We start from the raw sequence: 115,343 nt of genomic DNA, 5'->3' as shown, positions 1-115,343 counted from the left end.
GTCGGCTTCAGTTCCACGACAATCGGCGAGGAGACCTCCAGCGAGACCACGCACGGCATCGAGGGCCTGCTGATCAGCCTCGTCAACGCGGGCGCCAAGGTGGCCGCGACGTCCTTCGGAGCGCCTTCCCCCCGTCTGGCCCTCAGCTCCACGAGGGAGAAGGCGACCAGCCGGTCGGACACCATCCTTTCCGGCCGCAAGGCTTTCATCAACGATTTCACCGAGTTCGACGCCGGACTGCGGATACGGGTCTTCGTGGGCGGCGAGGAGACCACAGCCCACGACCTCGACCGCGAACACCACCGACTGCGCGTCGCGTTGCCCACGGTCTTCAGCGAGGAGAACACGCCCCAGCTCTCGGTGGACGCACCGGAGGCGTCGTACAAGGCCCGGACCCGGCGGCCGGGGACCGGCTCGACGCAGGCCCGGGACATGCTCAACGCCATCGACATGACACCGGTCGTCGCCGGTTTGCACCGCAATCTGCTGGGCGCCGGACTGACCCCGAGGGCCGTGCAGAAGTTCATGACCGGGCTGGGCATGGACTCGCGCCGGGGCTTTCTGAGCGAGGCGACCGCGCGCAACCGCTACAACTGGTGGTCGGGCGGGGACACGTCCGGCAGCGTCGAGGTGCGCGACCCGTTCCTGGTCGGTTCCTTCAAGGGACATGTACGGCTGCGGATCGAAAAAAGCAGCCTCCAGTACGTGGGTGACACCGAGTTCGGCTCCAGGGACGACTTCGGAGTGGGCGTCAGCCAGACCTCGTCGTACAAGGGCGCGTCCGAGGCCGGCCTGGGTGTCGCCTTCAACGTGCTGGGAGTCGGGGAGACACCCGCCGAGGACATGGGCCTGGGCGGCCACGAGGACGCCACCGACAAGACGACGAAGGCGACGGGCCTCGTCCCGGCGATCACCGCCCTCGTGTCCGGCACCCGTGACGCGGGGTACTCCCTGGACACGGAGCACCAGAGTCACACCGTGCTGAACATCTCCGGCACCCAGTCCCGCTATGCCGCGGGTGTACGAGTGGTGGCCGTGGTGGAGTCCACCACGCACTCGGTGAAACCGGTGAAGGAAACCACGGTCGGCGAGTTGAGCGTGCCGCAGCGGGAGGCGACCGCGTTCGTCCTCCAGACGGTGGGCGAGGGGTGGACCCCGGATCTGCGGCCGACGGCCGGCGAGGACGATGACAAGAAGGACCGCCCGCACCGTGTGTTCACCTCGTCGGCCGCCCGGGACGTGCTGAGGCTGCCGACGCACAAGCCCCCGCTGCGCCGGGATCTGCTTGGGGGACACCGGCCCGAGTTGCCCGTGCCCGATCCGGGCGAACCGCTCTTCCTGGCCTCCCGGCGCGGTTTCGAGTTCGGCACCCCGATCGGTGTCAGCGGACTCGAGACACTCCAGTCCGACATCCGCGACGCCGTCGAACGCTTTCACGTGACGGCGGTCGGTGCCTCGCGGGCCGCCAAGGCCGACTGGTCCGATGCGGACGCGAAGCTGACCGGCTTCTTCAGCTCCGCCGCCCAGCAGGCCGACGTGAACAAGGCCATGCTCGGCGTCTACAAGACGATCGAGCTGGACGGACGCAGGTACAACGTCGCGTTGTGGGCGACATGGGGCGAACTGATCAAGGAGCCCAACCCGCTCACCGACCGGGTCAACCCTGGCAACCCGCCGGATCACGGCTACGACATGCGGATCAACACCCGTACGGTGACCGCGACCTCGGTCACCGCCCAACGCGGCCGGAAGATCAAGGGCAAGTTCGGCGCGGGCGGCGGAGCCGTGCTCGAGCCGCCGCACGCGAACACCCTCGAAGCCTGGGGCGGCAGAGTTCCGGCCTACCCCCGGATTCAAGTGGGCACGTTCGGCCTGCACGGCGGCTTCTCGGCCGGGAAGGAAATAGAGAGCAAGGGGACGGCGAAGTCGTACCAGCGCACCGAGACCGACGGGCGGGCCCGGGAGTACCGGTACCGCATGAGGTACCGCTGGCTGGTGTCGCCGGAGGGTGAACAGTCGTACCGCTCGGAGCGGTTGCCCGCGGTCCTCCGCGTCGCCGTCCCGGTCGAGCACCTCCCCGACCGGCCGATCGCACAGGAGCGGGCCGAGCAGGCCCGTACGGTTCGCGTCAGCAAGACCCTGCCGGAGCTCGTACAGCCCCTCGACTTCAGTTCCGGCACGCAGGGCACCTACGCGTCGTACGCGATGCTGCCCGAGCTGGCGCGACTGGCCGCGGGGATGTACGCCAAGGCGCACGCACTGCCGGACGCCTGGCTGAAGACCCCGGAGAGGTGGCCGGAGACGGTCCGGGATCTGGCCGACCCGACGTTCCTCGCGGCCAGGTTCGAGGAGATGGTCGGCCGGTTCGGGTTCGAGTTCGGGCTGCCGAAGGACGGCGCCTACGAACAGGCGTTCCGGATCAGGCAGTACACGCACGCTCCGACGCCTCCGCGTGACAGCGAGAATGTGGAGCTCGAGGACTACCTCCAGGGATCCGAGACCCTCTCGGTGGACAGGTCCCGGGAGCAGAGTCTGGGTGTCGACGCCGCTCTGGGCCTCGACGCCAGGTTCGGCAGGGAGGCGTCGCACGACTACCAGGGCGCCGGCGGCCGCCTGACGGTACAGGGACAGGCTGAGGCCGGGTATGTACGGGGCAGCGGCACGGTGCGGGCGGACGGCCCGATCGTCATCTCCCGGTCGACGGACAACAGCGGGGCGGTCTCCACGCTGACGACGACCGTGTTCGAGGTCACCTACCTGCGGTGGCGGGGAAAGGCCCGGCCCAGCGAGACGACCCGGTACCTGAGCGCGAGCGATTCCCTGGCCCTCCTGATCTCCAAGCGCAGGGTCGACGAGATCATGCCATTCGTGGCTCCGACGCCGGGCCCGATGTCCCCCAGCAGCGTCACAGCACCGCCCCAGGCCGCGACCTCCGCCGACCAGGACACGACCGCCCGGGAGACCGCGGCTGCGCAGTTCCGGTCGTACCTGAGTGCCGACATGCTCTCCGGCATCGGTCACGGCGCGACGCTGCACGCGGACGCCGTCCTGGACGAGATCCTCAGGCGGGTGCGCAAGCGGGGTCTGCTCCCCCCTGAGGACGGCGAGAACGCGTCGCCCCGCCCCACCAGACTGTGGCTGGCGCTGCGTGGGGCCTTCGAGGGACCCAAGCTGCGGTCCAGGCTGCCCGAGCTGCTCTCGCACGAGGGCGTGCACCGCTGGATACCCCTGGCCCGGAAGTGGGGCGTCACCCAGTACCTGTGGGTGAAGGTCACCGTGACCCGGCTTGAGGCGGCCGGCCCGTCCACATCCGAGAAGGACGTCACGCTCACCTTGCGGGGCGAGGCGAAGCGGGAGAACTCCGCGAGCAAGTCCAAGGGGGTGGAGCGCAGTGCGGGCGTCCACGCCCGGGCGCGGGCCGGCGGATCGGTACACGGTGGCGTGGAGGGATCCGCCGAGTACGTCTCCTCGCGCGGTACGAAGCGGGAAACCACGGAAAAGGAGGTCTCGATCTACCGGGCGGCCCCGCGCGAGGCGTCCGAGCAACTCGGCCACGGCATCACGCTCCGGATCGAGACGGCCCTCACCCGTGAGCTGCCGGAGATCGTTGCCGGGCCGGCGCGTGGTGCGGCCTGGCTCTACAACCGCGTCACCAACCACCTGGTCGGCGGCGAGTCCCCGTTGCTCTGGTACGACGCGGGAGACGGCACCGCGGACAACAGTCCGGAGGTGACGGCGCGCTTCGACATCCTCGTGCCCCGGCATCTGACCACGGCGACGGAACAGCCGGGCCGGCCCGTCGACCTCACCGCCCACCGGGACACCGATGTCGTCTGGGACGGCTCGATCACCACCTGGCAGAAGAATCCGGGCATACGTCCCCGCCGGGAACTTCCGGCGGAGCTGCTGGAAGGCCTGCATCCCTGGTCGGTGGCGCCGGCGGCCCTCGAGATCTCGCGCTGGGCTCTGCTGACCGCGGTGCGGCACCGCACCACACCGAATCCGCGGGCGGGGCACCCCCCGAACTTCCACGAGTTCCACTTCACCCAGGCCGGAAGGCTCTACGACCACGACACCGGTCACGGCATGATGCGGGCGCGCATCAAGGAACTGCTGCGCCACGCGTACAAGGTCAGGGTCGGAGACCAGGAACTCGTCGTCGGTCTCGACCTGGACGACGCCGACGTCCTGCACCAGCCGGAAGGCCCGCTGAACACCCCGGCGATCAAGCAGCGCGGCTACACCCAGAGCGACGAGGAGGAGAAGCGGGAGACCGAGCGGGCCAGCGGGTGGAAGGTCGCGCTCGGCCCCGAGATGGGCGGCGAGGCGGACGAGAGCAAGCTCTCCGGCGGCGCGCCCGTCATCATCAGCGACCGGATGCACGGCCGCAAGAGCTCGGCGGCGCTGGGCGACACCGACGAACGCAATGCGGAGCGCTCGAAGGGCACGTTCCGGAACTACCGGTTCCATGTGACCGCCGTCGTGTACGGGCCCCACGGCACGGTCAGGATCACGGTTCCCGACGGCCTGATCGGCATGCTGCCGATCGACCCGGACACCGGCGAGCTCGAGGGCGGCCTGGAGACGGCGCTCGACGGCCTCCTCGCGGTGAAGCACCCCGCATCTACGGTGGACGCGGGCAACACCGGGGTGACGATCACGTCGATTCCGGAGACCGACGAGGCACCACCGGCACAGACAACCACCACGGACACCATCGAGGCGGCACCCGCGCAGACGGTCACCGCGGACGCGGACGCGGACGAGGGCCGGGGCTGGGACGCGGACCTGCTCACGGGGGTGAATCGTGCCCTGGCCGCGCTCGGCCGGGAGCCGGTGGACGCGGCCAGGGTCGCCGCGGAGTTCGACCGGCTGGCGAGGTGGCAGCGTGGCAGGCCGACCCGGGAGGTGAGCCAGGACATCGCCCACGCGGTGGCAGGCCTCGAGCGGCCTGGACTGCGCGGCGGCGCACCCCAGGAGGACAAGTTCACCGACGCCGGCGCGCCCGACACAGTTGCGCACCTCAGCGAGCTGCTGGCGGAGCTGTACGGTCCCGGCATCTCGACGACCGCGGTGTACCCGGAGCTGGTCGGGGCGCTTGAATGGCTGGACGGACTGAACCGGCGGGCCGCGGCCCTGCGAGAGCCCCGCGGCCTGCTGGACCTGGACGCGGTCGCCCGTCGGGTCCTGTCGCTGGACGACGGTGTCCCGGTGAGCCGGCCGCAACGCGTCCAGGTCGTCGAGCTGGCCCACGAGTTCATGGCCGGAGCGCCGGCGGTCAGGAATCTGTCGGAGCTGGCCGCTCGCTTCACGGCGAAGCAGGGAGCCGAGCCGCGCACGCAGGAGGGCCGCGCGCAGGGGGACGCCGCCACCGCCGGCACCATCGCCGGGCCTGGGAGTACGACGCGGCCGAAACCGGACCTCGCTCCGCGACCAGCACCTTCGCTGAACCTCGATGTGATTCCGCGCGGTGCCGCCGACCCGAAGCAGGCCTCGGTGCAAGCCACGGCGCAGGAGGTCAGGCACACCCCGTCCGACGACGGGAACGGCCGGCTCACACGCCTGCCGGAAGAGCAGAGCGACCAGAAGCCGGCCTCCGCCTCGACGCAGGATTCCTCAGACTTTCCCGAAACCGCGTTGTCCCCGGAGCAGCAGGCCGGGCACGCCCTGGACAAGGCCCACGACGAGGCTCCAGCGCGCACCGACGCCAGGCGGCCGGCACAGTTCACCGACACCGCGCCCCCTTCCGCGCACTGGTATGCGTACACACGGACTGTCGAATCCACTGCCGAGCCACTGCGTTACGAGGTCGCCGACACCGGGCACCTCAGGCACCACCCTCACACCTCACAGAACCAGGCGGCCACCCGTCCCGCACCCGCCGCCGTATGGCACAGCCACTCGCCGTGGCCCGGGGCCCGGTCCACGGCCGTCTCGTCCACACCGCTGACGCGGGGGGAGCTGACGGAGCTGGTACGGCGGGTGGCGGCGGGCGAGCCCACCGGGGTCCTGCCGGTGAACCGCTGCCTCGACCTGGTGGGGGCACTGCGAAGTGCGCTGTACCCGGGTGGAGTGCGGGCCGCCGTGACACTGGACGACAACGCGGTGGTCACTGCCTCGGCCATGCAGTCGATGGCGCGCGGGCCCGGCTGGGGGCGGGTGCGTTCCTGGGACGTGCTGGTGGACTCGGTCACCGCGATGGGGCCGGGCTCGGTGGCGTTCGTCCTGGCACGACGCCAGGGCCCCCTGCTCGGACACGCCTGGGCGGCCTACCACCTGGGCGGGTCCGAGGGCGTGGTGTGGGTGGACGTGTCGGCCGGTGCCGGGCTCGCGCTGTCGTCCGGCACTCCGGCGCTCACGCCGATGTCCGCGCGGGCGGTCTTGGTCGATCCGACCGGTCGGGTGGTGGAGGACGCTCTGCCGGGCTTCGCGGAGTCGGCCTCCACGGAACATGCGTTGATCGACGCGGCGACCGGCCGCGATTACGGTGCCATCGGCCTGGAGTTGGAGTACCACCGGGTATTCTTCGTCAAGAATCCTGCGATAGAGGGGCATCAGGGCGGTGAACTGCTCGCCCGTGGTCCCGGCCTTCGCATCTTCACCGACAGCTATCCCTTCTGGCAGGATGCCGGAGGCAGGCTGTACCTGAATCGGCCGGAGGTGCCGCCGGGTCAGCGACCCCCCGCTTATTCCCCGCAGCCTGTGGGCGAGATCGTCACCCGACCCATGGCCGTACTCCCCCAGGAAAGAGGAACCCGCTGGTCACAGAGGCAGATATTCGCCCAGCTGGACCGAATCGGGGAAATGCTGAACGGCGTGGATGCCCGGCAGACGCCCACCCCGCTGACGGCGCTGCTGTCGGACCTCGACGGCTGGTCGCCGACCGGGGCGGGCCGGTCGGTCGACGTGTATCCGGCGCCGGTGGACGGCGGCCGTTCCGCCTACGTCCACATCACTTCGGGCACAGCGTCAGTCGGGCTGAGGGAACTCCAGGACCTGGCCTTCGACGGGCTGACGATAAGCAATGTCAAGAGCCTCATATTCTCTGGACGACTCTTCGGGGAGCAAGCGGTACTGCGATTCGCCGGCGAGGTCACCGGCCGTACCGATCTGCCGAGCAGCCTGGTTCCCTTCCTCTCGGCCGTCCCGGAGATGGACGAGGTGTGGGGATACAGCTGGCTGGCCTACCAGCACCTCGCGGCGGGTCCGGCTGTCATGGCCCTCTGGTCTTCAAGCGGCCGCAGGCACCTCGCAAAGAACTTCCTCATGACGGCGCTCCGGGGTCCTTTCAGTCATGCGCGACTCGCCCTGCGCCCCCGTGTCCGCGACTACCTGGCCGGGAACTACCACCAGCTCAGCGAGGATGCGCGGCGACGTCTGACACCTGAGCTGGACAAGCTGTGGAGCGGCGCAGGGAAGAAGCATCCATACAGCCGTCAGTACTTCGACGAAATCGGCGGCGCTCTTGGCAACCGGCCTCGTGAAATGGCCACGTTCCTGTTCACGGGGGCCACCCCCCAGGGCGAACGTGTGTCGCAGTTCAAACTGGTCGGAATGAAGGACTACGAGCAGCTGGACAGCGGCAGCGGCAGCCTGACCGTCCCGCTCATCCTGCCGGAGATCAGACATTTCGGCTATGGCGACCGGCGTATGAACAAGACGCAGGTGAAGCGCGCCGTAAAGGATTTCACAAGGCTCGGTCGACAGACCTACGACCGCGCCAGCACGTACCGCCTCCCGCTCTCGGAGCGTGCCCTGCATTCGTCCGTGTCGGCCATCGTCGACGACTGGGTCGTCCAGAGCGTCGCCGGGTTCCTCGAGATCGCCTCGGCGTGGCGGCCACGGCTCCCCAGCAGGACCCGCCCGCTGATGGACGCCGAGGAGACCCAGGCCGTCGCGCACGCGCTGGCTCTGCGTGCTCTGGGAAGGGAGTCGTCCGACAGCTATGATGCCTACGCCGTGCTGGAGCGTGCAGTCGAGGAAGCTCTAGGCCTTCTGGATCGGGTACCCCTTCAGGACAGGGTCCGGACCGCCATCGAGTCCGCACGCGCCGCCCTCCGGGTCCTCCACGACCCCGGCTCCCTCCCTCCGCTGCTGGAGTGGCCCCAGGAGATCACCGCGCTGGACGGGGCTCCCGTCCCCGTGGACCAGGTCTCGCTCGTCAGGCACCCCAATGCGCAAGGCCAGCCGGCCGGTGTGTCGTCACGGCCTGCCCAGGACTGGTCGGACCCCCGTCGGCGCGCCTACGGCCAGCTGGCGGAGACCCACTGGTTCACCGAGGTGTCGCGAGGTCCGGTTCCGCGCGAGGGCGAACTGCAGCAGTTGCCCTTCGACGCGTCCTACGCCATCGGCCTGCTGGGCGACTCCACGGCCATGGCGCTGTCATTGACCGACGACTCGTCCGTCTTCGTCGACCACGCCACCGTCGTCGACTTCCTCTTCGCCACCGACAGCCACCTGACCGCACTCCCGCTGGATGTCGCCCTGCTGTTCCCCACGGCCGACCTCACCGGCCGGCCTCGCCACGATCCGCTGGTGCACCCGGTCGTCGGACAGGTCCTGGCGAACGGTCTCGGGCGCTGGGTGTGGTCCACCGCGGGAGGCGGCGAAGCGTTCCCGGCCGGTGGTGCCCATGAGGGGCACCTTCGACTTCAGCTCACGGAGGGGGACTGGCTGGCCGGATTCCGGCCGGAACCGACGGCCGCGGAACTCGAGCGGCTCGCCGTGGCAGTGACAGGGGACCGAGGCCGGGCCCGCGACGTGCTGCACTGGGTTCGCGCCATCCGTCTGATCTACGGACCGATGTTGGAAGACAACGAAACCGCGTTCTTCACGCTGCTGCAAGGATTCTGGGCTGTGGAACAGAGCCGCGCACCTGCGGCGGGTCCGCTGAGCTGGCGTGATCTGCAGGGCTTGGTGGGCCAGTACCTCGACTCGGCACGGGTCCCCCGCCGGGGACTCTCCACAGATCTGCCGTTCCTCCTGACCGGCGCCGCGTCCTCCGCCGGGATGGCACTGAACCTGCACGAATTCGACTTGACACCTCATCACCACAGCCCCCGCGCTTGGGACCCGTGCCAGCGGGCGGGCTGGTGAGTGCGCCGGCCACCGACCCGATCCGACCCGATGAAGGACCCATGAGCGCAGAGACCTCCACCCCCACCGGCACTGAACCCGCTGGCTCCACCGAGCCGCAGGTCCCCGACGAGATCAGGAAGGCCGCCGAGCTGGCCCCCGACCACTGGCTGGGCATGGTCGATCCCGCCTGGGCCGGCGAAGGCGTACCTCCGGGCTGGGCCATGCTCGGCGAGTGGCGGTCCGGCCCGGAGGGCGAGATCGAGGAGTGGCGGCCCAACGAGGACTACCGGCCTTCGCCCCGTGCCCTCGGCTGGCCCGAGCCCACCGACCCGGTGGACGAGGCGATCCAGCTCGCGGCATCCGGATACGGGCCCGGTGACGCGGTGCCGCGCGCTCTGGCCACGGCCGAGATCGCCGTGCTGCTCGCACCCGGCGGTGGTCCACTGTCCGCGCTCGCCCCCAACGACGAGGCGGTCGTGCCGGCCTTCACCTCCCCCCAGCATCTGCACGCGTCCGGGCGTTTCGGATACGAGCTGATGCCCGCCGCACAGGTACTGGACAAGATTCCGGCGGACCATCTCCTCTACCTCAACGCGTCCGGCGCCGTCAGCATCACCGTGGACGTCGATGCCTTGCGCCACGCCGTCGAGGAGTCGCTCAGGGAGCGGAACGCGACCGACGGGCGACGGGAGGAGGAAGCCGAACCGGCCGCCGCCGTAGCGTCGGACGCCGGGGCATCGTCCCTGCCCGCGGAGCGGGCCGGCGTGTCGGACGGTGCCGGGCCGGAGGACAGGACCACCGGCCGGGGCCCTGCTTCCGGCTCCCCCGCCCGCGGCGCGGCCACCGCCGGCTGACGCGGTCCGCACATCACGTTCTCGAGCAAGGAGTCGCGCGGCATGACAGGTTCCTCGCAGCCGCCCAGCCACGAGACCGCTCCCACCCCTGAGAACCCACGAGAGGAGGAAGCACCGCCGAGCATGCCCGTCGGCTCCACCGCGACCGAGGAGTGGCTTCCTGCAATGCCCAGAGGTCATGCCGGGTTTCGGGAGCCACCGCCGCAGTTCGTGTCCGCGGCACGGCTGGCCCCCGACCACTGGCTGACCATGGTCGACCGGCACTGGGACGACACCGACGACAGTGTCGCTCCGCCGCACTGGGCTGCCTTGGGGCGCTGGCGCAGCGACGAGCACGGCGACATCGTCGAATGGGAGCAGAACCCCCGGTACCGGCCGTCGCCGGATGCCTACGGATGGGGGCCGTCGGCCGGCATCATGGACGAGGCCGCACGCCTCGTCGCCACCGGTTACGGTCCGGAGACGCTCCTCGCCTTCTCCCTCCTGGAGGCGGACGTCGCGGTATGCGTCGACCAGCGAGGGGACCCCGACGTGATCGAGATGACCGACGGCACGAAGGCCGTCCCCGTCTTCACCGTGCCCTCGGACCAGGAGGCGGAGGTACCCCCGCACAAGGTGATGGGCGTGCTCGACCTCCTGGACCGCCTGCCTGAGGAGCGAGAGCTCGTCTTCATCAGTTCCTCGGCGCCGGTGTACCAGCTCGTCAGGACGAGTTCACTGCGTGCGGACGTGGATGCCGTGAAGCGGAACTCGGACTGAGCCGGTGAGCGAGGCCGCGCCGCGCAGGCGTCGGTCGACGGCCGCGTCGGCGTCCGGCCGGTGTCCGGGGTCCCTTCGTCGTCCTCCCGGAGACAACCATTCACTCGGCACGGCCCGGAAGTCAGACGGAGCACGGGCACACGGGAACGCGGGCGATGACGTGCCCTTCGCCGTCCTCGACGATCAACTCGGTGATGGTGTCCTTGTCCATGGACGTCACGATGCGGAAGGTGAACCGCTCCGCGCTCGCCGCTTGTACGCTGCCGCCGACCGCGCGCGCACCGTCCGCGCCCAGCGTCGCCAGACGGTAGGTCTCACCGCTGCTGAGCCCCGACAGCACCACCGGGACCTCGGTGCCCCACGGCCGGCCGATCATCTCGCCGTGCGTGATCAGCGCGGCCGACGGTGTGGGATCGGCCCCCTGCCGGTGCGTCACGGCGAGAGGAACGACCACTGCCGCGGCCGCGACGAGGGCGGCGGCGAACCCGAGGGCGGTCCGCTTTCCGGGACCGGTGCGAGCCGGCCTCGGTGCCTCCGTGCCGTTCACGGAGCGCACCGGGCCGAGCGACGCGGCTCTCCAGCGAGCGAAGGCGTCGACCCGCCGCATCGTACGACTCACGTCCCCGGTCTCGGCGGCCTCGCGGGCACAGTCCGGGCACTGGTCGAGGTGCCGGGAGAGTTCCTTTGGCAGGGGAGTCCCGAGCAGCAGGTGTTCGGTCAGGAACGGCCGATGGTGAACGCATGCCTTGTTCATGGTGCCGGCCACCCCTTCTCCCTGAGGCCGTACGTGAGCGACTGAGTACACGGGGATACGCGGATTCCACCGCCTGTGTTGAAACGGAGGAGGGGAGGGGAGGAGGGAGACGGCGGTACGTCGTGCCCGGTAGCGCAGGCTGTACGACCGTTGGACGTGTGGGCTTCATCGTCGTGGACGGGCCGGAGTACTTAGGTTGGTCGCATTCGAGAGCGTGAGCTTCAACGTTCGCACGCGACCGCCCGTATCCCCCACGGGAACACCTCGTCACGAGCGCGGGCGCATTCTCCGTTGACGAACCTCGAATGACAACGCCGTCCACGTATTCCACCCCCACGGAGTTTTGATGACGCGCCAGTCGCCCTCAGCGAGGACGGAACCCGAATGTGACGCACATCCCGATACCGTCCGGCACCGGTTGTCCGAGGCAGTGATCGACCTGTCGGCCATCGCTCACAACACCCGGATCCTCGCCGCCCGTTCGCGCGGCGCCGCCCTGATGGCGGTGGTGAAGGCCGACGGGTTCGGTCACGGAGCCGTACAGGTGGCACGCACCGCGCTCGCCCACGGAGCCACCTGGCTGGGCGCCGCCTCCACTCCGGAGACACTGGAACTGCGCGAGGCGGGCATCACGGCACCCATCCTGGCCTGGATGCGGCTTCCCCGTGAGGACGTCACCGGGGTGATCCGGCAGGACGTGGACCTGTCGGCCGCCTCCCTGCCGCACCTGGCGGGGATCGCCGCGTGCGCCGAGAAGGCGGGAATCCCGGGTGCCGTCCACCTCAAGGTGGACACCGGGCTCGGGCGCAACGGCGCCGGCACGGTGGACTGGCCCCGACTCCTCGAAGCGGCCGCCGAGTTCGAACGGCGGGGCCTGCTGCGGGTGCGGGGCGTCTGGTCGCACCTCGTGCACCCCGACGATCCCCGGCACGCGGGCGTCGCCGGTCAGGTCGACGCGTTCGAGACGGCGGTGTCGCAGGCCCGTGCCGCGGGCCTGCGGCCCGAGGTGCTGCATCTGGCCAACTCGGCCGCCGCACTGGCCGCTCCCGCCACCCACTACGACCTGGTACGCGCGGGGCTCGGCCTGTACGGGGTGGAGCCGGTCAGGGGCGAGAGCTTCGGGCTGCGGCCGGCGATGACGCTGCGCGGCCGCGTCATCATGAGCCGGCGGGTCGAGGCGGGCATGGGCGTGTCCTACGGCCACGAGTACGTCGCGGAACGACCGACCGCACTCGCCCTCGTACCGCTCGGCTTCGCCGACGGACTGCCCTTCCGGGCCTCGCGCTCGGCGGAGATCCTGGTCGGCGGGGCCCGTCGGCGGGTGGCCGGCCGGATCGCCATGGACCAGTGTGTCGTGGACACCGGGGACGACCAGATCGCGGTCGGCGAGGACGCGGTGGTCTTCGGGCCGGGAGACAAGGGTGAGCCGACGGCCGCCGAGTGGGCGGACTGGGCCGGAACCGTCCCGCACGAGATCCTCACCGGCGTCGGCCCCCGTGTCCCGCGCCGCTATCTCCACGCCGATACGCCCGTCGTCGCGCCCAGAGACACCCGCACGCGTGTCGTGGTCCTGTTCGGCGGGCCCGGCGGTGAGCACGAGGTGTCCTGCGCCTCGGCCGCGGGCATCGTCGGCCACCTGGACCGTTCCCGTTACGCGGTCCAGCCGGTCCGGATCACCAGGGCCAGGGAGTGGGTGCCCGGCCCGTCCGACTTCCCCGAGGGTGCCTGCACCGCCGCCGGCCTCACCGACGTCACCCCCAGCCGGGGCATGGGCGCCGGGGACAGCCTGCGCGCGGTGCTGCCCCATCTGGCGTCCGCCGACGCCGTCGTGCCCGCCCTGCACGGGCCCTTCGGCGAGGACGGCACCGTACAGGGCCTCCTGGAGGCCGCGAACGTGACCTACGTGGGCAACGGCGTGAGCGCGAGCACCATCGCCATGGACAAGGACGCGACCAAGCGCATCCTGAGCTCCGTGGGCCTGCCGGTCGCCGACTGGACGCTGCTGAGGGGCGGGGACAGCACCCTGTCCGAGGCACAGCGCCTGCGTCTGGGGCTGCCCGCCTTCGTCAAGCCCGCGCGGGCCGGCTCCAGCATCGGCGTCACCCGCGTCGAGACCTGGGACGACCTGGGGGCGGCACTCGAATCGGCTCGCTCCTGGGACACGAAGGTGCTGGTGGAAGAGGCGGTACACGGCCGGGAGATCGACATCGCGGTACTCGAGCATCCGGACGGCCGGCTGGAGGCCGGACCGCCCCTGGAGATCGCGGTCCACGACGGACGGCCGTTCTTCGACTACGAGGCCAAGTACGTGGATGCGGCGACCAGTTACACCATCCCGGCCCAGCTCGACGAGGACATCTCGAAGCAGCTCCAGCGCATGGCCGTGGACGTCTTCGAGGCGCTGAACTGCTCCGGCCTCATCCGCGTCGACTTCTTCCTGCGCGACGGCGTCCGACCGGTCGTGAACGAGGTCAACACCTTCCCCGGCTTCACCGCGGCCTCCCAGTACCCACGCATCTGGGCGGCGGCCGGCCTGTCGTACGAACGGCTGCTGGACACCCTGATCACCACCGCCATCACCCGGACCGGCAGTCCCGCGGCGGGCCTCGCTGCCCGGTGACTCCACCCCGAAAGGAGGCACGGATGGTGAAGCCGTTCGCCCACACTCCGGAAGCCCTGGTCATCGCCCCGGTCACGAATGCCACCCGGAACGCCGCTTTCGAGTTCCACCGCTCCACTCTCGGCGAGTTCATGCTGCCCGTGCCCCCGGCGGCTTTCCAACAGATGGTCGAGGCACGCCAGATGGTCGTCGTCGAGCGCCAGGGGCAGGTCGCGGGGCTCTGCTACGTCAAACCGGACGGCAAGGGGCTCGACGCCGTCCCGCGGTGGGAGTTCGGCGGTCTCCATCTCGTCCCCGGCCTTCGCGGGCGCGGCCTCGGCACCCTGCTGAGCGCCGTCGCGATCACGGCCGTCACCCGCGCCGACCCCAAGCCGGTGATGGGCTACGTCCATCAGGACAACTCCGCCGGGATGGGACTGCTCGTCCACAGCCTCGGGTTCGTCGTGACCGACCAGAAGGTGCGCCTCGGTCCCGGTGACGCACCGGGTCACCTGCGCCGCGACGACGCCGGCTTCGCGACCGCCCACGTCCTGCGACTCCCCGACGCCGCGCGGGCACGCCTCTCCGACGGTCTGGAGCACATCGGTCTGGACGTGGACAGCCCCTCCGTTCCGGTCACCCTGCGGTCCCAGTGATCGGACATCGGACGGTTCGGGGGCGGATGGACGAAAAAGACAGGCCGTTGGCTGTGGCACTAATTACTGGACGTCGTTCATGAAATAGGGACGAGTTCGGCCGAGCCCCTCGCCACGACACGCCGCGCGGGCTTCGAAGGGGAGAGAAATCGACATGGCCACATTCGTTCTGGTCCACGGGTCGTGGACGGGCGGCTGGAACTGGGAACTGGTCCGGCCCCGTCTGGAGGCCACCGGGCACCGGGTGTACGCACCGTCCCTGACCGGCCTGGGCGACCGCCACCACCTGGCCACCGAAGGAGTGGGGCTGAGCACGCACGTCGACGACATCGGCCTGCTCCTGGAATGGGAACGGCTGGAGGATGTGGTGCTGGTCGGCCACAGCTACGGCGGCATGGTGATCACTGGCGCCGCGGCCCGGGTCCCGGAGCGAGTGGGGCACCTGGTGTACATCGACGCCTTCCTGCCCCGAACCGGCGAGTCGGCCTGGGACCTGCTGCCCTGGCAGCGCGCGGCCTCCCAGGAACTACGGCTGGAGCAACAGCCCTGGCTGCTCCGGCCGGCGGACTTCGGCGCCGTCTTCCCCGGGCTCGACGGCTTCGACACCACACGACTGACCCCCATGCCCGTCCGCACACACGAGGAGCCCCTCGTGGCAGCGGCCGAGCCGGGCGGCATCGCGGCGACCTACCTCCACTGCACGGCGGCACCGGACGCGTTCGGCGAGATGGCCCGGCGGGCCGAGGCCGACGGGATGACCGTCTCGGAGACGGACGCCGGTCACATGGCGATCTCCACGCACCCCGCCGAGGTGGCACGGGTCCTCCTGGACACCGCCGCGCACAGGGACAAGGCCCGCCGGTAGGCACGCGCCGGCGTCCGCGACCGTCACACCTCGCGCGGCCGTTGCCGCCGACGAGTCCGGAGCCCCGACACGGGGCGATCATCACGTGAGCCAGGCCGTCGTCATAGCCCGCAACATCGGCATCGCGCTCGGCGCCGTCGGGGCCTCGCGCGACGACATCGTCAAGGAGACGATCTACGCCGTCGACTACGCCCCGGACATCCTCATCCCGGTGGTGACCGCCCTCCGCGACGGCACGAGCACCGTACCCGCGAGCACCCTCGTACCCGTCCCGGCCCTCTTCGCTCCCGGCCACCTCCTCGAGGTCGAGGTCACCGCGGCTCTTCCCCCCTGTCCCGGGACAGGGGGGACGAGGCGCCGAGGGGCTGACCGCGCGCGAAGGGTTCAGCAGGACCACGAACCGAGGCTGAACCGGGTGCTGGATAGGGTGGGACGTTCGATGCGATCACGCCGATGCCGGAGGTGCCCGTGGGGCCAGGCGAGCCCGCCGCGGTACGGGTGCCGGTCGGCGAGGGGTCGGAGCGGTGGACCAGCCGGCGGCCCTGCCGTCGGGTGCTCCTGGTGGTCCACAACGTGACCTCCGCGGGGCGTCTGCTCGACGTACTTCCCCTGTTCCACAACGACTTCCGGGTACAACTCCTGGTCACCTCGACCGGATCGTCGGTCTTCCAGGCGGGAATCGGCGAGCTGTTCGCCGAGTTGGGGCTGCCCGTACTGCCCTGGGAGCAGGCACTGGAGACCCCGGTGGATCTCGCGATATCCGCCAGCTTTGGGGGCCAACTGCCTCTTATTGACGGTAAATTGACCATTCTGTCCCATGGTGTGGGATATACTAAGACACTGGCTCGGCCGGGAGCCGGGAGCCGGGAGCCGGGAGCCGGGAGCCGGGAGCCGGGAGCCGGGGCCGGGAGCCGGGGCCGGGAGCCGGGGCCGGGAGCCGGGAGCCGGTGTTCGGGCTGTCAGCGCAATGGCTGCTGTCGGAGGGCGTGCCCTACGTCGACGGACTGGTCCTGTCCCACCCGGAGCAGGTGGCACGGCTACGCGCGGTCTGCCCCGAGGCGGTCGGCGCGTCGGTGGTGGCCGGGGACCCGTGCTTCGACCGTATGCTCGCCGCCCGGGCGCACCGGGACCGTTTCCGGCGCGCTCTGGGCGTCCGGAACGGTCAGCGGCTCGTGGTGCTGAACTCCACGTGGAATCCCGAGGGCCTGTTCGGCAGCGGCGGCGGGGAGGACCTCGTACCGGGCCTGCTGCCGCGGCTGGCGGCCGAGTTGCCGGCCGACGACTTCCGGCTGGCCGCGGTGCTGCACCCGAACATCTGGTACGGGCACGGGCCGGGGCAGCTGCGTGCGTGGCTGGACGAGGCGTGCCGGCACGGGCTGGCGCTGGTGGATCCCGTACGCGCCTGGCGCCAGGCCGTCCTGGCCGCGGACGTCGTGGTGGGTGACTTCGGTTCGGTCTCCTACTACGCGGCGGCGCTGGACGTACCCGTGCTGATCGCGGCCCCCGGCACCGGGAAGCTGGCCCCCGGCACGCCGCTCGCGTCGTTCGTCCGCGATGCCCCGCGCTTCGACCCGCACCGCCCCCTGCGCACCCAGTTGGAACGGGCAACGGCCGGGACACCCTCCCCGGCCGACGCGGCCGCGGGGGTCACGTCGGTCCCGGGGGCTTCCGCGACGCTGCTGCGGCGGCACTTCTACCGCCTGATGGACCTGGCCGAGCCGCAGGCACCCGCCCTCCTGGAACCGCTGCCCCTGCCGGAGTACGACCCGCCGCGGCGCACGGCCCCGCTGCGGGTGCGCACCCGCGTCGACGGGAGGAACGTAAAGATCGAGCGGGCGTCGGTCGTGCCGTACGACGCGCGGGGCGACGTGCACGCCGCCGTGCACGAGGACACCCGGGACCCCGCCGCCCTGGAGGTGGCCGACCTCATCGTGCGTGACGGGCAGCCGGACGATCCCCGTCTGGGCGGCTGGCAGGGGTGGTCGGCGGACGTGGTGCGCAGGTTCCCGCAGTGCGCCATGGCCGTGTTCGTGAGCGGCCCGCATCGCTGCTTCGTACGCACCCGCGAGGGCGAGGTGTTCCGCCTGTCCGCCGGACCGGACGCGGACCTCGACCCGGCGGCCTGCGCCTCATCGCTGTACGCCTGGCTCACTGGCGGCGGCCCTGTGCCCGCTAAGGGGTTCACCCTCCGGGTCCGTGCCGCCGGCCGCGTTCATCCGGTACGCGTACGGCCCCTCACACCGGGGTCTCGCACCGCGCCCGGAGAGCGGTGAGGTACTGGCGGTGCGGGACGGCCGCCGGGTCGAGAAGGCGTTCGGCCCGCGTGATGTGTGCCAGCGCCTCGGTGTCCAGGCCGGCGTCGTGCAGGGTCTCGGCCAGGTCCGTGAGGGCTCGCGCCGTGTTGTAGGCCTCACCCGTCCGCTCGAAGAAGGCGACCGCGGACCCGAGCAGGCGCCGTGATTCGTCGAGCCGGTCCATGCCGCGCAGGGCGCGCCCCTCGTGGCGGTCCAGCAGTGCGAGGGCACGGGGAAGGTCACCGGAGCCTTCTTGGCCGGAAGTGATCCTTTCGTAGACGCCCCGGGCCTCGGTGAAGCGCTCGTGCGCCGCCGGATGGTCCCACCGGTAGAGGTGGAACAGGCCCAGCATCTCGACCGCGGACGCCTCACCGCGCAGATGCCCCGCCGCCCTCTCGCACTCCACCGCGGCGAGCACCGCCCGGTCCGCCTCCTCCCGCTGCCCCAACTGGTCGAGACAGTGGGCCAACTGGAAGTGCAACGCCCCCGCCATGCGGGTGCGGGGCTCGTGGGCGTCGGCGCGGCGCGCGGCGATCCGCAGGGCCGGCAGTACGTCGTCCCAGTGGCCCGCCTTCAGTTGGAGCGGCCACAGCGCGCGGGCCAGCCGGAGGGCCGTGGTGACGTGTCCGTACTGGTCGGCCAGGGAGACCGCCCGGACCACGTTGTCCAGCTCGGTCCGCAGGGCGCCCAGGCCTTCCGCCTCGTCACCGTACGCGGACCCGTCCGAGGGCGCCGGTTCGGTGCGCCAGCTGCCCGGGAGGGCGGCGTGCGCGGCGTGCAGGGCGCGGTGCAGTACGGCTTCCAGGCCGCGCACGACGGCGGCGGAGCACTCGGCGACGCCGTGCTCCGGGCCCGCGGTGTCCGCGAGGTACCGGCGCACCTCGGGCCGGAACCGGTGGCGTTCCCCCGCCCCCGGCTCCACTAACCCGGTGTCGACCGCCTCCGCGAGCATCCCGGCGGCCTCGTCCGGGGACACGTCCGCGACAGCCGCGGCCAACGGGGCGTCGAGGCCGGGCCACGCGCCCAGGGCCGCGAGCCGGCACATCCGCGCGGTCGCCGGACGCAGCCGGGCGGTGGCGGTCCGGACCGCCTCACGGACGGGATCGTTCGCCCCGGTCTCTTCCTCGGGGCCCCCGCCGGATCCTGGGCCGGCTCCGGGCCGCGGGCCGTCCGGCTCTTCGGTGCCCAGCCGGGCCGCCGCCGCTCTGAGGGCGAACGCGTTGCCGGCGCACTGGCGGACCAGCCGCGGCAGCCGGGTCCGGGCCCGGGCGGCCTCCTCCGCGCCCGCCAGGTCCCGCAGCATCCGCGCCGCGTGGCGGTCGCTCAGCGGCCCCACCTCCACGCGTTCCGCCTCCAGGGCGAAGGGCCGGCCGGAGACGACCACGACCAGGAAGATCCCGGGGGCCGACGGGATGAGGCCGCGGACCTGGGCGGGCGAGGTCGCGTGGTCGACCACGACCAGGGCACGGCGGTCCGCCGTCAGGCGCCGGTAGAGCTCCTCCCGGTCGGCGGCCACGGCCGGAAGCAGTCCGGGTTCGACGCCCATCTGCCGCAGCAGGCGCGCCAGGACCGCGCCGGGTCCCGGTCCGCCGTCGGTGGCCGCGTCCCGCAGGTCCACGTAGAACTGTCCGTCCGGGAACCGGGCGTGCTGCTCGGCGCCGAGGCGCAGGGCGGCGGCGGTCGTGCCGATGCCGGGCGGACCGTGGAGCAGCGCGACCCGGGGCCGGCCGTCGGCGGGGCGGGCCGCCTCCCGCGCCAGCCGCCGCAGTTCCCGGTGCCGGTTGGTGAAGTGGCGTGGCGCGGGCGGCAGTCCGCCGCCGCGGGCCAGGGCCGGTGTCCCCGGGCGCCCGTGGGTCCGCAGGACCAGCGCCCACTCCTCCGCCAGCCGCGCGTCCCGCCCGAGGCGGGCGTGCACCAGGCCGGCCAGTTCCGTCCGTTCCTCCGGGCTCGCCGGCAGTGGTGTCTGCCGTCCGGTGGTCCTTCGTACCAAGGCGCCCGTCGACAGCAGGAGTTGCTTGCCCATCTCCCCCGCGGCGCCATTGCCCACGGACATGAGAAACGCGGTCAGCGCGCTGAGCGCCACGACCTCCAGCACGTCGGCCCCCTCCTGCTCCCCGCTCCGGCCCTGGCCGGAGGGTATCCCCACCTCGACATTCCGGGGAATCATTCCGGTCTGTTTCGACGGGCGCCCGATCTCCGTTCGCCATCTCGAAGTCACCCGGGCCAGGCCCTCCCCGCCTAACGTCGTTCGCGATCAAAGCACCCCTCGGGAAGGGCTCCAGCATGTGCGTTCACGGAGAGACGGCGTCTCACGAACCGGCCGGTCAGGGGCGGCGCGGCTTCCTGCGCAACGCGGCGCTGGCGGGCGCCGGGGCGGTGGCGGTCGGCGCCGGTGCGTCCGCACTCGGCGCGGCCCCCGCGCACGCCGCCGACGCCTCCGGGCACGGACACGGGCACGGGCATGTGGGGCGGTGGAATCCGGACCCCGACGCCCTCCGGTTCACCTTCGCCGTCATGCCGGACACGCAGTACCTCTACTGGGGCAGCCAGGACAGCGTCAACCGCGCCCCGCAGGAGGAGTCCTTCCGCTACATCGTCAGGAACAGCGGTGTCGCCGACCAGAACATCGTGTTCATGTCGCATCTCGGTGACCTGTCGCAGGACGCCGACGCGTCGTCGTTCGAACAGATCGACAAGGCCTTCGACATCCTGGACGCGAAGGGCGCCGCGTACAGCGTGGTGGCCGGCAACCACGACGTGAGCGGGGACGACACACGCGGGGACACGCCGTACCTGCGGACCCTCGGACCCCGGCGGTTCAGACACGCGAAGTCCTTCGTCGGGTCCGACGCCACGGGCTACAACACCGCGCACGTCTTCCGGGCCGCGGGCCGGTCGTGGCTCGTGCTGGCGCTGGACTGGCGGACCACCGAGCAGGGCTTCGCGTGGGCCGAGAAGACCATCAAGGCCCACCCCAAGATGCCGGTGATCCTCACGGCGCACGACATCGTCCACCCCGACTACGATGACAACGTTTTCCCCTACGAGTCCGGCGACCCGGAGAACAACGCCTCGCTCTCCGAGTACGGTCAGACCCTCTGGGACCGGCTGATCGCGGACAACGACCAGATCTTCCTGACCCTCAACGGCCACTACTGGCCGTCCGGCCGCACGACCAGGAAGAACGCCCACGGCAACGACGTGCACCTGCACATCGCCAACTACCAGAACCGCTTCTTCGGCGGTGGCGGCATGATCCGGCTGTACCACTTCGACCTGGCCCGGGACACGATCGACGTCGAGACGGTCAATCCGTGGATCCTGGCCCAGAAACCGAAGTCGCGCAGCGCTCTGGCCGCCGAGCACGCCCGCCTCACGAGCCCGGTCGACGACTTCTCGATCCCGGTCGACTTCGAGAAGCGCTTCTCCGGCTTCGCCCCCGTCCCGGCCCGTCCCTCCCGCCCGGCCGACCGCATGCTGGTCAGGGGTACGGTCGCGTACTGGCGCTTCGACGGGCAGGGAGCGCCGGGCACCGCGCTCACGCGGGGGCAGACCGTCCGGGACCTCTCCGGCAGGGGCAACGACCTGACCGTGGTGACCACGCCCGGCACCCCCGCCGACGCGCTGACCTGGTCCGACGACCACCACCCCGACCAGCCCGGGCACGCCAGCCTGAAGTTCACCGGGGGCAGGAACCCGGTCAACGGCTCGTACCTCACCACGAAGGACGCGGCGCCGCTGAACACCGAGACGTTCAGGGGCGGGTACACCATCGAGACCTTCGTGCGCATACCCCTGGACTGGGACGCCGGCCGGAACGGCAACGCGTCGGTCCTCAGCCGCCGGGGCGCCGCCCGCGCCGCCGGAAAGCACGACAGGAACACCGACCCGAACGAACCCCTGGCCCAGCTGGCCATCACCAACAACGGCCGTGAGGTGCAGTTCAACCACTACCCGCTCAACACCACCTACCCGACGACGAACTGGAGCCACGGCCTGGCGGAGCTGCGGTGGTGGCACATCGCCGTCGTCAACGACGGCCGCCGCACCAGGCTGTACGTCGAGAGCTCCCCGGTCGCCGACGATCCGCGGCGCGTGTCACTCGGACTCACCTCGCTCGGCCTGCCGTGGCTGGTCGGGGGCCACGAATACGCCGGCGCGATCGACGTCGTCTTCCACGGCTCCGTCGGTGACATCCGCGTCGTGAACCGCCCACTGGAGCACGGGGAGTTCCTGACCGCGAAGTGAGGGGCCGGGGGTGCCGGTGCGGGCGAAGGCGGTCCAGGCGGCGCGCATCGCTCTGCCCAGGGCGTCCACCTCGGCCCACGGCTCCCGGCCCAGCATCGGTGATGCCCGCCATGCCTCCCGGGTGCCCAGGAGCAACGGCAGTTCCAGGCAGTGGGTCGCGCCGAACGGGGAGCCGGCCGGGCGCCAGTCGAGGCGGTAGGCGTGGACCCGGGCCCCGGCCCGCGCCAGGGCCGCCCCGTAGCGTGCCAGCGGCTCCTCGAACACGCGGCGGGTCAGTTCCGCGACATCGTCGCCCTCCCCCGGGAAGGCGCTCATGTCGTCCGCGTTCCAGCCGTACATGACGTCCAGACCGCGGACGGCCGGGGCGGGCTCCTCGTCGTCCTCCGTGACGGGGGACCCGACGACCGGGAGGAAGGGCGGTTCCAGGGTGCTGCCGGAGCGCCGCAGGTTGACCCCCGCGGTCTCCCGTTGCGCCGCCAGGATCGCGGGAAGAGCAGCGGTGCGCGGGTCCTCGCCCAGCAGGCCGGCGAAGACGCGGCCGAGGTCCTCGGAGTCCGTGCGGGAGCGGGCCGTGATGGACAGGGGCGGGCTCTGGAGGATCGCCCGGTGCAGGAGCCCCCGCGCCTGACGCGTCTCCAGCAGCAGCCGGATGGAGAGGGCGCCCGCGGACTGGCCGAAGACCGTGACGTTGCCGGGGTCTCCCCCGTAGGCGGCGATGTGCTCGCCCACCCAGCGCAGGGCCTCGAGCTGGTCGTACAGGCCGAGGTTGCCCTCGCTGATCCCGTCCAGGCAGAGGTATCCGAGGGCTCCGAGGCGGTAGTTGACGCCGACGACGACCACGTCGCCCTCGGCGGCGAGCGCCCCACCGTCGTACCAGTCCATGAGGCCCGCGCCGCTGCTGAAGCCGCCGCCGTGGAACCAGACGAGGACCGGTCGGGCGCCGTCGTCGCGGGCCGGGGTGGTGACGGTCAGGTGGAGGCAGTCCTCGCCCTGCGGACGGGGGTCGAGCGGGGCTCCCATCACCGCGTCGAGGCGGGAGGGGAGCTGGGGGCAGATCTCGCCGCTCGGCGGGCGGGTGTCGCCGGCGTCCACCGGGCGGGGCGGGGCGAAGCGCGCGGCGGTGGCGTAACGGACGGGGCCGGAGCGCACCACCGCGCCAGTGGGATCGGGCATGTTCGGCCTCCGTGGGGGTCAGGTGCGGGCGACGGCCTGTGCCGGGGGTTCGGCCGCCGGTTCCGGTCCCTTCTCCGGGACCAGGCGGAACAGTGCGACCGCTCCGGCGAGGCTGAGGGCGCACACCCCCACCAGATACCACGTCACGCCGGTCGACGAGCCGCCGGCGTCCAGCAGCGCGGTGGAGATCAGTGGGGCGAGTCCGCCGCCCAGGATCGCGCCGAGCTGGAGGATGAGGGAGGAGCCCGAGTACCGGACGTGGATGGGGAAGGTGTCGGCGATGATGGCGCCCTGCACGCAGTGCGTCACCGGGATGATGATCCCCATGCCGACCAGGGCCAGCAGGGCGAGCAGGGACCTGTTGGTGTTGAGCAGCGGGAAGAACGCCACGCACCAGGCCAGGATGGCGACGGAGCCGCCGACGAACATGGTTCTGCGGCCGTAGCGGTCGGCGACCTTCGTCCAGAACGGGATGGTGGCGAACCAGATCACGGACGCGGCGGTCACGCCGAGGATGAGGAACTTCTTCTTGTAGTCCAGTTCCTTGGTTCCGTACGACAGGGTGAACACCAGGAACACGTAGGCCACGGCGGAGTTCGCGACCACCGCGAGCAGGGTGAGACCGAGGCGGCGGTATCCGACCCTGAGCGCCTCCGCCAGCGGGAACCTGACCACCTCGTCCTGCTCGACGGCGCGGTTGAAGGAGGGCGACTCGGTGACCCTCAGCCGGACCAGGAGCCCCACCGCGACCAGGACGAAGCTCAGCAGGAAGGGGATGCGCCAGGCCCACGAGGTGAAGGTGGCGTCTCCGGCCACGGAGTTGGTGGTGAGGAAGACGACGTTGGCCAGGACCAGTCCGGCGGGGGTGCCCATCTGCGGGAAGCCGGCGTACAGGTTCCGTTTGCCCGCGGGTGCGTGCTCCATCGACATCAGGGTGGCGCCGGCGCCCTCGCCGCCGAGGCCGATGCCCTGGACGACGCGGAGCAGGACCAGCAGCACCGGGGCCCAGAAGCCGATCGCGTCGTAGTTCGGGACGGCGCCGATGAGCGTGGAGCCGACGCCCATCAGCAGGAGCGAGACCACGAGCGTGGCCTTGCGTCCGATGCGGTCGCCGAAGTGGCCGAAGACCAGGCCGCCGAGCGGCCGGGCGACGAACCCGACGGCGAACGTGCTGAAGGCGGCCAGGGTGCCCGCGCCGGGGCTCAGCGAGGGGAAGAACTGCTTGTCGAAGATGAGCGCGGCCGCGGTGCCGTAGAGGAAGAAGTCGTACCACTCGAGCGTGGTGCCGGCCAGGGTCGCGACGGCCGTTCTGCCCGCCGCGGTGCGGCCGGTGCCCGTGCCGTCAGCTGGGGGTGAGTTGCTCATGGGAGGACCTCTCACTCGGGTGGGTTGCGGTGGATCCTGGCCCTCCGAGGCATGACGCACAAATGCCGAACACGCGACCAGCCATAGCCATCTGGGTATAGCCGCATTTCAGCCACCTCTCAGCCATCCCCAACCACCCCTCGCACGCCGAGCTATACCCAAGTGGGCATGCGAATGGACGAGAAGTTAATTTGTCGGGCATGGCCGCGCCTTCCACAGTGAGAGGCATGACGGCAGAAACTGGGCGGTGGATCCGCAACTTCGTCGACGGCCGGTTCGTCGACCCCGACGGCGACGGCGACGGCGACGGCGGCGGCGGCGGTGGCGCCCGGGCCGGCCACCGCGGCTTCGACGCGACCGATCCGGCCACCGGCCTCGTCCACGCCCGCGTCCACGAGGCGGACGAGGCACTGGTGGACCGGGCCGTGACGGCGGCCCGGCGCGCACTGCGCGAGGGCTGGGCGGACACCGCGGTCCGGGAGCGGACCGAGCTGCTGCGCCGTGCGGCCGACCGCATCGAGGAGCGGTTCGAGGAGTTCGTCGCCGCGGAGATCGCCGACACCGGCAAACCCGTCACACAGGCGCGGGAGCTGGACGTCACCCGCGCCGTCGCGAACTTCCGCGCCTTCGCCGACGTGGTCGCCGCGGCGGGCCAGGAGTCGTTCCTGACCGATCTGGCGGGCGGGAAGCGGGCCCTCAACTACGCGGTCCGCAAGCCGCTGGGCGTGGTCGCGGTCGTCGTGCCGTGGAACCTGCCGCTCCTGCTGCTGACCTGGAAGGTCGCCCCCGCCCTGGCCTGCGGCAACGCCGTGGTCGTCAAGCCGAGCGAGGAGACGCCCGGCACCGCCGCGCTGCTCGCCGAGGTGCTGGCCGAGGTGGGTCTGCCGGCCGGGGTGTACAACGTCGTCCACGGCTTCGGCGGCGGCTCCGCCGGCGGGTACCTGACGGCGCACCCCGGCATCGACGGGGTGACCTTCACCGGGTCGTCCGCCACCGGCGCGCAGGTCATGCGGACCGTCGCCCCGCGCGTACGGCCGGTCTCCTTCGAACTCGGCGGCAAGAACGCCGCGGTCGTCTTCGACGACGCCGACGTCGACGAGGCGGTGACCGGGCTGAGCAGGTCGGTGTTCGCCAACACCGGCCAGGTGTGCCTGTGCACCGAGCGGGTCTACGTACAGCGGTCCGTCTTCGACGCCGTCGCGGGCGGGCTCGTGGAGCGCGCCGAACGCCTGCGCCTGGGCGACCCGCTGGCCGAGGAGACCACCACCGGCCCGCTGATCTCACACGCCCACCGCGACAAGGTGCTGGGCTACTTCGACCTGGCCGAACAGGCCGGCGCGACGGTCCTCACCGGCGGCCAGGTCCCCCGGCTCGGTGCGGACCTCGACGGCGGTTCGTGGATCGAGCCCACCCTGTGGACCGGGCTGACCAACGCCGACCGGGTGGTCCGCGAGGAGATCTTCGGTCCCGTGGCCGCCCTCATCCCCTTCGACACCGAGGAAGAGGCGATCGGTCTCGCCAACGACACCGACTACGGTCTCGCCGCCTCCGTGTGGACCAACGACCTGCGCCGCGGCCACCGGGTGGCGCAGGCGATGAACGTGGGCATGGCCTGGGTCAACACCTGGTTCCTGCGCGACCTGCGCTCCCCCTTCGGCGGCGTCGGGCTCTCCGGCCTCGGCCGCGAGGGCGGCGCGTCGTCTCTGCACTTCTACACCGAGCCGACGAATGTGTGCGTACAGCTTTGAACCCTCTCCCCGCTGAAGCACGGAGATTCCTGGCTCACGCTGCCTGCAGGGTCAGCGACCAGGCAGGTCTTCCACGATCAACACCAGCCGGGTTGAAACCGGCCCGGTTTGGGATCACAAGCTTGGAGGTGCTTGTGCTGTCTTGGTTCTCGATCAGCACGGCGTACGCGCTTGGCTCTCGCAACGCACAGTCAGCACTGTACCCGGTTCCGTGGCCAGCGGTCCGCCCTTGGGGCGAATCGCCCATTCCTGCCCTGCTTCGCACGAGTCCGATTCTCCCCCGCAAGCGGGAAGTACCCCCACCCCGGCATGACGGCCGGGACATCCTCGGAGGTCTCCGGTGAACGACCTGACGAACCGGGCGGACCCCGCCCCTCTCCACCCTGCCGGTGCCGGGTCCGAGCGGCCGGTCGAGGCCGCCGTCGCGGCCCTCACCCACGCGGCCGCCACGCGCACCCCCTGCGCCCCGGTCCGCCAGTACCTCGGTACGAGCGACATCGACGCCGCCTACGAGGTGCAGCGCCGCCTCGCCCAGGCCCGCGGCGCGGCCGGCGCGCGCCGGGTGGGCGCCAAGATCGGGCTGACCGCCCCCGTCGTGCAGCGGCAGTTCGGCGTCTTCCAGCCGGACTTCGGCGTGCTCCACGACGACATGCTGTACGCGCACACCGAGCCGCTGCCGCTCGGCCGGTTCCTCCAGCCGCGCGCGGAGGGCGAGATCGCGTTCGTGCTCGGGCGGGACCTGGACCGGCCCGGCCCGTCCGTCGCGGACGTGCTGCGGGCCACCGAGTTCGTGCTGCCCGCCATCGAGATCGTCGACTCCCGCATCGCCGGCTGGGACCTGGCCATCACCGACACCGTGGCCGACAACGCGTCCAGCGGCGCGGTCGTCCTCGGCACCACCCCGTACCCGGTCGCGGGCCTGGACCTGGCCCGGGTCGGCATGACGCTGCGCCGGGAGGGCGAGGCGGTCTCCCACGGCGCGGGGCACGCCTGTCTCGGCTCGCCGGTCGTCGCGGTGGCCTGGCTGGCCCGCGAACTGGTCCGGCGCGAACAGCCGTTGCGCGCCGGGGACGTGGTGATGTCCGGCGCGCTGGGCCCGATGGTGCCCGTCGGGGGACCGGGACGGTTCCGGCTGGAGCTGGACGGGCTGGGAGAAGTGGAAGCAGTGCTCGAGGAGGGAACCAAGTGAGTCCAGCAACCACCGGGCCGGGCGGCACGATCCCGGCCGCGGCCGACACGCCCCCGGCCTCGGACGGCACGGTCCCCGTCGCCGTCATCGGCTCCGGCAACATCGGCACCGACCTGATGATCAAGGTGATGCGGCTGTCCAGGACCCTGCGCATGGGCGCCATGGCCGGCATCGACCCGGCGTCCGACGGTCTCGCGCGGGCCGCACGCCTCAAGGTCGCCACCACCGCCGGCGGCATCGACGGCCTCGTGGAGATGGACGAGTTCGCCGACGTCAAGGTCGTCTTCGACGCCACCTCCGCGAAGGCCCACGTCCGCAACGCCGAGATCGCCCGGCGCCACGGCAAGCTGATGGTCGACCTGACCCCGGCCGCGCTCGGCCCCTTCGTCGTCCCGCCGGTCAACCTGGAGGAGCACCTGGACGCGCCGGACGTCAACATGGTGACCTGCGGCGGCCAGGCGACCATCCCCGTCGTCGCCGCGGTCTCCCGGATCGCCCCGGTGGCGTACGGCGAGATCGTCGCGTCCATCGCGTCGCGGTCGGCCGGTCCCGGCACCCGGGCGAACATCGACGAGTTCACCGAGACCACCGGCGAGGCCGTCCGCGCCGTCGGCGGTGCCGAGGTGGGCAAGGCGATCATCGTCCTCAACCCGGCCGAACCGCCCCTCGTCATGCGCGACACCGTGTACTGCCTCGTCGAGGGCGCGGTGGACGCGGGGACGCGGGAGCGGATCGCCGCCTCCGTACGGGATATGGCCGCCGGCGTCCGGGAGTACGTCCCCGGCTACCGGCTCAAGCAGGACGTGCAGTTCGACCCCGTCGAGGACGTGATGGTCCCGGCGCTGGGCCGCAGGTTCACCGGAGTGCGGGTGTCGGTGTTCCTGGAGGTGCTGGGCGCGGGCCACTACCTGCCCGACTACGCCGGGAACCTGGACATCATGACCTCCGCCGCGGTCAGGACCGCCGAGCGGATCGCCGTACTCCGAGGATGGGTGAGCGCGTGAACCTCTACGTACAGGACGTGACCCTGCGGGACGGCATGCACGCCATGGGGCACAGGTACACCCTCGACCAGGTGCGCCGGATCGTCGCCGCGCTCGACAGGGCGGGCGTCGCGGCCGTCGAGGTCGCGCACGGCGACGGGCTCGGCGGATCGAGCGCCAACTACGGCTTCGGCGCCCACAGCGACGAGGAGTGGATCGAGGCCGCCGCGGAGGTGCTGGAGCGCGCGAAGCTGACCACCCTGCTGCTTCCCGGCATCGGCACCATCGAGCACCTGCGCCGCGCCCACGCCCTCGGGGTGCGCAGCGTCCGCGTCGCCACCCACTGCACCGAGGCCGACGTGAGCGCACAGCACATCGCCTGGGCCCGGGAGCACGGCATGGACGTGTCGGGCTTCCTGATGATGAGCCACCTCAACTCCCCCGCACGCCTGGCCGAGCAGGCGGCGCTGATGGAGTCCTACGGCGCGCACTGCGTGTACGTCACCGACTCCGGCGGGCGGCTGACGACGCGCGACGTCACGGAGCGGATCGACGCCTACCGGCAGGTGCTGGACGACCGTACCCAGATCGGCATCCACGCCCACGAGAACCTCTCGCTCTCGGTCGCCAACAGTGTGGCCGCCGTCGAGCACGGCGCGTACCGCGTCGACGTGGCCCTGGCCGGTCAGGGCGCCGGGGCGGGCAACTGCCCGGCGGAACCGTTCGTCGCGGTCGCGGACCTGCTGGGCTGGGAGCACGGCTGCGACCTGTTCGCCCTCCAGGACGCCGCCGACGACATCGTCCGCCCGTTGCGCGACCGGCCCGTACGCGTGGACCGGGAGACGCTGACCCTCGGCTACGCCGGCGTGTACTCCAGCTTCCTGCTGCATGCCGAGCGGGCGTCCCGGCGCTACGGGATCGACACCCGGCGGATCCTGATGGAGGTCGGACGCCGCCAACTGGTCGGCGGCCAGGAGGACATGATCGTCGACATCGCACTGGACCTGGCCGCGCGGGACGGGGCCGGCACGGAAGGGAGCGCCGCATGAGCACGGCAAGCACCGTGGAGGCCCTCGCGGAGCGGCTCGACACCGCCCAGACGACGCGCACCGACACGCCGAGTCTCGCCGACACGCACGCCTTCGACATCGCGGAGGCGTACGCGGTCCAGGCGGCGCTGGTGGCCCGCCGGGAGGCGCGCGGCGAACGGGTCACCGGGGTCAAGCTGGGCTTCACCAGCAAGGCCAAGATGGCCCAGATGGGGGTGTCCGACGTGATCGTCGGGCGGCTCACCGACGCGATGCGGGTCGCGAACGGCGGCGACCTCGACCTCGGGCGGTTCATCCACCCGAAGGTGGAACCGGAGGTGGCGTACCGGATCTCCCGCGACGTGGACCTGGACGACCCCGCGACGGACATCGAGTCCTGTGTGGACGCCCTCGCCCCTGCCATGGAGGTCATCGACTCCCGCTACCGGGACTTCCGGTTCACCTACGAGGACGTCGTCGCGGACAACACGTCGGCCTCCGCCTATGTGATCGGTTCCTGGCGGCCCCTTCAGAGCGTGCCCAACCGGGCGGTGCGGCTGGTGAGCGGCCAGGCGGAGACGGTCGGCTCGACCGCCGCGATCCTCGGCGACCCGGTGCGCGCCCTGCACGCGCTGCTGGACATGTGCCGGCGCCGGTCCATCCCGCTGCGGGCCGGGCAGGTGGTGCTCGCCGGTGCGGCCACCGCGGCGGTGCCGCTGACCGCCGGGGTCACGGCCTGCGAGGTCGCGGGACTCGGCACGGTGGAAGTGAGGGTCCTCGGATGAGCGACGCACGCGTTCTCGAGGGACGGGCCGCCCCGCGCGGCCGCTTCCCCCACCTGAAGGTCGTCGGCGACCTGGTCTTCGTGTCCGGCACGAGTTCGCGCCGGCCCGACAACACGTTCGTGGGCGCCGAGGCCGACGCCATGGGCACCGTGAACCTCGACATCCGCGCGCAGACCCGCGCGGTGATCGAGAACATCCGGGACATGCTCGCCGAGGTGGGCGCCGAACTCCACGACATCGCCCAGGTCACCTCGTACCTCGTGTCGATGAACGACTTCGGCGGATACAACGAGGTCTACGCCGAGTACTTCGACGAGCGGGGCCCGGCCCGTACGACGGTCGCGGTGCACCAGTTGCCGCACCCGCACCTGCTGATCGAGATCCAGGCCGTAGCCCACCTGCCCGGGGCCTCCCGGGCCTCCCGGGCCCCCCGAACCCCCGGTACATCCGCATCGCACAGCACGGAGGTGGTCTCATGACCGACATCCCCGAGGTCATCGACTTCCAGGGTTGGATCGACGAGCACGCGCACCTGCTCAAGCCGCCGGTGAACAACCGGACCATGTTCCTCGGCGACGACTTCATCGTCCAGATCGTGGGCGGCCCCAACCAGCGCACGGACTTCCACCAGGAGCCGTACGAGGAGTGGTTCTACCAGGTCAAGGGCGACATGCACGTCAACCTCATGACCGGGGTCGGGCCGCGGACCGTGCACATCAAGGAGGGCCAGGCCTGGCTGCTGCCCGGCAACGTCCCGCACTCCCCGCAGCGCCCCGACCCCGAGTCGATCGGCCTGGTCATCGAGCGGGTCCGCGAGGAAGGCACCCTGGAGCGCTTCCAGTGGTACTGCCCGAACTGTTCCGCCCTGATCCACGGGATCGAACTCCAGGTCAGGGACATCGTCGAGGACCTGCCGCCGGTCTTCACCGCCTTCTACGAGGACGAGCGGGCCCGGGTCTGCCGCGAGTGCGGCGCGCTCCACCCGGGGAAGGGCTGACCGGTGGACCGAGTGATCGACATCCACACCCACTACGTGCCCCGGGGCTGGCCCGACCTCAGAGCCGACGGCGGGCCGGACGCACCGTGGCTCCGGCTCGAGACCGAGTCGGACGCGGTGATCATGATGGGGACCAAGGAGTTCCGGCGGATCCGCTCGGACTGCTGGGACGCCGAGGTCCGGCTGCGCGACATGGACACGGACGGCGTGCGCACCCAGGTCGTCTCCCCGACCCCTGCCTTCTTCACCTACGGGCGAAGCGGCCGGGAGGCGGCGAGGATCGCGCGGATCTTCAACGATCTGGCGCTGGAGATCGTCGAGCCCGCACCGGACCGGCTGATCCCGTTCTGCCAGGTGCCGTTGCAGGACCCGGACGCGGCCTGCCGCGAGCTGGAACGCTGCGTCGCGGCCGGGCACCGCGGAGTCGAGATCGGCAACCACGTCGGCGACCTGGACCTGGACAGCGAAGGGATCGTCACCTTCCTCCAGCACTGCGCCGCACTGGACGTACCGGTGTTCGTGCACCCGTGGGACATGGCCAGTTCCCCCCGGCTCGACCGCTGGATGGCCCAGTGGCTGACGGCGATGCCCGCCGAGACGCACCTGTCGATCCTGGCCATGATCCTGGGCGGGGTCTTCGACCGCGTCGACGACCGCCTGAAGATCTGCTTCGCACACGGCGGCGGTTCGTTCGCGTTCTGGCTGGGCCGCATGGAGAACGCCTGGCACGGACGCAACGACGTCATCGGCACCTCACGGTTCCCGCCGTCCCACTACCTCGGCCGGTTCCACGTCGACTCGGTCGTCTTCGACGAGCGCGCCCTGCGGCTGCTGGTGGACACGGTCGGCGCGGACCGGGTGATGGTGGGCAGCGACTACCCGTACCCGCTGGGCGAGCGTCCGGTCGGCCAGGTGGTCCGCAAGAGCCAGTTCCTCGACGACACCGAACGCCGGCAGATCGGCTACGGCAACGCCGAGCGGTTCCTCGGCCTGTCCTCGCCCGAGGGCCGCTGACCACTGGTCGACGGCGCGGCCATGTCACCGGCGACGGTCTCCAGGCTCCGGATGAGGGCCTCGGCGGAGGGGCTCAGCGTCCGGGCGGCCGATCTGGTCAGCCCGACGCTGTGCCCGATCGGGGCCAGCGGGACCGACAGCCGCACCATGCGGCTGTCGTCCCGGACGATCAGGCTGGGCAGCACCGCGACGACGTCGGTCTCCAGCAGGAGCTGGCGGATGGTGAGGAACGAGGTGGTCTCCACCCTGTTCAGCGGCAGGGCGAACCCGTGGCGGCCGAACAGTTCCTCGATCTCCCGGCGCAGCACGGTCTCCGCGCCCGGCAGGATCCACGGGTGGCCGACCAGCTCCGCCAGCTCCACCGCTTCCCGCCCGGCGAGCGGGTGCGTGGCCCGGACCACGGGCTCCACCGACTCGTCGTAGAGCTTGCGGCGTTCCATCCGCTCGTCGGAGGGCGCGGTCAGCCGCCCCACGACGAGGTCGACGCGGCCCGCCTCCAGCTCCAGCAGCAGCGCCTCCGGCGATCCCTCCCGCACGATCACGGTCAGGTAGGGGCGCTCCTTCTTGAGCGCGGCGATGGCGCGCGGCAGGAGGACGTTGGAGCCCGCCAGGTGGGTGCCGACGACCACGGTGCCGCGGTCGGCGTCGGCGAGCTCCACCACATGCCGCCCCGCCTGCGTCAACTGCGCCAGCACCGCCCGTGCGTGCCGGGTGAACGCCTCGCCGAACACGGTGGGCGTGACACCCCGGGGGCCGCGCTCGAACAGCGGCACGCCGAGGATGTCCTCCAGCTCGTGCAGGCTCCGGGTCGCCGCGGGCTGCGTGACATGGAGTTCACCGGCGGCGCCGACGACGCTCCCCTGGCGCGAGAGCGCGTCGATCAGGACCAGGTGCCGGAACTTGAGCCGGCCGTCGAGCAGGCGGGGCATCTCCACCCCGTGACTCTATCCACCACCTGCCGCTCCCACGGCAGGCGGCCACGCGCTCCCCGGCCGATACGCGGCTGATACACGGCCGAGCCGTGCCGGATGCCCCGGCGCCGCACGCGGCAGGCAGAATGCGGACGGTACGAGGTCAGGGCCGCCGCGCGGGATTCACCCGGTGTGCGGCGGGAAGAAGGGTCGGGTCCAGTGAGCGAGGAGGACGCCCCGGCGCCCGTGACGATTCTGCTGGTCGAGGACGACGAGGTGATCCGCAGGTCGGTCACGCTCGCGCTGGAGCGCTACGGCTACCGGGTCGTGGCGGCCGGTGACGGTCTGACCGGGCTGGAGCTGTTCCGCGAGGGCCGCCACGATCTGCTGCTCCTGGACGTGATGCTGCCCGGCCTCGACGGCATCGGGCTGTGCCGGCGGATCCGCGAGACCAGCATGGACCCGGTGCTGATGATGTCCGCGCGCGGTGACGCCCTGGACGTGGTCTCCGGTCTGGAGGCGGGCGCCGACGACTACGTCGTCAAGCCCGTCGACACCGCGGTTCTGGTGGCCCGTATCCGCTCGCTGCTGCGGCGGGCGGTCTACACCCCCGCCGCCCCGCCCGCCACGGGCGGGGGACGGCCGGAGCGGTCCGGTGCCGACGGTCGTGACCTGCTGGTCTTCGGCGACCTGAGCATCGACACCGCGGGCCTCGTCGTGTCGCTGGCCGGCCGGCCCGTCGCGCTGGCCCCGACCGAACTGCGGCTGCTGCTGGAGTTCGCCGCACATCCCGGCACGGTGCTCGACCGGCAGACCCTGCTGCGCAACGTGTGGGACTACGGCTGGGACGGCGACAGCCGCGTGGTCGATCTGTGTGTGCAGCGGCTGCGGAAGAAGATCGGGGCCGACCGGGTCGAGACCGTCCGCGGGTTCGGCTACAAGCTGCGGCGCTGACGTGGGCGCCGTACGTGACCTGCTCAACTGGCGTTCACTGCGCTGGAAGACCTGTCTGCTCGTCACCGTGTGCTGCTGTGCCGTCGCGCTGACCATCGGGACCCTGGTGCACTCCAGCACCCGGGCCCGGTCGATGAACGACGGGGCCGCCAGGGCCACCGCGGCACTCCTCAGGGACGTGGAGGCCTACGAGCGGGACGGCGTCCCGCCCCAGGGGCTCCACCTGGTGCCGGGGGAGCTTCCGGACGAGTTGCTGCGCCGTCTCGACGGCCGGTGGGAACCGGAGGCGCACCCCGACGCGGTCACCTGGTACGAGGAACCGGACGCCGGGGACCACCCCTCCATGTGGGCGGCACGCGTCTACCGCGGCGAGCCCGTCGCCATCAAGATCGACATGACGTCCGACCTGCTCACGCGCCGTGCCCTGGACCGGCACATGTGGAAGTACTCCCTTCTCGTCCTGGCCGTCGTCGTCCCCCTGTCGGCGCTCGCCGCCGAACTGCCGTACCGCCGGCTGCGCAGGGTGGCGCGCACCACCCGCCGGATCACGGACGGCGATCTGACCGCCAGAACCGGAGCCGGGCGCGGCAACGACGAGATCACCGCCATCTCGGCCACGGTCGACTCGATGGCCGACAGCCTGCACCAGCGGCTGCTGGCCGAACAGCGTTTCACCGCCGACGTCGCCCACGAACTGCGGACCCCGCTGATGGGCCTGGTCACCGCGAGCGAGCTGCTCCCCGAGGGGGAGGCGACCGGCCTGGTCCAGGACCGGGTGCGGGTGCTGCGGGCCCTGGTCGAGGACCTGCTGGAGATCTCCCGGCTCGACGCGGGCGCCGAGTCTGCCGAGCCGAGAAGGGTGCCGCTGGCCGAGGCGGTCTCCGAGTCCGTGGAACGCACCGGACTGCGCACGCGGTTCACTGCGCGGGACGCCCTGACCGCCGAGACCGACCCGCGCCGGCTCGACCGGATCGTCACCAACCTCGTCGTCAACGCCCACCGGCACGGTCGCGCGCCCGTCGAGGTCACGGTCGCCGGCACCACGGTGACCGTACGGGACCACGGCCCCGGCTTTCCGGCCGCGTTGCTGACCGGGGGACCCCAGCGGTTCCGCACCGGCGCGCCGGAACGCGGCCGGGGCCACGGCCTGGGGCTCACCATCGCGCTCGGCCAGGCCGAAGTCATCGGCGCATCACTGTCGTTCGCCAACGCGCCCGACGGCGGGGCCGTCGCCACCCTCCGGCTGCCGGCGACCGCGAAACGGCCGATACACAACGGATGACCGGCGGAGCGGAAGCCGCGACCCGGTCACGGCCGTGCGGACATCCCCTTCGCCGAGAGTGGCCGCGATGCGCGAACGACGCGCACCGCGTCCCCCGGAGGTGCTCCCATGCGTCCAGTCCCCGAACCCGGCGAGCGGGACGGATCCCCCGCGCCGCCGTCGGCTTCCCGGCTGCCGCACGGCCTGCGGCGACGCCCGGCGCTCCTCGCCGCCGGCGCGACCGCCCTGGTCACCCTGGTCACCCTCGGGAGCGTTCTGTCGGTCCGTGGATCCGCGGACGACGCCCCGTCCGCCGCGGGCGTCGACGGCGGCCGGCCGGGCGCATCCCTCACCGGGTCGCTGCCCTGGCCGGACGAGGGCCAGGCGGCCGTCCTGGTCGAGGGATTCGGGCCGCGCGGTGCCCCGGGCGTCCACGGACCGGGGCGGCCGGTGCCGATCGCGAGCGTCACCAAGGTGATGACGGCCTATGTGATCCTGCGCGACCACCCGCTGCGCGGCGACGCGTCCGGCCCCCTGATCACCGTGGACGACAAGGCCGCCAACGAGTCCTTCTCCGGCGCCGAGTCCACCGTCGAGGTCCGGCCGGGCCAGCGGCTGAGCCAACGGCGCCTGCTGGAACTGATGCTCGTACCCTCCGGCAACAACATCGCCCGGCTGCTGGCCCGTTGGGACGCCGGTTCGCAGGAGGCGTTCGTCGCCAGGATGAACCGCGCCGCCGACGACCTCGGCATGGACGACACCACGTACACCGGGGCCAGCGGTATCGAGCCCACCACCACGAGTACGGCCGCGGACCAGTTGAAGCTGGCGCGGAAGGTCATGCGCGACGACGTCTTCAGGTCCGTCGCCGCCCTGCCGCGCACCGCCGCGGCAGTGGGTTCCGGTACGATTCCCAACAGCAACGAACTGCTGAACACACCGGGCGTGATCGGGATCAAGACCGGTTCCAGTACCCCTGCCGGGGGCGCGCTGATGTGGGCGGTCGACGTTGCGGACCGGAGCGGCCGGCGGCATCTCGCCCTCGGCGTGGTGCTGCACCAACGCGCCGGCACCAGCCCGCAGGAGGGTCTGCGAACCGCCTTCGACGCCAGCCGCGCGCTCGTGGAGGCGGTACGGCACCGTGTGGCCGCGACCGGCCCCGCGACGACCTCCGCCACCGACGCCCCGTCCGGAACCCGGTGAGACGACCTTGACCGCTGTCCTCGGCACCTCCTCCGCCGCGCCGGAAACCGCCGGGTCCCGGCCGCCGCGTCGCCGCCTCTTCCCCGGCGGGCGTGACGGACTGGCCGCCGGGATCGTCGCGCTGCTGACCACGCTCCTGATGCTGGGCCACTCCCTGATCCCCGACCGGCCCGGACATCTCGGCAGTCTCACCGAGACCTTCCTGCCCTGGACGGGCCTCGTCGTGCCGCTGCTCCTGGTGTGCGCCGCGATCCGCCGTTCCGCGACCGCCGCCGCTGCCGTACTGCTGCCCGCCCTCGTCTGGGGCACGCTCTACGGCGGGACACTCGCCGACAAGCAGACGAGCGGCGGCGACCTGACCGTGGTGACGCACAACGTCAACGAGCACAATCCGCGCCCCGCGCGCACGGCCCGGGCGCTGGCCGACTCCGGCGCCGACGTGGTGGCCCTGGAAGAGTTGGGCGACTCCTCCGTGTACGAGGAGGCGCTGGCCGCCGACTACCCGTACCACTCGGTGCGGGACACGGTGGGTCTGTGGAGCCGCTATCCGCTCACCGACACCCGCACCGTCGACGTCGCCCCCTGGCCGCGCGCCCTGCGTGCCACGGTCCGCACTCCCCAGGGGCCGGTCGCCGTGTACGTCGCCCACCTGCTGTCCGTCCGGTTCAGCCCCGCGTCGGGCTTCGGCACGGACGCCCGGGACCGCGCGGCGGGCCGTCTCGCGGAGGCCCTGCGCGCCGAACCGCTGCCCCGCGCCCTGCTCGTGGGCGACCTCAACGGCACCACGGACGACGGGGCCCTCGCCGCCCTCACCTCGCCGATGCACTCGGCCCAGGAGGCGGCCGGGGCCGGATTCGGGCTGACCTGGCCGGCCGCGTTCCCGCTGGCCCGGATCGACCACATCCTCCTGCGCGGCATGGAGGCGCGATCGGCCTGGACCCTCCCGGCCACCGACAGCGACCACCTGCCGGTGGCGGCGTCCTTGCGGCTGTAGGTGCTTTCCGGAGTTGCCCGTCCGCCCCGCGGGCGACGACGGGCAACTCCGGACGGGACCTAGCCGCGGTGCAGGTAAGCCCTCGTCACGGTCTGGCGGACCTCGTTGCCGTCCCCGTCCCGGGCGGTGACCCGCAGCGTCACGAAGGCGTCGCCCCGCACCTTCGGCGGCTTGGTGACGGTGACGGCGAACCTGCCGTCGCCCCGGGACCTGGTGGGCGCCGCGGTGAAGTGCGCGCCGTCGTCGTAGGAGACCTCGACGCGCGCCCTGACCCCGCTCGGCGCGTCGAGTCCGTCCTGGTGCCGCACCGTCAGCCCGAGCGTGTACGCCCGGCGCGGGCCCACGCTGTTGCGCGCGTCCACCGGTGCCCGGTAGTCGACCTGGAGCAGAGGCAGCGGCGCCGCCTCACCGGTCGAGCCGGTCGGACCGGAGCGGAACGACCAGGCCGTGTCGGTGGCCGTGGCGTACCGCCACTCGTCGGAGGTGCGGCTGGTTTTCAGCCTCAGGCGGTAGTCGGCGGCCGAGGACGGCACCTGTACGTCCTGCCAGGCGTCGGCCAGGTCGGCCACCTTCTCGCCGTCGCGCACGAGTTCGGCGGCGACGGTTTCCGTGGCCGCCGACGTGCCCGCGCCACCGGGCAGGGCGGGATCGGTGATCACGCGGGACCAGTGGCCGGTCCGGGCGTCGGTGAACTCCGGGATCCGCAGCCTCAGTACGTCACCGGCCCGCGTCGTCGGGGGCACGGCGCCGCCCCGCGGGATCGAGGGCCGTACGACCGCGCCCTGCCAGGTCTCGCCGGTCCGCTCGCCGGCCCGGTAGGTGCGGGGCGCCTCGCGCATGCCGACGTCGAGGGGCGAGTCGATGTTCTCCACCGTCTCGTGCAGGACCAGGTGCTGCCACTGGGTGTCGCCCGCACTGACGTACTCGGTGCGGGTGAAGTCGGTCGGCACGTGGCGGGGGAACTGGTCCAGGGCGTACTCCTGGTAGGGCCGCCAGGAGTAGCGCTGTTCCGTGGCCCAGGGCAGGCCGCCGTTGTCGGCGTACACGGAGCGCACGACGGCGCTGTTGCGGCGCGAGACGGTGTGCGTGACGTGGTGCGGAATGCCCTGGGAGGACACCTGGACGACGTCGTAGAGGTAGGGGCTGCGCGGGGTGCCGGTGAACGCGACCGCGGTCCCGCGCCGTTCGATCCGCTTCAGCAGCTCGGTGCCGTCGGTGCGGCCGACGCGGATCAGCGGCACCCGGGTGCGCGCGCCGTTGGGCGTCCACCGGGTCCACGCGTTGTCGTCGTAGTGGACGAGCAGCACGCCGCGGGCGCCCGCTGCGGCGGCCTCGTCGGTGATCTCCCGCTCGCTCTTCCCGTCTCCGGTGTAGGTGACGACGGCGAGCCTGCCCCGGGCGGCGCGGAAGTCCGGCGCGGCCGTGGTTCCGGCGGCGACGGCGGTCAGCCGTGCCCCGCGCGGGTCGAACAGGGCGGACGTCGCCTCGTAGAAGACGTTGAGGCCGCGCGGACCGCCGACGACGTCCGCCTTGAGCATCGGGGCCACGAGCTGCCAGCGGGAGGTGAACTCGAAGGTCCCGTCGGTGACCCGCTCGGTGGGGCTGACGTACAGGTCGCGGACGACGTCGAAGGCCATGACATGGTCGGTCCAGCCGTGTCCGTCGATCTCCCGGTGCGTCTGGTAGCTCAGGGCTCCGCGCTGTTCGGCGGGCCGGGGGGTGCGGATTTCGACCTTGGTCGTCCTGCGGGGGTCGACGACGACGGTGGTGTCCTTGGTGACCTCGACCTGGGGCAGGACCACGTGGTACAGACTGTCCCGGTCGCCCGACTGGTCCGTGGTGGAGGCGAACACCTGGTAGGTGCCTTCCTCGACCTCGGCGACACCCTTCTCCCAGTCCGTGTACGGCACGTAGCCCTCGGCGCCCTGGATCACGGGGAAGTTCTGGACGGGACGGCCCTCGAGGTCGTAGGAGACGACCCGGAGTTCGTGCACGGGACCGCGCACGCGCAGGCTGAGCGTGGTGTGGACGACGGTCCGGCCGTCGGCGGAGGTGGCCGTGAGACGGCCGTAGTAGCGGCCCGGCGCCGCGTGGGAGGGCGACACGGTCAGGGGCACCTCGGCGGTACCGCCGGCCGGGACGGTGAGGCGCTTCGTCGCCGGGCGCACCGCCGCGGGACCGGCCTCGCGGCCGCCGGCGGTGGCCAGCCGGAGGTCCAGGTCGAGGGTGACGTCGTCGCCGGAGTGGTTGGCGTAGCGCACGGTCCGGGTGTGGGTGCCGGTGTCCTCGGTCTCGTACACGCCCAGGGCCTGGGTGCCGGTGGCGACGACCGGGGTCCGTACGGCGGTGGCGAGGTCGATGCGGCCGCCGCCCTGTTCGGTGACGCGCTGTCCCGGCATCGTGCGGGCGGTGCTGATCAGCGCGTCCTTGAGGCGCGGTGCCGTCCAGTCGGGGTGCTGCTGGGCGAGCAGCGCCGCCGCTCCCGCGACGTGGGGCGTGGCCATGGAGGTGCCGGAGGCGGCGACGTAGTGGTCGTCGACCACGGTGCCGAGGGTGGTTCCCGCGGCCCGCGCGGCCACGATGCCGACCCCCGGCGCGGTCACGTCGGGCTTGACCGCGTCGTCGCCGGGGCGGGGACCGCGGCCGGAGAAGTCGGCGAGGGTGTCGTCCCGGTCGACCGCGCCGACCGTCAGGGCCGCGTCCGCGGCGGCGGGGCTGCCGATCGTGCCGGTGCCGGGACCGCTGTTGCCTGAAGCCACGACGAACAACGCGCCCGAGGACTTGGAGAGTTCGTTGAGGGTCTGGCTCATCGGGTCGGTGCCGTCGCTGGGCGCGTCGGACCCCAGGGACAGGTTGACGATGTCGGCTCCCCGGCCGACGGCCCATTCCATGCCGTCGATCACCTGCGACTCGCTGCCGGAGCCGTCGTCGCCGAGGACCTTGCCGATCAGGAGGTCGGCCCCGGGGGCGACTCCCTTGCGGCTGCCGTGGGAGGCCGCCCCCGAGCCGCCGACGGTGGAGGCGACGTGGGTGCCGTGGCCGTTGCCGTCGCCGGTGCCGGTGTCCGTGGAGAAGTTCTTCGTCTCGGTGATGCGTCCGGCCAGGTCGGGATGGCCGGCGTCGGCGCCGGTGTCGAGTACCGCGACCTTGACGTCGTCGCCCTCGTAACCGGCCTTCCACGCCTCGGGGGCGCCGATCTGGGCGGTGCTGCGGTCCAGCGAGGCGCGGACCCGGCCGTCCAGCCAGACGCGCGGGGCGGTGGCGGCAGCGGACACCTCGGCGGGGTCGGGGGCGAGGCGCTTCCAGAACGCGCCGAGGTCGCCGGCCGGGACGCGCACGGCCTCGGCGCCGATGGTCTCCAGGTGGCGGGTGGGCGTTCCGTCGGCGGCCAGCGCGGTCAGCCGGCGCAGGGCGGTGCCTGCCTCGTCCCTGGCACCTTGGGAACCTTGGGCACCGCCCACGATCAACGGCAGGGTGTCCGAGTGGGCCTCGTCGTACCCCTGGGCGAGCAGGGAGGTGACGTCGAACAGGCCGCGGTCCAGCCGTCCCGTGGCCAGCAGGGCGTTGGCGTCGGCCGGGAGGACCATCAGGCGGCCGTCCTCCTCCACCGTGCGGAAGAGCACGTGCCGACGGCCCTCCCCAGGTGTCACCGAGGCCGTGTGCCGGCCGCCCGCGTCCGTCGTCACCGTGACGCGGTCGCCGGTGATCAGGCGCACGGTGGCGCTTTGACCCGGTCCGCTTCCGCCCGGTGCGCCGGCGGCGGCCTTGCCGGTCGTCGGCGGGCCGCCGCGGCTGTCCGCGGCGACCGGGGGCGCGGCGCCGACGGCGAGGGCGAGCCCCGTCACCACGGCCGCCGCGAGGCGTATCCGTCTCATCAGATCTCATGCCTTCCGTCGTGCTGCACACGGCACGGTGGTGCCGTCGCCCCCGTCCGGGCACCCGCCGGCCGCGTCCCGTCCACGAGGGCGACACATGCCTGCTGATCCCGACCGGCTCAACGTGGCGGCCGGACAACGGGTTCACGGCTTCCGGCGCGGCGGCTCAGGCTGCCCTTTCGCCGGCTTCGTGTGTCTGTGCGGCGCGTGACCGCAGCAGCTTCTTGTCGGGCTTGCCGGCGTCGGTCAGTGGCAGTTGTTCCACGAAGGTGATGTGTGCCGGTTCGTACATGGCGCCGCGTCGTACGCGGACCAGAGCCCGCAGCTCGTCCGCGCCCACCTCGGCCCCCGGGGCCGGTACCACAGCCGCGCACACCTGTTCCGTGCCGTCGGTGTCGCGCACACCGAAGGCGGCGCTCTGCAGCACGTGGGGGTGGGAGTTGAGGAGGTCCTCCAGCTCGGTGGTGTAGACGTGTCCGCCGACCACGACGATCATGTCCTTGACCCGGTCGGTGATGGTCAGGTAGCCCTCGGCGTCGAGGAATCCGATGTCGCCGGTGTGCAGCCAGCCGTCCCGCAGTACTTCGGCGGTCAGCTCGGGCTGCTTCCAGTAGCCCTGCATGAGGTGCCCGGAGCGCACGCAGATCTCGCCGTGGTCGCCGTGGGGCAGGTCGTTACCGTCCGTGTCGCGGATGGCCACCTCGACTCCGGGCAGCACCCTGCCCGCGGAGCGCAGCTGTTCGGGACGGTTCGGGTCGTGGTCGTCGGGGGTGAGGACGCTGATGCTGCCGGACTCGCTCTGCCCGTAGCCCTGCATGAGAACGGGTCCCAAGCGGCGTATCGCGTCGGCGATCCGGGCCGGGGATGCCTGGCAGCCGCCGTAGATCAGCCGGCGCAGGCTGGAGGTGTCGGTGCGGTCCGCGTCCGGGTGGTCGATCAGCCGGTACAGCAGCGGCGGCAGGAGATACAGGTGGGTGATGCGCTCGCGTTCGATCGCGGCGAGCACCTGGGCGGGGACGAAGTCGTCCTGGAGCACCACCGTGCCGCCCGAGGCCAGCAGGTGGTCGGCGATGAGTCCGGCGGCGTGCGCGAGGGGGGTCGGCAGCAGTTGCCGGGGCCGGGCGGCCTCGTCCTCACCGGGCTCGGGCCGCATCCTGCCGGCTCTCTCGAAGCTGGTGCAGATGCCCTTGGGGTGTCCGGTGGTGCCGCCGGTGTGGCGGATGGAGCAGATGTCCTCGGGCCGGGCCAGTCCCGAGATCGGCTCGGCGGGCTCGGCTGCGGCCAGCTCCAGCAGGTCGGTTCCGGTCCCGCCGGCGCCCAGGGTCAGGACGTGCGGGACCTGGGCCAGGGCGGTGACCTCGGCGGCCCGCGCGGCATACGAGGGGTCCACGACCAGTGCCCGGGTCTCCACGTCACGCACGATGGCGGCCTGGGCGTCGGCGGAGAGCCTGTTGTAGAGGTGGGCGACCGGGCAGCCGATCAGGTTGGCGGCGTAGCGGGCGGCCAGAGCCTCGGGGAGATTGCCGCTGAGCAGTGTGACGGTCTGCCCGCGCTCGACGCCCTGGGCACGCAGGGCGTGCGCCAGCCGGTAGACCAGGGCGCGGAAGGCACCCGCGGTGATCCGGCGCCCCTGGTGGACCAACGCCTCTCGTGCGGGGGCGGCGGCGAGTGAATCCAGGATGTCGTCCACGAACGAGCGGAAGGGCGGGGCGGTGACGGGCATGTCGGCTTCCTTCAGGGGGTTGGTCGGCCCCGTCGTACCCGCGCACGTACGACCGGGGCGCGGTGGGACTCATGGCGAAGCGGCCGGCTGGAGGAGAGGGGCCGCGCGCCGGCCGCCTCGTGAGGTGGCCGGCGCGGGCTGCGTCTTTCACCCTCTCCTCGGACCGGGCCGGGCCGGGCCGCTCAGGCGACCGGCCTGACCGTCCAGCGCTGGTTCTGCGACCCGTCGCACGAGGCGATCTTCACGCGGCTGCCCCACGTGGTGCCGGGGTCGGCGGTCTCGACGCACTTGTTCGTTCCCTGGGCGACGATCTCGCCCGCGTCGGTGACCGTGAAACGCTGGTTGGCGCCGCCGTCGCACTCCCAGATCTGGAGCAGCGTCCCGTCCGCGGTGGCCCCGTCCGGCACCTCGAGGCACCGGCCCAGCGCCTGCACCGTGCCGCGGGAGCCGACGTACCAGTGCTGTGCGGCCGAACCGTTGCAGCCCCACAGCTGTACCTTGTTCCCGTTCGCCGGGTTCGACGACGGGACGTCCACGCATGTGCCGCGGCTGTCGACGATCTCGTTGACCTGCGGGTCGCCCCCGTTGTCGTGGCCGGAGACCGTCCAGCGCTGGGCGATGGACTCGTTGCACGCGGCGATCGACACCCGGTCGCCGTCCGCGTTCTGGAGGCACTTGCCCGTTTCCTGGGCGACGATCTCACCCGTGCCGGAGAGGGTGAAGCGCTGGTTGGCGCCGCCGTCGCACTCCCAGATCTGGAGCAGCGTCCCGTCCGCGATGGCCCCGTCCGGCACCTCGAGGCACTTGCCCAGCGCCTCGATCGTCCCCCGGGAGCCGACGTACCACTGCTGCGCACCCGAGTCGTTGCAACCCCAGAGCTGCACCTTGTTCCCGTTCGTCGAGTCGCCGGACGGGACGTCCAGGCACTTGCCCGCGGAGTGGGCGATCTCGCCGGTGTTTCCGCCGTCCAGCGTCTCCGCCCTACGGTAGATCGTCTCGGCGGAGCCCCGGAGCGGCGCGTAGTACTCGCTGCCGCCCGCGCTCGCCGAGATGGCGCCGACCGCGTGTCCGGAGCCCGTGGCGGGATCGAAGTCCGCGAGGAAGGGGCCTCCGCTGGAGCCGCCGGTCTGCACGCAGCCGATCCCCAGCATCGTCGAGTCGGGGCGTCCCTCGTCCGCGTACTGGTCGCCCTCGCAGTGGTTCATCCACTCGCCCCTCCCCTCGGCCTCGGAACCGCCGTATCCGAAGGAGTGCACGCGCATGCCGGGCGCGGCGGTGTTGAAGGACAGCCCCAGGCCGCCGACGATGTCGCCCAGGGGGCGGGTGTCGTACCGGGACACGGCGACGAAGGCGTAGTCGTAGTTGAGGTTTCCGCCGCTGCTCACGTAGTCCGCGTCGTGGAGGAGTTGGGCCGCGGTGAACGTGCCGAAGGGGCGCTTCCCCTCTTCGTACCCGGGAACGAAGACCCAGTTCCGGTACACCTCCCCGGTGCTCGCGTCGACGACGCAGTGGCCCGCGGTCAGGAGGGTCGACTTGTTGGCGCTGTTCACCGCGGACGCCGAACAGGTGAACAGCCCGCCGTCGGCCCGGCTGAAGAAGACCCTGCCCGCCGTGCGCGCGACCAGGCCGCCGCCGGTCCACCGCGTCGGGGAAGTGGCGTCGGCGGACGCTTCGGACGTCGACGCGGACACGGACGACGACGTGGACGCAGACGCCGACGTAGATGTCGCGTGCGGGGAGCCCTTCGCCCTGAGCGGGGGTATCTCCACGGCCGGTCGCCCGTCGTCGCTTCCTGCGGAGGGTCTGCTGTCCGGCTCCACCGATCCGGTGGCGGGTGGCGTGGCCTCCCGCGCGCCCCGCATGCGCTCCGTGGACCAGAACGACCGGGCGGCCCGCTGTTCCTTCCCGGACACCGAGGTGGTCTCCACGCGGACCGGTGCGGTGTCCGGGAGCGGCGTTGGGCCGGGGGCGGCCTGGGCGACACCGGCCAGCACTCCCGACAGGCCGAGCGCGAGTGTTCCGACATAGACGGCAGTACGTTTGAGCAACGGATACTCCGAGTCTGGGGATCACCGGTCGCACCGCCTCGCCGTGGCGACGGGACGGCGCTCGACCCCCACAACGTCCGCCGTGGTGAACGGGTTCAGGGTCGGCCCGGTGTCTTTCCGGCCGACGGGAACGGGCCCGGTGCCGACGACGTCGTCGGTACCGGGCCCGTCACTCGCACCCCACCCCGTCCCCACAGGTGGGTGCGAGCCGCCACATGCCGCCTACATGTGGACGGTGGGGGCGGCGTCCGGGTCCGCCGTGGCGATCCCGCGTCGGAAGAGCAGCGCCGTGATCAGCGCGCCCGCGGCGAAGAGCAGGGCCGACCACATGAAGGCGGTGGTGTAGGAGTCCATCGCGGCCTGGGCCTGGACGAGCTTGTCGGCCGGGTTCCTGCCGACGAGGTAGGACGTGGCGGCGCTCGCGGCGAGGGTGTTGAGCAGCGGGGTGCCGATGGAGCCGCCGATCTGCTGCATCGTGTTGAGGGAGGCACTCGCGACACCGGCGTCCTCGGTGGCCACACCGCTGGTGCCGACGCTCATGGACGGGGCCATGACCAGGCCGATACCGAGGCCGGTGACCAGGAGCGGCGGCAGGACGTTGGCCGCGTACGAGCTGTCCAGTCCCAGGGTGGTCAGCCAGAACATGCCGACGGCGCCGAGCGCCATGCCGAGGGGCACCACGATCTTCGGCCCGACGAACGAGAGCAGGAAGGTGGTGGACATCGTGGCCGACACCATCAGGGTGGCGACCATGGGAAGGAACGCCAGGCCGGTCTGGATCGCGGAGAAGCCCAGGCTCAGCTGGAGGTAGTAGGTGAGGAACAGGAACACGCCGAACATTCCGGCGCTGGCGACCAGCAGTGCCGCGAAGGCGGCGCCACGGTTGCGGTCCAGGAGCACACGCAGCGGCAGCAGGGGATGCGCGGCCCTGGTCTGCCACCACGCGAACACGGCCAGCAGGGCGGCTCCGGCGGCCAGGAAGCCCCATGACAGCGGCGAACTCCAGTCGTGCGACTCGGCGTTGGAGAACCCGTAGACGATGCCGAACAGGCCCGCGGTGACCAGCACGGTGCCGGGGATGTCGAGCCTGGCGCCGCGGTCGCGCTCCGTGCGCTCGAGCAGCAGCCAGCCGCCCACGATCGCGACCACGGCGATGATGAGGTTGACGTACAGGGTCCAGCGCCAGTTGAGGTACTCGGTGAGCAGGCCGCCGAGCAGCAGGCCGACGGCCGCGCCGGAGCCCGCGATGGCGCCGAAGATGCCGAAGGCCTTCGCCCGTTCCTTGGCGTCGGTGAACGTGGTGGTCAGAAGAGAGAGAGCGGCCGGGGCGAGGAGCGCGCCGAACAGGCCCTGCAGCGCGCGGCCGGTGACGAGCACCTCGAAGTTGGTGGCGGCGCCGGCTATCGCGGAGGCGACCGCGAATCCGCTCACGCCCACCAGGAAGGCGGGCTTGCGGCCGAACAGGTCGGCGATCCGGCCGCCCAGCAGCAGCAGACTGCCGAAGGCGAGCGAGTAGGCCGTGACGATCCAGGTGCGGCTGCCGTCGGAGAAGCCGAGGTCGGCCTGGGCGGTGGGCAGGGCTATGTTCACGATGGTCGCGTCCAGCACGACCATCAGCTGGGCGAGCCCGACCATGGCGAGGATCCACCATCGGCGGCCGGACGGGGCGCCGTCGGCTTGGTCACCGCCCTTCGGGAACGGGGTTGCCTCCGGCGTCGCGGCGGCTGTCTGGGACATGGGGACGTCCTCCAGTCCTTGGTGGGAGTAGGGGGTGGACGAAGACTCACGAAACGAAACGGTTTCGTATCATCGCAGAGTACGTCCTGCCCCGGACGAACCAAGACGCCCGGATCATCCCCAACGGTGTGATAGCGGCCACATGGCTGCGATGTGGCGGATTCCGGAGAGCGAGCCGTGCCGTCCGGCCGGTTCCTCCGAGGTCACCGCGCCGGTCAACACCGCAGGCAGCGGCCCTGCCGGAGGCGCCACGCCCGCGCTCCGCCCCGCGCGCCACGACGCGTCGAGCGGGCGGCGGCGACGGGGCACCGCCTGTCCGGACCGCGCGAGAAGCAAGGTGGAAGCAATCCTCGCGCGGAGCCGGTCATGTCATACGTCGTCCTCCGGCTCCCGGTAGACGCGGCGGATGCTGGTGCCCAGGCGGGTGATGTCGGCGCCGTAGACGTGCAGGGAGATCGCCTTGCCCGTGCCGCCGTTCCAGACCCGGTGGATGTCACCCGGCGGTGCGAATCCGCACACCTGGCCCTGCTCGTTGACCACGTCCCGGGTGGCGACCAGTCGCCCGGCGGGGTCGCCGGGGATCAGCTCGTACCGGCGCTCGTGCTCACGGCCCTGGTGCACACCGGTGACACACCAGGAGACGTGGTCGTGGATGCCGGTGCGCTGGCCGGGCAGCCACACGAGGGAGACGATCGAGAAGCCGCCGTCCTCCTCCGCGTGCAGGACGTGCTGCCGGTACCGGTCGGCGTCACCCTCGCACTGACGGCCCGTCAGCAGGTCGGCGGCGCCGAGGTGGGGTGCGAGACGGTCCCCGACCAGGCCGGCCGTGCGGTCGGGCGGCAGGCCCCGGCGGACGACGGCCCGGATCTCGTGCACGAGGTGGTCGAGACGGTCCCGACGGCCGGGGTGGTCCTGGTGGTCGGGGTGGTCCTGGAGACCGGGGTGGTCCTGGGAGCCGGGGCGCGTGGACACCCCTGTACGGGTGGTGGTGCTCCGGGAAGAGGTCATGGCGCCCAGCGTCCGGATCGCCCACGACCGCGTCCAACGACGGTTTCTTCGGTTCGGCCCAACGAGCGCTTATGGATCGGTGTACGGCGGACATCTGCTCCTCCTTCCCGTGCCGGGTGCCGGGCGCCGGGTCAGCAGCCCACCCGCCGCTCGGCGACCTTCCTGACCGTGTCGACCACCAGGGCGGTGGCCGGAATCCGCAGGTGCTCGCGCAGCACGTACGCCGAGATCCGGCGGCGCAGGGCCGGCTGGAGGGCCCGGCCGGCGACGCGGTCGAGCCGGAGGAAGGACAGCACGAGGCTCGGCACCACGGCGACCCCCAGCCCCTCGGCGACCAGCGACTGGGTGACCAGACCGTCGTCGGTGGTGAAGGCGATGTCGGGGGCGAAGCCCGACTCGGCGCACTCGTGCAGGAAGTTGGTGCGGCAGCGTGCACAGCCGACGATCCAGCGCTCCCCCGCGAAGTCGGCGAGCCGCACGGCGCGCCGCCGGGCCTGCGGATGGCGGACCGGCATCAGGACCGTGAGCTGGTCCTCCAGCAGCGGGATCTCCACCACGTCGTCGGGTACCGTCTCGGCCGGCCGCGGATAGGTGAAGGCGAGTGTGACGTCGCACTCGCCGCGGGCCAGGCGTGTGAGGGAGTCGGGGGGTTCGTCGTCGAGCAGGTCGACCCGTATCCCGGGGTGACCGGCGGCCAGTTCCGCCAGTGTCTCGGGGACGAGGGTGGCGTTGGCGCTGGGGAAGCCGCAGAGCCTGACCGTGCCGCTGCGCAGCCGGGCGATCGCCGTGACCTGCTCCTCGGCCACGGACAGGCTCTCCAGGATGCTCTCGGCGTGCCGGGCCAGGGTCTCGCCGGCCTCGGTCAGCCGCATCCGCCGCCCCACCCGGACGAACAGCGGGCTGCCCAGCGACCGCTCCAGTGCCTTCATCTGCTGGGTGACCGCGGGCTGGGTGTAACCGAGCAGTGCGGCCGCCCCGGAGTACGTGCCGACGTCCACCACCGCGTGGAAGGTTCTGATGTGCCGGGAATCGAACACGCATCCCATCATAAGCGGAAGTTGGGTCGGCCCGGGGGTGGCGGACCGCCCCGCGAACGCCCTTGACAGGATGCGGGACATGAGAGGCACGACGCCCAACACCCGAGCCGCACTGGCCATGTCCCTGTCCGCGGCACTCGCCCTCCTCACCGCCGGCTGCGCCGGTGCCGGGGACGACGCCCGGCCCTCCGGAACCACCGCGTCCGCCGGACAGACCCCAGGCATCGCCTCCGCCCCCGGCCGTGTCACCGTACGCGTCGCCGGCATCGACCTGACCGTGACCGACGCGGTGGCGCACCTCGGCCCGTCCGGCGGCACGCTGAGCATGACCGTGCGGAACAACGGCACGGTGCCCGAACACCTCGGCATGGTCGGCACGTCCGCGGGTGGCCGGGGCGAACTGGTCGGCGCCGAGGGCACGGAGGGCAGCGGAGCCCTGACCACCGCGGGCATTCTGCTCCGGCCCGGCACCACCGTCGCCTTCGGCGGGGGCGGCGGGCCGAGTGTGAAGCTGCCCCGGGCCGCCCGTGACACCGGCGGGCAGCGCACGCTCCCCGTCACGCTCCAGTTCGGGGTGGCCGGGCTGGTCCACCTCGACGCGCGCGTCTCCGACGGCTGAACGGCGGCTCTCCCCGGCAGGCGTCAGGCGTCAGGCGTCGGGCATCAGGCGTCGGCGTACGGTGCCCCGCGGCCGAAGGCCCTGCGGTACGCGGTGGGCGTGGTGTCGAGCGCGCGCCGGAAGTGCAGCCGGAGGTTGGTGGCGGAGCCGAGGCCGCAGTCGCGGGCCACCACGTCGATCGGGCGGTCGGTGGTCTCCAGCAGTTCGCGCGCCAGCCCGAGCCGCGCGCCCACCAGCCACCGCAGGGGCGTCGTGCCCGTCTCCCCGGCGAACCTGCGCATGAAGGTGCGCTCGGACATGCGGGCGTGCCGGGCCAGCCGGGGCACGGTGAGCGGCTCCCCCAGGTGTTCCAGCGCCCAGGCCCGGGTCCCGGCCAGCGCGCTGTCGCCGCGGTCCGCGACGGGCGCGGGCACGAACTGCGCCTGGCCGCCCTCGCGGTGGGGAGCGGCGACGATCCCCCTGGCGATCCCGTTGGCCACGGCGGCGCCCAGGTCACCGCGGACGATGTGCAGGCACAGGTCGATGCCGCAGCACATGCCGGCCGAGGTCAGGACGGCTCCCTCGTCGACGTAGAGCACGTCGCGGTCGACGTGGACGGCCGGGTGCTCCCGTTCCAGTCGGCCGGTGTACTGCCAGTGCGTGGTGGCGTGCAGCCCGTCGAGCAGGCCGGCCTCGGCCAGCACGAAGGCTCCGGTGCAGATGGACACCACACGCCTGCCCCGGGCGTGGGCCGCGACCAGCGCGTCGAGCACCTCACGGGGGAACGGCGTCGGCGGTGGCCCGGGCGCGAACCCCGGCACGATCAGCGTGTCGGCCGTATCGAGCCCCTCCAGGCCGCTCGTCACGGCCATCGCGAAGCCGTTGGCCGTGGGCACGGAACCGTCGGGCCCGCACACGAGGATCTCGTACGGGGTCTCCGGACGCGGGGCGAAGATCTGCAGGGGGATGGCCAGGTCGAGCGGAGCCATCCCCGCCAGCGCCAGTACGGCCACTCGGTGCACGGACATGGCAGCATCCTAGCGAGAGGGGGCATTTCTGCCACTCGTGGCGGCGACGCGGTCCGGCAACCCTTGTGCCATGAACGGATCCGCTGCTCCCCGGCGTACCGGCCGAGGTGGCCTGTTCCTGCTGGGCTCGATCGTCGTGTCCCTGCTGGCCGCCTCCAGCGCGCCCACGCCCCTGTACGCGACGTACGCGGACGCCTGGCACTTCTCCCCGATCACCACCACCGTCGTCTTCGGTGTCTACGCGATCGCCGTACTCGCGTCCCTGCTCGTGTTCGGGCGGGTGTCCGACCACCTCGGCCGGCGGCCCGTGCTGCTGACCGCGCTCGCCCTCCAGACCGTCGCGCTGGCCGTGCTCGCCACCGCGCACGGCGTGGACGCGCTGCTGCTCGGCCGGGTCCTCCAGGGCGTCTCCACCGGGGGCGCCGTCGGCGCGCTGGGCGCGGCGATGCTGGACGTCGACCGGCACCGCGGTGCCGTCACCAACGCGGCCGCACCGGGCATCGGCACGGGCAGCGGCGCGCTGCTGTCCGGGGTGCTGGTGCAGTACGCGCCGGCCCCCACGCACCTGGTGTACCTGCTGCTCGCCGGTGTCTTCGCCGTCCAGGGCGCGGCCGTGCTCCGGATGCCGGAAACCGTCCGCCGCACGCCGGGCGCGCGCGCCGCGCTGGTCCCCGGGATGGCCGTGCCGTCCGGGCTGTGGGGCACCGTGCTGGCGGCGGCGCCGATCCTCTTCGCCACCTGGGCGCTGGCCGGGTTCTACGGCTCTCTCGGCCCCGCGCTCGCGCGGCGGTTGTCCGGTTCCGACTCGTCGGTGGTGGCCGGACTCGGGCTCTTCCTGCTGACGGTGGCGGCCACCGTGTCGGCCGCCGTTCTCGGCCGCGTCCCACCGCGCAGGGCGATGGTGCTCGGCATCGCCGTGCTCATGGCGGCGACACTCGCCGCGCTGGCCGCGGTCGGGGCGGAGTCCGCACCGGGGTTCTTCGGCAGCACGGTCGTCGCCGGCATCGGCTTCGGCGCCGGGTTCCAGGGCGGCCTGCGCACCGTCGTCTCCCGCGCGGAGCCCCGCGAGCGGGCCGGCCTGATGTCCGTCCTCTACGTCGTGAGCTACCTCGGCATGGGAGTGCCCTCGGTCGTCGCCGGTGTCCTGGTCGTCCACGGCGGAGGGCTCGTCCCCACCGCCCTCCTGTACATGTGGGCCGTCCTCGCGCTGTCGGCCGCGGCCCTCGTCGGCCTGCTGCTGACCAGCCGGTCACCGCGGCCCGCCGGCACGTCGCCCACGGCCGGCCCGGCCGGGCGAGCCTCCGCTCCCGGCGACGCCGCCCACCGGGACGCGGGCGCCGTGTCCTCGGGGGGCCGTTGACCGGATCCGGCGGCCCGGCCGGCTCGTGGGCGACGTCGACTCCTGGGCGGCGTCGGCTCCAACGGGCCTTGTCCGCACAGGGGTTGACCGCCCGAGGCGGGTCCGGATAGCTTGCACTGAACGTTTGACAACGTTGTCTTCCCTCAGGCGCACCACCCGTCTCCGAAGGGAAAGTCCCATGCGAAGATGTGCGACGCTCGTCGCCCTGCTCCTGGCCGCCGCGGCCCTCCCCCTCTCCTCCGCCGTCGCCTCCCCCGTCGCGTCGTCCGTCCACGGGACACAGGACGCGGCGGATCGGCACGGCTGGACCGGCACCTGGGCGGCCGCGGCGAGCGGCACCGTGAGCGACACCGGATTCGCCGGGTACACCATCCGCAATCTCGTCCACACGAGCATCGGCGGCGAGCGGATCCGCGTGAAGCTCTCGAACGCCCTCGGCACCCGGCCCGTTCTGTTCGCCCACTCGACGGTGGGCCTGCAACGTGTGCCCGGGAGCGCCGCGATCGCGCCCCGCTCCCTGCGCGACCTCACCTTCGACGGGCACCGGACCGTGACCGTCCCGGCGGGTGCGGAGGTCTACAGCGACCCGGTCGACCTTCCCGTCGCCGAAGCCTCCGACCTCTTCGTCACCACTTACACCCCCGAGCCCTCCGGACCGGTCACCCAGCACGGCACCGGTCTCGCCACGTCCTACTACGCCACGGACGGCGAGGACCACGCGGGCGACCTCGACGGCGGCGGACTGCCGTCGACGACCCAGTCCTGGCACTACGTCACCGAGGTCGACGTCCGGCCGGGCCCGGCCGATGCGTCGGCAGGCAGTGGTGCCGTCGTCGCCCTCGGGGACTCCATTACGGACGGCCTCGCCTCGACGCCCGGCACCAACCGGCGCTGGCCGGACCTGCTGGCGGCACGGCTGCGCGCGAGTCACGGCCCCGTCTCCCGGCTCGGTGTCCTCAACGCGGGCATCAGCGGAAACCGGGTGCTGAGCGAGGGCGGCGGGCCCAGCGCCACGGCCAGGCTGGAGCGGGACGTGCTGCGACGGGCGGGTGCGCGGACCCTGATCGTCCTGGAGGGGATCAACGACATCCAGCAGATCCCGCGCGAGGGGGACGCGGACCGGATCATCGCGGGCCTGCGGGAGATCGCCGACCGTTCGCACGCCGCGGGCCTGCGCGTGCTGGGCGGCACGATCACGCCGTTCAAGGGCTGGGGCTCGTACAGTCCGCAGCAGGAGGCCGCCCGCACGTCGGTGAACGCCTGGATCCGCGACGGCGGCGTCTTCGACGCGGTGGTCGACTTCGACGCGGCCGTACGGGACCCGGCGGATCCGCACCGGATGCGGGCACGCTACGACAGCGGGGACCATCTGCACCCCAACGACGCCGGCCTGCGGGCCATGGCCGACGCCGTGGACGCGCGTACGCTCGGCAGGCCCGGCCCGGTACCGCCCGCGCCCGGACACCGCCCCGAGCGCTCGCTCTCCATCGCCGCCGCACCGCGAGGGGCCGTCGCGCTTGCCGGCCGCGCCTCCACGGTGTCCTTCGTCGCGCGGGCGACCGTCCAGGGTGCGGGCACGGTCCGCGGGACGGTCACCGCGACGCTCGGCGAAACGGAGTACGAGCACGCCTTCGCCGTCACCAGCGGCGGCCGGTTCGCACAGGTCGATGTGGCGCAGGACATCGCCGTCCCGGCGGACCTGGAGGCCGGTAAGCACCCGGTCCGGTTCACCGTCCGCACCCGTGAGGGCCGCAGTCGCACGACCACGGCCGTACTGGATATCCGCCGGCTGGGCTGTGGTCCGTCCGACGATTCCTGCCCGCTCGACCTGACCGGCGTCCACGACCGCGACTCCATCGCGACGGCCGACCGTCCCGACGACGGCGACTTCGACGGTCTGGGCTGGAGTTACGCGGCAGAGACCCTGCCCGCCGCCGGGCCGTCGGTCCTGGCCGGGGCTCCGTTCGTGTTCCCGTCCTCGGCCGAAGGCGTCCGGAACACGGTCACCGCCATGGGCCAGACGCTGGCCCTGCCCGGCGTGCGGGCCCGGGAACTGCACGTGCTGGGCGCCGCCTCCGGCGGCACGGTGGAGGGCAGCGGCACCGTCACCTACGCCGACGGCTCCACCGCCGCCCTGCCCCTGCGGTTCAGCGACTGGGCGGGCGGCCCGCAGGCCGGCGAGACCGTGGCCGTGGCGGCGCCGTACCGGTACCGCGCCGGCGCGGGCCGCGACGGGCCGCCCGTGAGTATCTACGCACGTGGCGTGCCCCTGGATCCGAACCGCGTCGTCCGTTCCGTGACGCTGCCGGACGACGTCCGGTTGAAGCTGTTCGCCGTGACGCTGGACCTGCGCCGCTGAGAACCCCGTCGCCCGGCTCCTCTCCCCCTTCGGGAGAGGAGCGAAGGCTCCCGGGCACCCGTGCTCAGGCCCCGGCCGCGTCGCGGAAGGCCTCGAGATCGGGCAACCCGTTGGCGGCGGCCTCGGCGCTGCGGGGGAACATGGCCTGCTCGTACTCGGTCAGGGCCCGCTCGAGGTCACCGGGGTGCGCGGCGAGGGCCGCACCGAGTTCGGCGCCGTCGAGCATGGCCAGGTTGGCCCCCTCGCCGTTGGGCGCCGCGAGGTGGGCGGCGTCGCCGAGCAGGGTCACTCCCGGTACCCGGTCCCACCGGTGTCCGGCAGGCAGGGCGAACAGGGGGCGCAGGACCGGTGCTTCGTCGCTGTCGGTGATCAGCGCCGTGAGTTCCGGCGCCCAGCCGTCGAACTCCCGGGCGATGCGTGCGGTGGCCGCGGCACGGTCGGTGAAATCGACGGCGGCGAACCAGTCCTGCGGCTCGGCCAGTCCCACGTAGGCGTGCAGGGTGTCGTCCTTCTCGCGGTGGGCGAAGATCTCCCTGCCCGGTGCGGTGGCGACCAGCATCCCCGCGCCGACCGTCTTCGCCGCGGCCGGGTGCCGTACGGCGGCGTCGTACAGGTAGGTCTCCACGACCGACTTGCCGAGGTACTCGGGAGTGGCGGCGGACAGCAGGGGCCGTACCCGGGACCAGGCGCCGTCCGCGCCGACCAGCAGGTCGGTGACCAGGGTGTCGCCGTCGCAGAAGGCCACTTCGTGGCGGCCTCCGCCGAGGGGGCGGACGCGGTCGGCCTTGCGGCCCCACCGTACGGTGCCCGCCGGAAGGGAGTCGAGCAGGATCCGGCGCAGGTCACCGCGGTCCACCTCGGGGCGTCCGCCGGTGCCGTCGTCCGCCTGGTCCAGCACCACGGTCCCGTCCGGCGCGAGGACCCGCATCGCCTGGCGGCCCTCCAGGACGGCGGCGCGGAACGCGTCCGTCAGACCGGCCGCCTCGAGGGCGAGCTGCCCGTCGCCCTCGTGGATGTCGAGCAGTCCGCCCTGCGAACGCGCCGTCGGGGAGGACTCCGCCTCGTGGACCGTGACCGGGATGCCGTGGACGTGCAGGACACGGGCCAGGGTGAGCCCGCCGAGTCCGGCGCCGATGATCGTGACGGGGGTGTGCATGATGGCTCCTTCGGGAGGGGCCGCCGGGTGGACTCCGGGGCCGTGATCCGGACGATGCCGGGGCGCACCGACATCCGGCCGACCGCACCGACAGATCACCGACAGATCACCGACACCACACCGGGACCTTCTTCAGCGCGCCGGACGCTCGGCGGCTTCGATCGCCGCGGGGCGGAGCTGGGCCGCGCGGATGCGCCGGGTCTCGAACTTCTCCGACCGGTCGAAGGCGTAGACGCCGTTCTGTTCCTGGAAGACGTCGGTCAACTGCGTGTAGCAGTACCCGAACATGTCCGGGTGTGCGAGCAGTACTCCGACGAGTCCCTCGAAGCGGGTGTGGAACTCCTCGACGTCGCGCACCCGGTTGCCGTACCCCCAGGAGGTGGCCTCCGACTGGGGACGGTCCGCCTCGGCCGGGTTCCACCAGATGCCGCCGAACTCGCTGACGAAGAAGGGCTGGCCGCGGTAGCCGACGGACCAGGACTCGCCGGTGCCGTCCGCCCGGTTCACGTAGGGCTCGCCGGCGCCGAGTGCGGCGTGGTTGGCCGCGAACGTGTCCGGGTCCTGTTCGTAGTCGTGGCTGTCGAAGACGTCCGACTCGGTGATCCGGTGCGCGTACCCGGAGGTGTCGAGCACCGGGCGGGAGGTGTCGTGGGCCTTCGTGGCCAGGAACATCGCGCGCATCACGTCGTCCAGGGCGGTGATCCGGTCCCCGTACTCCTGCCAGGTCTCGTTCATCGGGCACCAGCCGACGATCGCCGGGTGGGAGTGGTCCCGGTCGAGCACCTCCAGCCACTCCTGGACGTACGAGGCGTCCGGCCGCTGGTTGGTGGACTGCCCCTGGCCGGTGTTGCAGCCCCAGTCGCCGAACTCGCCCCACACCAGGTAGCCCAGCCGGTCGGCGTGGTAGAGGTAGCGCTCCTCGAAGACCTTCTGGTGCAGCCGGGCCCCGTTGAACCCGGCCGCCATCCCGAGCTGGATGTCCCGGACCAGGTCGGCGTCGCTGGGCGCGGTCATCAGCCCGTCCGGGTAGTAGCCCTGGTCCAGCACCAGCCGCTGGAAGACGACCTCGCCGTTGAGCCGGATCTGCCTGCCGGTGACGGCGACGCCGCGCAGACCGGCGTACGACTCCACCCTGTCGACGACCCGCCCGACCGCGTCCCGCAACTCGATGTCGAGGTCGTAGAGATGCGGGTCCGCGGGCGACCACGGGCGGATCCGCTCCGGCGGCAGCACGAGGCTCAGCCGCGGTGCGAGGTCCAGGTCGGCGCGGACACCGGCGCCGGTCACCTCACCGGCGGCGTCGCGGACCGTGACGTGGACCGTACCGCCGGGCAGGTTCGCGGAGAGCGGCACCTGCACGTCGAAGGCCCCGGCCGCGAGGTTGGGCGTGATCCGCGGACGGCGGACGGCGACCCGGGGCACCGGTTCCATCCAGACGGTCTGCCAGATGCCCGTCGTGCGGCCGTACAGGGGCCCGTTCGGCGCGTAGGCGGCCGACTGCTTTCCCCTGGCCTGCGGCGCGTCCGGTTCGTCCCGGGCGCGCACGACCACGGGCACCGGCGTCCCTGCGGGAGCGGCGTCGGTGATGTCGACGCAGAAGCCGGAGAAGCCGCCCCGGTGCCGCCCGGCCTCGATCCCGTTCACCCACACCGTCGCGTCGTGGTCGACCGCGCCGAAGTGCAGCAGCACCCGGCCGCCCCGCCAGTCCGGCGGCACGGTGACCGTACGGCGGTACCAGACCGCACGCATGAAGTCCTGCTCCCCGACGCCGGAGAGCGCCGACTCCGGGGCGAAGGGCACCAGGATCTCACCGGCCAGCTCCCGTTCGAGCAGGCCCCGCTCCCGGCCGGTGTCGGACCGGTCGATCTCGAACTCCCAGGTGCCGTTGAGGTTCAGCCAGCGGTCGCGGCGGAACTGCGGCCGCGGATACTCCGGCCGGGGCTGGTCGGACGACCGGTCGAGCGCCATGGGGACAGCCTTTCCGTCGGGCTCCTCGGCGGATGGCGCCGGGAGCCGGTGGGGTGTGTGCTTCGGCCGGTGGCATGAGAGGGGAGAGGGCCCCTCAGACCCTCAGACCCTCAGGCCACCGGGGCGCGGAAGCGCAGGGTGAGCAGTTCGAAGGGGCGCAGCTCGAGCGCGACCTCGCGGCCGGGCGTCGACGCGCGGACCGCCGTACCGTCCACGGCACGCTCCAGCAGGTCGGTGGCGACGGCCTCGCTCCAGGAGAACGCGGTCCGCACGCTCGCGCGGGAACGGTTGCCGTGCGCCTCGTACAGGCGCACCACGAGGTCCCCGGAGCGGTCCTCGGCGAGCTTGACGCTCTCCACGACGACGGCGCGGTCGGTGACCTCCAGCAGCGGCTCCACCGCGGGCCCCGGCACCGTGCGCGGGGGCAGTTGCAGGGCGTACCCGTCCGCGACGGCGTCGGGTATCCCGCCGGGGCGGAGGCTGACGGAGAAGGTGTGCCGTCCCTGGTCCGCGTTCGGGTCCGGATAGCGGGGGGCGCGCAGGAGCGACAGCCGGGCCGTGGTCATGGACCGGCCGTCGGGGGTCCGGCCGCCCCGGATGTCGTGGCCGTAGACCACGTCGTTGGCGATGGCGACGCCGTAGCCGGGCTCGCCGACGTGGATCCACCGGTGCGCGACGGTCTCGAAGCGGGCCGCGTCCCAGGAGGTGTTCCGGTGGATCGGCCGGTGCAGATGGCCGAACTGGATCTCCGAGGTGGACCGGTCCGTGCGGATGTCCAGCGGGAAGGCCAGCTTGAGCAGCTTCTGCGACTCGTGCCAGTCGATGTCGAAGGCGTAGTCGATCCGTCCCTCGCACAGCCGGACGGACTGGGTGAGGACCGTCCGCCCGCGTTCGTGCCGCACCACGACCGCGTCGTCGACGATGTCCACGGCCACCGGTGCGAGGAGGTCGGTGCCGCTGCGCTTGTCCTCGTCGTTGATGTCCCAGGCGTCCCACTCGCGCGGTGTGTCGCGGAAGAGCTGGAGGACACCGCCCGCGACACCGGGCGGCAGCAGTTCGCGGTCCGCGCGCAGGTCGCGGACCGACACGAGCGTGCCCCGGTCGTCGATCTCCACGTGCAGCGCCCCGTCGTCGAGCACGATCCGGTCGTCCCGGCGCAGGGGCCGGGCCGCCGCGGGCGCCGTCACCGGTCCGACGCCCATCGCCGGTACGCCGTGCCGGGGGTAGGGGCCGGCGTTGGCTGCGATCCGGGTGGCGTTGGCGGCGGCCGGAACAGTGTCGTCGGCAGCCGGGGCGGCGTCGGCGGCGACCGGGGTGGCGTCGTCGGCGACCGGGGCGCTGTCGCCGGTGTTCGCGCGGAGCGCGTCGAGCGCGGTGGTGATCAGCGTCTCCAGCTCGCCGGCCACCCGCTCGTACTCCGCTTCGGCCTCCTGGTGGACCCAGGCGATGGAGGTGCCCGGCAGGATGTCGTGGAACTGGAGCAGCAGCACCGTCTCCCAGACCCGCCGCAGCTCGTCGTAGGGGTACCGGGCTCCCTCGCGGAGGGCCGCGGTCGCCGCCCACAGCTCGGCCTCGCGGAGCAGGGCTTCGCTGCGGCGGTTGCCGCGTTTGCTGCGCGCCTGCGAGATCAGGGTGCCGCGGTGCAGTTCGAGATACATCTCGCCGACCCACACCGGCGGCTCGGGCAGCTCCGCCTCGGCGGTGCGGAAGAAGCTGCCGGGGTCGTCCATCCGCACCCGCGGCGATCCGTCGAGGTCGCGCTTGCGTTCGGCCGCGGCCAGCATCTCCCGGGTGGGGCCGCCCCCGCCGTCGCCCCACCCGTACAGGCCGAGGACGTGCCGTGCCCGCCCCTTCTGCCGGAACGACCGCTCGGTGCGCGCGAGGTCGGCGGCGCCGAGGTCGGAGTTGTAGGTCTCGGCCGGGGGGAAGTGGGTGAAGACCCGGGACCCGTCGATGCCCTCCCAGTGGAAACTGGAGTGGGGCATCGGGTTGGTCTCGTTCCAGGAGGGCTTCTGGGTGAGGAAGTACCGGGCGCCCGCGGCCCGGGCGATCTGCGGCATCGCCGCGGTGTAGCCGAACGAGTCCGGCAGCCACACCTCGTCGCTCTCCACCCCGAACTCCTCGGCGAAGAAGCGCTTGCCGAGCACGAACTGGCGGACCAGTGCCTCGCCGCCGGGCATGTTGGTGTCCGACTCGACCCACATGCCGCCGACCGGCCGGATCACGCCGTCGGCCACCGCCCTGCGGACCCGTTCGAACAGGCGCGGCTGGCTCTCCTTCAGCCAGGCGTACTGCTGTGCCGAGGAGGCGGCGAACACGAACTCCGGGTGGCGTTCGCTGAGATCCAGCACGTTGGCGAAGGTCCGCGCCACCTTGCGCACCGTCTCCCGGGTCGGCCACAGCCAGGCGCAGTCGATGTGCGCGTGGCCGACCGCCGACACGATCAGCGAGCTGTCCGGTGCGCGGCCGGCCAGCACCGGTGCCAGGACCTCCCGGCCGAGCGCGGCGGTGCCCGCCACGTCCTCGGGGTCCATGACGTCGACCATCCGTTCCAGGGCGTGCACGATCTCCGCCCGCCGCGACCCGTGCGCCGGCAGGACGTCGACCAGTCCGTCGAGCGCGGTCACGTCCTGGAGCAGCTCCCACACCTCCTGGTCCCGCCACGCGACCGACAGCTCGGTGAGGCGGTACAGCGGCTGGTCCCCGGCGGTGGCCCTGTCCCCCATCACGGTGGGTTCGTAGGCGTAGGGCACCTGGACGATCGGGTTCGCGGCCGCCTCGACCAGCAGCCGGAAGGGCCCGGGATCGGGCAGCGGGACCCAGGAGTTGTACGGCTCGATCGCCTTGAGGATCTCCCCGTCCGGCCGGTAGACCATGGCCTCGGCCTGGAAGCCCGGCTGGTCACCGGTGAATCCGAGATCGACGAGGAGCTCGGCGCTTCCCCCCGCCCAGTCGGCCGGCACCTCGCCGCGCACGTCGAACCAGGTCGTGTCCCAGGGCCGCCCCCACCGCCGGCCGACCTCGAAGGGCAGATACGGCTGCGTCACGGCGTCGGCGAACGGTACCGGTTCGCCGCCGACGGTCCACGCGGTGATCCGGGTCGGACGCCTCTCGCGGTGGACGGCGGGCCGGATCCGGTACGTGGTGAACCGCCGGACCCGGAGCATCGCCAGCGCGGTGGCGTCGAGCTGCACCCGGCCGTTCGGATTGTCGTCAACCAAGGGAGCGTCTCCTCGTGCGTGTCGTACGCGCTCGTACATGCCGTACGGGCGCGTGCATGTCGTACGGGCTCATACGTGTCGTACGAGCCGCGGGACGGGCTGGGTGGGTGGGCGGGAGCGGTCAGCTCTTGACGGCGCCGCTGAGGTTCGACCGCATCAGGTGGCGTCTCAGGAAGACGTAGAGCACGGCGGGCGGCACCGTGTAGACGACCGAACTCGCGGCGAGCACGCCCCAGTCGACCTGGTTGAACGCGGTGAACGCGCGGAACAGGCCGATCGAGAGCGGATACAGGTCCGGCGACTGGAGCAGCACCAGCGGGGTGAGGAAGTCCCCCCACACGGCCATGAACGTCAGCATCGCCGCCGCGCCAAGGCCGGGGCCGACCAGCGGGAGGACGATGCGGCGCACGGCGCCGAACCGTGTGCTCCCGTCCAGCCAGGCCGCCTCCTCCAGCTCGAACGGGACGGCGTCGATGGTGCCCTTGAGCAGCCACAGGGTGATCGGCAGCGCGGACGCGGCCTCGACCAGGATCAGGCCCAGGTAGCTGTCGTCCAGGTGCATCTTGACCATGAGCAGGTACAGGGCCACGATCGTCGCGGGCGGCGGGATCACCCGGATGAGCAGGATCGAGAACATGAAGGTCCGGCGCCCGCGGAACCGGTAGCGGGACAGTCCGTAGGCGCCGAGGACGCCGCAGGCCAGGTTGAGCGCGGTCGCCGCGAACGAGACGACGACACTGTTCAGGAAGAGTCGCGGGGTGTCGCCGTCGGTGAAGAACCGGGTGAAGTTGTCCAGGGTGAACGAGGGCAGGGTGACGGTGGATCCCCCGTCGGCGTCCACCGCCGTCAGCACGACCCACGCGAACGGCACGACGCAGAACAGAGCCAGCAGCACCATCAGGGCGTACTGCACCGCGCGCTGCACGGTCCGCCACCCCGGCGTGCCGCGGCGCGGGGCGGCGGGCCCGGCGGCCTTGCGGGTCTCGGCCGTCGTCGTCGTGGCCGCCATCAGACCTCCACCTTGGCCAGCCGGGCGTAGGTCACGCCCAGGATCGTCAGCAGGACCAGCAGGATCACCGAGGCGGCGCTGCCGAGGCCGATCTGCGAGTACTGGAAGGCCCGTTGGAAGATGTAGACGGAGGCCAGCTCCGTCTGGTGTCCCGGACCTCCCTGGGTGAGGAAGTAGACCAGGCCGAAGACGCCGACCGTCGTGATGGTGGTGAGCAGCAGGTAGAGGAAAACCGGCCCGCGGATCAGCGGCAGGGTGATGTGCCGGAAGACCTGGTGTGCGCGCGCCCCGTCCATCCGCGCCGCCTCGATCAGTTCGTCGGGGACTCCCTCCAGCGCCGCCTGGAACATGATCATGGCGAACGCGATGCCCCGCCATACGTTGATGATGACGATGGACGTCATCGGTGAGTCCTGGAGCGGGGCCGCCGCGCCGCCGCCGAACAGCGCGAGCAGCCGGTTGAAGGTGCCGTCCTCGTCGGAGGAGAGCACGCTCGCCCAGGTCAGCGACGCGACGACCTCGGGGACCACCATCGGCAGCAGCACCAGCGCCCCGAAGACGCCCTTGCCGCGCAGCCACTTCTGGCGCAGCAGCAGGGCGGCCAGCATGCCGAGCACCGTCTGCCCGACGATCGCCGACCAGAACACGAACTGACCGGTGCGGCCCAGCGAGGAGAGGAAGTCGCCGGAGCCGAGCAGGGTGCGGAAGTTGTCCAGCCCGACGAACTGCGGGTCGCGGGCGGCGAAGCCGGTCAGCTGCGTGTTGGTGAGGGCGAGGTAGAGGCCGTAGCCGGCGGGGGCGATGACGAAGACCGCGATCAGGAGGACCGAGGGCCCGAGGAAGAGGGGCAGCGCCCAGCGCGCCCGCCCCTCGCGCCCCGTCCAGGGCGCCCGGGGCGTCCGGTCCTTCTGCGCCGTTCGGGCCGTTCGGGCCGTTCGGGCCGTTCGGGCCGTTCGGGCCGTTCGGCCGGAGGTGGCCCCGGCCGTGGTCATCGCGCCACCCGGGCGTCGCCGAGCAGCTCCTCGGCCTCGGTCGCGAAGGTGTCTGCGGCCTCGTCGCCGTCGGCGTCCTCGGACAGGATCTTCTCCGTGGCTTCCTGGACCGCCTGGGACACCTGGTCCTCGCCGTCGCCGCGCGGCGGCTGGACGCTCGACCCCAGCTTGCGCTCCGCCTCGATCAGCGACGGTTCGTCCTTGTACGGGGCGGTGTCCGCCAGGCCCTTGCGCGGGGCGACCGCCCCCACCGCGGCCAGTTGCTCGGCCAGGGCCGTGCCGGAGCTGAGCCACTTGGCCAGCTCGACGGCGGCGTCGGCGTGCGCGCTGTCGGCGTTGACGCTGTAGCCGAATCCGCCGCCGCCGACCGAGTACGGCTCGGTGCCGGGTACCAGCGCCGGGTAGTCCCACGTGCCGACCTTGTCGCGCACGTCCTCGATCGGGGCCGCGCCCTCGGGGCCCCAGTCGTACTTCCATCCCCAGCTGCCCTGGGCCGCGACCGGGAGGGTGCCCTCGACGAACTTCTCGTACTTCGTGGGCTCCCACGGGTTCGGGTTCTGAAGGTCCCGGACGGGGAGCAGGTCGGCCGCGACGAGCTTCGCGTACAGGCCGAAGGCGGCCGACAGTCCCGGGCTGCGGACGTCCCACTTCTTGGTCTTGGCGTCGTAGAAGGTGCTGCCGGTGCCGGCCATGACGGGGAGGAAGCCCTCCGACCAGGATCCGCCGCCCCAGGCGGTGCCGGCGGGCAGGACGAGCGGGGCCTCGCCGGTCTTGGCCCTGACCTGCTTCAGCCTGCCGATCAGCTCGTCCCAGGTGCGCGGCTGCGAGGTGTCGATGCCCAGCCTCTTCAGCACGTCCTCGCGGTAGAAGAGGCTCTGGATGCTGGCCTCGTGCGGAATGGAGTAGAAGCTGCCGTCGGGCTGCCGGGCGCCTTCCTTCACCGACGGGTAGTACTGGTCCCAGCCGTCCCAGCCGTCCAGGTGGTCGTCGAGGTTCAGCAGGTAGCCGGCGCCGGCCAGGCCGGTCACGTTGGTGCCGCCCATGTCGATGACGTCGGGTGCGGAGCCGGAGTGGAGCTCTTGCGTGATCTTGGTCCGGAACTGCTCGTCGGTGAGGGGGTCGGCGACCAGTTCGACCTTGATCTCCTTGCCCTGCTTCGCCATCTCCTTCTCGAACCGCGGGATGAGGTCCTCGACGACCTCGGCGCGGGCCTCCTGGAATTCCAGCAGCTTGACGGTCACCGGACCGTCGTCGTCCGCCGAGCTCGAGCAGGCCGTCAGTGCCCCTCCCAGCAGCATTCCGGCCGCGGCACCGGCAAGGACACGGTTGCGCCTCATTGCGTCACCTCTCCTGACTGTGGTTCCACTCCGTGCTTTTATCCATTGGATTGAGTAAATTTCGGCGATCGTAAGGAGGGGAATCGCTCGACGTCAAGGGTCTTAGGTCCCGCAAGTGTCCGGCAACGACACAATCCGAGGCATCCTCGGACGCGGCGGCCTACTGAGCACCTATCATCAACCCGCTGGATTAAATGAGGCGAGGGCCGTGTCGATCACCGGTCCTCCACGGACGCACGGAGGTGTACATGCGGCGAGGGAGCAACCAACTCCGGCTGGCGGACTACAACCAGGCGGTGGTGCTGGACCTGGTCCGTCGCTCCCCCGGGGTCAGCCGGGCCGACCTGCAACGGGAGTCCGGCCTGAGCTCCCAGACCATCTCCAACATCACCCGCCGGCTGATCGACGACCGGCTGATCCGCGAGAGCGCGCCGGCCGGCAGTGCCCGGGGACGTCCGAGCATCCCGCTGGTCATCGACCGGGACGGGGCGTACTCGGTCGGCGTGCACATCGACCCCGCCCGGCTGACCGTCGTGCTCCTCGATCTCGAGGGCCGGGTCCGGCTGGGGCGCCAGGAACGCACCCCGCAGGCCACGGACCCGGCACGGACGACCGCCGTCATCGCCGAGGTGGTCGACGGACTGCTCACCGAGGCGGACATCGCCACGGACCGGGTGCTCGGGCTGGGCATCGCGGCCCCGGGACCGCTCGACGTGGACGCCGGACTCCTGCTCGACCCGCCCCAGTTGCCCGACTGGCGCAACGTCCGGCTCCGCGCGGACCTCCACGAGGCGACCGGACTGCCCGTCCTCCTCGACAAGGACGTCACGGCCGCCGCCACGGCGGAGCTCCGCTCCTGCGGGGCGGGGTCCAACACGTTCGTCTTCCTCTACCTGGGATCGGGCGTGGGCGCCTCGATCGTCCTGGACAACCAGGTCGTACGGGGCACCACCAACAACCTCGGAGAGGTCGGCGACCTCGTCGTTGACCCCGACGCCGAGCAGCTGGAGTGGAGCGGCCGGCGCGGCGGTCTGGCGGCCGCCTGCGTTCCGGAGGCACTCGTCCTCCAGGCGGCCCGGGTGGGCCTGATGCCGCTGCCGAACCTCAACGACTACGTCGCGGTGGACGACGCCTGCTCCGCGCTGTGCGACCTCGCGTCCGCGGGCGACGCCGTCGCCTCTCGTCTCCTGGAGCGGGCGGCGCGGCGGGTCGCGGTCGGTCTGGGCGTGCTGGTCAACCTGCTGGACGTGGAACGGGTCGTGCTCGGCGGCCCGTTGTGGAGCCGGCTCGGTCCGGCGTTCCTCCCCGTCGTCCCCGACCTCGTCGCCCGCGAACTGGTGGCACGCGAGCGGGTCCTGGTGCAGGGATCCGCCGTGGGCGACCAGGTGGCCGCCGTCGGCGCCGGGGAACTGGTGATGGACCACTTCCTCGCGCCTCGCGCGTCCGCGCTGATGATGGGGTGAGGCCGCGCGGGCTTGCGTAGGACACCGCCGCGCGCGTCCGGAACGTCGTCCTGCGTTCGTTGTCCGAACACCGTTGACCGGCTTACGGTGTTCACCAAACGGGTGGGTAAATGGACAACCGATAGAGGTGACCCCGTGCGGATGAACATGGAGCAGGACGAGTGTGCGGCGATCGAGCTGGTGGCGACGTGAGCGACCGTCCGGTGGTCGTGGTCGGCGCCTCCGCGGGCGGACTGACCACCGCGGCGGCACTGCGCCGGCTGGGGTACGCCGGCCGGCTCGTGGTGGTCGGTGCGGAACCTCATCCGCCCTACGACCGGCCGCCGTTGTCGAAGCAGTTCCTCAGCGGCGCCTGGGATCCTCCCCGGCTCGCGCTGCGCAGCCCGGCGGAGACCAGGACCCTCGGCCTGGACATGCGGCTGGGCACCGCGGCGACCGGGGTGAACCCCGCGGAGCGCCTCGTGCACCTCGACGACGGGACCCGTCTCCCGTACGGGTCCCTGGTCGTGGCGACCGGGGTCCGCGCGCGCCGGCCGTCGGTTCCGGGCGCGGACGGCACCGACGGGATACACGTGCTGCGCACCCTGGACGACGCCCTGGCGCTGAGGCCGAGGCTGCGCGCGGGACGCCGTCTGGTGATCGTCGGCGCCGGGTTCGCCGGCACCGAGACGGCGGCGACCGCGCGGGCGCTCGGCGTCGAGGTCACGCTCGTGGAACGGTCCGCGCTGCCCTTCGCGCGCGTCCTGGGCGACACGGTGGGCGGGTTCCTGACCGGGACGCACCGGGCGCACGGCGTCGACGTCCGCACCGGCGTCTCGGTCAGCGGTGTCCAGAGCCGCCCCGGAGGACGCGTCGGCGCCGTGCTGCTGAGCGACGGCAGCATCGTCCGCGCCGACGACGTGCTGCTGGCCGTCGGCTCGGTGCCGAACACCGAATGGCTCGACGGCAGCGGTCTGGACGTGGCGGACGGGCTGGTGTGCGACCGGTTCTGCGTGGCGGCGCCCGGTGTGTACGCGGTCGGGGACGTGGCCCGCTGGCACCACCCCCGGTTCGGCGCGTCGATGCGCGTCGAGCACCGCACCAACGCCGCCGAGCAGGCCCTGACCGTCGCGCACAACCTGCTCCACCCCGACCGGCCCCGGCCCTTCGCACCGGTCCCGTATTTCTGGACCGACCAGTACGGCGTCAGGCTCCAGGCCTACGGACACCCGCGCGGCCACGACCAGCACGTCCTCGTCGAAGGAGACCTGGCGCGGGGCCGCTTCCTCGTCGCCTACCGAACCGGCGACCGGCTCTCCGCCGTCCTGGCCGCCGGCCTGCCCCCGCGCACGCTGCGCCCCTGGCGGGAAGCTCTCGCCACCGGCACCCCGTGGACGGCGACCGCGGCCGCGACGGCCCCCGCGAGGTCCGTCGCGCCGCACACCGCCGTCCCGGCCACTCACATGGAGGATGCCTGACCACGCGGGCCCACGGTCCGTGCTCGCGTGCCCAGGCAGCGGCGCGGGCACGGACCATGACGTCCCGTCAGGCCACGGCCGGTGCGTACCGGGGTGTGGTGTCGGGTTCGTCGGCCATCATTTCCGCCAGGTTCAGCCTGGCCCGCGCGACGCGGGAGCGGATGGTGCCGACCGGGCACCGGGCCACCTGCGCGGCGTCCGCGTACGGCAGGCCGTACACCTGGGTCAGCAGGAAGGCCTCGCGCCGGTCCCGGGGCAGGGCCTCGACCAGGTGCATCAGGGCGACTCCGTCGTCGAAGCCGGGCAGACCGGCCGGGCGGGCGCGCTCGACCGCGTCCTCCCAGTCGGCGGTGGTGTCCGTCCTCGGCCGGCGGGCGGCCCCTCTGATGTTGTCGGCGACCGCCCGGCGGGCGATGGACAGCAGCCACACGCGGGCCGAGGAGCGGCCCTCGAAGCGGTGCAGCGCGGTCAGCGCCCGCAGGAACGTGTCCTGGGCGAGGTCGTCGGCGGCCTGGGTGTCGTCGGCGAGGTACGCCACATAGCGCAGTACGTCACGTTGGAGGGCGCGCACGAAGCGGTCGACCGCTTCGCTGTCGCCGCCGGCGGCGGCGAGCGCCCATGCCGTGACCGTCTCGTCGGTCACGGCGGGCAGAGCAGGGATCATGGTCCCGTGGTCCTTCCTCGGCAGGATTCCGTACGGCGGCGCCGAGGTGGGGCCCGGGGGCCATGGGCCCGCCGCACGGGTGGGAGACCCGTGCGCGCACGCGCGCACGGGGACCGCCGGGCGCATCGGGCGCGACGGCGGTGCACCGGCTGTCAGACGACAGCGGTCCCCCGGGGAGGGCCACGGGTGGCGAGGGTGTGCACGAGCAGGAGCCGCCGCAGCCGCCTACGGGTCCGCCGGACGGGCCGGAAGGCGGGCGGTCCCGCCGGCGGCACGAGGACGACGAGCACCAGCCGCAGCGGCACGAAAGCGCGGTCGGCGCAGGCGCGTACGAGGGCGAAGGCCGCGCGCTCTCCCTGCGCCAGCCACAGTCCGCACAGGACGGCGGCCAGCAGGTGGGCGGCGAGCATGCCCCAGGACGCGGTGCCGGTCATGTGCCCCAGGTGGAGCAGGGCGGCCGGCCCCGACATGTCCGTGGTGCCCGTCGCGGGCACGGCCCCCGTGGTGTGACCGGGCCCGTGGTGCAGGTGCTCGGTCAGACCGGCCCGCTGCGCGATGCCGTAGGCGCGGGCCGCCTGGGCCGGGGTCGGGTCGGCGCCGCAGAGCAGGTACCGCGCCCACTCCTGGACGCTCTGCGTGCCACCGGCCGCCGCCGTGGACGGCCGGGCGGGGGACTGCGCGAGGGTGAAGCAGACGTGCAGGGCCGCCTGCACGGTCACGGTCAGGGCGGCCACCGCGGCGCCCCGCCGCTCCCGGCCGCCGAAGGACCAGCCCACGGCGCCGACCGCCGCGAGGCCGGACAGCAGGACCCACCAGGGCAGCCCGTGGCCGGACATCAGCACGTGGCCCAGGCCGGCGAGCACCACGCAGACGGCCGCGAACACCGCGGCCCGCAACGCGCGCAACGCCCCGTCGGCAGCCATGGCAACTCATCCTGGCACCCACCGGGAGAAGCCGGACACCCGGGTGCCTTCCCTGCCGGACTCCACTCCGGAGCAGCCGCCGCAACGCGGCCCGCGTCAGGCCAGTACGAGTGCCGTGACCTGGTATCCCGCCTCCTCGATCGCCGCCCGCAGCGACGCGTCGTCCAGGCCGGTGCCGTCGACGGCGACCGATCCCGCGCTCACGTCGACGTTCACGTCGGTGACGCCGGGCACCTGGGACACCTCCTCGGTGACACTCGCGGCGCAGTGCTCACAGGTCATGCCGGTGACGAGGTATCCGATACGTGCCATGGTGCGTCTCCTGACGGTCTCCGAGGTGTGGGTGCGCCCCGGGAGGTGTGCGCCGGCTCCCTCGTTCATGTGGAGCCGTCCCCCAGTGGGTCGCCGTGCGCCCGGGTGGAGTTCCCCGGTGTCGTGCGGGTCACCCGCGCGGGGGCGGCACGTCGGCGGCGAGCGGCTGGGCGGCGTAGGTGATGCGGATGACGCCGTCGTCGTGCCGGCGGGTGCTCGCCCGTACGCCGAAGACCTCCCCGAGGACCTGCGGCGTCAGCACCTCCAGGACCGCGCCCGCGGCCACCACCGCGCCCTCGTGCAGGACGACGAGGTGGTCGCAGAGCCGGGCGGCGAGGTCGAGGTCGTGCAGGACCGCCAGGGTGGTGATCCCGGTGGCGCGGACCAGTTCCAGCAGCTCGAAGCGGGCGCGGATGTCGAGGTGGTTGGTGAGTTCGTCCAGCACCAGCAGGCGCGGGTCCTGCGCCAGTGCCCGCGCCAGCAGGACGCGTTGGCGTTCCCCGCCGGACAGGGAGGCGTAGTCGCGTGCGGCGTAGGGCCGTACGCCGCAGTGGTCGATGGCGTCCTCGACGGCCCGGTGGTCCTCGGCGCCGTCGCGTCCGAGCAGGCCGTGGTGCGGAGCGCGGCCCAGGGCGACGATCTCGGTGACGGTCAGGCCGGTGGTGTTGCCGCCTGAGTCCTGGAGCACCGCCGCGGTGCGCCGGGCGGCGGCGCGGGCGGAGAGCTTCCACACGTCGTCGTCGCCGACCCGCACGACGCCGTCCGCCGGGCGCAGCGAGCGGTAGACGGTGCGCAGCAGGGTCGACTTGCCGCTGCCGTTGGGCCCGACGAGTCCCACGATGTCGCCCGTGCGTGCCTCCAGGTTCACGTCACGCAGGATCGGGTTGCCGTCCAGGGCGATGTGGAGCCGTTCGACGGTGAGGTGCATGCGTCAGTCCATGGCCTTGTTGCGGCGCAGCAGCCAGAGGAAGAAGGGTGCGCCGAGGAGTGCGGTGAGGATGCCCAGGGGCAGCTCGTTGGGGCGGTCGAGGGTGCGGGAGAGCAGGTCGACGAGGACCAGGTAGACCGCGCCGAGCAGGGCGGTCAGGGGCAGCAGGCGGCGGTGGTCGGCGCCGGTGCTCAGCCGGACCAGGTGCGGGATCATCAGGCCGACGAAGCCGATGCCGCCGGCGACCGCGATGACGGTGCCGGTCAGCAGGGCGCTGAGCACCAGCAGGACGATGCGGAGCCGGTTGACGTCGACGCCGAGCGCGGTGGCGGACTCGTCGCCGGCCAGCAGGACGTTGAGCCGGCGGCCGAAGAGGGTCAGCAGGACGGTCGTGGCGATCACCACGACGGCGACCGTGGGGAGCTGGTCCCACTGGGCGCCCGCGACGCTGCCCAGGGTCCAGAACAGCACCGTGCGCAGTTCGTTCGGGGAGGCGTGGAGCTGCACGAAGCTGGTCGCCGACAGGAAGACGTAGCCGACGGCCACCCCGGCCAGCACGAGTCGGGTCGGGGCCATGCGTCCGCGTCGCTGTCCCAGCGCGAAGACCAGGGCTCCCGCCACCATCGCCCCCAGGAAGGCCGCCGTCGAGACGCCGAGGCCGGCGGCGGCCACCGAGCCGCCCAGGGTGATGGCCAGGACGGCGCCGAGGGTGGCGCCGTAGGAGAAGCCCAGCACGGTGGGGTCGGCCAGGGGGTTGGAGACGGCGCTCTGCAACACGGCACCGGACACGGCCAGGCCCGCGCCCGCCAGGGCCGCCAGGACGACGCGGGGAGCGCGGAAGTTCCACACGATCTGGTCGAGGGCGGGATCCGCGGGTGCCGTACCGGATCCGGTGACGTGGTGGACGACGATGTGCCACACGTCGCCGACGGGTACGTTGACCGCGCCGACGCCGATCGCCACGATCATGGTGGCGGCCAGGGCGACGGGCAGGAGGACGAACGCCAGGGGCAGCGTGAGCCGGTTCAGCCGGCGTCGGGGTGCAGCACCTCGGCGATCTTCTTCACGGCCAGGTCGTTGCTGGGGCCGAGGTACATCGAGTCGGACAGTGTCACGTACGTGCTGGTCCTGGCGGCCGGCCACTGGGGGAACTCCTTGAGCAGTTGCTTGGCGTATGCCGCCGCGTCGGTGCCGCTGGCGTCGATCACGACGAGGGCGTCGACGTCGGTGGTGGCCGCCTTCTCCTTGCTCACGTTGGCGAAGAGCGTCTCGGAGGAGTCCTCGAAGGCGTTGACGCCGCCGGCCCCGGCGAGGATGTCGTTGACGATGCCCTTGGCGAAGACCAGGCTGAAGTCGGTTTTGCCGGTCGGGCTGGCGAAGAGCACCATGACCTTCGGAGGCTTGTCCGTCCCGGTCTTCCCGCTGACGGCCGCGATCTTCTTCTCGGACGCGGCGATCAGTTTCTCGGCCCGGTCACCGACGTGGAAGATCTTCCCCATGTCGCGCAGCAGTCGGTAGCTGTCGGCGACGGTCATCTTCGACGGGTCGTCGTCGCAGCCCTGCGGGGAGATGTAGCTGTTGGCACCCACCTGCTGGAGCTGCTCGCGGGTGGCGAAGCCGTTCTTCTGCTCGTAGCCGTACGAGGTGACGGACAGGACGAGGTCGGGGCGCAGTCCGAGCATGGCCTCGCGGGGGATGTCACCGGCGCCGTTGAGCGTGATGCCGCCGGTGGGCAGCTTCTTGATCGCGTCGGCCCGGCCGGGTACCTCGGACCTGCCGTAGCCCTGCTGGTTCGCGACGATCTTGTCCTCGAGGCCGAGGGCGAGCAGTGTGGAGACCTCGGCGACGGACGCGCCGTTCATCACGACGACCCGTTCGGGAGCCTTCTCGAACGTCAGCTTCCGGCCGCAGTTGTCGAGCGTGACCGGGTAGCCGGACGTTTGTCCGGCGGCCTTGCCGGCGGTGTCGTCCGCCGTGCCGGAGGAGGAGCCGCACGCCGCCGTGAGCAGACAGAAGGCCGCGGCCAGGGCGGCGGCGGCCGGCCGTTTCATCGACATGGAACTCCTAGTGGTGCGCACCGTAATCGCCCACGGGCCGAGTGGTTGACCGGCCGAGTGGTTCATGGACCCGAGCGGTCCGGGCCGAGTGGTTCGGCCGAGTGGTTTCGGTGCAGTAGTCGCCGCGGGACCGCCGCGAGTTCCCGGGGCCGGCCATTTCGTAGGTGTCGTACTCGTCACCGGTCCGCGGCGGCTCCGGCGGCCCGGAATCGCGTTAGCTTGTTCGCCCGCCCCGCACCCTTCCGAGAGAGGCCGGTCCGTCATGCCCGACACCGTTCCGTACCGAGTCACCGTGCTGTTGTTCGACGGCGTGGAGGAGCTGGACGCCTTCGGCCCGTGGGAGACCCTGCGCTTCTGGCAGGAGCTGACCGACCGGGACGTGGTCGTCCGCACCGCGAGCCTCGACGGGGGACCCGTGCGGTGCAGCCTGGGGCTGGCCGTCACCCCCGACGGTGCCGTCGACGACGGCCCGAGGCCCGACCTCCTCATCCATCCCGGCGGTTCCGGGATCGACCACCTCCGAAACGACCAGACGCATCTGGCACGGATGCGGTCCTTCGCGGACGCGGGCACGCTCCTGGCGTCCGTCTGCAACGGCGCCCTGGTCCTCGCGGCGGCCGGGCTCCTCGCCGGGCTGCCCGCGACCAGCCACTGGAGCGTGCTGGACGACCTCGCCTCGTTCCCGGACGTCGAGGTGCGCACCAAGCAGCGGTGGGTCGACGCGGGGCACATCGTGACCAGCGCGGGCATCTCGGCCGGCATCGACATGGCCCTGCACCTCGTCGCCCGCGTCGAGGGGACCGAGAGGGCCCGGGAGGTGGCGCACGTACTGGAGTACGCGTGGGCCGACGACACCAACCCCCCGGAGTAGAACCGGGGGGGGGTGCGCCAGCCCGCAGCCCGTCAGCGGGTGCAGAGCGCGGTGTCGAGGGCGGCCTCGATGTGCTCGGCGGCGGGGAGGGTCGTGGGCAGCGCGGTGACGGCGATGGTGGCCGCCCGGCCGTCCTCCGTCACGGCGTTGCGGGTGGTGTAGCCGGGGGCGTTGCCGCCGTGGGTCCAGGCGTAGCCGCCGCAGCTGAGCTTGAAGGTGGCCAGGCCGAGGCCGTAGTGGCCGTCGCCGACGGTGTCGAGGTCGGGGGCGTCGACGGTGGTCTTCATCTCCTTGAGCTGCTCCGGCTCGAGGAGCTTGCCGTCGAGGAGCGCGGTGAGGAACCGGTTGAGGTCACTGGGGGTGCCGACGAGTCCTCCCGCGGCCCAGCCGGCGGAGGGATCCTGCTCGGTGACGTCGGTGTAGGGGGTGTCGGGCGCGGTGGCGAAGTAGCCGTGGGGGTGGCGGCCCTTGATGGTCTGGTCGCCGACGCCGGGCCAGTAGGTGTGCCGCAGGCCCAGCGGCTCGATGATGCGGTGGGTGATCTCCTCGCCGACGGGACGGCCGGTGACCTTCTGCACGAGAAGGCCGGCCAGGACGTAGTTGGTGTTGCTGTAGCTCCAGCCGGTGCCGGGGGCGAACAGCGCCTTCTTGCCGAGACCGAACTCGACGAGCTCGCGGGGTTCGAAGTAGCGGTGCTGCTGCTTGGTCAGGTAGTCCTTCACGACCTCCTCGTCGTAGTCGGCCAGTCCGCTGGTGTGCTGGAGCAGCTGCCGCACGGTGATGTCGTGGCCGTCGATGCCGTCGCCGCGCACCAGACCCGGCAGGTACGTCTCGATCGGCGCGTCGAGGTCGATCCTGCCCTCGCCGACCAGTTGCAGGACCACGGTCGCGGTGAACATCTTGGTGTTGCTGGCGATGCGCACCTGGCCGTCGGTGGGCACCTTGGACCCGGTCTTGAGGTTGCCCACGCCGGCCGTGTAGTTGCGGGCGCGGCCGCCCGGGTCGCTGAGGGAGGCGAGCGCGCCGGGGAAGCCGTCCTCCTTCACCAGCGCCTCGAGGCTCTTGCGGACGGCGGCGTCGGTCCGGCCCCGGAAGGCGTCCTGGCCGTGCGCGGCCGGGGTGGCGGTCGTCGTGCCGCTCGTCAGCGCGCCGGCCGCGGGCACGGACAGGGCGAGGGCCGCGGCGACCCCGCTCAGGGCGGTCAGGGTGCGGCGGAGGCTGGGCTTGGGCAGGACGGACATGACGGTCTCCTTGCGGAACGCGGAAGTGGTCGGCGGGGTGAGCGGGGCCGGGGTCAGCGGGGTCGGGGTCAGCGCGTGCACAGGGCGGTGTCGAGGGCCTTGTTGACGGCTTCGGCGCCCTCCAGGGTGGAGGGCAGCGCCGTCACGGCGACGGTGGCGGCCCGGCCCCGGTCCGTGACGCCGTTGCGGTTCTCGTAGCCGTCGAAGTCACCGCCGTGGCCCCAGGCGACGCCGCCGCAGCTCAGCGGCATCTCGACGATGCCCAGGCCGTAGCGCCAGCCGTCGTGCAGGCCCTTGGCCTCGACCGTGGTCCGCATCTCCTCGAGCTGGGCGGGCTCGAGGAGCCTGCCGTCCATCAGCGCGGTCAGGAAGCGGTTGACCTCGCTGGGGCGGGCGACGAGCTGCCCGGCCGCGCCGCCCCAGGAGGGGTCGACCTCGGTGGCGTCCGTGAGGGGACCGCCGGGCTCGTCGGACGCGTAGCCGTGCGGGTGGCGTTCACGGATGGTCTGCTCGCCCTCACGGGGCCAGTAGGTGTGGCGCAGGTGGAGGGGCTCGATGATCCGGTCGGTGATCTCCTCGCCGATGGGACGGCCGGTGACCTTCTGCACGATCAGACCCGCGAGGGTGTAGTTGGTGTTGCTGTACTCCCAGCCCTTGCCCGGGGCGAAGGACGCCTTCTCCTTGAACGCCATGTCGAGCAGGTCGTGGTCGTCGACGAAGGTGTGCCGCCACTCGGAGAACTTCGGCATGGTCTCGGTGTAGTTGGGCAGTCCGCTGGTGTGCTGGAGCAGCTGCCGCACGGTGATGTTCCGGCCGTCGATGCCGTCGCCGCGCACCAGGCCCGGCAGGTAGGTCTCCACCGTGGTGTCCAGACCGACCTTGCCCTCGCCCACCAGCTGGAGGACCACGGTCGCCGTGTACAGCTTGGTGGTGCTCGCGATCCGGACCTGTCCGTCGGCCGGGACGCGGGAGCGCTTCTTGCGACGGTCGCCCACCCCGGCGGTGTAGTTGCGGGTGTGCCCCTTCTCGTCGCGCACCGAGGCGAGCGCGGCCGGGAAGCCGTGGTCGCGCGTCAGGCCGTCCAGGCTCCGCTGCACCTTCGCGTTCGGGCGGGCGGCGGGCTGGTCGGCGCTGGCCGAGGGCAGCCACACCGCCACGGCGCCGCCCAGGACCGCGAGGGCGGAGACCGCGATGGCGGACCGCCGGCGCAGGCGGGACTTCGAGGCACGGTGCTGAGACACGGGGGGACTCCCTGCTGGACGGTCGGGCGGCTGAACGCTCCTGCTGACATGGATCAGCCTCCTCCGGAGCCCGCCGCGTCTCGATCCCGTCCACTGCCGAGCCTCGGTAGCGCAGGCACCACCCCGCCGGGTGGGGTGTTCCGGAGGACCGCCGTTCCCGCGACGGCGTCCCGAATTGATCCACTTCTCCTTCAACACCACGTGGCGCGGCGGCGTACCCCTTTATGACAACGGTTGCAGAGCCGACGGAGCACGCGAACCGGTCCTTCGAGGTAAATCCGGCGCCACAAGCGCCCGAAGACCGGTCATGCGCGGCGGGGGGACACTCAAATCAAGGAGACAGCCCAGGTGAAACGCCTCAGGACCACGCGCCGGACGATGATCGCCACCACCGCGCTCGCCGCGCTCGCCCTGTCCGGTGCGGCGGTGACCACGGCCAGCGCGGACGCGCCGGAGAAGAAGTCGTCGTCGAAGGGGTTCACCACCACCGTGGTGGACTTCGGTGCCTACACCAGCAAGGTCGAGGTCGCGGACCCCGAGGAGCCCGAGGACCGCGACCCCACCGTCGACGCCACCAACAACACGCTCGCGGTCAGCCCGAACGAGCAGTTCGCCGTGGCGACGAACTCCTACTCGAACCATCTGGTCGTGATCCACGTACCCAGCGGCAAGAAGGTCGCGGAGATCAAGGGGTACGTCAGCCCGCGCAACATCCTGTTCGCCCCGGACAGCAAGAGCTTCACCGTGTCCGACAGCGCGCGCGGAGTCGTGGACCGCATCTCCGTGTTCGGCTTCCGTGTCACGCAGCGTCTGCCGCTCGGGGCCGGTGTGTTCGGCACCGCGCAGAGCGCGGACGGCAAGTGGCTGTACGCCAACAATGCGGCGGCGGACACGGTCACGGTCGTCGACCTCGCCAACAACCGGCCGGTGGACGTCATCACCGGCTTCCACGAGCCGCGGCAGGGCACCAAGCTCTCGCACTCGGGCGACACGCTGTACGTCACCAACTACGGCACGGGCGAGGTCTCGGTCGTCGACCTCAAGAACAAGGACGCCGATCCGGAGACGATCGGCGGATTCAAGGGCCTGCGTGCGGTGTCCGTCAACCGCGCGGGCGACCGGCTGTACGCGGCCAACAGCGAGTCCGACGAGATCTCCGTCGTCAACCTGGTCTCCGGCAAGAGGACCAGCGTCCACGTGGGCGACAAGCCCTACGGTGCGGCGCTGTCCCCCGACGGTTCGGTCCTGCTGTCCGGGAACATGGCGGACGACACCCTGACCGCCGTGAACACTGCGGACAACTCGGTGATCGGCACCGTCGAGAGTGGCCCGAAGGGCGAGCTGAAGGGCCCCCGCCAGGCGATCAGCTTCAGCGCCGACTCGAAGACGGCGTGGGTGCTCAACGACGACCTCACCGTCGCCGAGGTCGACGTGGAGAACCTCAAGGTGACCGACATCCTGGGCGACTGACGGTTCCGCACGCCCCACGCACCGAAGCGGTCCGCCGGCCCGGCCGGCGGACCGCTTCCGCGTTGCCCCGCGCCGAAGCGACAGCACGACCACGATCACGACCACGATCACGACCACGATCACAACCGCGATCACGATGAGCGATCTCGCAACGAACTTGTTCGCTACGAACATGTTCGCTACTGTGGTCCGTGGTCCGGTCGACTCGAACCGACCGCCTTGTCGTGAAGGGGTGATCCCTCGTGCCGTCCCTCTCCGGAGCGGGCCCGACGCCTGCGTCCTCCGATCCGGCCGACGTGCCCAAGAACGTCCGCTGGGTCCTGCTGGGCATCATGCTGGCTCTGCTGCTGTCCATGCTGGACGCGCTCATCGTCGGCACGGCCATGCCGACCGTCGTCGCCGACCTGGGCGGTCTGGAGCACATGTCGTGGGTCGTGACCGGCTACACCCTGGCCACGGCGTGCTCCACTCCCGTGTGGGGGAAGCTGGGTGACCTCTTCCCCCGCAAGACGGTGTTCCTCACGTCGATCGTGCTGTTCCTCGTCGCGTCCGTACTGTGCGGCGCGGCGTCCTCGATCGACTGGCTGATCGCCTTCCGGGTGCTTCAGGGGCTGGGCGCCGGCGGCATGGGCGCCGGCGCGTTCGCTCTCATCGGCACGCTGCTGCCGCCGCGGGAGCGGGGGCGCTACCAGGGCATGGTGGCCGGTGTCACGGCCCTGGGCCAGCTCGGCGGCCCCCTGCTCGGCGGCTTCGTGACCGGGCACCTCGGCTGGCGCTGGGCCTTCTACATCAACGTGCCCATCGGCCTGGTCTGCATCGCCTGGTGCGGGATCATGCTGCACGTGCCCGCGGCCAAGCGGCAGGGAAGGATCACCCTCGACTGGTGGGGCATCACGTTCCTCACCGGCGCCGTCTCCGCGTTCGTCATGGCCGCGACCTGGGCGGGCAGTACCTATGCCTGGGGCTCCTGGCAGATCATCGCCCTCGCGCTCACCGCGAGCGTCCTGCTGGCCGGGTTCGTCGCCACCGAACGACGCGTCGCCGAACCGCTCATGCCGCCGCGCATCTACAGCGGCCACCGCAACTTCCCGCTCTCCGCCGTCCTGCTCACCGTCACGGGTGTGGCGCTGTTCGGAGCCACGCTCTACCTGCCGCTGTACCTCCAGGTCGTCCAGGGCGCTTCGGCAGCCAACTCCGGGCTCCTCCTGCTTCCGCTGATGATCGCGACCCTGATCACCTCGAACATCGCGGGCCGGGTCATGACGGCCACCGGCCGCTACAAGATCTTTCCGGTTCTCGGCTCGCTGTTCCTCGTGACCGGAACGGGGCTGCTGTCCACCATGGACACCGGCACCTCCCGCCTCACGACCTCCGTCTACATGGCTCTGGTCGGCGCGGGCACCGGCTTCACCCTGCAGATGTCGAACACCATCGCCCAGAACGCGGTCGAGCTGCGCGACATCGGCTCGGCCTCGGCGGCCACCAACCTCTTCCGCAACCTCGGCGGCTCCCTGGGCCTCGCGGTGTTCGCCTCCCTGTTCACCGGTGCCGTCACCGGCGGCGGCCGGTCGCCGGGCGAGGACGCCCCCTCCACGAGCGCCGCCGGGCGCCTGTCGGATGCCGCCCGGGACGCCTACCTGGCCGACGTCGTCCATGCCACCCACCTGATCTTCCTCACCACCTCGCTGATCGCTCTCGCCGCGCTGCCGGCGTCGCTCCTCATCAAGGAAGTACCCCTGCGCGGCAAGCCCGGCGGCCGGCGCCCGACCCCCGCGCGCAGCGCCCGCGCATCCCGGCAACTCTCATGGAAGGACACCCGATGACTGCCACACACATCACCAACGCCCGCATCTTCGACGGCGCACAGCCGCTGGACGCCACCACCCTCACCCTGGAGGGCGGGGTCGTCACCGCCGTCGGTGCCCCGGACGCGCCCCGGGACGCCGAGGTCGTCGACGCGCAGGGCGGCTTCCTGCTGCCCGGCCTGATCGACAGCCACGTACACACTTCGGTGGACTCCCTGCGCCAGGCGCTGCGCTTCGGTGTGACCACCGAACTGGAGATGCAGGGCTACTGGACGCCCGAGCAGCGCACCGAGGTCGGCGACGACGACACCCTCGCCGACGTGCGCTCCGCGCTGATCGCCATGATGGCCAAGGGCGGCCACCCCAGCGAACTCATGAAGGACCTGGGCGAGCACGACCCGGCCGCCGGCGAGCACGAGGGATGGCAGATGCCGTCGGTCGGCACGCCCGACGAGGCCCGCGCCCATGTCCAGGCCTTCGCCGCGGCCGGGGCGGACTACATCAAGGTGATGATCGAAGAGGGCACCACCATGGGCCACCCCGGCCTTCCCATGATCGACCCCAAAACCATCGAGGCCGGAGTGGACGAGGCCCACCGGCTGGGACTCAAGGTCGTCGCGCACGCCATCACCCTGGCCGCCACCCGCCAGGCCCTCGACGCCGGTGTCGACGGCCTGGCCCACCTCTTCGTCGACCAGCGCGCGGACGACTCCGTCGTGGAAGCCCTGCGCGACGCCGACGTCTTCGTCACGCCCTGCCTGACCGTCAGTTCCTCGCTCATGGGCCGCACCGCGGCACACCTCGCCGACGACCCCCGCGTGGCCGACCGCCTGTCGCAGCCGTGGCTCGACACACTGCGCGGCTCGTTCAACTCCTATCCCCAGGGCACGTTCCAGCACGTCCTGGACAGTGTCGCCGCCCTGCACGCGGCGGGCGTCGACCTGCTCGCCGGCACCGACGCCTCCGTCCCCGTGCCCAGCCACGGCGGGGTCGCACACGGCGCCAGCGTCCACGACGAACTCGCCCTGCTCGTCCGGGCCGGGCTGTCCCCGCGGGCCGCGCTCGCGGCCGCGACCTCCGTGCCGGCCCGCCGGTTCGGACTCGGCGACCGCGGCAGGATCGCGCCCGGTCTGCGCGCCGACCTCCTCCTCGTGGACGGCGACCCGCTCGACGCCATCTCGCACACGCTCGACATCAGCGCGATCTGGCGCCGGGGAGTCCGCCAGAGCTGACCCGACACCGAGGGAGCGGGGGCTCCGACGGGGCTCCGACGGGGTCGCGCCTCCCTCCGGCCCGGGTGACCCGGGCCGGAGGGAGGCGCGGCCGGTGCTGAGAAGCTGAAGGTCAGGGGCCGCCCCTCCGCACCGCCACCGGCTCCGGCTCCTGCCGGGAGGTCCGCCACAGGGCCATCCGACCGAGGAGCCCGTCCCGCAGCACCAGGACATGGACCAGGACGGCCAGCATGTGCAGGGTGAAGAGGATGAACAGCGCGTAGCCGAGCACCAGATGGGTCTCGTGCAGGGCGGAATAGATCCCGGGGTCGGCCGGCGCGATGGGCGGCACCCGCACGCCGAGCACGGTGAACGGTGTGTCGGACGCCGACACCATGGCCCACCCCACCAGCGGCTGGGACACCATCAGGCCGTACATCAGACACTCGGACGCCAGGGCGGCCCTGCGTTCGCCCGTGCCCATCGACCTCGGGTGCGGGGGCGCCCGGTGGAGGAACCTGTTCACCAGCCGGACCACCGCGAGCAGGAGTACGGCCATGCCCAGGGGTTTGTGTACCGACACCAGCAGGCGGTAGTCGGCCAGGGAGGCCACCATGGCCGCGCCGATGAAGATCATGGCCACCACGAGGACCGCCATCACCCAGTGCAGCCAGCGGGAGAAGAGCGTGAACCGGTCCGGAACGTCCGTGCCCGGACCCTGCGGGTCCGGGGGGCTTTCGGCGACCGGCGCCCCGGCCCCGGCCCCGGCATCAGTCATCGTGCTTCCCCGTCACCTTCACGGTCCCCTTCGTGTCCGGCTCCCCGGTGCGCCGCGCGAAGGACCGCGCGTACACCGACGAGCGGGCACTCAGCAGTGGGTCGTCGGACACGGCGATGCCACGCGGCAGCACCGTGGGGTCGAAGTTGATGTCCCGCGCGTTGCCCGACGCCTCGGTGTGCACCGAGCTGAGGGTCAGGACACCGGCGTCCAGGGTGCGGCGGCTGTCGGGCCACGGGAGCGTGGCGTCGTCGAGCGGGTCCTCGGGCCCGCCGATGGTGAGCACCAGCCGCCACCGCAGCGAACCGCCGTCGAACGCGTCGATCAGCGTCTCGAACAACTCGTTCCGGCCGATCGGCCCCTTGGCCGCCGCACGCACCGGCTGGAGCGGGACCATCGACCAGCGCACCGGCACGCTGCCGCCCGAACCGTTGGTGAAGTGGAAGGCGTTGAGACCGTTGAACGTGCTGTCGGCGAAGCCCGAGGTGGGCGGGTGCTTCTTGGCCAGTTCCATCGCGCGCACCGTCTCGGGGTGCTCCGCCAGGAACGCGGCCTTCTTCTCGGGATCCGGCTGCCCGGTGTCCGGCAGTGCCTTGAAGGCGAGCATCCGGTCGTAGAAGCCCTGGGGGGTGCGGTCCTGGAACACGGGCAGGTTGACCATCGCGGTGCGCCACTGCTCACCGTCGGGAAGGTCGAAACGCAGCGCGAGTCCCCGCACCGTCTTCGTGGCGTCGGCGACGTCCGGGACTCCCCCGGACAGCGAGAACCTTCCGGTCACCGCAGTCCGCCGGCCGTCCTCGAACACCGTGGCCTCGGAGACCGAGGTTCCGGCACCGCTGGCGACGAACTCCCCGGCGACACTGACCCCCTTGGCGTGGTTGCGTCTGAACCCCGGATGCTTGCCGAACACGGTCTCGAACCCGTCCGCCAGCCGTCCCGGCGTCAGTCTGTCCGGCGTCGCCCGTCCGCTCACGTACGCGAACGCCCCGACGTCCACCGCCCCGACGCAGGCCACCGCCCCGATGCCGAGCAGCGCGCTCCTGCGGCGCAGCTCACGAGCGGGTGCCGCCGGCGGCTTTAAATCCTCATGTTCCAAGATGCCTCTCCTTCAACGTTCCGTAAGGCGGCGCGTGGGGGCGCCGGACAATGGCGTCGTCAGGGGGTACGCGGCCGGGCGCGGCGGTGTTGAAGGATTCGCGGGACTTTCCGGGGCGGGTGTCGGGAGCCGGACCGTCGCAGGCCGGTTCCGGCGGGTTGCAGCGAGCTTGTCGGCGCCCCGGGCGCCACCGGAAGCCGCCCTATAGTCGCCGCCATGAGCGCGCACATCCTGGTTGCCGAGGCCGACGAGCGACAGGCACAGGTACTGCGCATGTACCTGCGGTCGGAGGGGCACGAGGCCACGATCGCGCGCGACGGCCGGACGGCGGTCGAGACCGCGCGCCGGCTGCGGCCGGACCTGCTGGTGCTGGACGCGGAGATGCCGAAGGTCGGCGGCCACGACGTGTGCCGGATCCTGCGTCAGGAGTCGGACGTGCCGGTCCTGATGCTGACGGCACGCTCCGGCGAGGACGACCTGCTGCTCGGACACCGCCTCGGCGCCGACGACTGCGTGACCAAGCCCTACAGTCCGTGCGAACTGATGGCGCGGGTCGGTTCGCTGCTGCGCCGCGTGAAGCGATCGACGCCGGCGCCGGACGCCGCCGTCCTCCGGGTGGGCCCCATCACGGTGGATCCGCTGCGTCAGGAGGTGGTGGGGCCCTCGGGCCACCAGGTCGCCTGCACCCGCGGCGAGTTCGCGGTGCTGGAGGTCCTGGCCTCCGAGCCCGGGCGGGTGTTCACCCGCGGGCAGCTCCTCGGCCGGACCGGAGGTCGGGTCTCCTCGATGTCCGGACGCACCATGGACATGTACGTGATGGCATTGCGCAGGAAGCTGGAGCCCGACCCGCGCCGCCCGCAGTACCTGATCACCGTCTACGGCATCGGCTACAAGCTCACTCCGGGCGTCGCCTCCGGTGCGGACGGTGCGGGACCCGGACCGTCCCCTGTTCTCCCGGTCCGGGCCCCGCGTTCGTCGGGCAGGGTCAGCTGCCCTGCACCGTCACGTCGTCGATGACGAAGCTCGTCTGCAAGTAGGCGTCCTCGGTGGACTCGAAGGTCACCGTGACCTGCCGGCCGGCGTAGGCGCTCAGGTCGAGCGACTGCCGGACGTAGCCGCTCGCGGCGTCGGCGTTGGACTTGGTGCTGACGGTGGTGCCGTCGACCTGGACCCGCAGGGTGTCGTACGGGGTGTTCGTCGTCTCCTTCGTGTCGATGTGCAGGTAGTACTCCAGCTTGACCGCGGCACAGCCCTCGGGGACGGTCACCGTCTGGCCGATCGACTCGTTGCTGGTCGTGCCCCAGCCGCCGAGCCAGCTGTACCGGGTGCCGCTGTGCGCCACCTGGCCGTCGTACTGCCCGATGGTCCGGGTGTCGCCGGTCCACGGCGACGTGCCGTCCTCGAAGCCGCCGTTGACGATCTTCTGTCCGGTGTCGCAGCCGCCGCCGTCACCGGTCACCGTCAGCGTGTACGTCGTGGTGTGCGTGGCCGACGTGCCGGTGCCGGTGACGGTGAGGGTGTAGGTGCCGGGGGCCGTCGAGGCCGCGGCGGTGACCCTCATGGTGGCGCGCTCGCCCGAGGTGACGGACGACGGGTTGAACTCCGCCGTGACACCGGCGGGCGCGTTCGGCACCGACAGCCGTACGGTCTGCGCGGAGCCGTTGACGGTGGCGGTGGACACGGTGGTCTTGACGTCACCGCCCGGCGCGACGCTGCCCGAGGTGGGCGAGACGTCCATGGAGAAGTCGTCGGCCGGTGCCTCGCCGCCGACCGCCTGCTCCCAGAGGGTGTAGGCGATGCCGTCGGAGGCGCGGTTGAGTCCGGTCAGGTTGATGTTGTCGATGGTGTCGCAGGAGGAGTGGTAGCACGGGTCGTACGCCCGGCCGGCCGTTCCGCCCCACTTGGCGGCCTGCGCCGACGTCTTGCGGGCACTGGCGCCCATCGCGTAGCCGGAGGTGGCGATGGAATAGCGCTCGAACGAGTAGTCGTCGCTGCGGCCCGCGCCCTCGGTGTTCTCCTCGGGTGCCAGGTTCAGCGAGGCCCAGTACTCCTTCATCGGCGCGGCGGCCGCGGAGTTGATGTGGTTGATGAAGTAGCCGCCGTTGGTGGAGGCGACCATGTCGAAGTTGTAGTACGCCTTGATCTTGGAGCGTTCGGCGGAGCTGAGCGAGCGGACGTAGAAGTCGGAGCCGTTGAGACCCTGCTCCTCGTCGGTCCACCAGGCGAAACGGACGCGGTTGAGCATGGCCGGGTTCTGCCGGGCCAGCTCCAGGGCCGTCTCCAGGAGGGCGGCCGAGCCGGACCCGTTGTCGTTGATGCCGGGCCCTGCGGACACGCCGTCCAGGTGGGCGCCGAACATGTAGACGTTGTCCGCGTCGCCCTTGGGCCACTCGGCGATCAGGTTGTTGCCCGCGCCGCTGGTGCAGCCGGAGGTGCAGGGCTGTTCGGCCACGGTGAAGCCGGCGGCCTGGAGCTTGCCCTTGACGTAGGCGACGGACTGGTCGTAGCCGGTGCCGGTGGAGCGCCGGTTGCCGCCGTTGCGGGTGGCGATGGCCTGGAGCTCGTCGAGGTGGGCCTTCACCTTGGACACGTCGATGTCGGGGGCCTGGCCGCCGGGGTTGCCTCCGCCGCCGATGGTGAGGGTGTACTGCGCGGTGTGGTCGGCCGCGCTGCCGTCGCCCTTGACGGTGAGGGTGTAGGTGCCCTGTGCGGTGGAGTCGGCGACGGTCACCTTCATGCTGGCGCTGCCGCCTGCGGTGACGGACGACGGGCTGAAGGAGACCTGGACGCCGGCCGGGGCGCCGGTCGCCGACAGCGCGACGGACTGGGCGCTGCCGCTGGTGACGCTCGTGGAGACGGTCGCGGTGACCGACTGACCCGGTTCGGCGCTGCCCGAGGCGGGGCTGAGGGCCATGGAGAAGTCGGAGGCCGGGCTGCCGGTGCAGGTCGGGTCGGCGGACTGGGCCGGCACGCTGATGGCGTTCCAGGCGGCCTTCGTCCTGTTGAACAGCTCGCAGGTGGGGTCGAGGTTCTTGGCGGCGGTCAGGGTCGCGGTGCGGTAGCGCTTGTGGGTCATGCCGCTGGTCTTCAGCAGCATGCCGCCGTAGAAGATCTTGCCCGCGTTCTGGATGCCGACGCCGGTGAGGGTGGTGTTGTTGCAGGTGGGGCTGTCGGGCTTGCCGCCCCCGGGGTTGGTGCCCTCGGCGAGCAGGTAGAACCAGTGGTTGAGCGGGCCGGCCGCGGCGTGGACCTCGGTGTCCGGGATCGAGGACGAGTAGCAGTTGGGGTCGCGGAGCCTGGAGGGGTCGTACATGTAGCGGATCGGTCCGTTGCCGACGAGGTCGACGGTCTCGCCCACCTCGTAGTCGCCGGGAGTGTCGTACGGCGCCGGCTGGTTGGCGTACGCCTCGGTCAGGGCGCCGAAGATGTCGCCGGTGGCCTCGCCCAGACCGCTCTCGTTGCGGGCGCCGCCCGGGGTGAACTGGTCGATGCCGTGCCCGTACTCGTGGCCGACGACGTCCATCGAGCCGATCCACTCGTTCTGCTCGTTGTGGCCGATGGCGACGCTGGAGCCGTTCCAGTAGGCGTTGACCTGGTTGAGGCCGACCTTGGCCGGCCAGCTCCCGCCGTTGCCGTCGTGCCCGTCGCGGCCGAGCCAGTCGCGGAGCATGTCGGACTCCTTCTGCGCCGCGTACATCACGTCGGCGCAGCCGGTCTCCCTGCTGCTCGCGTCCCCGTTGCCCCAGTTGTCGTCGGGCCCGGTGAAGACCCGGCCGGTGCTGTAGTCGGCGCAGCTCAGTCCGGGCCTCGACGGGTCGCTGAGCCGGTACTGGCCGCCGGACTGGCTGGTGTCGATGGACAGCGGGCTCGGCCCGTTCCACTGGCTGTCGGCGTGGCCGGCGCGTACGTCGTCGTAGGAGTCGACGACCTTTCCGGTGCGGGCGTCGACGAAGACGTGCAGCCGGCTGGGCGTGCCGTCCTCGGTGGAGCCGGTGACGACGGTCTCCCAGGCGAGGCGCGCCTTGTCGTCGGCGAGCTTCACGACCAGTCGCGGCGACTCGGTCCCGTCGGCCTTCTTCAGCCGGGCGCGGCTGGTGCGCTCGGCCGCGTCGGCCTTGATCCGGGCGTCGGTGCCGACGGATATCCGGACGTCGGACGCGGAACGCACGGCGCGTACGTCGCCGTCGCCGTCGGCCAGGACGACGGCGTCGCCGCCGACCACGGGCAGGCCACGGTAGGTGCGCTCGTAGGCGATGGAGTACATCCCCTTGAGCCAGGGGGTGACCATCCGGCGGTCGTAGCGTTCGTCGGGTCCCTTGGCGAGGGAGTCGAATCCGCTGGCGGTGACCTTGTCGGCGGCGGCGACGGCCCGGTCCAGGGGACCAGGTTCCGCGGCGCCCGCGTTCGCGGTGGCCGTTTGGGCCGCCTGTGCGGTGGTGACGGCGGGCAGTGCCACCGTCCCCAGGGCGACGGCCAGGGAGAGGCCCGCCACGGCGAGTCTTCGTTTCACGAGTGCTCCTCGGAAGGTGGGGGGTTCCGCGTCGAACACCCGGGCAGGAGCGTCGGAACGCGCACGCGGCGAGTTCGTCATGCTCATGCCTGGGCGGCGAGAACACTCACACCGGTCACACCGAGGGTCAACGGAGTTCGCCGACACGACGGGCTGTTGTCAAACGGCGGCAAACGCAGACCGATATGCGGTCGGAGGACGGTGAAGCGGGTGAACGGAAGGTGTGCCTGGGGCCGGTCGGGACATCGACGCCCGTCCGACGCTTTCTCATGTACACGGCAGGTGGTATCACCGGTCCGTGGCAACTGAGCATGGTGGCTGACCGAGGAACCACGCCGGCGGGGAGAGCCGGTGCTACGCCCCGCCGACCCCGCTCGGCGCCCGGGACCGCGTCGTGGTGTGCCATTCACCGAGCGGCGCCCTATGGCCGCACACCGCACAACCCCGTCCGAGAAGCTCCGCGTCGGCCGGACGCTGCTGGTGTCCCCGCTCGGTGACCAGGGGTGGAGTACCTCGCCGACGCCTGGACTGCGACATCCTGCCCGCCGCGGGCCACGTCTACCCTGCGGTCGGATACGGCTCCCGGCCCGGCGTACTTGCAGTTCCAGCGCCGCGTCCAGTTCACCTGCTCCGACGTGGCAGTCGGCGAGGCGCAGCGTCAACAGCGGGCGGGTGGACACATCCCGCCCGGCACCTGCTCCAGAGCCAGTTCGGCGGCACGGGCCGCGCTGCGTACGGTGGCCCGGTCGCCTGTCAGCACCGCCAAGTCCCGCGACGGCCGACTCGATCCGTGACTGCCCCTGCCAGTCCGCCAGTCAGGGGGCCGAGCCAGACCACGTCGGCCGAGCCGGTCTAGTCCGCTGCGGCTGAGGCACGCCCGGCGCCAGCGTTCCGCGCCGTCGCCGACCGCTCCGTACCCACGCGCCAGGTACATGTGCACTGACGTCGCGACCCATGCTACGCCGGGGGTACTGCCGACGAAGTCCTCACTCTGACATCACAGTTGACCAGGCATCCGTTCAAGGATCCGCCGGTGAAGTCGCTCACAGACGTACGGCCTTCGAACTCACTAAGCTCGCGAGTGTCGTTCGATCGGCTCCCCGATCCTCAGCGTTCCCTCTCCCCCCACCTCGCTTTCGCTCGAGTGCGGCCCGAACCGTCCGCCAGTGAGCGTCACGTACCAAGCACGGCACGAATGTAAGGAAAATATGTCCGGTATCGCCGGTTGGCTCGACCGACAACGTGATGTGCGGTCGTTCAGCCTAACGGTCGAACAAATGGCATCCGCCCTCGTCGTCCGTGGCCGCGCAGGCGGCACAGCGTGGCAGGGACGCAATGTCGCCCTGATCCAAAGAGACTTAGCCCAACACCGTGGTGCGGCGATAGCCACGGACGCGCGGGGCGAGGTGCTGGCTGTAGCGGTGTGTGACGGAAGCGTGCTGCCACCGAGCGACCTCGGTTCCGGGGTGGCGCCCCCGGGGATGACGGTGGACAGCGGCAGCGACGAGTCCCAGTCCGTGCTCAGGGCCTATCTACGCTGGAGTCGGTCCGCGCCCTGCCACTTGGACGGATCTTTCGCCTTCGCTGTCTGGGACACCCGCACCCGAGAGCTCCTCCTCGGCCGTGACCGGCTCGGCATCAAGCCGCTGAGCTATGTGCTCACCCCCACCGGAGTGGTGTTCGCCTCCGACGTCGCCACCGTCGTGCGCCATCCGATGGTGCGCGCCGAGCTCGACGGTGCCGGACTGGGGGCCATCCTCACCCAGTTGCGCAGCGCCGGGCAGGGTGTCCTGCGCGGCGTGCGCGAGGTGCGTGCCGGCCACACGCTGTGCATCGCGCAGAACCGCCTGAGTGAGGAACCGTACTGGCGTCTGGAGGCCCGCCCCCACGAGTTGGACCTCGACGACACCGTCAAGCACGTCAGGGAACTGCTGAAGGACGCCGTCGGACGGGCACTGACCGGGGAGCGCGCCGCGGTACTGCTCTCGGGCGGTCTCGACTCCAGCGTGCTGACAGGCCTCGTCGCCTCCGGCGGCCGAAGCGCACCGCAGACCTTCACCGTGCTGTTCGGCGACACCGCCGCGCCGGTCCCGGACCGACCGTACGCCGAGGAGGTGGTCCGGCTGTGGGGCTGTGACCATCGGGAAGTCGCCCTTCGCCCGGGTGAGTTGCTGGATCCGGTGACGTTGGCGGAGGTGCTCGCCGCCAAGGACCAGCCGACCCCCTTCGGCGACAAGAACACCACTCCCTACCTCTTCAGCCGGCGGGTCGCCCCATACGCCCCCGTCGTGCTGAGCGGGGAGGGCGCGGACGCCCTGTTCGGTGGCCTGGGCGGCTCCATCGACGAAGGGAGGGTGCTGACCTCCTTCCCCTGGATCGAGCGTTCACGGCAGTTCGGCCTGCCCTACGGTATCGGCACCGGCCTCTTCGACCAGGCACTCCTGGAAAGCGTCGACGTCAACGGACATGTCGACCGCATGTTCCGCGAAGCCCTGGACGAGGTGCCCCGTTCGGCGGACGACGGCCCGGTCGACCGGCTCGCGCGCCAGGTGGACTACCTCACGGTCACCCGGCTGCTGGAACAGACGGTGCTGCACTCGGAGCGGCTTAGCACCGCGGCCGGACTGCAGGTGCGGTTCCCCTTCACCGACCACCGCCTGCTGTCAGCCCTGTTCAACGTGCCGGCGGCAATGAAGTCCTTTGACGGCCGGGAGAAGAGCCTGCTGCGCGCCCTGGGCCGTGACGTGGTCCCGCCGTCGGTGCTCACCCGGGCGAAGGTGCCCTATCCCATCACCTACGACCCCCAGTACAAGGCTGGCCTGCTGGACAGGCTGTGTGAACTCCTCGACGACAGCACGGCGCCTGCCCGTCCGCTCTTCGACCTGCCGGCGATCCGCCGTATGACGCAGGACCCGGCGCTGCTCGACCGCGGCGGCTGGCTCGGCCGGGCCGACGCCGAGATGGTGCTCCAACTCGACGCGTGGATGCGGCGCCTGGCCGTGCGGACCCGGCTGTAGTCGCCCGCTCCGGGCGACCGACCGGGCGCCCGTACGGGGGCCGGCCTACTCGTCTCCCAGGCCCGCGTTACTCCCACCCCCGCTTCCCTGCTCATCATCCCCGACCACCACCCGGGGTTGCTCGGCATGCCCCGACGAAGGGACAACTCCCTCGATGGGAGGACCTCACATGGCAAGGACAACACCGAACGCGACCAGCGACCCGGATCGGATCAGCTTCCTCGAAGAGCTGTACCAGGGACGTTTCCGCTGGGACCTGATTCGTGACTTCCCCCTGCAGGACCCGGCCGACGCACGGGTCGGCGACCGAATGACCGCGGAGCTGACTACTCTGTTGCACGACCGTGTCGATCCCGACGACGTAGACACGCGCGCCGCCCTGCCCGAAGGGCTGCTCGACGAGCTGGGTGCTCGCGGCTGGTTCGCGCTCCAGGCAGGCCCGTCCCTGGGCGGCCACGCGCTGTCGCACTACAACACCTTCCGCATGGTGTCGACGGCCGCGACGCACTGCACACCCGTGGCGCTCTCCCTCGCCATCGAGAACGCACTCGGTGCTGGGGCGTTCCTGTCCGTCGTCCCGGACGGCCCGCTGCGTGAGCTGCTTGGTGACGTCGTACGACGCGGCGCCCGGTCCGCCAGCGCGGACAGCGAACCCCAGGGCGCGGCCAACCAGCGGCGGTTCACCACCGCGACCCGTATCGAGGGCACCAACGACTACCTGCTCAACGGACGCAAGGTCTTCGTCGGACACGCCCCCGTCGCCGAGGTGGTGAGCGTTTCGGCCACCGTGCACGAGGACGGCGCCGACCGGGTGCGGATGTTCTTCATGCGCACCGACAGTCCCGGAGTGACCAGCGGGGACTGGCACACGTACATGGGTATCAGGGGATTCCCCAACGGCTGGCTTGAGTTCCGCGACGTGAGGGTCAGCGGTGGGCACATGCTGGTCGAGCGCGACGCCGGGCACGTCGTGCGGACCACGCCCGCAACGGCCCGGCTGGTCTGCCGGGGCCGGATGCACCTGATCGCGGCGCCCTCGCTGGCCGTAGCCCGGTTGTCGCTCGGGTGGATGCGCGACTTCGCGTCCCGGCGGGTCATCGACGGACGGCCTCTCGCGGAGTACGACGAGGTGCGGCGCCGGCTGGCCGACAGCATGGCGGAGACGTTCGCGATCGAGACCATGGCCCAGTGGTGCCTGCTCCCCGAGGACCAGGGCAGGAACCTGAACCTGCGATTCGAGCAGAACGCCGTCAAGAACGCCTCCTCGCTGCTGGCCTGGGACATCGCCGAACGCGCCATGTCGCTGCTGGCGGGCGAGGGTTACGAGACGGCATCGAGCAAGCGGCTGCGCGGCGCACCGCCCGTCCCCGTGGAGCGGTATCTGCGCGATCTGCGAAACCTGCGGATCTCCGGTGGGGTCGACTTCCAGATCGACAACTGGATCGGACGGCTGTCCATCCTGTCCTACTACTACCCGGAGCCGGAGCACGCCGAAGAGCTGCGGGAGGACGGGGTGACCCTCGACATGACGGGCACCGCCCTCACCGCCCGCAACCTGGAACACCTGCGGGCGGCGGCCACCGCGACGCGGGACTTCGGACGTATCTGCCTCGAACTTGCCCGAAGCCACCCAGATCGGGAGGAACTCGCCCGTCAGGAGCGGACTTTGATCTTGCTGGCGGCCATCGCCAGAGAGCTGCTGGGCATCTCGCTCACCCTGGCCCGCGCCTCCACCATGTCGGCTGCCGGCGACGACAGCGCCCAGCTCCTCGCCGACATCTTCTGCACCGCCGCCCGGTTGCGGATCGACACACTGCGCAGCCGCCTCCACTCCCCGTCAGCCCCAGACGTCACCGCGGTCACCACCGCCTGGATGTCCGGCGCCGGGTTCGCCTTTCTCGCCGGTGACGGCACACCTCGCCCGTCGCACACCGACCGCCCCGAAGAGAGCACCGTATGAACACCCCTGCGCAGTGCGTTCCGCTGTCCGTCGGCCAGGAGGCAATGTGGGTCGCCTGGGAACTGGATCCCGGGCAGTGGAGCCACATCATCCCCACCCCCTTCCGGGTGCGGGGCACCCTGGATGTCGGACGGCTGGAACGGGCCGTCGCCGAGATCGGTGAGGCCTTTCCGCACCTGCGGGCTCGGGTGCGCACCGCCGAACAGGGTTCCGTCCTCGACTGGTCCGACACGCCCGGGATCCCGGTCCGGCGCTCGCGTACCGAGCTGGCCCCGGACGCGGCGATCCGCAAGGCCTGGCAGGAGCCGTTCGACCTGCGCACCGGCCCGCTCGCGCGCGTCGACCTCATCGACGGCCCCGACTACACGGTTCTGTTGATCGCCGTGCACCACCTGGTGTACGACGGCGCCTCGATCCTGCTGCTCCTGGACGCCCTGCGCAGCGTCTACCAGGGTGGCGAACTGCCGCGCGAGGACCACGCGCCCGCACTCGCCGCGTTCGCCACGCACTCGCGCGAGCTGGCCGACGGCCCGGCCGGTGAGGAGCACCGCGTGTACTGGAAGTCGGCCCTCGACGGCGGCGCCGACGACTTCGCGCTGCCGTCCGGCACGCAGGAGCCCCGGTACACCGTCATCAGCGAGAAGATTCCGGCGGACCTCGCCGCCACGCTGCGCGCGCGAGCCGGCGAGGCGGGCATGTCGTACGCCACTGTGCTGATGGGCGCATACTTCGCACTGCTGAGGCGGCACAGCGGCGCCTCGGAGGTGCTGTCGTTCCTGCCGTACCATGGCCGCTGCTTGCCCGAACTGACAGGGCAAGTGGGGTACTTCGTCAACGCGCTGCCTGTCCGCGTCCCGGTGCGGGACGACGACTCCTACGCCGACCTGCTCGGCCGGGTGCGTGCCCGGGTCAAGGAGAGCCTCGAGCACGGCGACCTGCCGCTGCCAGCCGTGATGCGGTCTGCTGGACTGACCGGGCCCGACGCCCAGCGGCGCACCCACCAGACGGTGTTCCAGTACTGGCACGCCGGTCTGCGCGACGGCCTCGACGTCCACGACGTCCGGCTGCGCCACGACGGCGGCGAAGCACGGCTGAGCCTTCTGGACATGGAGAGCACCGCCGGGTTCCGTCTGGCGCTCATGGTCCGCGAGGACAGCTGCGGCACGCACCTGCTGTGGAAGGACCCGGCGGGCTCGCTGGGCGCCGCGGTGGTACAGGCCATGGCCGACGACTACCTCCAGGTGCTGCGCGCCATCGCCGACGACCCGCGCGCGAGGCTCGCCGACGTGGTCGCCATCGCCCCCGCGGCCGTGGACGCGCCCCCGCAGGGGGCCGACGATACCGGCCGAGCCGCGGGCCGCACGGCCGGGCACGACGCCCGACTGGCCGAGATGGCCGAAGTGTGGCAGGCCGTGCTCGGCACCGGGCCCGTCGCGGGCGGTGACTCCTTCTTCGAGCTGGGCGGTCACTCGCTGCTCGCCGGGACGCTCGTCGGCTCGGTGAACGACCGGTTCCCCGGCTCCGCCGCGACCATCCGCCTGCTCTTCGACCACCCGCGGCTGGAGGACTTCACCGCCCACGTCCTGCCGACCGCTCCCGCCGGTGCCCCGGCCGGCGCGCACGCTGCGGCCGGCACCGACCGCGAGGCCGCCGCCGAGCATACGTCCGCGGTGCCGCCCGCCCTCCCCATACCGGCCGTCGCCTCGGTCCCGCCGGCCGTCGACGAGGTCGCTCCCCTCCCACCCGACGCGGCCCCCACCGGCGACACCTTCCCGGCGTCGAGCTTCCAGCGCCGTATCTGGCTCGCCCAGCGTCTCGGCGATGACCCGGCGGCCTACAACGTGCCGCTCGTCTGGCGCGTGGAGCGACCGCTGGACGTGGACGGTGTCGCCCGTGCCCTGACCGCCACGATCGCGCGCCACGAGATCCTGCGCACCTCCTTCGAAGAGGTCGACGGCGAGCTGATGCAGACCGTGCGCGCGCCCTGGATCCCCTCGGTCGAACGCGTGGACCTCGGGGGCCGTCCCGAGCCGGAGAGCGCTCTGCAGGAGTGGGTGCGCACCGCGGCCCACGAGCCGTTCGACCTGCCCTCAGGCCGTCTGCTGACCGCCGCGCTCATCGAATTGGGGGCCGCCGGGCAGGTGCTCTTCGTGTGCCTGCACCACCTGCTGTGGGACGGTGAATGCGAGGGCATTCTGCTCAGGGAGCTCAACGCCCACTACACGGATCCCGCGCCGGCCACCACGGCTGCCTCCGCCGCCGGCGGGCGTACCAGTACCCGGGAAGGCGGGCAGGTTCATCCGGCGTCGGCACACCAGGAACGCATGTGGTTCGTCGATCGGTTCGAGAACGGCCATCTCTACCCAGCCGCGCCCACCTACCACAACCTCCCCCTCTTCCTGCGGCTGGACGTGCTACCGGACAGGGCGGACCTGGCGCGGCGCACCGCAGCCGTCGTGCGCGCGCACGAGGCGTTGCGCACTGAACTCGTGGAACTGGGCGGCCGCGTCGTACAGCGGGTGCGGGCCGAAGCGTCCATCGTGCCCGAGTGGTTGCCCGCCGCTTCCGGTGCGTCCGGGGCACCGGACGACCTGGAGGCACCCGGCGCTCTGAGCGCCTGGGCCCGTGCTCCGTTCGACCTGTCCGGCGGGCCGCTGCTGCGGGTCGCCGTGCTGCCCGAGGCAGGCTCCACGGGCGGCTGGATAGCGCTGAGCGGCCACCAGGCCGTGGCCGACCGGTGGTCGCTGGAGACCGTCGCCCGGCAGATCATGGCCGGTCCGGCGGCTGAGGCGCTCGTGCCCACCAGCTACCAGGCATGGCGCGACGCCGACGACAAGGAAACCCGGCTCGCTCATCTGACCGCCCGGGCCGCGGTGCTGAGCCCGCCCGCCGACCCCCTTCGACTGCCCGAACGCCGTACTCGCGACGCCGTACACGTCTACGAGGAACGGGCGGTGACGTTCACCGTCCCCGCCGACGTTGCACTGAGGCGAGCCGCCGACCGGCTCGGTGCCCCGGTCTCGGACGTTGCCCTCGCAGCCTTCGCGGCCCTGCTGCTGTGGTACTCCGGGCAGGAGGACATGGTGCTCGGCCTGTCCCACCCCGCGCGCAAGGAGCGGGACGCGCAGGTCGTCGGACCGCTGAGCAACCTGCTGCCCGTGCGCCTGCGTCCGGCCGCCGGGCTCAGCTTCGCCGAACTAGTCGAAGACACCGCCACCGAGACGGCGCACGCCCGCGCCCACGACCGGGCACCGTTCGACGAGTTGGTCCGGCTGGTCGACCCGTCCAAGGACATGAGCCGCACAGCGCTGTTCGACGTGCTGTACAGCTACCTCCCTGCCATGGGGCCGTTGCCCGGACCGGACGGCGGCCCGGTGCGCCCAGTGGACACCGCCGGTGGCCGCGGCAAGTACGACCTGCACCTGTGCCTGCAACCGGACGGCGACGGCCACCGCGCCCATCTCGTCTACAACGGCCGGTACTTCGACCACGACCAGATGACCGCGATGGCCGGACACTACGTGAGCGCCCTGCGTCTGCTGACGGAGCGGCCCGAGTCCGCGGTGGCCGCGGCCGACCTGCTCTCGGAGCGCGAGCGCTTCACCCAGTTGCGGGTGTGGAACGCGACCGAGGCCGCCTACGAGGAGACGCCCGCGCACGAGCTGATCCGGCGGCGGGCGCAGGACCGCCCCGCGGACGTGGCACTCACCCACGGTGCGGACTCGGTCGCCTATGGTGATCTGCTGGCCGACGCGGAGGCGGTCGCGCGCGCTCTGCTCTCGGCGGGCGTGCGGCAGGGGGAACTGGTCGCCCTACTGTTCCCGCGCGGCACGGACCAGGTGCGCGCGATCCTGGGCACCCTGCTGGCTGGCGCCGCCTATCTGCCCATCGACCCCGCCGCCCCCGACGAGCGACGTGCTTTCATCCTGTCGGACTCGGGCGTCCGGCTCGCGCTCGCCCCGTCGCCGGTGCCAGACAGGCAGGGTTTCGACGGGCGGGTGCTCGCCCTGGACCAACTGCTCGGCCCGGCGCACCGGGACGGGAAGACCCCACTGCCACCGGTCACGCTGGATTCCCCCGCCTACTGCATCTACACCTCAGGCACCACCGGACGGCCCAAGGGGGTCGTGCTCACCCACCGCAACCTGGTGCGGCTGCTCGTCAACAACCGGCTTCCGTTCGCCTTCGGACCGAAGGACGTGTGGACGATGTTCCACTCCTACGCCTTCGACTTCTCCGTGTGGGAGCTGTTCGGCGGTCTGGTGCACGGCGGTCGGGTCGTTCTCGTCTCCGAGGACGAGACCCGGGACCCTGGGCTGTTCCTCACACTGCTCCAGCGCGAACGCGTCACCGTGCTGAACCAGACGCCCAGCGCGTTCCGCCGACTGCTCGGCCTGCGGCCCTCGGCAGCGGAGGGGCTCGCCGCGCTGCGCTATGTGGTCTTCGGCGGCGAGGCCTTGCGGCCGACGATGCTGACCGAGTGGTCCGAGCGGTTCCCGCACGTGCGGCTGGTCAACATGTACGGCATCACGGAGACCACCGTGCACGCCAGCGTCCGCACCGTCACCCAGGGCGACATGGAGTCCGACAGCAGCGTGGTAGGAACACCCATCCCGACCACGCGGCTGTACCTGCTGGACCGACACACCGGCCGCCGGCTGCTGCCGGTCGGCGCCGTGGGCGAGATCTACGTCGGCGGCGACGGCGTGGCGGGCGGCTATCTCCACCGGCCCGAGCTGACCGCCGAACGCTTTGTGCCGTCTCCGTTCGGCGACGGCACCCTGTTCCGCAGCGGTGACCTCGCCGCCTACCTGCCCGACGGCAGCCTGCGGTTCGTCGGACGCGCCGACTCGCAGCTGCAGTTGCGGGGGTACCGCATCGAACCGGGAGAGGTGCAGACCCGCCTGTGCGAGCACCCGGACGTCTCCGACGCCGTCGTGTTCGCGGAGGACGACCGGATGATCGCCGCCGTGCAAAGCGAACGCGCCCTGAGTGCAAGCGAGTTGCGCGATCACCTGGCAACCCGGCTGCCCTCGTACATGCTGCCCTCGTTGTTCCATGTGGTGGCGCACATCCCGCTGACCGTCAACGGCAAAGTGGACGAGGCGTCGCTGCGGGCGCGGGCCGCCGCGACGGCGGCCGGCCCCCGGGGTGAGCCGCGCGCCGGAACGGCGGCCGTGCTGGCGGCGGTGTGGCGCGACCTCCTGGACGTCTCGTCGGTGAGCGAGGACGACTCGTTCTTCGCGCTGGGCGGGCACTCCATGCTGGCGGTGCGGCTCGTCGGCGAGATCGCCGACCGGTTCGGCACGGACCTGCCGATCAAGACGCTGTTCGAGTCGCCGCGCCTCGGCGATCTGGCCGAGGTGGTGGACCGGGCCGCCGGCCAGCCGACACCCGCCGTGACCGCGACGTCCGCGGACACCGGTGTCTGCGGCGGGCCGCCACCTGCTGCCACCGGGGAGACGTCGGCGCCCGCGAGCGCCTTCCAGCGGCGCGTCTGGCTGGCCGAGCAGACCGGGCAGTCGGCAGCGAACGTCTTCCTCGGCTGGACTGCCGACGGCCGGCTGGACACGGCGGTCCTGGAGGAGACTTTGGCCCGCCTGGTCGCCGGTCACGAGATCCTGCGTACCGCGTTCGCGGCGCACGGCGGCACCGTACGACAGGTCGTCCAGGCGCCCTGGCGACCGCGCATCGAGGTGTGTGTCCCCGCTCCCGACGAGGGTCCCGCGGACACGGCGGCACGGTGGCTCGACGCTGCCGCCGCCCAGTCCTTCGACCCGGCCTCGGGACGACTGCTGCGCGCCGCCGTCGCGGACTGCGGCCCGCGCGGGCAGGCGTTCATGCTCTGTCTGCACCACCTCGTCGTGGACGGTGAGTCCGTGCCCGTCCTGCTGCGCGAGCTCGAACGCTGTCACCGCGACATCCTCGCCGGCGAGCCCTCCGCACCGCCGGCACTCCAGTACCGGGAGCACAGCGCCGTGATGGAGCGCCCGGATGACACCCGCCGCGCCATCGACCTGGACTTCTGGTCGGAGCGGCTGTCCGGGTGGCCGTCCGGGCTCGACCTGCCGGCACCGGCCCGGGCGGAGGCGAACGGGGCGGTCCGCCTTCCCCTGCCCGCGCGTTTGCTCGGCTCGCTGCGACCGGTGATGGACGAGCACGGCGTGAGCTGGTTCATGATCGTGGCGGCGGCGCTGGCCTCGGGTCTGCACCGGTGGAGCGGTCTGCCGCGGGTGACCATCGGTGTTCCGGCAAGCATCCGGGACCGGGACAGCGCCGATCTGCTGGGCCCGTGCCTCAATCACGTCGTCCTGCGGTCCTCGGTGCGCGGCGACGCACCCGCCGGGGAGGTACTGCGCGCGATGCGCACGGAGGTGCTGGACGCCTTCGAGCACGCCCGGACTCCCTTCGACGAGGTGCTCGCACGGCTGCGGCCGGACCAGGCCGCCGACCTGCCGCCGTTCGGCGACGTTGTGCTGAACATGAACCTGCGCGGCGACCGGAGTGCTGTGCTGGGTGGCACGGCGTTGCGCCCGGTGTTCGCCGAGTGGCTGTGGTCCAACGAGGCCAAGTTCGGCATCACGCTGACCGTGGCCGAGCAGGACGGCGAGCTGGACGCCGTGCTCTCCCACCGAGGCGACCGGGTGTCCGCCGAGGACGCGGCACGCCTGGCGGACACGGTCACCGCGTTCCTCGTCGAGCTGTCGGCCGGGGGATGGCCTCCCCAGTACCGGGACTTCGTCCGCGCCCAGGAGGCGGACCGCGCCGGCGCCCGTCACGAGGCGGCCCTCGCGCACTGGCGGAAGCGGCTGAGCGGAGCGTCCGCGTACGTCGACCTTCCGGAGCCGCAGGAGCCGGCTCCGCACGGTGTGGTGGAGATACTGATGGCCGCGGGCATTGGCGAGCGGCTGCGCGCGCTGCACGAGCGGCACGGGTTCTCGCCGTTCATGACGGCGGCCACGGCACTGGCCCTGGTGCTGCACCACCGCACCCGCGTGAACGACGTCGTCATCAGCAGCCCGATGACCAACCGCGGCCGGGACGGCCTCGCGGACGTGTTCGGGCCGTGTCTGAACACCGTCGCGCTGCGCTCCCGGTTCCGGCCGGAGGCCACCGTGCGCGAGGCACTGGAGGCGATGCGGGACACGACACTGGACGCCTTCGCCCACTGCCAGGTGCCCTTCGAGGACGTCGTCGACCAGCTCAACCCGCCGCGCAGGCCGGGCCGCACCCCGTTCTGCGACGTCTCGCTGGCCTTCAGCACCGCCGCAGTGCGTCCGCCGACGCTCGGCGGACGCGGCCTCGCCGCCGTCGAACTCGACGGCGGCGACGCGGCGTACACCGGAAAGCTGGGGCTGACGGTCGCATTTGTCCTCGACGGAGGTGAAATGCGCGGCCGTATCGCCTACGACGGCGGCCGGATCCGCCGTCCGGACGTGGAGCAGATGGCCGGCACGCTGGCCACCCTGCTGGAAGGGCTGCCCGAGGACCTGGACGCTCCCATCACCAGTCTGGAACTCCTCCCGCCCGGACAGCTCGACCACATGCGGGAGTGGGAGCAGGGACCGCTGCCGGGCCCGGCCACGACGGTGCCGCGGCTCCTGCTGGAGCAGGCGCGCACCAGGCCCGACGCTACGGCGATCGACAACAGCCGGGGCGCTCTCAGCTACCGCGGGCTGGTCGCCCGGGCCCGCTCGCTGGCCGGGACGATCCGTCCGCACCTTCCGGTCGTCGAGCCCACAGTCGCCCTACTCCTGGAGCGCGGCGAGGACTTTGTCGTCGGCATGCTGGCCGCCTGGTTCGCCGGGGCGGCGTTCTGCCCGCTCGACCCCTCCTGGCCGGCCGCCCGGCAGGAGCTGGTCCTCGACGACGTCCGTGCCGACGTGCTGCTGACCCGCGGACCGGTCTCGCCGTCAGCCGGCCGGGCCACAGTCCTCGACGTCGCGGACACAGTGACGTCCGAGGGCGACGACGCCATGGGCGCCAAGGGCCTGCCCGACTGGTCCCCCGATACCAGGGCGTACGTCATCTACACCTCCGGTACCACCGGCAGGCCCAAGGGTGTCGTCGTCCGGCACGGCGGCCTGGCCAACCTGGTGCGCTCGGTGGGGAACACCCAGGGCATCGTCCCCGAGGACCGCTGCGCGCACCTGCTGAGCGTCAGCTTCGACTCCTCGCAGATGGAGGTGTGGCAGGCGCTGGCCCACGGTGCCTGCCTGGTACCGCACGAGGAGCCGGTGACCGCCTCCACCCTCGGCGAGTGGCTGGACCGCAAGGGCGCGACCGTGGCATTCTGCGCCACCGCGCTCGCCGAGGCCATGTGGAGCACCGGCACCGAGTCCCCACGCGGCCTACGCTGGCTGGGCATCGGCGGCGCGGCGCTGTCCCAGCGCCCACCGGCCGGACTGCCCTACCGGCTACTCAACTCCTACGGGCCGACCGAGAACACAGTCGCTGCGTCGGAACACATCGTCGACGCCACCGGCACCGCGCCGCTGAACTGCATCGGCCGGCCCATCGCAGGCGTGCGGGTGCTCGTCCTCGACCCGGCCGGGCGACGGTGCCCGCTCGGCACCATCGGCGAGATCCATCTCGCCGGGGACAGCCTCGCCGCGGAGTACCTGGGGCAGCCCGAGCTGACGGCGGAGCGGTTTCGCACCATCCATCTGGATGAACGGCCGCTGCGCGTCTACGGCACCGGTGACCTCGGTCGCCGACTGGCCGACGGCACGGTGGAGTACCTGGGCCGGGCCGACCGGCAGCTCAAGCTCCGCGGCTACCGCATCGAACCCGGCGAGATCGAGCACTTCCTGCTGCGCCAGCCCGAAGTCGCCCATGCCGCCGTGACGGGCGACCCCCAGCGCACCCCGGCCCTGGTGGCCTACATCACCGCGAAGGGCGCTCAGGCGCCCGACCATGCCGAACTGCTGCGCCGGGCCAGGGCGGAGCTGCCCGTCTTCATGGTGCCGGAAGCCGTCGTGGTGCTGCCCGCGCTGCCGCTGACCAGCAGTGGCAAGGTCGACCACGCCGCACTGCCGCGGCCCGAGCGCGCCGACCTCGTCGGACCGGCCGGTCACGTCGCACCGGGCAACAAGACCGAGTGGCGCGTGGCCGCACTCTGGTCGGAGGTTCTGGGGCTGCACGCCGTCTCGGTCCATGACAACTTCTTCGACCTCGGCGGCAACTCGCTGGCGCTGGCCAAGCTGCACAGCAGGGTCGTCGCGGCGTTCGGCAGGGAGCTGCCGATCACCGCGCTGTTCGAGCATCCGACCGTCGCCGCCCTGGCGCGTGCGCTCGACCACGCGCACCGACCCGGCGATCCGGCTGGCCAGACCGCATCCAGGCGTCCGCAGCGGTCCGGCCGAAAGGCCCGGCGCGGTCGGCGCGGTTCCGGCACGACGGGAGGGGCCTGACCATGACGAACGGAACCACACCGGTCACCCCGGCCGGCCCCGCCCCCGGCATCCAGCAGCACCGCACTCTGCGCGTGCTTCTGGTCGGCGAGACGGTCTCCATGCTCGGCACCCAGCTCAGCGCCGTCGCCATGCCCTGGCTGGTACTCCAGATGACGGGATCCGCAGGGGACATGGGGCTGGTGATGGCTTCCCAGCTGGCCGCCATCGCGGTGTTCGGCTTCTTCGGCGCCTCCTGGACCGGGCGCCTCGGACCGCGCGCCGTCCTGTTGACCGGGGACACCGTGCGCGCCCCGCTCGTGGGGCTGCTGCCATTGCTGTACACCCTCGGCTACCTGAACACGGCCACGCTCGTGGTGGTGATGTTCGCGATCGGCGCGTTCTACGCGCCATACACCGCGAGCCAGCAGGCGATCCTGCCAGGCGTCGTCGGTGAGGACGAGCAACTGCTCGGCCGGGCCAACGCCGCCTTGCAGAGCGCCACGCGGCTCAGCGTGCTGCTGGGCCCGGTGCTCGGCGGTGTGCTCATCTCGCTACTCGGTGCGCCGACCGTCCTCCTCATAGACGCGGTGTCCTTCGCCTGCTCGGCCGTGCTGCTCCGGCTGTACCTGCCACACACCCCGCGCGCCGCCACCGGGCCGGGCCGCCGCTCCCCGGCGGCCGGGCTCCGGCTGCTGATGCGTGACCGGCTGCTCGGCACCTGGTCGGTGGCGCTGGCGCTCGGAGAAATGGCCTGGCAGGCGCTGTTCGCCCTGCTGCCGGTGATCGCGGTCACCCGCGAGCACGGCGCGTCGGTGGTCGCGGGCGGTCTACTCACCGCCTTCGGAGGCGGCGCGCTGACCGGCACCCTGCTGGCCGGACGGCTGCTGCGCCGGTTCCCCGCCCGCACCCTCGGCCTCACCGGCCGGGTGGCGCTGGGCGTGAGCTTCCTGGCACTGCCTCTGCCACTCGGTCTGCCGGTCCTGTTCGTCCTGCTGGTGTGCGTCGGCTTCCTGAACGGTGTCTCCTCCGCGCCGGTCGCCACCGTCCGGGTGCTGCGCATCCCGCAGGCCCAGCGGCCCGAGGCGCTCACCGCCGCGACCGCGCTGGCACTGATCGGCGGGACCGCGGGCTGGGTGCTGTCCGGCACGGTCGCCCAGAAGGCCGGGCTGAGCCCCGCCTTCTGGGGGCTGGCCGCCCTACAGCTGACGGCCGCAGCTCTATTCGTCCTCGGCGTCGTGGGCACCCCCTCCCCAGCGCCTGCCGCGTCCTCCCCCGCCCCGCACTCCACCAAGGATTCTCGATGACCTACGACCAGCAAGAAGCCCAGGAACACCTCGTCGCGGTGGTGGCCATGGCCGGCCGGTTCCCCGGCGCTCCGGACGTGGAGCGATTCTGGGAGAACCTCTGCGCTGGCCGGGAGTCGATCTCCGTGCTGCCCGACCGCGCCGACCCCGCGCACCCTGACTACGTCCCGGCCTACGGGGTGCTGGAGAGGCCCGGCGAATTCGACGCGCCCTACTTCGGCCTGTCGGCCCACGACGCGCTCATCACCGATCCGCAGCAGCGGCTGCTGCTGGAGTGCGCCCACGAGGCACTGGAGCGGGCGGGGCACGGCGGCGAGCACCGCCCGGTGACCGGGGTCTTCGTCGGCGCCGGGAACAATGGGTACGCCGAGGCCGTGCGCGCTCGCATTGACGAACTGCCCTTCCTGGACGAGTGGCAGCTGCGGCAGGCAACCGCACCCGACTTCGTCAGCACCCGCATCGCCTACCACCTGGACCTGACCGGGCCGGCTCTGACAGTGCAGACGGCGTGCTCGACCTCTCTGGTGGCGGTGCACCTAGCGGTGCGGGCGCTGCTGAACGGCGAATGCGATCTCGCGCTCGCCGGGGGTGCGAGCGTCGTCCCGCACCTGCCCCGCCTGCGCTACACACCCGGCGGCATCGTCGCGGCCGACGGGCACTGCCGTGCGTTCGACGCCGACAGCGACGGTACGGTCGCCGCGAGCGCGGTGGGCGTCGTCGTGCTGCGGCCGCTGCCGGATGCTCTGGCCGACGGTGACCACGTGCACGCGGTGATCCGCGGCTCCGCGGTGAACAACGATGGGCGGCACAAGGCGGGCTTCACCGCACCGAGCGTGGTGGGCCAGGCCGAGGTGATCCGCCTCGCCCACGAGGCCGCCGGGATCGACCCGAACGAGGTCGGCTACGTCGAGGCGCACGGTACGGGCACCGCGCTCGGCGACCCGATCGAAGTGGCCGCGCTGTCGCAGGCCTTTGGGCCCGCCACCGGCCGCACCGGCCCCTGCGTGCTCGGCTCGGTGAAGTCGAACATCGGGCACGCCGACTCGGCGGCCGGCGTGGTCAGTTTCATCAAGGCGGTCCTCAGCGTGGAACACGGCGTCGTGCCGGCCACGCTGCACTACCGCAGCCCGAACCCCACCATCGACTTCTCCTCCGCCGCCTTCGAAGTGAACGGCCACACGCGCGCGTGGCCGACCGAGGGCACGCGGATCGCCGGCGTCAACGCGCTCGGCGTCGGTGGAACCAACGCGCACGTCGTGCTGGAACAGGCGCCGCCGGCCGTGCCGTCCGAACCGGTCGGCCGTCCACAGTTGCTGGTGGTCTCCGGCCGTACTCCGCAGGCGGCCGACACCGCGGCAGGCCGGCTGGCTGACCACCTGGCCGCGCGTCCCGAGACACATTTGGCCGACACGGCCTGGACCCTCCAGACCGGCCGTGCCCACCACACTTACCGCAGGTTCGTGGTCGCCGACGATGCCCCAGAGGCGGTGTCCGCACTGCGCGGTGCGCGCCGGGCCACCGGGCCCGGCGCCCCGTCCGACGCCGAGTTGGTATTCCTCTTCCCCGGCCAGGGCGGCCAGCACGTCGGCATGACCACCGAGTTGTACGCCGACGAGCCGGAGTTCCGGCGGCACATGGACGAGGTGGCCGAGGCGGTGACGGGCTCCCTCGGCCTGGACCTGCGGGAGGTGCTGTATCCCGGCACCGAGACCGAACGTCTCGCCGCGACGGGCCAGTTGGCGACCATCGCCGTCGGTCAGCCCGCGGTGTTCGCGGTGCAGTACGCCACCACCGCGCTGCTGTCGTCGTGGGGTCTGCGGCCGAGCGCCGTCACCGGGCACAGCCTCGGCGCGTACGCCGCGGCCTGCGCGGCCGGGACTTTCTCACTGGTCGACGCGGCACGCCTGGTGGCCGAACGGGGCCGGCTCCTCGGCACCGTTCCCGCCGGGGCGATGGCCGCCGTACGCCTGCCAGAGGAGGACGTGCTGCCGCTGCTGCCGGACGACATCACGATCGGTGCGGTCAACGGCCCGGGGCAGTGCACCGTGACCGGTCCGGCCGCGTCCGTGGCCCGGTGGGCGGAGGAACTCACCAGACGCGGCGTTGAGGTCCGGGTGCTTCGGATCGCCACGGCGGGACACTCGCCGCTCGTCGAGCCGATCGCCCGCCGCTTTGCCGAGGCGGTGGAGGCTGTGCCACGGGAGCAACCCGGTGTGCCGTTCCTCTCTGACACGACCGGATCGTGGGCCGGCTCCGACGATGTCCGCTCAGCGGAGTACTGGGTACGGCACCTGCGGCGACCCGTGCGTTTCGGCCAAGCCCTGGACACCCTGTTCGGTACCCCGGACCGGGTGCTGGTCGAGGTGGGCCCCGGCCGTACCCTGGCCACCCTGGCCCGTCAGCATCCGAACTACGACGGCAAGCAGGCCGTCGTGCACCTCGCGCCGCATCCGGCGGAGGACACATCGCAGACGGCGACCCTCCTCGCCGGTGTGGGCGAGTTGTGGGCGCGCGGCGCACGGGTGGACTTCGCAGCGCTGCAGGACAGTCGGTCACGGCGCCGGGTGGCGCTGCCCACCTATCCGTTCGAACGCCGCGACCACCTGGTGCCGGCGCCGCCCGAGGCCGGCGCCGCAGCAGCACCGACGCCGCCGGCGCCGGGCGTGCCGCGCACCGCACCCACCGCACCGGTACCGCAAGCGGTCGCCGGCGCCGGGGCATCGATCACACCGGCCACGGACCGCCCGCCCCTGCTGGGCGCCGTGCTCGGCGCGTTCACCCAGGCCCTCGGCTACCCGGACATCGACCCGCACGACGGTCTCTTCGACCTCGGGGGGGACTCGCTGACCGCGATGAAACTCGCCGCCTGGGCCGCCGCCTCGTTCCACGTCACCGTCAAAGCCGCCGATGTCTTGCGCTCCCAGACCCCGGCCGCTCTCGCCGCGCTGCTGGACGAGCATGGGGCGAGGACCGGTTCCGCCGGTTCCGCCGGTTCCGCCGAGGAGGTTCCCACCCCGTGACCACTCCCCCGTCCTCCGCATTGCCGCCCGGTATTACCACGCGGCGCAGCCGCTGGCTGACCGGCCGCCCTCCTACCCAGCCTCCGCGGCGCCACCTGTACTGCTTCCCCCACTCGGGCGGGCTTCCCGGTGAGTTCGTCCGCTGGAGGATACAGTTGACGGGCACCCAAGTTTACGGGATCTGTCCGCCGGGACGGGGCAGCCGGGCCGGCGAGCCAGCGATCGCCGATCTCGGCACGCTGGTGCGGGAGTTGCTCGAGGAGACGGAGTTCGTCCCGCCGTACGATCTCTTCGGGCACAGCTTGGGCGCGCTGATCGCCTACGAGGTGGCGCGGGAACTCTTCGCACGAGGCCGCCCGTTGCCCGAGCGTCTTATCGTTTCGGCGTTTCCGGCGCCGCATCTGCCCCGTCCGGTCACGGGGCTGGCTGACACGCCTGACGAGGAACTGGTCGCCTCCCTGAACGAACGCTATGGCGGCATCCCGGCATACCTGGCCGCGGACACGGAACTGATGGCATTACTTCTCCCCGTGTTCCGCGCCGACTTCGCCCTTCTGGACGGCTACTCGCACCGGCCGGGCGAGTCGCTTCCGGTTCCCATGGAGGTGGTGGGTGGGGACACCGACGAAGTCACCGCCGACCAGCTCAAGCAGTGGGAGCGTCACAGCACCTCCACCGTGCGGGTGCACCGGTTTGCAGGCGGCCACTTCTACTTCCGCGAGGAACCGGCGCCACTTCTGACCGTACTGGCGCAGCACACCTGACACCGCCCGACCGTGGCGAGGTCATGGCCGACTGCAGCTCGCCGGTGCGGCTACGGCCGACGGTGGCCTGGGGCGGGCCGGGGACCGGGGACACAACCTCTTGCCCCTGGCCCGGATCTCCGCCCCTCCCCCAAACCGGGAGGAAGGACCCGGCAATCACCGTCTGCCGTCACGACAAACTCACCGCTCATCTCCGCGCGGCCGGCCTTGGAGCCATCGCCGACCTCGAATTCGTCGGACTCGACGACAGCGGCCCGGACGGCGATCGGGCGGTGATCACCGGCTACAAGGCTGCCCGGAACCGGTCCCTGACCCGCGGCCAAAAACTGTCCAACAAGGCACTGGCCGCAGTGCGCGCGCCCCGGTCGAGCACGGCTTCGCCCACGTGAAGAAGTGGCGCGTCCTGAGCAAGAGCCGAACGGATCCAAGGTGGGCGACCAGCGTGTACGACTGGCTGCGGCGCGAGGCGGAGATGCAGGTCGCCAACTGCCATGACGAACTGCGTCGGCGCAGCCTCAGTGTGATGCCGGTGGGCGACTCGATCACGGCGGGCTTCAAGAGCACCAACGGTGAGATGTCGCTCGCGCCTGTGGAACAGGCTGAACGAGTCCACGCAGGACCTGAACTTCGTCGGGACGCAGCACAGCGGCAGTACGGTCGACACCGACCACGAGGGTACAGAGGGATGGAGATCGACTACGTGGCCGACCGTGCGGAGACCGCTGTCCAACGCACGGGTCCCTCGGTGGTCACCCTGCGCCTCGGCACCAACGACGTCGACCGAAGCACGAACCTACCTTTCGCCCCCGGACGGGCTGGGCGGGCTCGTCGACCAGATCCTGCGGGACTGCCCGGACACCACCGTCCTTGTCGCAACCCTGGTGCCCTCCAAGAGCATGGACGTCCAGGCGCGCATCGACACCTACAACGACGGCGTGGTCAGGGAGGTCCGGGAACGCGCCAACTCCGGCAAGCACGTCGGGCTGGTGGACATGAGCGAAGTGACGACGGCCGACCTCGACGACACACTCCACCCCAACGACCGTGGCTACGACTCGACGCCATCGCGGGGGCCGCCGAGTCGGGCTGGCTCAAGGACTCTGGAGCGGGCGACAGGTGCAGTGACCAGCAGGGCGGATGGATCTCCCAGGGATAGATCCGCCTCCGGCGTCGGGGGGACCGCCGCAACGTATAGTTCACCGACATCGACGGCGACGGACGCGACGACTACCTGCTGCGCCGCAACGACGGCGCGATCCGGGCCTGGATCAACGCGGGTGGCGACCGGGACGGGGACCCGGGGTAGAACCTCCCAAGGGCGGATCGCCTCCGGTGTCGGCAGGCTCTTGGACGGCCATCGGCTCGCCGATATGACGGCGTCGGGCGTGACAAATATCTGATCGTCACCGCCGAGACCGGTGCGGAGCTTCCCGGGCAACACCCGGGATGCTCCGGGATGTCTGCTGGCCGCGCGACGCATCACCCGCACGGACGGATACGGCCCCTGGCCGACCGTGCTCGACCGCTGCCCGCGCGGACAGCCCCGGTGTCGGCCGTCACCGGTGTCCGAGCGCGCAGGTGTCCCCGTCCGCGGCCGGTAGCCGGGTGCGCCCGAGTTCGGCGCTCAGGCCCCGGCGCTCTCCCCCGCCGCCCGTACGCGCTCTCGGAAGTCGCGCACCTCGCGCACCCCGCCCCAGGTTCCGGTGAGGTGGTCGTACAGTCCCGCCAGCTCCTGCGAGATGGTCCGCCGCCGGGCCGCCACCGCCTGCTCCACCACCGGGCCCGCCAGCTCCAGCGCGGCGTCCAGCTCACCGGCGCCGGCCCGGCAGTCGGCGAGTCGCAGGGTCAACAGCAGCCGGGTGGGGATCATCGCGGCCGGCACCTGCTCCAGGGCCAGCAGGGCGGCCTCGCTCGCGCTGCGCGCCGTGGCCCGGTCGCCCGTGAGCACCGCCAGATCACGCAGTCCGCCCGCGACGGCCGACTCGACCCGCAGCTGGCCCTGCCCGTCCGCCAGCCAGGGCGCCTCCGCCAGGTCACGCCCGGACAGGCGGCCGAGCGCGCTGCGGCCGAGGGCGGCACGGCGCCTGCATTCCGCGCCGTCGCCGATCGCCGCGTATCCACGCGCCTGGTACATGTGCGCCACCGTCGCGATCCACCCTCCGCGTCCCCCGAGCCCGGCCACGGCCCGCGCGTAGCTGAGCGCGGAGGGACCGTCGCCGTCCAGCCGCGCCAAGGTACACAGGTCGGTCGTCAAGGTCACCCGCGTGGTCGTGTCCCCGGCCGCTTCGGCCCACCGCAGGCCGTGCGACGCCCATGCCATCGCCAGCGCTCCCTGCCCCCGCTGCATCCGCAGCCGGCCCGCGAGCTGGGCGTAGTTCGCCGCGATGCGCACCAACGCCAGCGGCGAGCGTCCTACGGCGTTGACCGCCTCGCCCCAGGCCGCCAGCGCGCGCAGCACGTGCTCGACGGTGCCGAGCACGGTGGTCGACGTCGACCGCAGCGCGTTGTACTCGCACCGGTCCAGGAGGGCGAGGACCAGGTGGACCAGGTCCGGTTCCGCCGCGGCCGGTGCCGCCGCCTCGCGGGCCGTCCGTATCCGGTCCGTCAACTGCGTCGGATCGCCGAACGGCGGTACGGCGCACGCCTGGTCGGCTGCGTGCAGCGGGCACCCGCCCGGCGCGAGCCGGTCCGGCCAGTCGTCCGCCGCCCCGTCCGGCGTCGCCGGACGTCCCTCGCCGCCCCCTGGAAGCGGCCCGGCCAGCACGGCGCCCAAGGGGGTGAGGGGCGGGCGCCCCTGCTCGTCGGCGGACGCGATGAGCGGGGACAGCGTGCCTTCGGCGCTCAGCGAGCGTTCCAGGTCGGCCACCGCCCGGGCGGTCGGCGCCCGGGTGCCGCTCTCCCACTTGCTGATCAGGCTGTGGTGATAGCCGACCAGTTGGCCGAGCTGATGCTGCGTCAGCCTGGCGCGACGGCGGCAGTACCGCATCTGCGCCCCGAACTCCGCCCACCGCGCCGCGACGCCGTCGCCAGCGGCATGCTTCCTGCTCACCGGACCGGTTCCCCCGGCGCTCGCGCCTTGGACGGACATCGCCACCCCTGTCCCGCCGATCGGCCGTCATGGACTGGGAAGCGATGGTAGAGGCGTGTGGCGAAAGTGTGGAGACGCCCGGCGGGCGAACATGCTCCGCCCCCGTCGGTACGGGCCTCGCCTTTGACAATGTGTCAAGTTCACGCGGTGCGCTTGTGCGATTCCTTTGGAAGCCCCAATCATTCGACTGACGCACGACCGCCGTTCACATTGTCATGACCATGACCTACATGGATCTGAATGCCCGGAGTCGTGGTCCGGAACGGCCGGCCGGCGTGTCCCAACCCCCCGCACCACCGACCGAGGAGGGACCCTCACATGGCTGTGCCGCGCCACCGCCCCCACCACATCACCCGGCGAAGACTGGCCGCCGTCGGCGCCGCGGCAACCGCGGCCCTCGCCGCGAGCCTCGTCCCCGCGCTGCCCGCGGCTGCCGCCCCGGCCGCCCCGCAGGGCCGCGTCCAGTACGAGGACGCGGCGAACGCGGTCGCCGGCAGCTACATCGTGACCCTGAAGGCCGACCAGGCCAGGTCCAGTTCCGCCGAGGGCCGCGCCGTGGCCGAGAAGTACGGCGCGGACATCGAGCGCACCTACACCAAGGCCCTCAACGGCTACGCGGTCGACGCCTCCGAGTCCGAGGCGAAACGCCTCGCCGCCGACCCGGCGGTCGCCTCCGTCGTCCAGAACCGCACCTTCCACGTCACCGGCACCCAGCCAAACCCGCCCTCCTGGGGCCTGGACCGCCTCGACCAGAAGAGCCTGCCGCTGGACGACTCCTACACCTACCCGGACAGCGCCGGACAGGGCGTGACGGCGTACGTCATCGACACCGGCGTCCGCATCACCCACAACGACTTCGGCGGACGAGCCTCCTACGGCTACGACGCCGTCGACAAGGACAACACCGCCCAGGACGGCCACGGCCACGGCACCCACGTCGCCGGCACCGTCGCGGGCAGCTCCTACGGCGTCGCCAAACAGGCGAAGATCGTCGGCGTCCGGGTGCTCAACAACTCCGGCTCCGGCACCACCGCCCAGGTCGTGGCCGGCATCGACTGGGTCGCCCGCAACGCGGTCAAGCCGGCCGTCGCCAACATGTCCCTCGGCGGCGGCGCCGACAGCACCCTGGACACGGCCGTCCGGGGCGCCATCGCCTCCGGCGTCACCTTCGCCGTCGCCGCCGGCAACGATTCCGAGGACGCCTCCGGCAACTCCCCGGCCCGGGTGGCGGAGGCGATCACGGTCGGCGCCACCACGTCGAGCGACGCCCGCGCCTCCTACTCCAACTACGGTTCGATACTGGACCTGTTCGCGCCGGGCTCGTCCATCACCTCGGCCTGGAACAGCGGCGACTCGGCCAGCAACACCATCTCCGGTACGTCCATGGCGAGCCCGCACGTCGCCGGAGCCGCCGCGCTCTACCTGGCCGACCACCCCGACGCCACCCCGGCCCAGGTCGCCTCCGCGCTGAGGACCGCCGCCACCAGCGGCGTCGTCTCGAACCCGGGCAGCGGCTCGCCCAACCGCCTGCTGCACGTCGCCGGGGGCGGCGACACACCTCCGCCGACCGGCGACCGCTTCGAGAACACCGCCGACTACACCATCCGCGACAACGCCACCGTCGATTCCCCGGTCACCGTCTCCGGCGTCTCCGGCAACGCGCCCTCGTCCCTGTCGGTCGAGGTGGACATCGACCACACCTACATCGGCGACCTCCGGGTCCAGCTGGTCGCTCCGGACGGCACGGCGTACACGCTGAAGCCGTACGGCACCGGTGGCGGCGCGGACGGCATCAGCACGACGTACTCCGTGGACGCCTCCGCCGAGAGCGCGAACGGCACGTGGAACCTGCGGGTGAGCGACAACGCGTGGTGGGACACCGGGCGGATCGACGCCTGGGCCCTCCAGTTCTGACGCCCGTCCGAGGGAATGGGGCGGGAGCGGCTGCCGCCTCAGGGCTGCGTCGGCGGCCGCCAGTCCGCGGGCAGGCCGGACTGGCGGAGCATCGTGGCGCGGTCGTAGTAGTCGGTGTTGACGGCGATCTTCCCGTGCCGCAGTTCGAGGACGGTGGCCATCTGCACCTTGAACGACTTGGACGCCCCCGGGAGGGTCCCGCTGTAGTCGGTCCGGATCACCACGCGGTCGCCGCTGCGGAACGCGTCGGTGATCTCGAGGTCCGCGTCGGGGATGAGCCGCTCGGTGATCGCCTTGAACTCCGCGATCTCCGCCCGCCCGTGCGAGGTGTAGGGAACCGACAGGTCGATGAGGGTGCCGTCCTTCGTAAACAGGTCGGCCAGAGCGTTCGGGTCCTCACCGGTCCACGCGGAATGCCACGCGGCGGCGATACGCGGAACGCGCCCGGACCGGGCCGACGCGTCGGCCGTGTCCACCGGCGCATGTGCCGAGGCCGACGCCGGGACGGTTTCGGTGGCGGTGGCGGTGGCCGGAGTGGTGGCGGTGGCGGGCCGGTCCTCGTCCGCCACCGCCTGACCGACCAGGACCGTGGTGGCGACGGCCGTCATGGTGAGTACGGCGGCCGCGCTGCGTCGGATGCGCGAGGTGGCCATGGTGGGCCTTCCCTTCAGAGGTGGCTGCGGAAACGGGAAGCGCGGGCCCGGGCGGCTACGGCCGCCCGGGCCCTGCTGTTGATCACGCTAGCCACCGGAGAAAGAGTTTGGCAGTGTTCAGTTTTCCTGACGCCAAGCGACCGCACACCGGCTTCAACACCGTGCCGCGGACGTGCGTATACCAGGCATGAGCGACTCTCCTTCCAAGGTGCCGTCCCCACTCCCGGGCCCCAAGGGCGACCCCAGCGGTGCCCCGGTGGGCCGGCGTGTGCTGCTGGGCATGCTCGGGCTGGGCGCCCTCGGCGTCGCGGCCGGGGGCCCGATCCAGGATGTGGTCGCCAAGGGCGTCGACACCGTGGCAAAGAACGACCCGACGGGTCTGTCGGACCTCCTGCCGGGCAACCGGTTCCGGTACTACACGGTCACCTCCAACACCCCCGAGATGGACGAGACGACCTACCGTCTCCGGGTCGAAGGCATGGTGGACAGGGAGAAGACCTACCGGCTGTCCGACCTGGCGGCGCTGCCCCAGACCCGGCTGGTGCAGGACGTGCAGTGCGTGACCGGCTGGCGGGTGCCGAAGACCCCGTTCGCGGGAGTGCGCCTGTCCGCACTCCTCGACGCCGCGGGCGTGTCGCCCGAGGCCAAGGCCATCCGGTTCCGCTGCTTCGACGGCGCCTACACCGAGAGCCTCACCCTCGAACAGGCCCGGCGTCCCGACGTGCTGGTCGCCACCAGCATGGAGGACAAGCCGGTCACCCACGCGCACGGCGGCCCGGTCCGGCTCTACGTGGCGCCGATGTACTTCTACAAGTCCGCGAAGTGGCTGTCCGGCATCACCGTCACCGACGAGGTGGTCCCCGGCTACTGGGAAGAACGGGGCTACGACGTGGACGCGTGGGTGGGACGCTCGAACGGACGTACCGATGCCCCCACGGTCTGACTCCGCCAAAGACGCGCCCCTGTCCCGGACCGGCAGGCTGCTGCGCTTCACCGCCTCGGCACGCTGGGCCCATCACGCCACCGCGCTCCTGGCGGGGGTGTGCATCTTCACGGCCGCGTGCCTGTACATCTCGCCCCTCTCCCAACTCGTCGGCCGCCGGCCGCTGGTGACCGTCGTGCACGAGTGGTCCGGCATCGCGCTGCCCGTGCCGGTGCTGGTGGGCATGGTCTCCCGGGCACTGCGCTCGGACCTGCGGCGGCTCGGCCGTTTCGCGCCCCACGACCGCCGCTGGCTGCGGGCGGCACTCCGCCGCACCGGCACCTCGAACATTCCTTCCGGCAAGTTCAACGCCGGCCAGAAGCTCTACGCCTCCTGGACGGCGGGCGCGGGCCTGGTCATGGTGGGGACGGGACTGCTGCTCTGGTTCCCCGAACTGGCCTCCCTGTCCGTGCGCATGGGCGCGACCTTCGTCCACGACTGGCTCGCCCTGACGATCGCGGTCGTGCTGGCCGGTCACATCTGGAAGGCGGCCGGTGACCCCGGGGCCCGGGAGGGCATGTGGCGGGGCACGGTCTCGCGGACCTGGGCCAACCGGGAACACCGCCTGTGGCGGCAGGAGATGGACGGCCACAACGACCGGGATCCGCTGTCGGACACCCTCACGGATCTGCGCACAAACCCGTCGCGCACCGAGGCAGGCGGGAATCCCCGCGACCCGGCCGGCGCACCACCCTCGTGACCTCGGCCCGGCGACGTCGCCCTGCGGACGGCACCCGGAGAACGGCGCGGCTGCCGGGCAACGCCCAGGACGTCCGCCCGCTCTTAGCCGGCATGAGAACTTCCCCCCGATCCCTGTTCCGACTGCTGACAGGGCTGTTACTCCTCACCGGCGTCCTGACGACAGGGGCTCAGGCCTCCGCCACCACACAGGAGCACCGGGTCCCGGTCGCCGTCGCCGAGTACGACCTCGGCGACACGGCCTTCCGGGATCCGCAGACCGGCACGGTGAGCGAGGTGCGCGCGGTGGTGCACTACCCGCGGCACCTCACCGGCCGGGCCCCGCTGATCATCATGGCGCACGGGTCGTGGTGGGCCTGCGACCGCGTGGACGCCGCCACCTGGCCCTGCCCGTCCGGCTCCCGCCCGTTCCCGAGCCACCGCGGGTACGACTACCTCGGTGCGGCGCTGGCCGCCCGCGGCTTCGTGGTCGCGTCGATCAGTGTCGACGGCATCAACCAGACGTCCTTCGACTACGGCGACCGTGCCCGGCTGGTCAACGAACACCTGCGTCTGTGGCAGCGGTTGGCCGCGGCCCGGGGCGGACCCCTGGCCGACCGGCTCGTCGACCGGGCGGGGCACCCGGTCGCGCCGCGCTTCGCCGGCCACGTCGACATGACCCGCGTCGGCACCCTGGGCCACTCGCGCGGCGGCAAGGGCGTGATGTGGCAGGCGTCCGACAAGCACCGCGGCGAATGGCCCGCGGGGGTGCGTGTGCGTGCCGTCCTGGCACTCGCGCCGGTCAAGTTCGACGACCCCGAGGGCGACAACAGCGACACGCTCGTCACCCGGCTCCCGTTCGCCGTGGTCACCAGTGGCTGCGACGGAGCGGTCCGCGAGGCCGGCCAGGAGTACCTGGACGACGTCACGGGGCGGAACCGGGCAACCGACTACTCCGTGTCGCTCCACGATGCGAACCACAACTTCTTCAACACGACCTGGACGCCGCCCTTCCTGTTCGGCGAGGACGACAGCACCTGCCCGGACCGGCAGGTCACTCCCGACCGGCAGCAGGACGCGCTCACCGCCTACGCGACCGCGTTCTTCGCCAGCCAACTCCAGGGCGACCGGCAGGGGCTGGCGGTCCTCACCGGCGTACAGCCGCTGCCGGGCGGGCCGTCGACGACTCGGGTGGTACCGGCCGTACGGTGACTCGCCCACGGGCGATGCGGTGGTGTGCGGGTCTCCGCGCACCACCGCACGGCCTCTCCGTGCCGGCCGTGACTACGCCGGCCGGTCCGGAAGCGCGCCCTGCCGCTCCCGCGGCGACCGGGCCGGTGCCGGGTGTCGCGTTACGAGCCGTGGGTCCGGTGGGCGTGACGCGTCACGCCGCGGGACGGCGGCGGGGCGGCCGTGGCAGGGCCGCAGGGTGAGCGTCGGCGACTCCGGCAGGGGCAGGACGGCGGTCCTCGCCTCGTCGGCCGTACTGGCGTCCGGCGGCGCGCTCTCGCGCGGCGGCTCCGGTGCCCGCTGGAGCCGCAGTCCCGCGAAGGGATCGCGCCAGAAGGACGACCGCGGAGTCCGCCAACGGCGCCGCTGGGCGAGGATGCGCAGGCCGAAGCCGAGCAGGGCCGCGGCGCATGCGGTCGGGGCGTTCAGCAGCCCGGCGGCCTGCAACAGGGTGACCACCACACCACCGGCCAGGGCGGGGACCGCGTAGAGGTCGGTGGTCCAGCGCAGCAGCGGCGGCACTTCGAGGGCCAGCAGGCTGCTCAGTACGCCGCCGCCGACGGCGCTGGCGGCGCCGAGGGTGACCGCGGCGGGAACGTTGAAACCGTGCGACAGCGCCTTGATGGTGCCGGTGACGCTGAACAGGCCGAGCGCCGCCGCGTCGCCCAGGTCGAAGAGGCGGCTCTCGAGGGCCGTCCCGCCACGGTGGAGCCGGTGACCGAAGTAGACGATGACCGCCGCCGCCCACGGCGTCAGGAAGTATCCGAGGTCGCTGAAGGCGACGGGCCGGACGCCGATCACCAGGTCGCGGAAGAGGCCGCCGCCCAGGCCGGCCGCCTCGCACAGGATGACGGTGCCGATGATGTCGAAGTCCTTGCGCACCGCGAGGATGCCCCCGGACAGGGCGAAGGCGAAAATGCCGATCAGGTCCATCGTGTACTGGACGGCCTGGTTCACGTCGTCGATCAGCACCGGGTGACTCCGCGAGGCGAAGGTAAGAGGGGGTGGCTCACTCGTCGGCCTTCTTGATCGGTCGGGGTGTGATCATCAGGCTAGGCGAACCTACGACGCGTCACGATGACGCCTGCGTGACGTTTCCCGGTACAGCCTGTGCCACCGTGAGCGAGCGTGGCACGCTGGCCG

At 72.0% G+C, this 115,343-nt stretch carries 72 protein-coding genes and 2 pseudogenes (1 of these 74 running past the window's edge); 42 read left to right on the top strand and 32 right to left on the bottom strand.

Translation table 11 applies throughout. The annotated features are described in order from the left end of the window. The 3 genes from OHA99_RS36600 to OHA99_RS36590 all read left to right on the top strand — a co-directional run. Positions 1–9,096 carry the final stretch of a hypothetical protein gene (locus tag OHA99_RS36600; protein ID WP_331727951.1) on the top strand. Its footprint begins 21,042 nt before the window's first position, so only the last 9,096 of its 30,138 coding nucleotides appear in the window; its start codon lies off the left edge, out of view; the stop codon is at positions 9,094–9,096. A 41-nt stretch (positions 9,097–9,137) separates the two neighbouring features. Then, the gene (locus OHA99_RS36595; RefSeq protein WP_331727948.1) at positions 9,138–9,932 is read left to right on the top strand and encodes a type VII secretion system-associated protein; all 795 of its coding nucleotides are present in this window, start codon (positions 9,138–9,140) and stop codon (positions 9,930–9,932) included. A 165-nt stretch (positions 9,933–10,097) separates the two neighbouring features. Next, the gene (locus tag OHA99_RS36590) at positions 10,098–10,691 is read left to right on the top strand and encodes a type VII secretion system-associated protein (protein ID WP_405699144.1); all 594 of its coding nucleotides are present in this window, start codon (positions 10,098–10,100) and stop codon (positions 10,689–10,691) included. A gap of 121 nt (positions 10,692–10,812) precedes the next feature. Here the strand turns inward: OHA99_RS36590 and OHA99_RS36585 are convergent, their stop codons facing one another. Further along, complete coding sequence (locus OHA99_RS36585; RefSeq protein ID WP_331727942.1) at positions 10,813–11,457, bottom strand: hypothetical protein; 645 nt, start codon at positions 11,455–11,457, stop codon at positions 10,813–10,815. Between the two features lie 406 nt (positions 11,458–11,863). Here OHA99_RS36585 and alr point away from each other — a divergent pair, with 406 nt between their 5' ends. From alr to OHA99_RS36560, 5 genes and pseudogenes are all read left to right on the top strand, one after another. Further along, positions 11,864–14,065 carry an alanine racemase gene (alr, locus tag OHA99_RS36580; protein ID WP_331727939.1) on the top strand — a complete coding sequence of 734 codons (2,202 nt, stop codon included), beginning with the start codon at positions 11,864–11,866 and terminating at the stop codon, positions 14,063–14,065. 23 nt (positions 14,066–14,088) lie between these two features. After that, complete coding sequence (locus tag OHA99_RS36575; protein ID WP_331727936.1) at positions 14,089–14,700, top strand: GNAT family N-acetyltransferase; 612 nt, start codon at positions 14,089–14,091, stop codon at positions 14,698–14,700. Between the two features lie 154 nt (positions 14,701–14,854). Further along, positions 14,855–15,565, top strand: a complete 711-nt coding sequence (locus tag OHA99_RS36570) for an alpha/beta hydrolase (RefSeq protein WP_331727933.1) — start codon at positions 14,855–14,857, stop codon at positions 15,563–15,565. Positions 15,566–15,632: 67 nt separating this feature from the next. Then, a pseudogene (locus OHA99_RS36565) lies at positions 15,633–16,142 on the top strand (RidA family protein); the annotation flags it as partial. A 370-nt stretch (positions 16,143–16,512) separates the two neighbouring features. Continuing rightward, positions 16,513–17,838: a hypothetical protein gene (locus OHA99_RS36560; protein ID WP_331727932.1), complete on the top strand. Its 1,326-nt coding sequence runs from the start codon at positions 16,513–16,515 to the stop codon at positions 17,836–17,838. On the opposite strand, the gene OHA99_RS36555 is transcribed toward OHA99_RS36560, so the two are convergent. Then, positions 17,801–20,005: an ATP-binding protein gene (locus OHA99_RS36555; protein WP_405699140.1), complete on the bottom strand. Its 2,205-nt coding sequence runs from the start codon at positions 20,003–20,005 to the stop codon at positions 17,801–17,803. The genes OHA99_RS36560 and OHA99_RS36555 overlap by 38 nt on opposite strands. Before the next feature lie 137 nt (positions 20,006–20,142). Here OHA99_RS36555 and OHA99_RS36550 point away from each other — a divergent pair. Further along, positions 20,143–22,023: pseudogene (locus OHA99_RS36550) on the top strand (Tat pathway signal sequence domain protein); the annotation flags it as partial. Here the strand turns inward: OHA99_RS36550 and OHA99_RS36545 are convergent. Together OHA99_RS36545 and OHA99_RS36540 are read right to left on the bottom strand one after the other, a co-directional pair. After that, positions 21,958–23,280, bottom strand: coding sequence for a carboxylesterase family protein (locus OHA99_RS36545; RefSeq protein ID WP_331727924.1), 1,323 nt, complete (start codon positions 23,278–23,280; stop codon positions 21,958–21,960). The pseudogene OHA99_RS36550 and the gene OHA99_RS36545 overlap by 66 nt on opposite strands. A gap of 18 nt (positions 23,281–23,298) precedes the next feature. After that, complete coding sequence (locus OHA99_RS36540; protein ID WP_153182220.1) at positions 23,299–24,645, bottom strand: MFS transporter; 1,347 nt, start codon at positions 24,643–24,645, stop codon at positions 23,299–23,301. Between the two features lie 227 nt (positions 24,646–24,872). On the opposite strand from OHA99_RS36540, the gene OHA99_RS36535 reads away from it, so the two are divergent. From OHA99_RS36535 to OHA99_RS36500, 8 genes are all read left to right on the top strand, one after another. Continuing rightward, positions 24,873–26,393, top strand: coding sequence for a 2-hydroxymuconic semialdehyde dehydrogenase (locus tag OHA99_RS36535; RefSeq protein WP_331727919.1), 1,521 nt, complete (start codon positions 24,873–24,875; stop codon positions 26,391–26,393). A gap of 349 nt (positions 26,394–26,742) precedes the next feature. After that, positions 26,743–27,582, top strand: a complete 840-nt coding sequence (locus OHA99_RS36530; protein WP_331728233.1) for a fumarylacetoacetate hydrolase family protein — start codon at positions 26,743–26,745, stop codon at positions 27,580–27,582. Positions 27,583–27,611: 29 nt separating this feature from the next. After that, complete coding sequence (locus OHA99_RS36525; protein ID WP_331728230.1) at positions 27,612–28,586, top strand: acetaldehyde dehydrogenase (acetylating); 975 nt, start codon at positions 27,612–27,614, stop codon at positions 28,584–28,586. Then, a complete protein-coding gene (gene dmpG, locus OHA99_RS36520) occupies positions 28,571–29,614 on the top strand; it encodes a 4-hydroxy-2-oxovalerate aldolase (RefSeq protein ID WP_165687542.1) in 1,044 nt (347 codons plus the stop codon). Before OHA99_RS36525 ends, dmpG begins: the two co-directional genes overlap by 16 nt. Next, positions 29,611–30,378, top strand: a complete 768-nt coding sequence (locus tag OHA99_RS36515) for a 4-oxalocrotonate decarboxylase (protein ID WP_331727914.1) — start codon at positions 29,611–29,613, stop codon at positions 30,376–30,378. The genes dmpG and OHA99_RS36515 overlap by 4 nt, the downstream gene beginning before the upstream one ends. Continuing rightward, positions 30,375–30,857: a RidA family protein gene (locus OHA99_RS36510; RefSeq protein WP_331727911.1), complete on the top strand. Its 483-nt coding sequence runs from the start codon at positions 30,375–30,377 to the stop codon at positions 30,855–30,857. Before OHA99_RS36515 ends, OHA99_RS36510 begins: the two co-directional genes overlap by 4 nt. Beyond that, positions 30,854–31,375, top strand: coding sequence for a 3-hydroxyanthranilate 3,4-dioxygenase (locus tag OHA99_RS36505; protein WP_331727908.1), 522 nt, complete (start codon positions 30,854–30,856; stop codon positions 31,373–31,375). Before OHA99_RS36510 ends, OHA99_RS36505 begins: the two co-directional genes overlap by 4 nt. Before the next feature lie 3 nt (positions 31,376–31,378). Beyond that, positions 31,379–32,389: an amidohydrolase family protein gene (locus OHA99_RS36500; protein ID WP_331727905.1), complete on the top strand. Its 1,011-nt coding sequence runs from the start codon at positions 31,379–31,381 to the stop codon at positions 32,387–32,389. Here OHA99_RS36500 and OHA99_RS36495 read toward each other — a convergent pair. Beyond that, entirely contained in the window at positions 32,338–33,324 is a 987-nt protein-coding gene (locus tag OHA99_RS36495) for a LysR substrate-binding domain-containing protein (protein WP_331727902.1), read from the bottom strand. The genes OHA99_RS36500 and OHA99_RS36495 overlap by 52 nt on opposite strands. Before the next feature lie 195 nt (positions 33,325–33,519). Here OHA99_RS36495 and cseB point away from each other — a divergent pair, with 195 nt between their 5' ends. From cseB to OHA99_RS36475, 4 genes are all read left to right on the top strand, one after another. Then, positions 33,520–34,254, top strand: coding sequence for a two-component system response regulator CseB (gene cseB, locus OHA99_RS36490; protein ID WP_282882187.1), 735 nt, complete (start codon positions 33,520–33,522; stop codon positions 34,252–34,254). A gap of 1 nt (position 34,255) precedes the next feature. Further along, positions 34,256–35,536: a HAMP domain-containing sensor histidine kinase gene (locus OHA99_RS36485; protein WP_331727898.1), complete on the top strand. Its 1,281-nt coding sequence runs from the start codon at positions 34,256–34,258 to the stop codon at positions 35,534–35,536. A gap of 108 nt (positions 35,537–35,644) precedes the next feature. Further along, positions 35,645–36,718 carry a serine hydrolase gene (locus tag OHA99_RS36480; protein WP_331727895.1) on the top strand — a complete coding sequence of 358 codons (1,074 nt, stop codon included), beginning with the start codon at positions 35,645–35,647 and terminating at the stop codon, positions 36,716–36,718. A gap of 139 nt (positions 36,719–36,857) precedes the next feature. Continuing rightward, the gene (locus OHA99_RS36475) at positions 36,858–37,712 is read left to right on the top strand and encodes an endonuclease/exonuclease/phosphatase family protein (RefSeq protein WP_405699181.1); all 855 of its coding nucleotides are present in this window, start codon (positions 36,858–36,860) and stop codon (positions 37,710–37,712) included. A 59-nt stretch (positions 37,713–37,771) separates the two neighbouring features. On the opposite strand, the gene OHA99_RS36470 is transcribed toward OHA99_RS36475, so the two are convergent. The 6 genes from OHA99_RS36470 to OHA99_RS36445 form a co-directional block, all read right to left on the bottom strand. After that, complete coding sequence (locus OHA99_RS36470) at positions 37,772–41,587, bottom strand: S8 family serine peptidase (RefSeq protein WP_331727889.1); 3,816 nt, start codon at positions 41,585–41,587, stop codon at positions 37,772–37,774. A 166-nt stretch (positions 41,588–41,753) separates the two neighbouring features. Beyond that, positions 41,754–43,310, bottom strand: a complete 1,557-nt coding sequence (locus OHA99_RS36465) for an AMP-binding protein (protein ID WP_331727887.1) — start codon at positions 43,308–43,310, stop codon at positions 41,754–41,756. 182 nt (positions 43,311–43,492) lie between these two features. Further along, positions 43,493–45,358: a ricin-type beta-trefoil lectin domain protein gene (locus OHA99_RS36460; RefSeq protein ID WP_331727885.1), complete on the bottom strand. Its 1,866-nt coding sequence runs from the start codon at positions 45,356–45,358 to the stop codon at positions 43,493–43,495. 222 nt (positions 45,359–45,580) lie between these two features. Beyond that, positions 45,581–47,095, bottom strand: a complete 1,515-nt coding sequence (locus OHA99_RS36455; protein ID WP_331727881.1) for an MFS transporter — start codon at positions 47,093–47,095, stop codon at positions 45,581–45,583. A gap of 369 nt (positions 47,096–47,464) precedes the next feature. Further along, the gene (locus OHA99_RS36450; RefSeq protein ID WP_331727878.1) at positions 47,465–48,103 is read right to left on the bottom strand and encodes a cysteine dioxygenase family protein; all 639 of its coding nucleotides are present in this window, start codon (positions 48,101–48,103) and stop codon (positions 47,465–47,467) included. Between the two features lie 131 nt (positions 48,104–48,234). Further along, complete coding sequence (locus OHA99_RS36445; protein WP_164386837.1) at positions 48,235–49,140, bottom strand: LysR family transcriptional regulator; 906 nt, start codon at positions 49,138–49,140, stop codon at positions 48,235–48,237. A 79-nt stretch (positions 49,141–49,219) separates the two neighbouring features. Here OHA99_RS36445 and OHA99_RS36440 point away from each other — a divergent pair, with 79 nt between their 5' ends. Further along, on the top strand, positions 49,220–49,759 hold the full coding sequence (locus OHA99_RS36440; protein ID WP_164386838.1) for a hypothetical protein: 540 nt from the start codon (positions 49,220–49,222) through the stop codon (positions 49,757–49,759). 44 nt (positions 49,760–49,803) lie between these two features. On the opposite strand, the gene OHA99_RS36435 is transcribed toward OHA99_RS36440, so the two are convergent. Then, positions 49,804–50,766, bottom strand: coding sequence for a helix-turn-helix domain-containing protein (locus OHA99_RS36435; protein ID WP_331727871.1), 963 nt, complete (start codon positions 50,764–50,766; stop codon positions 49,804–49,806). A gap of 70 nt (positions 50,767–50,836) precedes the next feature. Here OHA99_RS36435 and OHA99_RS36430 point away from each other — a divergent pair, with 70 nt between their 5' ends. After that, positions 50,837–52,126: an MFS transporter gene (locus OHA99_RS36430; RefSeq protein ID WP_331727868.1), complete on the top strand. Its 1,290-nt coding sequence runs from the start codon at positions 50,837–50,839 to the stop codon at positions 52,124–52,126. Between the two features lie 178 nt (positions 52,127–52,304). After that, entirely contained in the window at positions 52,305–54,485 is a 2,181-nt protein-coding gene (locus tag OHA99_RS36425; protein ID WP_331727866.1) for an SGNH/GDSL hydrolase family protein, read from the top strand. Between the two features lie 64 nt (positions 54,486–54,549). Here the strand turns inward: OHA99_RS36425 and OHA99_RS36420 are convergent, their stop codons facing one another. The 6 genes from OHA99_RS36420 to OHA99_RS36395 all read right to left on the bottom strand — a co-directional run bounded on the left by OHA99_RS36420 (position 54,550) and on the right by OHA99_RS36395 (position 64,168). After that, positions 54,550–55,641 carry an NAD(P)/FAD-dependent oxidoreductase gene (locus tag OHA99_RS36420; RefSeq protein ID WP_331727864.1) on the bottom strand — a complete coding sequence of 364 codons (1,092 nt, stop codon included), beginning with the start codon at positions 55,639–55,641 and terminating at the stop codon, positions 54,550–54,552. A 132-nt stretch (positions 55,642–55,773) separates the two neighbouring features. Further along, positions 55,774–57,609, bottom strand: coding sequence for a sugar-binding domain-containing protein (locus OHA99_RS36415; RefSeq protein WP_331727862.1), 1,836 nt, complete (start codon positions 57,607–57,609; stop codon positions 55,774–55,776). Between the two features lie 110 nt (positions 57,610–57,719). Next, positions 57,720–60,776 (bottom strand): glycoside hydrolase family 38 C-terminal domain-containing protein, encoded by a 3,057-nt coding sequence (locus tag OHA99_RS36410; RefSeq protein WP_331728228.1) that lies wholly within the window; start codon positions 60,774–60,776, stop codon positions 57,720–57,722. A gap of 175 nt (positions 60,777–60,951) precedes the next feature. Beyond that, on the bottom strand, positions 60,952–61,839 hold the full coding sequence (locus OHA99_RS36405) for a carbohydrate ABC transporter permease (RefSeq protein WP_282882200.1): 888 nt from the start codon (positions 61,837–61,839) through the stop codon (positions 60,952–60,954). Beyond that, a complete protein-coding gene (locus tag OHA99_RS36400; protein WP_331727856.1) occupies positions 61,839–62,831 on the bottom strand; it encodes a sugar ABC transporter permease in 993 nt (330 codons plus the stop codon). The genes OHA99_RS36405 and OHA99_RS36400 overlap by 1 nt, the downstream gene beginning before the upstream one ends. Continuing rightward, entirely contained in the window at positions 62,828–64,168 is a 1,341-nt protein-coding gene (locus OHA99_RS36395) for an extracellular solute-binding protein (RefSeq protein ID WP_331727853.1), read from the bottom strand. The genes OHA99_RS36400 and OHA99_RS36395 overlap by 4 nt, the downstream gene beginning before the upstream one ends. 248 nt (positions 64,169–64,416) lie before the next feature. Between OHA99_RS36395 and OHA99_RS36390 the strand changes: the two genes are divergently transcribed. After that, the gene (locus OHA99_RS36390) at positions 64,417–65,631 is read left to right on the top strand and encodes an ROK family transcriptional regulator (RefSeq protein WP_164386846.1); all 1,215 of its coding nucleotides are present in this window, start codon (positions 64,417–64,419) and stop codon (positions 65,629–65,631) included. Positions 65,632–65,819: 188 nt separating this feature from the next. Next, positions 65,820–67,088: an FAD-dependent oxidoreductase gene (locus OHA99_RS36385; RefSeq protein ID WP_331727850.1), complete on the top strand. Its 1,269-nt coding sequence runs from the start codon at positions 65,820–65,822 to the stop codon at positions 67,086–67,088. 67 nt (positions 67,089–67,155) lie between these two features. On the opposite strand, the gene OHA99_RS36380 is transcribed toward OHA99_RS36385, so the two are convergent. From OHA99_RS36380 to OHA99_RS36355, 6 genes are all read right to left on the bottom strand, one after another. Further along, complete coding sequence (locus tag OHA99_RS36380; protein WP_007446188.1) at positions 67,156–67,752, bottom strand: sigma-70 family RNA polymerase sigma factor; 597 nt, start codon at positions 67,750–67,752, stop codon at positions 67,156–67,158. Positions 67,753–67,904: 152 nt separating this feature from the next. Then, on the bottom strand, positions 67,905–68,675 hold the full coding sequence (locus tag OHA99_RS36375; RefSeq protein WP_331727843.1) for a hypothetical protein: 771 nt from the start codon (positions 68,673–68,675) through the stop codon (positions 67,905–67,907). A 96-nt stretch (positions 68,676–68,771) separates the two neighbouring features. Beyond that, entirely contained in the window at positions 68,772–68,987 is a 216-nt protein-coding gene (locus OHA99_RS36370; protein WP_153182198.1) for a heavy-metal-associated domain-containing protein, read from the bottom strand. Between the two features lie 130 nt (positions 68,988–69,117). Further along, on the bottom strand, positions 69,118–69,915 hold the full coding sequence (locus OHA99_RS36365) for an ABC transporter ATP-binding protein (protein WP_164386860.1): 798 nt from the start codon (positions 69,913–69,915) through the stop codon (positions 69,118–69,120). A 3-nt stretch (positions 69,916–69,918) separates the two neighbouring features. Further along, positions 69,919–70,884 carry an iron ABC transporter permease gene (locus OHA99_RS36360; protein WP_329433952.1) on the bottom strand — a complete coding sequence of 322 codons (966 nt, stop codon included), beginning with the start codon at positions 70,882–70,884 and terminating at the stop codon, positions 69,919–69,921. A 56-nt stretch (positions 70,885–70,940) separates the two neighbouring features. Beyond that, positions 70,941–71,972: an ABC transporter substrate-binding protein gene (locus OHA99_RS36355; protein WP_153182195.1), complete on the bottom strand. Its 1,032-nt coding sequence runs from the start codon at positions 71,970–71,972 to the stop codon at positions 70,941–70,943. Between the two features lie 262 nt (positions 71,973–72,234). On the opposite strand from OHA99_RS36355, the gene OHA99_RS36350 reads away from it, so the two are divergent. After that, complete coding sequence (locus tag OHA99_RS36350) at positions 72,235–72,843, top strand: DJ-1/PfpI family protein (protein WP_164386861.1); 609 nt, start codon at positions 72,235–72,237, stop codon at positions 72,841–72,843. A gap of 32 nt (positions 72,844–72,875) precedes the next feature. Here the strand turns inward: OHA99_RS36350 and OHA99_RS36345 are convergent, their stop codons facing one another. Continuing rightward, complete coding sequence (locus OHA99_RS36345; protein ID WP_331727835.1) at positions 72,876–74,084, bottom strand: serine hydrolase domain-containing protein; 1,209 nt, start codon at positions 74,082–74,084, stop codon at positions 72,876–72,878. A gap of 68 nt (positions 74,085–74,152) precedes the next feature. Beyond that, positions 74,153–75,325: a serine hydrolase domain-containing protein gene (locus tag OHA99_RS36340; protein ID WP_331727831.1), complete on the bottom strand. Its 1,173-nt coding sequence runs from the start codon at positions 75,323–75,325 to the stop codon at positions 74,153–74,155. A gap of 348 nt (positions 75,326–75,673) precedes the next feature. On the opposite strand from OHA99_RS36340, the gene OHA99_RS36335 reads away from it, so the two are divergent. The 3 genes from OHA99_RS36335 (at position 75,674) to OHA99_RS36325 (ending at position 79,832) form a co-directional block, all read left to right on the top strand. After that, positions 75,674–76,795, top strand: a complete 1,122-nt coding sequence (locus tag OHA99_RS36335; protein ID WP_331727828.1) for a YncE family protein — start codon at positions 75,674–75,676, stop codon at positions 76,793–76,795. Positions 76,796–77,127: 332 nt separating this feature from the next. After that, the gene (locus OHA99_RS36330; RefSeq protein ID WP_331728224.1) at positions 77,128–78,618 is read left to right on the top strand and encodes an MDR family MFS transporter; all 1,491 of its coding nucleotides are present in this window, start codon (positions 77,128–77,130) and stop codon (positions 78,616–78,618) included. Next, positions 78,615–79,832, top strand: a complete 1,218-nt coding sequence (locus tag OHA99_RS36325) for an amidohydrolase family protein (protein WP_331727825.1) — start codon at positions 78,615–78,617, stop codon at positions 79,830–79,832. The genes OHA99_RS36330 and OHA99_RS36325 overlap by 4 nt, the downstream gene beginning before the upstream one ends. Before the next feature lie 112 nt (positions 79,833–79,944). Here the strand turns inward: OHA99_RS36325 and OHA99_RS36320 are convergent, their stop codons facing one another. Together OHA99_RS36320 and OHA99_RS36315 are read right to left on the bottom strand one after the other, a co-directional pair. Continuing rightward, a complete protein-coding gene (locus OHA99_RS36320) occupies positions 79,945–80,589 on the bottom strand; it encodes a cytochrome b/b6 domain-containing protein (protein WP_331727822.1) in 645 nt (214 codons plus the stop codon). Further along, on the bottom strand, positions 80,582–81,685 hold the full coding sequence (locus OHA99_RS36315) for a catalase family peroxidase (RefSeq protein ID WP_331727819.1): 1,104 nt from the start codon (positions 81,683–81,685) through the stop codon (positions 80,582–80,584). Before OHA99_RS36315 ends, OHA99_RS36320 begins: the two co-directional genes overlap by 8 nt. Positions 81,686–81,901: 216 nt before the next feature. On the opposite strand from OHA99_RS36315, the gene OHA99_RS36310 reads away from it, so the two are divergent. Further along, a complete protein-coding gene (locus tag OHA99_RS36310) occupies positions 81,902–82,702 on the top strand; it encodes a response regulator transcription factor (protein WP_331727816.1) in 801 nt (266 codons plus the stop codon). Here the strand turns inward: OHA99_RS36310 and OHA99_RS36305 are convergent. Beyond that, positions 82,671–86,195, bottom strand: coding sequence for a M20/M25/M40 family metallo-hydrolase (locus OHA99_RS36305; protein WP_331728221.1), 3,525 nt, complete (start codon positions 86,193–86,195; stop codon positions 82,671–82,673). The two genes, OHA99_RS36310 and OHA99_RS36305, sit on opposite strands and share 32 nt — an antisense overlap. A 1,166-nt stretch (positions 86,196–87,361) precedes the next feature. On the opposite strand from OHA99_RS36305, the gene OHA99_RS36300 reads away from it, so the two are divergent. The 7 genes from OHA99_RS36300 to OHA99_RS36270 all read left to right on the top strand — a co-directional run bounded on the left by OHA99_RS36300 (position 87,362) and on the right by OHA99_RS36270 (position 107,055). Continuing rightward, entirely contained in the window at positions 87,362–89,212 is a 1,851-nt protein-coding gene (locus tag OHA99_RS36300; protein WP_405699121.1) for an asparagine synthetase B family protein, read from the top strand. 169 nt (positions 89,213–89,381) lie between these two features. Beyond that, positions 89,382–91,172: an acyl-CoA dehydrogenase family protein gene (locus OHA99_RS36295; RefSeq protein ID WP_331727810.1), complete on the top strand. Its 1,791-nt coding sequence runs from the start codon at positions 89,382–89,384 to the stop codon at positions 91,170–91,172. Continuing rightward, positions 91,169–100,585, top strand: a complete 9,417-nt coding sequence (locus OHA99_RS36290) for an amino acid adenylation domain-containing protein (RefSeq protein WP_331727807.1) — start codon at positions 91,169–91,171, stop codon at positions 100,583–100,585. Before OHA99_RS36295 ends, OHA99_RS36290 begins: the two co-directional genes overlap by 4 nt. 2 nt (positions 100,586–100,587) lie before the next feature. Further along, positions 100,588–101,871 carry an MFS transporter gene (locus OHA99_RS36285; RefSeq protein ID WP_331727804.1) on the top strand — a complete coding sequence of 428 codons (1,284 nt, stop codon included), beginning with the start codon at positions 100,588–100,590 and terminating at the stop codon, positions 101,869–101,871. Beyond that, entirely contained in the window at positions 101,868–104,891 is a 3,024-nt protein-coding gene (locus OHA99_RS36280) for a beta-ketoacyl synthase N-terminal-like domain-containing protein (RefSeq protein WP_331727801.1), read from the top strand. Before OHA99_RS36285 ends, OHA99_RS36280 begins: the two co-directional genes overlap by 4 nt. Further along, positions 104,888–105,655, top strand: coding sequence for an alpha/beta fold hydrolase (locus OHA99_RS36275; RefSeq protein ID WP_331727798.1), 768 nt, complete (start codon positions 104,888–104,890; stop codon positions 105,653–105,655). The genes OHA99_RS36280 and OHA99_RS36275 overlap by 4 nt, the downstream gene beginning before the upstream one ends. Positions 105,656–106,551: 896 nt before the next feature. After that, a complete protein-coding gene (locus tag OHA99_RS36270; RefSeq protein WP_405699117.1) occupies positions 106,552–107,055 on the top strand; it encodes a hypothetical protein in 504 nt (167 codons plus the stop codon). Positions 107,056–107,279: 224 nt separating this feature from the next. Here the strand turns inward: OHA99_RS36270 and OHA99_RS36265 are convergent, their stop codons facing one another. Next, entirely contained in the window at positions 107,280–108,704 is a 1,425-nt protein-coding gene (locus tag OHA99_RS36265; protein WP_331727792.1) for a helix-turn-helix domain-containing protein, read from the bottom strand. A gap of 357 nt (positions 108,705–109,061) precedes the next feature. Here OHA99_RS36265 and OHA99_RS36260 point away from each other — a divergent pair, with 357 nt between their 5' ends. Further along, a complete protein-coding gene (locus tag OHA99_RS36260; protein ID WP_331727789.1) occupies positions 109,062–110,657 on the top strand; it encodes a S8 family serine peptidase in 1,596 nt (531 codons plus the stop codon). A 38-nt stretch (positions 110,658–110,695) separates the two neighbouring features. Here the strand turns inward: OHA99_RS36260 and OHA99_RS36255 are convergent, their stop codons facing one another. Continuing rightward, a complete protein-coding gene (locus tag OHA99_RS36255; protein WP_331727786.1) occupies positions 110,696–111,310 on the bottom strand; it encodes a nuclear transport factor 2 family protein in 615 nt (204 codons plus the stop codon). Between the two features lie 187 nt (positions 111,311–111,497). Here OHA99_RS36255 and OHA99_RS36250 point away from each other — a divergent pair, with 187 nt between their 5' ends. From OHA99_RS36250 to OHA99_RS36240, 3 genes are all read left to right on the top strand, one after another. Continuing rightward, the gene (locus tag OHA99_RS36250) at positions 111,498–112,253 is read left to right on the top strand and encodes a molybdopterin-dependent oxidoreductase (protein ID WP_319123327.1); all 756 of its coding nucleotides are present in this window, start codon (positions 111,498–111,500) and stop codon (positions 112,251–112,253) included. Then, the gene (locus OHA99_RS36245) at positions 112,237–112,992 is read left to right on the top strand and encodes a cytochrome b/b6 domain-containing protein (protein WP_319123328.1); all 756 of its coding nucleotides are present in this window, start codon (positions 112,237–112,239) and stop codon (positions 112,990–112,992) included. The genes OHA99_RS36250 and OHA99_RS36245 overlap by 17 nt, the downstream gene beginning before the upstream one ends. A gap of 92 nt (positions 112,993–113,084) precedes the next feature. After that, the gene (locus tag OHA99_RS36240; protein WP_331727780.1) at positions 113,085–114,182 is read left to right on the top strand and encodes an alpha/beta hydrolase; all 1,098 of its coding nucleotides are present in this window, start codon (positions 113,085–113,087) and stop codon (positions 114,180–114,182) included. 72 nt (positions 114,183–114,254) lie between these two features. Here OHA99_RS36240 and OHA99_RS36235 read toward each other — a convergent pair whose 3' ends face one another. After that, the gene (locus tag OHA99_RS36235) at positions 114,255–115,172 is read right to left on the bottom strand and encodes a trimeric intracellular cation channel family protein (RefSeq protein ID WP_331727778.1); all 918 of its coding nucleotides are present in this window, start codon (positions 115,170–115,172) and stop codon (positions 114,255–114,257) included. Positions 115,173–115,343: the final 171 nt, after the last annotated feature.

This window comes from Streptomyces coelicoflavus (assembly GCF_045041415.1).
GTDB classification, from domain to species: domain Bacteria; phylum Actinomycetota; class Actinomycetes; order Streptomycetales; family Streptomycetaceae; genus Streptomyces; species Streptomyces coelicoflavus.
The sequence above is the reverse complement of the archived record's forward strand: the minus strand, read 5'-3'. Positions and strand labels throughout refer to the sequence as shown.

Coding starts and splice junctions, on each gene's coding strand:
- OHA99_RS36440 (WP_164386838.1), top strand. CDS start 49,220: ATGAGAGGCACGACGCCCAACACCCGAGCCGCACTGGCCATGTCCCTG.
- OHA99_RS36290 (WP_331727807.1), top strand. CDS start 91,169: ATGAACACCCCTGCGCAGTGCGTTCCGCTGTCCGTCGGCCAGGAGGCA.
- OHA99_RS36420 (WP_331727864.1), bottom strand. CDS start 55,641: ATGCACACCCCCGTCACGATCATCGGCGCCGGACTCGGCGGGCTCACC.
- dmpG (WP_165687542.1), top strand. CDS start 28,571: ATGGGTGAGCGCGTGAACCTCTACGTACAGGACGTGACCCTGCGGGAC.
- OHA99_RS36375 (WP_331727843.1), bottom strand. CDS start 68,675: ATGGCTGCCGACGGGGCGTTGCGCGCGTTGCGGGCCGCGGTGTTCGCG.
- OHA99_RS36285 (WP_331727804.1), top strand. CDS start 100,588: ATGACGAACGGAACCACACCGGTCACCCCGGCCGGCCCCGCCCCCGGC.
- OHA99_RS36245 (WP_319123328.1), top strand. CDS start 112,237: ATGCCCCCACGGTCTGACTCCGCCAAAGACGCGCCCCTGTCCCGGACC.
- OHA99_RS36545 (WP_331727924.1), bottom strand. CDS start 23,280: ATGCCCGATCCCACTGGCGCGGTGGTGCGCTCCGGCCCCGTCCGTTAC.
- OHA99_RS36280 (WP_331727801.1), top strand. CDS start 101,868: ATGACCTACGACCAGCAAGAAGCCCAGGAACACCTCGTCGCGGTGGTG.
- OHA99_RS36405 (WP_282882200.1), bottom strand. CDS start 61,839: ATGGCGGCCACGACGACGACGGCCGAGACCCGCAAGGCCGCCGGGCCC.
- OHA99_RS36370 (WP_153182198.1), bottom strand. CDS start 68,987: ATGGCACGTATCGGATACCTCGTCACCGGCATGACCTGTGAGCACTGC.
- OHA99_RS36540 (WP_153182220.1), bottom strand. CDS start 24,645: ATGAGCAACTCACCCCCAGCTGACGGCACGGGCACCGGCCGCACCGCG.
- OHA99_RS36365 (WP_164386860.1), bottom strand. CDS start 69,915: ATGCACCTCACCGTCGAACGGCTCCACATCGCCCTGGACGGCAACCCG.
- OHA99_RS36360 (WP_329433952.1), bottom strand. CDS start 70,884: ATGATCGTGGCGATCGGCGTCGGCGCGGTCAACGTACCCGTCGGCGAC.
- OHA99_RS36320 (WP_331727822.1), bottom strand. CDS start 80,589: ATGACTGATGCCGGGGCCGGGGCCGGGGCGCCGGTCGCCGAAAGCCCC.
- OHA99_RS36450 (WP_331727878.1), bottom strand. CDS start 48,103: ATGACCTCTTCCCGGAGCACCACCACCCGTACAGGGGTGTCCACGCGC.
- OHA99_RS36325 (WP_331727825.1), top strand. CDS start 78,615: ATGACTGCCACACACATCACCAACGCCCGCATCTTCGACGGCGCACAG.
- OHA99_RS36250 (WP_319123327.1), top strand. CDS start 111,498: ATGAGCGACTCTCCTTCCAAGGTGCCGTCCCCACTCCCGGGCCCCAAG.
- OHA99_RS36345 (WP_331727835.1), bottom strand. CDS start 74,084: ATGTCCGTCCTGCCCAAGCCCAGCCTCCGCCGCACCCTGACCGCCCTG.
- OHA99_RS36240 (WP_331727780.1), top strand. CDS start 113,085: ATGAGAACTTCCCCCCGATCCCTGTTCCGACTGCTGACAGGGCTGTTA.
- OHA99_RS36515 (WP_331727914.1), top strand. CDS start 29,611: ATGAGCACGGCAAGCACCGTGGAGGCCCTCGCGGAGCGGCTCGACACC.
- OHA99_RS36435 (WP_331727871.1), bottom strand. CDS start 50,766: ATGTCCGTGCACCGAGTGGCCGTACTGGCGCTGGCGGGGATGGCTCCG.
- OHA99_RS36270 (WP_405699117.1), top strand. CDS start 106,552: ATGGACGTCCAGGCGCGCATCGACACCTACAACGACGGCGTGGTCAGG.
- OHA99_RS36590 (WP_405699144.1), top strand. CDS start 10,098: ATGCCCAGAGGTCATGCCGGGTTTCGGGAGCCACCGCCGCAGTTCGTG.
- OHA99_RS36350 (WP_164386861.1), top strand. CDS start 72,235: ATGCCCGACACCGTTCCGTACCGAGTCACCGTGCTGTTGTTCGACGGC.
- OHA99_RS36430 (WP_331727868.1), top strand. CDS start 50,837: ATGAACGGATCCGCTGCTCCCCGGCGTACCGGCCGAGGTGGCCTGTTC.
- OHA99_RS36455 (WP_331727881.1), bottom strand. CDS start 47,095: ATGTCCCAGACAGCCGCCGCGACGCCGGAGGCAACCCCGTTCCCGAAG.
- OHA99_RS36410 (WP_331728228.1), bottom strand. CDS start 60,776: ATGCTCCGGGTCCGGCGGTTCACCACGTACCGGATCCGGCCCGCCGTC.
- OHA99_RS36415 (WP_331727862.1), bottom strand. CDS start 57,609: ATGGCGCTCGACCGGTCGTCCGACCAGCCCCGGCCGGAGTATCCGCGG.
- OHA99_RS36255 (WP_331727786.1), bottom strand. CDS start 111,310: ATGGCCACCTCGCGCATCCGACGCAGCGCGGCCGCCGTACTCACCATG.
- OHA99_RS36400 (WP_331727856.1), bottom strand. CDS start 62,831: ATGACCACGGCCGGGGCCACCTCCGGCCGAACGGCCCGAACGGCCCGA.
- OHA99_RS36425 (WP_331727866.1), top strand. CDS start 52,305: ATGCGAAGATGTGCGACGCTCGTCGCCCTGCTCCTGGCCGCCGCGGCC.
- OHA99_RS36510 (WP_331727911.1), top strand. CDS start 30,375: ATGAGCGACGCACGCGTTCTCGAGGGACGGGCCGCCCCGCGCGGCCGC.
- OHA99_RS36355 (WP_153182195.1), bottom strand. CDS start 71,972: ATGTCGATGAAACGGCCGGCCGCCGCCGCCCTGGCCGCGGCCTTCTGT.
- OHA99_RS36380 (WP_007446188.1), bottom strand. CDS start 67,752: ATGATCCCTGCTCTGCCCGCCGTGACCGACGAGACGGTCACGGCATGG.
- OHA99_RS36575 (WP_331727936.1), top strand. CDS start 14,089: ATGGTGAAGCCGTTCGCCCACACTCCGGAAGCCCTGGTCATCGCCCCG.
- OHA99_RS36470 (WP_331727889.1), bottom strand. CDS start 41,587: ATGAGACGGATACGCCTCGCGGCGGCCGTGGTGACGGGGCTCGCCCTC.
- OHA99_RS36595 (WP_331727948.1), top strand. CDS start 9,138: ATGAGCGCAGAGACCTCCACCCCCACCGGCACTGAACCCGCTGGCTCC.
- OHA99_RS36570 (WP_331727933.1), top strand. CDS start 14,855: ATGGCCACATTCGTTCTGGTCCACGGGTCGTGGACGGGCGGCTGGAAC.
- OHA99_RS36260 (WP_331727789.1), top strand. CDS start 109,062: ATGGCTGTGCCGCGCCACCGCCCCCACCACATCACCCGGCGAAGACTG.
- OHA99_RS36535 (WP_331727919.1), top strand. CDS start 24,873: ATGACGGCAGAAACTGGGCGGTGGATCCGCAACTTCGTCGACGGCCGG.
- OHA99_RS36330 (WP_331728224.1), top strand. CDS start 77,128: ATGCTGGCTCTGCTGCTGTCCATGCTGGACGCGCTCATCGTCGGCACG.
- OHA99_RS36465 (WP_331727887.1), bottom strand. CDS start 43,310: ATGCCCGTCACCGCCCCGCCCTTCCGCTCGTTCGTGGACGACATCCTG.
- OHA99_RS36395 (WP_331727853.1), bottom strand. CDS start 64,168: ATGAGGCGCAACCGTGTCCTTGCCGGTGCCGCGGCCGGAATGCTGCTG.
- OHA99_RS36505 (WP_331727908.1), top strand. CDS start 30,854: ATGACCGACATCCCCGAGGTCATCGACTTCCAGGGTTGGATCGACGAG.
- OHA99_RS36475 (WP_405699181.1), top strand. CDS start 36,858: ATGCTGGGCCACTCCCTGATCCCCGACCGGCCCGGACATCTCGGCAGT.
- OHA99_RS36310 (WP_331727816.1), top strand. CDS start 81,902: ATGAGCGCGCACATCCTGGTTGCCGAGGCCGACGAGCGACAGGCACAG.
- OHA99_RS36390 (WP_164386846.1), top strand. CDS start 64,417: ATGCGGCGAGGGAGCAACCAACTCCGGCTGGCGGACTACAACCAGGCG.
- OHA99_RS36295 (WP_331727810.1), top strand. CDS start 89,382: ATGGCAAGGACAACACCGAACGCGACCAGCGACCCGGATCGGATCAGC.
- OHA99_RS36480 (WP_331727895.1), top strand. CDS start 35,645: ATGCGTCCAGTCCCCGAACCCGGCGAGCGGGACGGATCCCCCGCGCCG.